This is a genomic window from Roseburia sp. TF10-5 (assembly GCF_003462365.1).
Lineage (GTDB): Bacteria > Bacillota > Clostridia > Lachnospirales > Lachnospiraceae > Roseburia > Roseburia faecis.
The window spans coordinates 230512-325486 of the sequence record NZ_QTYW01000001.1 but is presented as its reverse complement, the minus strand read 5'-3'; the positions used below and the strand labels follow the sequence as shown (position 1 = coordinate 325486).

Sequence of the window (94975 nt, the reverse complement as noted above, 5' to 3'; positions counted from 1 at the left end):
TGGAAAAAGAACAAACGAAAAATCAACAGGAGAAGAATCAGAAAAAGTCCCAAAAGCTGCAGTGGCATCCGGCATTCTGTTCAGCCTTGCGCCTGGAACTGCTGGAGGATGCAGAAAATCTGGAATTTACCGATGAGTTCCAGCTTACGGAAAAACCTTTGCAGATTGACTGTACGGTTGTAAAAGTAAAGAGGGACTGCAAAATAAAAAATGAAATCGGGAAGATCTTCCGGAAACACAACATTTTTGAATATAAATCCCCGAAGGATGAGCTGAACATTGATACTTTTTACAAGGCGGTTGCGTATGCATGCCTGTATAAAGTATTACCAAATCATGTGGATGAGATTCAGGCAGAGGAGATTACCATTACACTGATTCGAGACCGCAAGCCAGTGAAGCTTCTTCAGAAATTAAGTAGTGATGGGTATGAATGCAGGAAAGAAACAGCCGGAATCTATTATGTCAGTGGTGTGATGTTCCCGGTGCAGATCATTGCATCATCGGAACTGGATATGGATTTGCATGTACAGCTCAAGGCACTGACTGACAATTTGGATGAACCGCTGATGTGGAAGTATCTGCAGGAAGTTAGCGTTTTTACAGAGAGGGAAAAGAATCTTGCGGATGTTGTGCTTCAGGTTATTGTAAACAGTAACATGGAGAAAGTGCAAAAATGGAAAGGAAGTGAACAGACAATGTGTGAGGCATTACGTGTTTTAATGGCAGATGAATTGAATGAAGAACGCGTGGAAGGTCAGCGTGAAGGCCAGATTCGTGCATATGCAACTTTGGTAAAGGATGGAATCATTACAGTGGAAGTTGGTGCAGAAAAAGCAGGAATGTCTGTCGATGACTTTACAAAAGAAATGAAACAGGCTGGTTATGTAATCCCTGCGGTATAAAATCATTTTGTAAAGCCATGTAGTATGTATGGGTAAAAACATCTATAATTTCAATTATTCTGCGGATTCTTGAGAAACAGAGTCTTTCTTTTTCCTGGATTTTGCAGAAAGCATTTTATGACCAGAGTAGATAGCCATAATCATGCAGAGAAGAGAACTGCAGGCAAAATATTTGTGAGCTGATTTCATATTTTTATAGCCGGTATAGATAGTTCCGATCATGGTTGCCAATGCACCAAGGGACCAATATTTATGTGCTTTCATTTGAATACCTCCTGTGTTTTTCTATATAATACCTCTTTTTGGAGAGTATGCAAACAGGAAATTTTATTTTATTTGCTCTGAACTGTTTTTCTGATGAGGCAATATTTGTTAGAGGTCGGTGCATTTGCAGAGAGGGAAAAGGATCTTGCGGATGTTGTGTTGCAGGTTATTGTAAACAGTAACATGGAGAAAGTGCAAAAATGGAAAGGAAGTGAAAGGATTATGTGTGAGGCATTACGTGTTTTGATGGCAGATGAATTGAATGAGGAACGTATGGAAGGGCAGCGAGAGGGCAGAATTGAAGGCCAGCGAGAAGGAAGAATCGAAGGTCAGCGAGAGGGCAGAATCGAAGGCCAGCGAGAAGGCCAGATTCGTGCATATGCATCTCTGGTGCAGGATGGGATCATCACCGTGGAAACGGGTGCAGAAAAAACGGGAATGTCTGTCGGAGATTTCACAAAGGAAATGAAGCAGGCAGGTTATGTAATCCCTGCGGTATAAAATTAATTTTGTAAAGCCATGCAGTATTGGATTTTTCATTGCATGGCTTTTTGTTTTCCTACTTGAAATGTTTTTTCTTGTAGCGGGCATACACATATGATATAGTAATCATATCTTTTTTCAGAGGCAGTTTCTGCCAGAAATTCCATTTGTTTAAATTTTATGAGTTTATTAATACGTGATTTTTGTGCGTTGAAAAGAGTATAACAGTTTTGTATAATAAAAGGAGAACAATTGAAAAATAAAAAAGAAAAACAAAAGAAGCTACAGTGGCATCCGGCATTCTGTTCAGCCTTGCGCCTGGAACTATTGGAGGATGCAGAAAATTTGGAATTTACCGATGAGTTCCAGCTTACGGAAAAACCTTTGCAGATTGACTGTACGGTTGTAAAAGTAAAGAGGGACTGCAAAATAAAAAATGAAATCGGGAAGATCTTCCGGAAACACAACATTTTTGAATATAAATCCCCGAAGGATGAGCTGAATATTGATACTTTTTACAAGGCGGTTGCGTATGCGTGCCTGTATAAAGTATTACCAAATCATGTGGATGAAATTCCGGCAGAGGAGATTACCATTACACTGATTCGAGACCGCAAGCCGGTGAAGCTGCTGGGGGAACTGGAAAAATCTGGGTATGGATATAAAAAAGAAGCAGCAGGAATCTACTATGTCAATGGCGCGATGTTCCCGGTGCAGATCATAGTGTCATCGGAACTGGATGTGGATATGCATGTACAGCTCAAGGCACTGACCGACAGGCTGGAGGAATCGTTGCTGCGCCAGTATTTATTGCAGGCGAGTACCTTTGAGGGAAGGGAGAAGAATCTTGCAGATATCGTGCTGCAGGTCATTGTAAACAGTAACATGGAGAAAGTGCAAAAATGGAAAGGAAGTGAAAGGATCATGTGTGAGGCATTACGTGTTTTGATGGCAGATGAATTGAATGAGGAGCGTATGGAAGGTCAGCGCGAAGGAAGAGTGGAAGGTCAGCGCGAAGGACTGATTCGTGCATATGCATCCCTGGTGCAGGATGGGATCATCACCGTGGAAACAGGTGCAGAAAAAGCGGGAATGTCTGTCGATGATTTCACAAAGGAAATGAAGCTGGCAGGTTATGTAATCCCTGCGGTATAAAATTAATTTTGTAAAGCCATGCAGTATTGGATTTTTCCATTGCATGGCTTTTTGTTTTTCCTATTGTTTTTCCAGCTCGGGATGTTTTTTCTTGCAGTGGTCATAAACATATGGTATAGTAAACATATCTTTTTTCAGTGGCAGTTTCTGCCAGAAAATCCCATTTGTTTTGTTGCATAAGTGAAAGATGTGAACCTTGATGTGCCTTTGACGGTCAGGTTTTGACAGTCAGGTTTTGACGGTCGGAGATTGACGGTCAGGGTTTAACAGTCTGCAATTTTTATGCGTTGAAATAAAAGCAAAAACCACATATAATATAAGGAGAACATTTGGAAAAAGAACAAACGAAAGAAGCTACAGTGGCATCCGGCATTCTGTTCAGCCTTGCGCCCGGAACTATTGGAGGATGCAGAAAATTTGGAATTTACCGATGAGTTCCAGCTTACGGAAAAACCTTTGCCGATTGACTGTACGGTTGTAAAAGTAAAGAGGGACTGCAAAATAAAAAATGAAATCGGGAAGATTTTCCGGAAACACAATATTTTTGAATATAAATCCCCGATGGATGAGCTGAACATTGATACTTTTTACAAGGCGGTTGCATATGCGTGCCTGTATAAAGTATTGCCAAATCATGTGAATGAGATTCCGGCAGAGGAGATTACCATTACACTGATTCGTGATCGGAAGCCGGTGAAGCTGATGCAGGAACTGGAAAAATCCGGGTATGAATGTAAAAAAGAAACAGTAGGGATTTACTATGTCAGTGGAGTGATGTTTCCGGTGCAGATCATAGCGTCATCGGAACTGGATGTGGATATGCATGTACAGCTAAAAGCATTGACGAATCATCTGGAAGAATCGTTGATGCGTCAGTATTTATTGAGGGTGAGTGCATTTTCGGAAAGAGAGAAGAATCTTGCAGATGTTGTGCTCCAGGTTATTGTAAACAGTAACATGGAGAAAGTGCAAAAATGGAAAGGAAGTGAAAGGATCATGTGTGAGGCATTACGTGTTTTAATGGCGGATGAATTGAATGAGGAACGTGTGGAAGGTCGAATCGAAGGACAGCGAGAGGGAAAGATTCGTGCATATGCATCCCTGGTACAGGATGGAATCATTACAGTGGAAATTGGCGCAGAAAAAGCAGGAATGTCTGTCGATGATTTTACAAAAGAAATGAAGAAGGCCGGTTATATAATTCCAGCAGTATAAAATCAGAAAATGAAATGTGTGGTGCCCGTGGTTGCACCACACATTTCATTTTAATTTAAGAAAAGTTTTATATAATAGGAATTGTTCTGGAAATCAGTTCGTGATAGTATAAAAGCTATGCATATGAAAAGGAGTTAAATCATGGGAAAAATATTTAAAAACATGCTCCCATACTGGAAATGGATTCTGGTTATTGTGGCTTTTCTTGTGATGCAGGCATTTTGTGATCTGTCCCTGCCACAGTATACATCGGATATTATCGATGTCGGAATCATGAGCAGCGGAGTGGAGCATATTCTTCCAGAAGAAATGACACAGGAAGATTTTGTGTCAGCACAGCTTTTTATGACCAGCAGGGAAAAGAAAACATTTGCCGCCTGTTATAAGGAGCAAAAAAAAGACGGAAACTATGTGAGAAATTGTGAAGAGGATACGCTTGACGATATGGATGAGTCTCTGTTGGAGCCGATCGTCATGGTATATCAGATGTCCCAGATGAAGGAGTCCGATATTGACGAGAAGGCTATCACGGCGAAAATGGGAACGGATGGGACGCAGGTAGATATGAAGCAGCTGATGCAGGCACTGGCAGCCGGCCAGGTACCGGATCAGCAGATTCTTGAGATGCGAAAGCAGGTGTCTGGACAGATTGATGCGATCGGATCTTCTACATTGAAATCCATGGGTGTGACCTATGCGATCTCCTGTGATAAAAATGCAGGTGTGGATGTAGATGCCATTCAGAAACATTACTTATGGACCACCGGAGCCAAGATGCTTGGTTTTGCGCTGCTGATGGTTATGGCGGCAGTGGTTGTCGGATATTGTGCTTCCCGTGTGGGAGCATCCATCGGACGGGATCTGCGTGATAAGACATTCCGCAATGTCGTACAGTACTCCAATGCAGAGATGGATCATTTTTCAACGGCATCCCTGATTACGAGAAGTACCAATGATGTACAGCAGATTCAGATGGTGACTGCAGTATTTCTGCGAATGATTCTTTATGCTCCGATCATTGGAATCGGTGGTGTGATTAAGGTTGCACAGACCCATGCAGGAATGGAATGGGTGATCGCGCTTGCGGTGCTTGTTATTCTTGGATTTGTAATGCTTCTTACCTCCCTTGCCATGCCGAAGTTTAAGATTATGCAGAATCTCGTGGATCGGCTGAATCTGGTTTCGAGAGAGATTCTGACAGGATTAAATGTCATTCGTGCATTTGGACGGGAAAAACGGGAAGAAGAGCGGTTTGATGAGGCCAACCGCAATCTGACAAAGACGCAGTTGTTTACCAACCGTGTTATGACATTTATGATGCCGGGAATGATGATGATCATGTACTGCATTACGCTTCTGATTGTGTGGGTTGCCGCAAAGCGGATCGATGGCGGATATATGCAGGTTGGTTCCATGACGGCATTTATTACTTACACAATGATGATCGTTATGGCATTTCTGATGCTGACTATGATGTCTATCATGATGCCGAGAGCCGGTGTAGCTGCAGAGCGTATAGATGAGGTTGTACGCACAAAAAGTACGATTACAGATCCGAAAGAGCCGGCTGCCATGGAACAGTGTGAGGGTGTGATTGCCTTTCATCATGTAAATTTCCGGTATCCGGGAGCCACGGAAGATGTGCTTTCGGATATTGATTTTGTTGCAGAGCCAGGAAAGACCACTGCAATTATCGGAAGTACCGGATGTGGTAAATCTACGCTGGTCAACCTGCTTCCGCGTTTTTATGATGTGACAGGCGGAGAGATCACGCTTGACGGAACGGATATCCGCAAGTATACATTGCAGGATCTGCGGGAACATATCGGATTTGTACCACAGAAGGGAATTCTTTTCTCTGGTACAATTGCAAGCAATCTGCGCTTCGGGGCAGAGGATGCGTCAGATGAGCAGATCCGGGAAGCAGCGGAGATTGCGCAGGCAACAGAGTTTATTGACAGCAAACAGGATGGGTATGAGAGTGCGATTGCACAGGGCGGAAGCAATGTTTCCGGCGGACAGAAGCAGCGGCTTGCCATTGCCAGAGCAATTGCAAAAAATCCAAAGATTTATGTGTTTGATGACAGTTTTTCCGCTCTGGATATGAAGACCGATGCGGCACTCCGCAGAGCACTTGAGACAAAGACGGAACATACGACCGTGATCATTGTCGCACAGCGAATCAGTACAATTCTGCATGCGGACCAGATACTGGTACTCGACGATGGAAAGATTGTCGGAAAAGGCACGCATGAGGAATTACTGCACAATTGCGAAGTTTACGAGCAGATTGCCAGGAGCCAGCTGTCTGCCAAAGAACTGGGACTTTCTGAGGAGGTGAAATAAGATGGCAGAACAACGTACAAGAAGACCTCACGGTCCGATGGGCGGCCCGGGCAGAGGAATGATGCCGGGAGAAAAGCCAAAAGATTTCAAAAACTCTATCGAAAAACTGGTTCGTTATCTCGGAAGATACTGGTATGCAATCGTTGCCGTTATGATTTTTGCGGCGGTGTCTACCGTCTTTTCCGTTGCCGGACCAAAGGTTATGGCACGTGCAACGAATGCATTGGTGGAAGGTCTCGGAAAAAAGATCGCGGGAACCGGATCTATTGATTTTACCTATATTGCCAAAGTGTTATTGTTTACACTTGGCCTGTATATCTGTTCTGCAGTATTCAGTTTTATACAGGGAATGATCATGACAGGAATCACGCAGAAAATCTGTTACCGCATGCGTAAGGAAATTTCAGAGAAAATCAACCGCATGCCAATGAAATATTTCGAGAGCCGCACGTACGGAGAGGTGCTATCCCGCATCACAAATGATGTGGATACACTTGGACAGAGTTTAAATCAGAGTGTGACGCAGATCATTACGAGTGTGGCAACACTGGTCGGAACACTTGTGATGATGATTTCAATTTCCGGAATTATGACATTGATTTCACTTGTGATTCTTCCGGTATCTGCCATCCTGATTTCGTTTATTATCAAACATTCGCAGAAATATTTCCGCCAGCAGCAGGAATATCTGGGACATATCAACGGACAGGTGGAAGAGGTCTATGGCGGACATCTGGTGGTGCAGGCATATAATAAGCAGGAGAGCACCATCAAAAAATTTGAAGATACCAATCAGATTCTGTTTCAATCGGCATGGAAGTCCCAGTTTTTATCCGGACTGATGCAGCCGATCATGCAGTTTGTCGGAAACCTCGGTTATGTCGGAGTGGCAATTTCCGGAGGACTTCTGGCAATCCGCGGAACCATCGGGGTTGGTGAAATTCAGGCATTTATTCAGTATGTCCGGAATTTTACTCAGCCGATCCAGCAGATTGCGCAGGTGGCAAATATGCTGCAGTCGATGTCTGCAGCCTCCGAGCGCGTATTTGAATTTCTGGACGAAGAGGAAGAAGAACTGACGGTTGAACATGCTGTGCATCTCGACCATGTGGATGGTTACGTGGATTTTTCCCATGTAAGTTTCGGATACAATCCGGGCCAGATCATTATCAGGGATTTTTCCGCTCATGTAACACCTGGACAGAAAATTGCAATTGTCGGACCAACGGGAGCAGGAAAAACCACAATGGTCAAACTGCTTATGCGTTTCTATGATGTGACAGGCGGAGCCATTCAGGTGGATGGGCATGATATCCGCGACTTTAACCGTCAGGAACTTCGGGATGCATTTGGTATGGTATTGCAGGATACCTGGCTGTTTAAGGGATCTATCATGGAAAACATCCGGTATGGCCGTTTAGATGCCACAGATGAGGAAGTGATTGAGGCGGCAAAAGCCGCACATGCCCACCATTTTATCCAGACACTTCCGGGTGGCTACCAGATGGAGTTAAACGAGGATGCAAGTAATGTTTCCCAGGGACAGAAACAGCTTCTTACAATTGCACGTGCTATCCTTGCGGATAACCCGATTCTGATTCTGGATGAGGCAACCTCTTCGGTAGATACCCGTACCGAAGTGCGGATTCAGAAGGCATTGGATAATCTGATGCGTGGACGGACCAGCTTTATCATTGCGCATCGACTCTCTACGATAAGAAATGCGGATCTGATTCTGGTGATGAAAGATGGCGATATCATAGAGCAGGGGACACACGAACAGCTTCTGGCACAAAAGGGATTTTATGCAGATCTGTATAATTCCCAATTCGAAGAGAATGCATAAGACATTGAAATAAATTGGCAGTTGTGCTATAGTTTAACTGTATTTATCGACAAATTTTGACAAAATCGGACAGTGCTTTCTGGTATGCTTATTTTTGACTGAATTTGACATTCTAGGAGGCCTACATGGGAAAACTAAATGTCGCAATTGCAGATGATAACGAGGTTATGCGTGACTTATTGGAAGAAATGGTAACCAGTGATGATGAACTGCACCTGATCGGGATGGCGAAGGATGGAGAAGAAGCCTGTCATCTGATCAGGGAAAAAGAACCGGATGTTGTATTATTGGATATTATTATGCCGAAACTGGACGGTCTGGCAGTCCTTGACAGGATCAGGGCAGATCATACACTAAAGAACCGGCCAACATTTCTGATGATCAGCGGAATCAGCAATGAAAAGATTACCGAAGACGCGTTTGAGCGGGGAGCGGATTATTACATTATGAAGCCGTTTGACCGGAATATTGTTTTGGACCGGATCAAGACACTTAACCGTCGAAAAAACAAAGTACGAAAAGAAATTGGCAGACCGGTTGAGATGGAAAAGAAATCGGAAAAGTACTCGTTACAGACACTGGAAGAGGATGTCACAGAGATAATTCATGAGGTTGGGGTTCCGGCACATATCAAGGGATACCAGTATTTGCGGGAGGCAATCATCATGTCTGTGACGAATATGGACATGTTAAATTCTATTACGAAAATTTTATATCCGGGGATCGCAAAGAAATTTGATACGACACCAAGCCGTGTCGAGCGTGCCATCCGTCATGCAATTGAAGTAGCATGGAGCCGTGGCAAGATGGATACGCTGGATGATCTGTTCGGATATACCATCAGTAATGGAAAAGGAAAATCGACCAACTCGGAATTTATCGCTCTTATTACGGACAAAATACGATTACAGATGAAGGGTAAGTAAAGGAGTGTTGTGTATGAAGAAGATTCTGTTTGTTTCATCAGAGGCAGTGCCATATGTGAAAACCGGGGGTCTTGCCGATGTTGTCGGATCACTTCCGAAATATTTTGACAAAAAAGAGTATGATGTGCGGGTAGTTATTCCGAAATACGCCTGCATGGATCGCTCATTTCTTCCAAATTTAAAATTTTTGTGCCATTTTTATGTAAATCTGAACTGGCGCAGGCAGTATGTTGGAATTTTCGAGTCAGAATATCATGGTGTTCACTTTTATTTTGTGGACAATGAATTTTATTTCGCAGGAGAATCTCCATACAACAATATCTATGAAGATGTGGAAAAGTTTGCATATTTTTCCAAGGCAGTACTTGCTAGTCTGCCGTATATTGATTTTGCCCCGGACATTATCCATTGCAATGACTGGCAGACAGGACTTATTCCGGTGTTTCTGCATACGGTATTTGGAGATGATAATTTTTATGCGGGAATCAAAACCGTGTTTACGATTCATAACCTGCAGTTTCAGGGACGCTGGCGAATTCAGGAGATTATGGATATTACAGGACTCCCGGCACACATTTTCAATGCATATGAACTGGAATCTTATGGCGAAGCAAATTACTTAAAGGGTGGCGTGGTATATGCAGATTATATTACTACCGTCAGCCCGACGTATGCAAATGAGATTACGACCGTAGAAGGGGGAGAGGGCTTAAGTGGCCTGATGACTGCCCGAAAGGATCGCCTTTATGGTATTTTAAACGGAATTGATTATGAAGAATATAATCCACAGACAGATCCTTATATTCCGGTAAATTATTCGAAAAAAGATGCAGTGAGTGGGAAAAAAGAAAACAAAGTTGCATTACAGAAAGAACTTGGGCTTCCAGTCAGGGAGGATGCTTTCCTGATCGGAATCGTATCGCGTATGACCAGCCAGAAAGGATTTGACCTGATCGGCTGCGTATTGGATGAACTTTTAACCGAAATGGATATACAGCTGGTGGTTCTTGGTTCCGGAGAAAGCCAGTATGAAAATATGTTCCACCATTATCAGAGTAAGTATCCGGACAAGGTAAGCGTACATATCGGATTTACCGAGGAGCGTTCGCACCATATATACGCGGCAAGTGATGTGCTGCTGATGCCTTCCATGTTTGAACCATGCGGGCTGGCACAGATGATTGCCATGCGTTACGGAACGCTTCCGATCGTACGTGAAACCGGAGGACTCCGGGATACGGTAGAACCATACAATGAATATGAAAATACAGGATGTGGTTTTTCATTTGCGAATTTTAATGCACAGGAAATGGCAGATATTGTCCGGTATGCGTATCGTGTGGAGCATGAACAAAAGGCCGCATGGAAAGAACTGATCTATCGTGCGATGGATCGCAATTTTTCCTGGAATGCTTCGGCACATGCATATGAGAAGCTATATGATAAACTGGTAGAAATGTAATAGATGTTCCCCGCAGAATTTTTTCTGCGGGGATTTTGTGTCTGGAAATATAATCTATGAAGTGCAGACCGGCTGCGGCATGGTCAGCAGATGGCTGTGCCGGCAGTAATAGTAGGCATGGTCGGACAGAATTTCTTCATCCTGAAGCTGTGAGGCATTCACTTCTTTTACCATTGCGGTGTAATGGTCGAGATTCTGCCTGTCGTTTTCATCGGCGGCAAGAATCAGTACTTCGTGAATACTGCTTGGCAGAATGATCAGATCCTTTTCAAACAAATCGGACAGTTCTTTTAAGATGTCATCGTAGAGGAGAACGGTTGCACCGTTGGTCCGGTACGTATTGGTCAGAACATACAGTGGCGGGGCTGCTTCCGGGAGTGGAGTTTCCGCGACGAGCTGCATTTCTTTGAGAAGACTGCTCATCGGGGTAAGCTGTGGGGGAAGAAGCTGTGGCGTGTTTTTCTTCGCAAGCCGGTAGAGCGTTTCTTTGTCGGTTTTCCAAAGGTTTAAGTGATGATTGTGGATCAGAATATTTGCCTGGTTTTCGGCACTTGCATGGAGCAGACAGTAAAAGATTACGGCCAGATCCTGATAGCGGAAAAACGGAACCTCTTTTAACAGTTCCTGATTTTTTTCAAAGCTTACAAGACGCATGACGATGTGCTCGCTGGCACGGGAAAAATCGGTAAAGTAGGACGTGTCAAAATTTTCTTCCGGGGCATGCGCCTGATAGGTATGAAGAATATCTTCACAGATTTCTTCAAGGCATACCCCTTCTAGATAGCGATGATAGTATGGCATCAGATAGATCGCAGGTGACACGTTTTTCTTCGGATGGAGAAGTACCAGACCATCGTAATGTGTTCCGTTATTTTTGGTAAAGGAACGAATGTCTAAAGTGACACCTGTCTCGATACGCAGAGAAAGCTGTGTACGGATCGTTGTTAAAAATTCCTGATAGTTCATATGTAATTGAAAACAAATGTATATATGGGAAATTTCGGAATGACCGTTTCCGAAGATGAAAAATCCACGGTGTTAACCAGACACCGTGGATTTACTTTAGCATGTTTTGACTGAAATTGCAATCATTTTTCTCGGTTTTTTAATAAGAGAGAAGTTCCTGCCACAGCTTTGTGTACTTGGCGGAATCATCATCACTTAATGCTTTATAGATTTCACATCTTTTTATCGTGTCACTGGAAGGATTGACAGCTTCGTTATTTTTTACGTCAGCGTCCTGATTTTCTACCACAGATGTAATCGGAGAGGCATACTGCACATATTCGAAATTCTTTTCTGCGATATCATCCTTGCACAGGAAATTTAAGAATTTTAAAGCGTTGGTCTGGTTAGTGCAGGACTTTGGAATGAACCAGGAATCGATCCAGAGGTTGGATCCCTCTTTTGGAACGGAATAATCCAGATTGTCGTTCTCTGCCATGGCCAGTGCAGCCTCGCCGGAGTAGCACAGTGCGATGGAAGCTTCTTCCCCGATCATGGAGTCAGCTGTTTCGTCTACATAATAGGCATATACGATTTTATCATCTTTTTGCTTTTTTAATATGTCGAGGGCTTCCCGCAGATGATTTTCATCGGTATCGTTTAAGGAATACCCTTTGGAGATCAGGGCAGGGGCAAACGTATCACGGACGGAATTTTCCATGATGATTTCATCCTCATAGGTAGGATCCCACAGGCAGTCCCAGCTTGATACGGTTTTGGCATCAATGGTTGTTTTGTTGTAGAGAAGGCCAAGAGTCCCGTAAAAATATGGAACGGAGTAAGTGTGATTCTTGTCATAGGAAGCAGACATATCAAGGATCGTTGGATCCAGATTTTTGTAGTTGTCCATGGCATCGTAATCTTCTTCGAGAACTTCGCCCTCGTTGATCAGACGCTCAACCATATATTCGGAAGAGCAGATTACATCATAGTTGATGGAACCGGCTTTGTATTTGGTATACATTTCTTCCGGACTTTCATATTCTTCGTATTTGACGGTGATACCGGTTTCTTTTTCAAACTGTTTGACTACGGACTCATCGATATATTTTCCGTAATTTAAAACGGTTAAGGTCTGTCCGTTTTTTTTCGCAGAGGAAGATCCCCCACAGGCAGTGAGTGCGCTGACTGCCAGAGCAGAAATTAAGAGGGCAGAGAAAATTCTTTTTTTCATAATAGGACTCCTTTCGGCTGGAATAAAATTCCAATGGAAAATTTATTTGGCTGCAACACGCTTCTTCCCCGGATAAACATTTCCGGCAAGAAGAATGAGCAGAACGGCAAAGAACAGAATCGTGGAAAGTGCATACAATTCCGGTTTGATTCCTTTGCGAAGTTCTGTGTAGAGCATGGTGGAGAGGGTATTGACCCCGGCTCCTTTGGTAAAATAGGTGATGGAAAAATCATCCAGTGACATGGTGACTGCCATCATAAATCCGGAGAACACACCGGGACGGATTTCCGGCCAGGTGACTTTGTAAAATGCATACAGCGGCGTTGCTCCGAGATCAAGTGCCGCCTCATAGGTGCTGCGGTTTGTCTGTTTCATTTTCGGAAGCACATTTAAAATAACATAAGGAATACTAAAGGTAATGTGCGCTAAAAGAACCGTCACAAATCCGAGGTCGATAAATTTCACAAACAAAAGCATCATGGAGATACCGGTTACGATATCCGCATTCAGAAGCGGAATATTGGTCGCGCCGAGATAAATGGTCTGGTGCCGTTTTTTCATGGCGGCTATGCCGAGCGCGGCAAGTGTTCCAATCAGTGTGGAAATAATTGCGGACAGGAAAGTGACCTGCAAAGTTGTGACAAATGCAGTCATAATCTTTTCGTCCTGAAAACAGCCGGTATACCACCGGAGCGTGAAGCCTCCCCATTTTACCTTGGAACGGGAATCGTTGAAAGACAAAGCAATCAACACAATAATCGGAAGGTAAAGGAAGGCAAAAATCAGGACCATATAGATCCGGGATGCACATTTTTTTAACATATGGATGTTCCCTCCCCTTCTTTATCAAATATATTTACAATTGTCATACTTACGATTACAAAGATCATCAGGACAAAGGAAAGACCGCTTCCGGCATTCCACTGCATTCCCTGCATAAAATCCTGCTCGATCACATTTCCGATTAAAAGAACATGACCACCGCCTAATACCTGCGAGATTGCAAACGAGGTAAGTGACGGGACAAATACCATGACGATTCCGCTGATGATTCCGGATACGGTAAGCGGAAGAATAATCTTAAAAAAGATGGCTGCATTTCCGGCTCCCAGATCGCGGGCCGCCTCAATCCAGTCTTTACGAATCCGTGTCATGGAGTTATAAATCGGCAGCAGCATAAACGGCAGGAAGTCGTATACCATGCCAAGGACAACGGCTGTTTGTGTATTTATGATATTGATGCGGGAAAGCCCGAAACCTGTGAGAATGGAGTTGATTACACCATTTTTGGAAAGCAGAAGTTTCCATGCCAGGATACGGAGCATAAAGTTCATCCACATCGGAAGCATAAAGATAAAAACAACCAGTCCCTGATTTTTGATCTTCCTATTATTTAAAATCATTGCCAGCGGATAGGAGAGAACCAGACACACGATGGTGCATATAATTCCAAGCTTCAGGGAAAGTCCCATGGCTTTGCGGTTGGTTTCATCTGCTATCGCTGTGATATAGGATAATGTAAAACTGCCATCGCCGTTTGTAAATCCATAGTAAAGAATCATGATAAGCGGCAGGAGGATAAAACCGATGATCCATATGAGGTATGGACCGGCAAGAAATTGCTGTTTAAATTTACGCATCGATCTCCACCGCCTTTTCATCGGAAGATTCCGGCTTATGCATGATCTGGATATTAAATGGGATCACTTTGATTCCGACTTTGGTGCCGACCGGAATATAGCTGGTGGTGTGTACCAGCCATTCATAGCCACCGGCCATGACATCAAGCTCGTAATGAACACCTTTAAAAATCAGGGAGGTTACTTCACCCCGCAGTGTTCCCTCCGAAGGATCGACAAGTTCTACATCTTCCGGACGGATGACAACGTCGACCGGCTTGTTATTGCCGAATCCTTTGTCGACACATGCCCAACGGGCACCGAGAATCTCTACAAGTTCGTCTTTTATCATGGTTCCGTCAATGATATTGCTGTGTCCGATAAAATCGGCAACAAATGCGTTTTCCGGTTCGTTGTAAATGTTTTCCGGAGTACCGATCTGCTGGATATATCCCTGATTCATGACAACAATGGTATCGGACATGGTCAGAGCCTCTTCCTGGTCATGGGTGACGTATACAAAAGTAATTCCCAGTTCTTCCTTCAGACGGATGAGCTCATACTGCATGTTCTGACGCAGTTTTAAATCAAGTGCACCGAGAGGTTCATCTAAAAGAAGGACTTTTGGCTCGTTTACAATCGCACGGGCGATGGCGATACGCTGCTGCTGACCACCGGAGAGAGAATCGACCGAACGGTTTTCAAATCCTTCCAGATTGACCAGTTTTAAGGCATATTTGATTTTATCCTGAATATATGCTTTGCTTTTCTTACTTATTTTAAGGCCGAATGCAATGTTTTCGGCGATGGACATATGCGGGAAAAGAGAATACTTCTGAAAAACGGTATTCAGTTTCCGTTCATTGGCGGCAAGAGCTGTGATATCCTGTCCGTCAAACAGAATCTGTCCCTTGTCTGGGCTTTCAAAGCCTCCCAGCAGACGCAGGGTTGTAGTTTTTCCGCATCCGGACGGACCTAAAAGGGTCAAAAATTCATTCTCCCGGACATACAGATTTAAATCATCCAACACAAGATTGGAATCGTAGGATTTGGAAATTCCAATAAAATCAATTAAATGTTTACTCATACGTTTGTCCTCTTAAAAATTTGGTGGGGTAGTCACCCAGATGATGACAGCATCTTTTGCACCGGTGTTTTCCAGATAATGCTTTTTCCCTGCTTTAAAATAGAAAGATTCCCCGGCATGTACCGTCTGGTTTTGTCCGGCATAGTGGATACGGACGTTTCCTTTGATTACATAACCGAAATCCTCCCCCTCATGGGGCTGATAAACTTCTGACCGTCCACCGGCGTGTAAAGTCAGACGAACCGGTTCCATCTGGTTTTTCTGTGCATTGGGAACGACCCATTCAATACAGCAGTGTTTTTCTTCGTCGGTTTTTTCAAAATAATCTTCCTGTTTGAAAACAATCTGTTCCGGCTCTTCATCTGTAAAAAATTCTGCTGGTGTCGTACCAAGGCACTGGATGATATCCAGAAGAGTTCCGATGGACGGAGAGTTCTGGTTTCGTTCCAACTGTGAGATAAAGCCCTTGGTCAGCTCGGCACGGTCCGCCAGCTCCTGTTGCGTCAGTCCGTACTGGATGCGCAGTTCTTTCATGCGGTGTCCAATGTCCATGGCATGCCTCCCGTAAATTTATGAAACATGATTGTTAGTTGATTTTTTGTTTACTAATTATAAACTCAACAATTTCTATTCTACAGAATCCATGTGAAAAGTCAATCTTTTTTTAATATAAATTTTATGAAAAAACAGTTGATTTTCTGAATCGGTTTTGGTATTATATACAAGTACGTTTTGCCAATATGGCTCAGTTGGTAGAGCAACGCATTCGTAATGCGTGGGTCAGGGGTTCGAGTCCCCTTATTGGCTTCGTTTCAGACACGTTTTGTATCGGGTATCCGATGGAAGACGTGTCTTTTTTACTTTAAAAAGTGCTTGTTTCTTAGGCATGAAATTGGTATAATGGGCGCAGACAAAGAAAATAAGAATAAAGGTTGAGGTAAAAAATGGACAAGAACAAAAAGACGTTTCAGGTACCGACATTACTGGCCTTTGCAGCAATTGTTGCAATTATGGTGATTGTAGGGGTGAGAGTCCTTAACGTTCCGGTAGTTCCTATGTGTCTGCTTGTTATCATTGAGGCAGTTATTGCAGTGATGCTGCATCATGCGGAACTCTGGGTGCATGGACTTCTTATTCTGGCAGAACTTTGTGCCGGTGTTGCCGGGAAAAAAACAGTATTGATTATTTTATGTGCAGTTGTTTACATTGCAGCGACGTTTGCACTGCAGATGTTAGATAAAGGAGAAACACACAATGGACAGTAGTGACAGTAGTTATTACAGCAGGCAACAGCTGGATGAGCTGTTTTTACAGATGATCGCCTTTTTTTCCGGAGATCCGAAACGGATTCAGCATTTCATGAAAGTGCATAGTTTCGCAAGAATCATCGGAACAAAAGAAGGGCTTGACGAGACATCCCTTTTTATATTGGAAGCAGCTGCTTATACCCATGACATTGGAATCCGTCCGGCAGAAGAAAAGTATGGACGGTGTGACGGAAAGCTGCAGGAGCAGGAAGGACCGATTGTGGCACAGAGAATGCTTTCCGATGTGGGAATTGAAAATTATCTGATCGACCGTATCTGCTATCTGATCGGACATCATCATACATATGATAATATCGAAGGACTGGATTATCAGATTCTGGTGGAGGCAGATTTTCTGGTCAATTTATATGAAGATGACGTCAATCGTCACGGAATTGAACAGGCATATCAGCAAATTTTCCGGACGCAGACCGGAAAAGAAATTTTTAATCAGATGTATACAGATGAAAGATGAATAAAAAAAATTATCAGAAAATAATGGAAGATCTGATCCGTGAAAACTGTACGGCAGGGGAGGCTCCAAGCCTCCTTTTGCACAGCTGTTGTGCACCGTGCAGTTCTTATTGTATTGCATGTCTTGCAGAACATTTCCATGTAACGGTATTTTATTACAATCCCAATATTTATCCGCCGGAAGAATATCATATGCGGGCAAAGGAGCAGGAACGTTTTATTGCTGAGTTTCCTACAAAATATCCGGTTTCTTTTGTGGAAGGTGCATACGATACACAGCGGTTTTACGATATGGCAAAGGGCATGGAAGAGATCCCGGAAGGGGGAGAGCGCTGTTTTGCCTGTTACCGGCTGCGGCTTTCCGAGGCTGCGTCCTATGCAAAAGCGCACGGATTTGATTTCTTTACGACAACACTATCCATCAGTCCGCTGAAAAATGCGGAAAAGTTAAATCAGATCGGAGCAGAACTGGCAGATACCTTTGGTGTCCGTTATCTGTTTTCGGATTTTAAAAAGAAGGAAGGCTATAAAAAGTCGACCGAAATTTCTAAGGAGTATCACATGTACCGGCAGTACTACTGTGGGTGTGTGTATTCCAAGCGTGACCGCGACCGTGAAATCGTACTGCGCAGACAGCAGGAAGAACAGATTTTATAAAAAAACAAAGAATTTAAGAAAGAGAGGAATTTAGATATGGCACAGTTATGGGGCGGAAGATTTACGAAGGAGACAGACCAGCTGGTTTACAATTTTAATGCATCCATTTCGTTTGACCAGAAATTTTACAAGCAGGATATTGAGGGTTCCATTGCACATGTGCGTATGCTTGGAAAGCAGGGCATTCTGACACAGGAAGAGATGCAGGCGATTGTTTCCTGTTTACAGGAAATTCTTGCGGATGTGGAGAGCGGAAAGCTTGCCATCACTTCGGAATATGAGGATATTCACAGTTTTGTGGAAGCAAACCTTATTGACCGTCTGGGAGATACCGGAAAGAAACTGCATACCGGACGAAGCAGAAATGATCAGGTGGCACTGGACATGCGTCTGTATACCCGGCAGCAGGTTCTTGAGACGGATGAACTGCTGGAACAGCTGCTGCAGGTACTGCTTCGCATTATGAAAGAAAATACGCAGACGATTATGCCAGGATTTACCCATTTGCAGAAAGCGCAGCCGATCACACTCGCACATCATATGGGGGCGTACTTTGAAATGTTTAAGCGTGACCGTTCCCGTATGCACGATATTTACGAGCGCATGAATTACTGCCCGCTCGGTTCCGGCGCACTGGCAGGAACAACCTATCCGCTTGACCGCGAATATACTGCAGAGCTTCTTGGCTTTTACGGACCGACCTTAAACAGTATGGACGGTGTTTCCGACCGCGATTACCTGATCGAATATCTGTCTGCCATGGCAACCATTATGATGCATTTAAGCCGCTTCTCCGAGGAAATCATCATCTGGAATTCCAACGAATACAAATTTGTAGAGATTGATGATGCATACAGTACCGGAAGCAGTATCATGCCACAGAAGAAAAATCCGGATATTGCAGAACTTGTCCGAGGCAAGACCGGGCGTGTGTATGGCGCGCTCATGTCGCTTCTGACCACGATGAAGGGGATTCCGCTTGCTTACAATAAAGACATGCAGGAAGACAAGGAACTTTCCTTTGATGCCATCGACACAACGAAAGGCTGTATTGTGTTATTCACGGGCATGCTTGATACCATGAAATTCAATAAGGATGTTATGAGAAAGAGTGCCGCACACGGATTTACCAACGCGACGGATGCTGCCGATTATCTTGTAAATCACGGGGTTCCGTTCCGCGATGCGCATGGAATTATCGGACGTATTGTTTTGTACTGTCTGGACAAACAGATGCCGATTGACGATATGAGTCTGGAAGAATTAAAACAGTTTTCTCCGGTATTTGAGGAGGATGTCTATGATGCAATCTCCATGGAAACCTGTGTCAACAAGCGTCTGACGATCGGTGCACCAGGGGATGAGGCGATGAAGAAAGTGATCGCAATCGAAGAGGCATATCTGGAGAAAAAATGAGACAAAAGGAGCAGCACATCGTATGCAGAATCGCTTGTCGATGCGATGCACGTAATTGCGGTACATCTCTGATGCATTGCCTGAAATACCGCTTAGTCGGTATTTCAGATTGTGCAAGTCCTACATATATTTGAGGAATATTTTATTTATTTAGGACAATTTGTTCCTTGTAATTTTACCTGGTTTCAAGTAATATATTTCCTATAAAGACACATGTTCGTGTAACGCGGACAAAAAACAAAAATGTTTTTCTGTAAAAGACAGGTGTCCGCGTATAAAGAAAAGAACAGAGGAGATTGGAAAAATGAGTGAGAAGTTAAAAGTTGGTATCCTTGGCGGAACAGGTATGGTAGGACAGAGATTTATCTCTTTGCTGGAGAATCATCCATGGTTTGAGGTTACCACGATTGCAGCAAGCCCAAGAAGTGCAGGAAAGACTTATGAGCAGGCAGTGGGAGACCGTTGGAAGATGGATACTCCGATGCCGGAAGCTGTAAAGAATATTGTAGTAATGAATGTAAATGAAGTAGAGCAGGTAGCTTCTCAGGTCGACTTTGTATTTTCTGCTGTAGACATGACAAAGGACGAGATCAAAAAGATTGAGGAAGATTACGCAAAGACAGAGACACCGGTTGTTTCCAACAACAGTGCCCACCGCTGGACACCGGATGTGCCGATGGTAGTTCCGGAAATCAATCCACAGCACATGGAAGTTATCAAGTATCAGAAAGAGCGTCTTGGTACAAAGCGCGGTTTCGTAGCAGTAAAGCCAAACTGCTCCATCCAGAGTTATGCGCCGGTTCTGACTGCATGGAAAGAGTTTGAGCCATATGAAGTCGTTGCCACTACCTATCAGGCTATTTCCGGAGCAGGAAAGACGTTCAAGGACTGGCCAGAGATGCTTGGAAACATTATTCCATACATCGGTGGTGAGGAAGAAAAGTCTGAGAAAGAGCCTCTGCGTATCTGGGGTCATGTAGATGATGCGAAGAAGCAGATTGTTCCTGCAACTTCACCAGTCATTACCTGCCAGTGTATCCGTGTACCGGTATTAAACGGACATACAGCAGCTGTATTTGTGAAATTCAAGAAGAAACCTACCAAAGAGCAGCTGATCGAAGCACTGAAGAATTACAGTGGTGTGCCACAGGAACTGAAGCTTCCGAGTGCACCGGAACATTTCATCCAGTACTTAGAAGAGGACAACCGTCCGCAGGTCAGCCTGGATGTAAACTTTGAGCATGGCATGGGAATCTCTGTCGGACGTCTGAGAGAGGATACCGTATATGACTGGAAATTCGTTGGATTATCTCACAATACCGTTCGTGGTGCAGCCGGTGGTGCAGTTTTATGTGCAGAGCTGTTAAAGGCACAGGGATATATCACAAAGAAATAAGTATTAAATTGAAATACGGATTTTTGGAGAGAAGTGCAAAAACTGCACTTCTTTCTTTTTGCCGAAAACCTTGTGAGAGATATTAATCAGTGATATAATTTCTTTTAGCAGAAGGAATTTTGTACGGAGGAATCGGGATGAACGCAAAAAAAACAGATCTCAAAGAACTGGAAGGCTGGTATGCAAAATCAGGAAACCAGCTGATGCTTTTGTATGGCGGAATGGACTGCCGAAAAGAACAGCTGATCAAAGAATTCTGTGTGGGGAAAAAGTATTTTTATTATCGATGCAGACAGCTTTCCGCACAGGAACAGATGCAGAAAATGGGAGAAGAAATTCAAAATGCTTTTCAGATGAAGCTGAGCAGATATTCCTATGATGAATTTTTTAACCGGGTAAAAAGCGGAGATGCATCAAAACTGGTGATTGTGATTGATGAGGCACAGTATGCAATTAAAAGAGATCCGGAATTTGTCAAAAGTATTTTAAAATTAAAGATGAAACGGCTTTATCCGGGACCGGTGATGATCATTCTGGCGTCTTCTTCCATTGTATGGGCCACGCAGGATGCAAAAGATGCGTTCGGGGATGGATTCCGTCGTATTGATGTGCTGCATAAAGTGGAAGATCTGAATTTCCTGGAAGTTGTCCGGACATTTCCGGCACTTTCGGTCAGCGACTGTATCCGTATTTATGGAACCATCGGTGGGGTGCCGGGATTTATGGAAGCATGGAATCCGGAAATTTCATACAGGGAGAATATTTACCGGCTTGTGCTGACGGAGGGGGGATATCTGTTTCATATGGCAGAACAGAAAATTTCTGCAGAACTGCGTGAACTTTCCGTCTATAACACAATTTTATCTGCAATTGCACAGGGATACAATAAACTGAATGACCTGTATGCAAAAACCGGATATTCCCGTGCAAAGATCAGTGTTTATATGAAAAATCTCAGCCATTTTGATATTGTAGAGAAAGTGCAGTCGTTTCAGACCGGCGGCTGGGAGAATGCCAAAAAAGGGGTATACCAGATCAAAGATACATTTATTAATTTCTGGTTTAAATTTGTATTTCCGCATATGTCAGATCTTTATCTGCTGAAACCGCATGAATTTTACGACCGCTACATTGCACCGGAACTTGGCACATATCTGAAACGTTATTTCCGGAATGTCTGCATGGAGTATATGATGCTTTTAAATCAAATGGGACGCATGCCGTTTCCGGTTCATAAGATCGGAACCTGGGTTGGAAAGACAGGAAACATTGATATTATTGCCCAGAGCACAGACCGCAGAAATATTGTGGGACTATGTAACTGGGATCAGCCACAGCTGACATCGCAGATGTGCGAGGAACTGTATCAGAACATGGAAAAGGCAAAAATCCGTTCGGAGCATATCTTTTTATTCTCTGCAACCCGGTTTGAACCGATGCTGGCGGAGCATGCCAAAACGGATGACCGGTTTGAGCTGATTGATATGAACGAATTATAGAAAAAGTTTGCCAATAGGGGATAGAAGATGGGAAAGTCACTGATCATAACGGAGAAACCGTCGGTTGCCCAGGAATTTGCAAAAGTTCTCGGGGTGAGCGGAGGCCGCAGGGATGGCTATCTGGAAAACCAGAAATATGTAATCACCTGGTGCGTGGGACATCTGGTAGCCATGGTATATCCGGAAAGTTATGATATAAAATACAAAAAGTGGAAACTGGAAGATCTGCCATTTCTTCCAAAAGAATATAAATATGATGTGATCAAAGATGTCAGCCGGCAGTATGATGTGGTTCACGGAATGTTGATGCGCGAGGATATCGACCGTGTCTACTGGGCAGGAGATGCCGGAAAAGAAGGACAGACGATCGAGGAAAATATCCGCAATTTCGGCGGTGTGCGAGACGGCATGGAGGAACTTCGTGTCTGGATCGATTCGCAGACAGAGGAAGAGATCCAACGGGGAATCCGGGAAGCAAAACCGATGTCTGCCTATGAAAATCTCGGAAAATCCGGTATTATGCGTACCATTGAAGATTATGCCATGGGCATTAATTTTTCCCGTGTAATGTCGGTAAAATATGGAGGATTGTTAAACAATGCGGCAGGAACCCGTTCCTACACCGCTATTGCGGTCGGTCGCGTGATGACCTGTGTGCTTGGGATGGTCGTGATCCGTGAGCGCGAGATCCGCAATTTTAAGGAGACACCGTTTTACCGTGTTGTCGGAAATTTTACAGATGCACATGTCCAGGGTGAGTGGAAAGCCGTCGAGGGATCAGGGTACTTTGCATCGCCGCTTTTGTATAAGGAAAACGGATTTCGGGAAAAGAAGGATGCACTGGCATTGATTGACCGCGTGCAGGGACATCCTGCGATTGTGGAATCCATCGAAAAAAATATTTCCAGAAAACGGGCACCGTTACTATTTAATCTGGCAGAGCTGCAGGCAGAATGTGCAAAACGATTCAAGATCAGCCCGGATGAAACCTTACAGGTGGCGCAGGATCTGTATGAACGGAAACTGACAACGTATCCGCGTACCGATGCGCGTGTGCTTTCCACTCCGGTGGCAAAGGAAATCCATAAAAATATCAGCCGTCTGCGGGGATATGAGCCGACTTCGGATTTTGTGGAGCAGATTCTCGACAGAAAGCTGTATGGAAATATTGCAGGAACGCAGTATACCGATGATGCTAAAGTGACAGACCACTATGCGATCATTCCGACCGGTCAGCTCACGGAGCTTGGGAAACTGAATACTCTGCAGAAATCGGTATTTGATCTGATCGTGCGGAGATTTCTCAGTGTGTTTTATCCGGCGGCAGAATATCAGAATGTAAAAATGACGGCTGTTGTGGATGTGGGGGAAAAGAAGGAACGTTTTTATGCGTCCGCACGTGTGTTAAAGACACCCGGTTATTTGGAAATTGCGGGGGTTCCAAAGAAAGAGGAAGAAGATACGGATCCAAAGGAACTGCTACATCTGGCAGATCGGCTGAAAAAGGGCGATGAGATTTCTGTGGATGGATATGAGGTGAAAGAGGGAAAAACTTCACCACCGAAGAGGTACACCTCCGGTTCTATGGTGCTTGCCATGGAAAATGCAGGACAGCTGATTGAGGACGAGGAGCTTCGGGAACAGATTAAAGGTTCGGGAATCGGTACCTCGGCCACCCGTGCGGAAATTATCAAGAAACTGGTCCGCATCCATTATCTCAATCTGAATAAACGGACGCAGGTGCTCACACCGGAAAATCTCGGGGAGATGGTATTTGAGGTGGTGAGCATGACCGTCCCGGCACTTTTGAACCCGAAGATGACAGCTTCCTGGGAAAAGGGACTTGATGGAATTACACGGGGAACCGTGGATTTCTGGGATTACCGGACGAAACTGGAAGATTTCATCCGAACCGAAACGGAAAAGATGATCGGACAGGATCTGCGGGAACCGCTTGCGGAACGTATCAGTAATTTTGCCGGGAAACATGCAAGAGGTGCCGGTGCGAGAAGAAAGATTGGCGTCACATGCCCGGCATGCGGTGGAAAACTTGTAACCACGCCATTTGGCTATGGATGTGCGAATTATAAGAATGATAAATCAGGATGTAATTTTAATATTGGCGAAATTGCAGGTGTTCAGCTGAGTGAGGAACAGGTAAAAGAACTTATCGAACAGGGGCATACCCAGACCATTCGCGGGTTTAAATCCAAGGCTGGCAAACGGTTCGATGCAAAACTTAAGGTAGATAAAGACGAAAACGGAAAAGTTAATATTGCATTTGATTTTTCAGACGTAGAGCCGGAAATTATTCCGGAGGTAAAGTGCCCGGTATGTGGCGGACAGATGAAAAAGACATCTTTCGGCTATGGATGTGTAAACTTTTCACCGGACGATGAGAACAGCTGCCGGTTTTCCATTGGAACGATCGCCGGAAAAACCCTGCCGGTTACTGCGGTAAAGCAGCTCCTGACGGATGGTCACACAGATACCCTGCGCGGTTTTAAATCAAAAACCGGTAAAAAATTTGATGCCTGTCTGAAACTGGAGAAAACCGAAGAGGGAAAGACGAATATTGTATTTGATTTTGACAGCGTGGAACAGAAAGTGATCCGCGATGTAAAGTGTCCGCTCTGTGGGGGTGAGATCATTGCAACCTCTTTTGGTTATGGATGTGCCAACTATAAGCCGGGCGATGAAAACAGCTGCAGGTTTTCCATTGGGAAGATGGCAGAGAAATCTTTTACGGAAGCACAGGTCCGGCAACTTTTAAACGATGGCATTACGGAAACCATGCGTGGGTTTAAGTCAAAAACAGGGAAGAAATTTGATGCGCGCGTAGCTCTCGCAAAAGATGAAAACGGGAAAGTAACCGGGCTGAAATTTGATTTTGACAATGTTGAGCCAAAGAAAGTCAAAGATGTGAAGTGCCCGAAGTGTGGTGGGGATATTGTAGTGGCACCGTTTGGATTTATGTGTGCCAATCATAAAAAAGATGATAAGGAAAGCTGCAGCTTTATGATTGGAAGTATCGCAAGTGTCCGGCTGAAAGAAGCGCAGGTGAAAGAGCTTCTGACGAAAAAGAAGACAGAGGTAATTTCGGGATTTGTGGCAAAGACCGGTATGAAATTTGATGCGCCGCTGAAACTGACGGAAGAAGGGGAGATCGCATTTGATTTTCCGGAGAAACCGAAACCGGAAGAGACAACCGTGCCATGCCCGAAATGCGGCAAAATGCTGATGAAGACGCAGTGGAGGTATGAATGTGCGTGCGGATTTAAGATCTGGCATACCGTTGCTAAGGTGGAACTTTCCGAAGAAGTGATGAAAGAACTGCTGACGACCGGAAAGACGAAGCAGAAGATTGCCGGATTTACCTCAAAGGCGGGCAATACATTTGACACCTGCCTGAAATATGAAAATGATCAGATTTCGTTTGATTTTGATAATCCGGGGGAGGCACCGCCGAAGAAAACAGCAGCCGCAGAGGAAACAACGGCTTTGGAGAAAACGGAAGAGTCTGGAAGAAAAACGATCAGTAATCATGAAAATTAAAATGTAAGGAGATTAAAAAATGGAAAACGCAAAAATCAAAAACATGTATGATTTATCACAGTCTATCGCGGGAGAGTATCTTTCACAGTTTACATATCCGTGGGAAGCATTAAAAGGAATCAGCGATTTTATCAAAAAGCTCGGTCCGACACTCGATCCGGAAATTTATGAGAAACGTGGAGAAAATATCTGGGTGGCAAAGAGTGCAACCGTTGCGCCTACGGCATGTCTGAACGGACCGCTGATTATTGATGAAGATGCCGAGATCCGTCACTGTGCATTTATTCGCGGGAGTGCGATCATTGGAAAAGGATCGGTTGTCGGAAATTCCACGGAGATCAAAAATGATATCATTTTTAACACGGTACAGGTACCACATTACAATTACGTCGGGGATTCCATTCTCGGTTACAAGTCCCATATGGGAGCCGGTTCAATTACCTCCAATGTAAAATCGGATAAAACACTTGTGGTTGTAAAGGACAGCAGAGATTCCGGTGAAGAAATTGAAACAGGACTTAAGAAATTTGGAGCTATGCTCGGAGATCACGTAGAGGTAGGATGCAACTCCGTTTTAAATCCGGGTACGGTTATCTGCCCGAATTGTAATGTCTATCCGCTTTCTTCTGTCCGCGGAGTGATTCCGGCAAACCATATCTACAAGGATGCAGACCATATTGTGGCAAAAAAAGAAAAATAGTAGTTGTATCTAAAAAAGTGCGAATTTGCACTAGACTTTAGGAAAAAAATATGCAAAAATATTAGCGGTATGTCGAATGATAACGAGTTTATCTACAATTAACATGCGAAAGGAGTCTTAAGATGATTTACACAAAGGAAGTTGAAAACATGTGTCCTGTAGCAAAGGGCGCAAAGCATGAGCCAGCTCCTATCCCGGAAGAGGGAAAGTGGGTTCATTCCAAGAAAATTGAGGACATTTCAGGATTTACACACGGTGTCGGCTGGTGTGCACCACAGCAGGGTGCCTGCAAGCTTTCTCTTAACGTAAAGAACGGTATCATTGAGGAAGCATTAGTTGAGACAATCGGTTGCTCTGGTATGACTCATTCAGCTGCTATGGCTGCAGAAGTTTTACAGGGTAAGACAATTCTGGAAGCTTTAAATACAGACTTAGTTTGTGATGCTATCAACACAGCTATGAGAGAGCTTTTCTTACAGATCGTATATGGACGTACACAGTCTGCATTCTCTGATGACGGACTTGCTGTAGGTGCTGGTCTGGAAGATTTAGGAAAGGGACTTCGTTCTCAGGTTGGTACTATGTATGCAACAAAGGAGAAGGGTGTTCGTTACCTTGAGATGGCTGAAGGATATGTTACAGGTATCGCTCTTGACGAGAATAACGAGGTAATCGGTTACCAGTTCGTTTCTCTTGGAAAGATGACTGACTTCATTAAGAAGGGTGATGATCCTAACACAGCTTGGGAGAAAGCTAAGGGTCAGTATGGCCGTGTGGACGATGCAGTTAAGATTATCGATCCACGTCAGGAATAATTGGAAAGGAGAACGATATAATGGCATCATTATTTGAAGGATATGAAAGAAGAATTGACCAGATTAACGCTGTTTTAAACAGCTATGGTATCAGCTCTATCGAAGAAGCTGAAAAGATTACAAAGGACGCTGGACTGAACGTTTACGATCAGGTTAAGAAGATTCAGCCAATTTGTTTCGAGAACGCTTGCTGGGCTTACACTGTAGGTGCTGCAATCGCAATCAAGAAGGGATGCAAGAGAGCTGCTGATGCTGCCGCAGCAATCGGTGAAGGACTTCAGGCATTCTGTATTCCTGGATCTGTTGCAGATCATCGTAAAGTAGGTTTAGGACATGGTAACCTTGGTAAGATGCTCCTTGAGGAGGAGACAGAGTGCTTCTGTTTCTTAGCTGGACACGAGTCATTTGCAGCTGCTGAGGGTGCAATCGGTATCGCTGAGAAGGCAAACAAGGTTCGTCAGAAACCTCTTCGTGTTATCTTAAACGGTCTTGGAAAAGACGCAGCACAGATCATTTCCCGTATCAACGGATTTACATTCGTAGAGACAAAGTATGATTACAAGGCTGCAAAGCTTAACATTGAGTACGAAAAAGCATACTCTGACGGACTTCGTGCAACTGTAAAATGTTACGGTGCTGATGATGTTCAGGAAGGTGTTGCAATCATGCATCATGAGAACGTAGGTGTTTCCATCACTGGTAACTCTACAAACCCAACACGTTTCCAGCATCCGGTTGCAGGTACATACAAGAAGGAATGTATCGAGCAGGGTAAGAAGTACTTCTCCGTAGCATCCGGCGGTGGTACAGGACGTACACTTCACCCAGATAACATGGCAGCAGGTCCTGCTTCTTATGGTATGACAGATACTATGGGACGTATGCACTCTGATGCACAGTTCGCTGGATCTTCTTCCGTACCGGCTCACGTTGAGATGATGGGTCTGATCGGAATGGGTAATAACCCAATGGTTGGTGCTACTGTTGCTGTTGCAGTATCTGTTGAGGAAGCTGCAAAGGCTGGTAAGTTCTAAGAAACACAGTAAAATCAAGGGCTATCGTGGTTTACAATGTTCCACGGTAGCCTTAAATTTTGCCACGTAGGACACAAGTAGGACGCACGTAGAACACAAACGGTAGGACGCAAATTTCCCGCCGGATTTAGATATAAAAAGAGGGTGTCCGGAATACAGACACCCTTAAGCGTTTTATTGTAACGGTTAGGATAATTTTGTTTGATTATGAGCTTGCCTTCTGTGATTTTAGGGCTATCATATGATATAAATAATGCTACTTGTTTTTTGGAACGTGTCGTGTTATAGTTAATGTAAATAAAAGAGGAACAACTGCCCACAAGTGGTTGACCTCGTAAATCTAGTTAGAAAATCCACCCTAGTACTCAGTCAAAGTTTTTGGGGTGTTTTTTTATGCTCTAAAACATTATCTGATAAACGTAAATACGAATGTCAGTAATGCAAGAATGAACAGACCAAAGGTCATGAGGTCTTTAAAATCAAATCTCTTGTTCATCAGCACCACCCCCCATTCTATGTAAAATAAAATAGAGGTCAGCCACCCTGCAACACAATTGTTCCATGGTCTGTATTTTATCGTATCTTATGTAGATATTTTAAACAGGACAAAACTGTCTCGAGAAGTTGGCAGTATTCCGCGATTGGTTTCTATTGATAAGTACAATTTTATTGTGAATCATTTGGTGGAAAATGTAGATATAATAGAAATCGTCTTGTTTTGATGGTATACTGTAGTTGATCGTAATAGTAAAAGAATTGTATCCATGTTCTTCAAAACTGCAGCAGAATCATACTAGAAGGTGTAAACATGCGTCTGATGAAAATGATGAAGAGTATATTCGCAGAGCATTACAACTTGGTGCAAATGAAATCAGAGGGTATAAAGAGAAGGCAGAGTACATGAAGAAATTAAATGAATTAGAAGTTTGACCGCAATTTGACCGCGTTAGCAAAATAAAAGCAAAAAACTGTAAATAACAATAAATAATTTTAAATTAAATACAATATAAGGAAAGCCCATAAAATCATTGGATAGTTGATACATCAGGTTATCCAGATGTCGAAACTAAAATTGGAAAAGATTATTTTGATTTTATTGTGCAGATAAGGAAATAGAACAAAGGTTGAATTTTTAAAAAAGTCTATGAATTATTAAAAATATAGGAAAGGTTGACACGTGATGGCGGATGAAAAAATCAAAAATTCCAGAGAGTTGGAGTTTGCCGTGTTTTGCATTGAAAATGTAGCGGCAAAGCTGGGTGTGGATGCAGAGCGTGTGTATCAGGCATTTACTGAAAAAAGCAACATTCTGAACGGTTATATCGTGCCGGAATATGAAGTGCTGCATACCCAGAGCCGGGAATATATCGTTAATGATCTTCTTGATGTGATGAAAGAAAGGGGCGTGGAAGTATGATTCTCTATCATGGTTCTTTCTTAGAGATTGCTAAGCCGGATTTGGTTCATTCCCGCCCTAACGTAGACTTCGGGCGTGGCTTTTATGTCACACCGTTGTATGAACAGGCAGCGAAGTGGTGCGGCAAGTTCAAATACCGTGGGAAAAATGGTATTATCTCCAGGTATGAATACGATGAAAGCCGGGAAGCTGAACTAAAAACGCTGAAATTCGATTCTTATTCCGAAGAATGGCTGGATTTTATTCTGAACTGCCGCAGTGGAAAAGATTTGACGGATTATGACCTTGTTGTAGGCGGTGTTGCCAATGATAAGGTGTTCAATACGGTGGAGCTGTTCTTTGACGGACTGATTGATAAAACGGAAGCTATCAACCGCCTGCGTTATGAAAAGCCGAACCTGCAAATATGTTTCCGCACAGAGAAAGCACTGTCTCTGCTGCGTTTTGAAGGGAGTGAAACACTATGACAGCGAATCCGATTTTGCTTCAGAAAAAATATAGCCGTGTTATTGAATGCTTTGCTAAACAGCAGGGACTTTCACTGGATGCGGCTTTGGATTTCTTTTATCATTCACTGGTTTATCAGCTGATCCGTGATGGTGTTTCCGATATGCACTGCATGAGCGATGCGTATCTGGCGGAGGAACTGGAACAGGAATATGCCGAGAAAGTGCCTGTAAAGAAGAGAATAAAGTGAGACATAATATTTTTGATTCAATACCATTAAATATCGTTATCTGGATCATGGTACGATACAGGTTGTGGTATATGACAACCGATTGGAAATCACTTCTTCAGGAAAGCTGCCAATGGGGCAAACTATGGAGCGTATGAAAGAAGGCTATTCCAAAATCGGAAATTGAATCAAACAGGGTTGGCGATAAGTATTCAGACAAAATATTTGTCACAATAAATAACAATAGTAATACGGAAGTATGGAAAGCCTGTATACAATCCGGACATTCCAAACGACACCGCCCACCGGAGTTATGAGAGACAGGGCATTGACAGGGTATCAGAGATACATGAGGGGGATCGGCTGCCACCAGCAGGAAGAAAGAGCCGGGAATAACAAGGCAATGCAGGAGCAGAGCACAGGGGAGAATAAACGGCAGTATCAAATAATGAACATAAATACGAAAAAAGGTGTGGAATTATTTTTGAATTGTGGTAAAATGTTTTAGAACCTAAAAGAAGATATAAAATAAAATAGGGGAATTTATTGATAAGGAGTATTTTTCGTGACAGAAGATAAACGTTCTATTATTCAAATGGTAGCAGGCCTGATCGAACAGGGCAAAAAGAATCAGGATAAGATCGCATACAGCAAAATCCTGGATACATTTTCAGGGGTAGAGATTTCCTCTGAGCAGTTTGACAACATTTTAAAAGTTTTAGAAGATAACAAGATCGAAGTCCTTCGCTCAAAAAATGACATGGAGCAGACGGTTTCTTTGTCTGCAAAGGAGAAAGAACCGGATGAGGTGGATGACGAAGAACTGGAAGAAAGTAAGATTCTTTTGGATATTGATGATGATATTGAGGAAGATTCCGAGGAAAATATCGAGGAAGATCTCTCGGTTATGGAGGGGGCGGATATCACGGATCCGGTACGTCAGTATTTAAAGACGATCGGACAGGTGCGTCTGCTTACCATGGAAGAAGAGCAAAAGATTGCCAAGCGGATCAGTGAGGGGGATCCGGAAGCCAAGAAGGAACTGATTGAAGCCAATCTCAGACTGGTAGTAAGTATTGCCAAGAAGTATGTCGGCAGGGGATTGCCGCTTCTGGATCTGATTCAGGAGGGGAATATCGGCCTGATGAAAGCAGTCGATAAGTTTGAGTACGAAAAAGGATTTAAGTTTTCCACATATGCGACATGGTGGATCCGTCAGGCAATTACCCGTGCAATTGCAGATCAGGCAAAGACGATCCGTGTTCCGGTACATATGGTGGAGACAATCAATAAGGTTGTCCGCGCACGCCGTACCCTGACACAGGAGCTGGGAAGAGAACCTTCCAATAAGGAAATTGCGGAGATGCTTGGCGAAGATGAAGATCGTGTAACGGAGATCATGAGTTTTAGTCAGGACCCGGTTTCCATGGAGGCTCCGGTAGGGGATGAGGACGATTCCCATCTGGGCGATTTTGTGCAGGATTCCAATGCGTTATCCCCGGAGGAGAATGCGATTGCGGAGATGCGTAATAAGCAGATTTCACTTGCCATGAAAGACCTGACGGATCGTGAGCAGGAAGTGATCACACTGCGGTTCGGTCTTGACGGAAATCAGCCACACACGCTGGAAGAAGTGGGACAGATGTTTCATGTGACAAGAGAGCGTATCCGTCAGATTGAGGCAAAGGCACTGCGTAAACTTGGTGCACCGAGCAGAAAACGTATGCTGCGTGACTTTTTATAACAGGTATTTTGCCGGACAATTCTGAAATTACGGATGTGATTTATGATATGGTTTTTGGCAGGGAGTGAAACTATATGTTTTATTTTAAGCTACCGCATCCAGCCCAATACCTATCCGCAGTGCCAGATGGATTTGGCATTGGCCATTATGCATGTACGTGCACATGCACGGCAGTATGGCATTGATGAAAACCGTATTCTTGTGGTGGGAGCTTCTGCCGGTGGGCATTTGTGCGCAAGCACGGCAATGCTGCATGAAGAACTGAAAACAGAAATTTTTTGTGCGCATCCGGAGCTGGAAAAACTATATGGAAGGATTTCTGCGCGGCCGGACGGGGTAGGACTGTTGTACCCGGTGATCAGTTTTACCTCGGAATATCATGAGGGAAGCTGCCGCTGTAATACAGGTGGAAACCCGGATCTTCAGAAAAAACTGTCGGTAGAACTTCACGATCTGACCGGCTATCCGCCAACATACGCTTATGCGAATCTCGATGACGGCTGTGTTCCGGCCAGCAATACGACCCGGTTAGACGTGGCACTTACGAAAGCAGGGGTGAAGCATCTGTGTGAGACTTTTCCGACGGGGGATCACGGCATCGGGTTAGGATATGGTACTTCAGCCAAAGCATGGAGCGAGCATATGCTTCGGTTTTTTGATGAAACTTTATAAAAATCCGGTAAGTATTAAAAATATGATACATTACAATAGTCTGAAACCGAAAATCCGGACATGGTAACGTTGTATTTGTATATTAGCGTTACGTTTTATTCAGCAAGTGCCGTGCATCTGAAAAGATGCGCGGTTTTCTTTTTTCCTTTCCCGTGCTATGATGGAGACAGAAAAAAGAAAGAGAGAACAAAACATATGGGATATATATTGGAATTGAGAAAACAGGTAGGTCATCGGCCGTTGATTATGACTTGTGCAGGAGTGCTGCTTTTGAATGAAAAAAGGGAGCTGCTTCTGCAGAAACGTGCAGACAACGGGTTATGGGGATATCCCGGGGGTTCTATGGAACTCGGGGAGAGCTTCAAAGACTGTGCCAGACGGGAAGTACGGGAGGAAACAGGACTGATCTGCGGAAAACTCGAACACTTTATGAATGTCTCCGGAGAAGAAGTACATTATGTCTATCCAAACGGGGATGAAATTTATGCCGCAGAAGAGCTCTTTTTATGCCGGGAATTTTCCGGGCAGATCATTTGCCAGCAGGAGGAAGTAGAAAAACTTTGTTTTTTCCGTATGGAAGAACTCCCACCGAAAGAGCAGATCAATCCCAATAATTATCCGGCAATCGAACGGTTAAGGAGAATGATGGATGAAAATCACAGGGAAACCATATAAATTTCCGGCTTTGTTACGTCTTGCCTTTTGCTACAGAGAATGGTAGGATAAGACATAGAATGAGTTATAGAGGATCAAAACACATACAAGTGGGGGAATTCTTATGAAAAAAGCAAAGAGATTAATAGCCGGAATCATGCTGGCATGTATGGTCATTGTGGGAGCCGGCGTGAAGCCGCCTGACGTATTTGCAGCAACAACAACGGCTGCTGCCGGTTCGCTGGAAATGAAGACTGCCAGTGACTCCATCAATTTAAATGCGGGACAGTCATTTGATGTGACATTTTCTGTCAATGCGGAGACTTCCGGATTCGGAGGATACCTGACTTATGACAATTCAGTATTTACTTCGGTTACGGTAGTTGTTGGCGGGGGCACCACATCCGGAAAGACAGACAATAACGGAGAGTGGAAGGCTTCCTATAATGGGTATACACATTTTCTGTCCGTGGATTATTATAAAAAGGATGCGGCAGGAAATACAACCGGGCAGATTGCAGACCCTGTGAAAGTGACAGGATCATCCATTGCCACACTGAAATTTACATCGGCAAAACCGGTGATTAAGACGGATATTACCTTTAGCCCGTCCTATCTTCGGACAAATGGAACGGATGTGGAATTGAAAACGCAGAAGCTGACACTGACGAATTCCCAGGCAAAGACCGTGACACTTTCCCTTGGAATCGTAAAGGGAAACGGACGGATTTCCGTACCGGTGTATTTTTCCCGAAATGACGGATTTAATAAAATTAAGCTTAGGATTACTTATAATAAAAATATTCTTGCTTTTCAGTCCATAACACTGGCACCGGAAGTGCAGTCGACACTTACACAGAGTGATTATAATATGTCTTCCTACGGAGGATATCTGACAACGGAATATACCGCAACAGCAGATGTCAATACTTCAGGAAATCTGATGTACATTGATTTTCAGCTTGCGAATGGGATGACAGCATACTCCAATAATGGAATCAGTACAGATGTTACGGTTGCCATAGAATCTGTAGAAGACCAGCAGGGAGATATCTTTTCCTATAATTCGGCGACCTCAAGTGTGACGATCACGGATCAGGTACATACGCTTGGAGATGTGAGTGGTGACGGGAAAATTAATCTGGTGGATGTGTTATATGTCATTCAGTATTATAACAACACGAAAACATTTACAAACGCGGAAAAGACTGCGGCAGATGTAAACCGTGACGGAAAAGTGGATCTGACGGATGCTTTAAAAATCCTTCAGTATTATAATGGTGCCATTAAGACCTTGTATTAAACAAAGGAGAAATTATGTATTGCAGAAAATGTGGAAGAGAGATTCCCGATGATTCGGTTATGTGCGGATATTGTGGAACACCTGTAAACCCGGATAATCCGTATACTTATGGTGGAACACCGCAGAATATGGACGAAGGTGCAAACGGGCTTGGAATTGCCTCCATGATCCTTGGGATTGTTGCCATTCTGCTGGCATGCTGTGCCGGAGGAAAATGGCTGACATTCTTTGTCGCTGCGGCAGGCCTGATTCTTGGAATTATCGCATTACAGAAGCCAAAGTACGGAAGCAGCAGAGGGATGGCTCTTGCGGGTGTGATCTGCAGTGTGATCGCGCTTCTTATGAAAATTATTGTGATTATTTTATTGGGGGTAGGAATCGGGAGCTTCCTGTATTCCCATATGTTTCACTTTTAAAAGTCCCATTCTGATAGATGGGAGTTATTCATAATATAACCGAAAGTTATAATAAAAATAGTGCTTGACAAACACAGATTATAGTATTATGATCTAAACAACACAAAGAAAGTAGAAGGTTTTCGAGATATGAGAAGACAGGCGTTATCGCTTTTAGTGGAAAATAACCCAGGTGTGACGAGCCGGATATCCGGATTGTTCAGTCGCCGCGGATATAATATTGACAGTTTTTCATCCGGTGTGACTGCAGATCCGAAATATACCAGAATTACAATTGTTGCCAGTGGTGATGAACTTATTCTGGATCAGATCGAGAAACAGTTACTGAAATTGGAAGATGTGTTGGATATCAAAAAACTGGAACCGGGACTTTCTGTTACCCGGGAGCTGATTCTTGTAAAGATCCGCGCAAAGGATAATGAGCGTCAGCCGATTATGAATGTGACAGAGATTTTTCATGGAAAGATCGTAGATGTCACAAACGATTCCATGGTAATTCAGCTGGTAGGACATCAGGATAAACTGGATGCCTTTTTAGATCTGCTGGATGGATATGAAATTCTGGAACTTGCACGTACCGGAATTACGGGACTTACCCGTGGATCGTCGGATGTCCGTTTTTTGGATTAGTTACGGCTACTTATTAAAAATATTTTTTTATATAAGAGTATACATATTTAGGAGGACAATGATATGTCAGAAGCAAGAATTTTTTATCAGGAAGATTGTAACCTTTCATTACTGGATGGAAAGACAATCGCAATCATCGGCTATGGCAGCCAGGGACATGCACATGCATTAAACTTAAAGGAGTCCGGATGCAACGTCATTATCGGTCTTTATGAGGGAAGCAAGTCCTGGAAGAAAGCCGAAGAGCAGGGATTTAAGGTATACGTTGCAGCAGAAGCTGCTAAAAAAGCTGATATTATCATGATTCTGATTAACGATGAATTACAGGCTGATATGTACAAGAAAGATATCGAGCCAAACCTTGAGCCAGGTAACATGTTAATGTTCGCACATGGTTTCAATATCCATTTCGGATGCATCAAGCCACCAAAGGATGTCGATGTTACAATGATCGCACCTAAGGCACCAGGACATACAGTACGTTCTGAGTATCAGGCTGGTAAGGGAACTCCTTGTCTGATCGCTGTTGAGCAGGATGCTACCGGAAAGGCATGGGATCTTGCACTTGCATATGGTCTTGGAATCGGCGGAGCAAGAGCCGGACTTCTTGAGACAACATTCCGTACAGAGACAGAGACTGACCTCTTCGGTGAGCAGGCTGTACTTTGTGGTGGCGTTTGTGCACTTATGCAGGCTGGTTTCGAAACACTTTGCGAGGCTGGTTATGATCCGAGAAATGCATACTTCGAGTGTATCCATGAGATGAAACTGATTGTAGACTTAATTTACCAGTCAGGTTTCGCAGGAATGAGATATTCTATCTCTAATACCGCTGAGTATGGTGATTACATCACCGGACCAAAGATTGTTACCGCTGAGACAAAGAAGGCTATGAAGCAGATCCTTACTGATATTCAGGATGGTACATTTGCAAAAGAGTTCTTACTGGATATGTCTCCGGCAGGACGACAGGTTCACTTCAAGGCTATGAGAAAGCTTGCTACTGAGCATCCATCAGAGAAGGTTGGTGCTGAGATCCGTAAGCTGTACAGCTGGAACAACGAGAGCGACAAGCTCATCAACAACTAATCAGAAACTGATTTTAAAAACCCCGGTGAGTGATATCATCGGGGTTTTTGTTTTTGTGCCGGGGTGGAAAGAAGTGGTCATAAGGAATCCTCCCGCTGAGAAGCTATAAGAACTTCTTCCGCGTGGAGCCATAAGGACTCCTCTCGCAAAGAGCGCGGGTCCCTCCTCATGGCAATGTCCCTCCTCATGACAATTGACAAACTACCCCGGTATGTGTAAAATAAATGTATTGTGAAAAAATATGAAAAATGAAGAGGCGAAGACATGGCAGAAGTATACAACCACAAAGTGGTAGAGAAAAAGTGGCAGAAAGTCTGGGATGATGAAAAGGCTTTTGCTGCAACCAATGATTATTCCAAACCGAAATATTATGCGCTGGTTGAATTCCCATATCCATCCGGGCAGGGACTTCATGTTGGGCATCCAAGACCATATACCGCATTGGATATTGTTGCCCGTAAGAGAAGAATGCAGGGATATAATGTATTATATCCGATGGGATGGGATGCATTTGGACTTCCGACAGAAAACTATGCAATTAAAAATAAAATCCATCCAAAAATTGTGACCGAAAATAATGTAAAGCATTTTAAGGATCAGTTACATTCTCTGGGATATTCTTTTGACTGGGATCGTGAGATTAATACAACAGATCCAAAGTACTATAAATGGACTCAGTGGATTTTCCTGAAATTGTTCAAGGCCGGTCTTGCATACAAAAAAGAGATGCCGATCAACTGGTGTACTTCCTGTAAGGTAGGTCTTGCAAACGAGGAAGTTGTAAACGGTGTATGTGAGCGGTGTGGCGCTCCGGTTGTCCGCAAGGTAAAGAGCGAATGGATGTTAAAGATTACCGATTATGCGGATAAGCTGATCGAAGGACTGAATGATGTAGACTACATTGAACGTGTCAAGGTTTCACAGAAAAACTGGATCGGACGTTCTACAGGTGCCGAGGTTGATTTTCAGATCAAAGATACAGAAGATAAGCTGCGTATTTACACCACACGTTGTGATACATTGTTTGGTGTTACCTATATGGTTGTTTCACCAGAGCATCCATATCTGGATAAGTACAAGGATCAGATTAAAAACTGGGAGGAAATCGTTGCATACCGCGAGCAGGCTTCCAGAAAGTCTGATTTTGAGCGGGCGGAGCTTGCAAAAGACAAGACTGGTGTGGCAATTGACGGTCTGACTGCAATCAATCCGGTCAACGGAAAAGAAGTTCCGATCTGGGTATCTGATTATGTACTGATGAGCTATGGTACCGGTGCGATCATGGCAGTTCCGGCACATGATGAGAGAGACTGGGAGTTTGCAAAGAAATTTCATCTTCCGATCATTCAGGTAGTTGCAAAGAACGGAGAAGAAGTGGATGTCAATGAGGCTGCTTTTACCGATGTAGCGACGGGTGTGCTGATCAACTCCGACTTCTTAAACGGTCTGGAAGTAAAAGATGCAAAGGAAAAGATGATTAAATTCCTGGAAGAAAAAGGAATTGGTCAGGCAAAGACAAATTATAAATTAAGAGACTGGGTATTCTCCCGTCAGCGTTACTGGGGGGAGCCGATTCCGATTGTTCACTGCGATAAATGTGGGTATGTGCCGATCGATGAGAGCGAGCTGCCACTGCTTCTTCCGGAAGTAGAAAGTTATATGCCGACAGACAACGGAGAATCTCCGCTTGCAGCAATGACCGACTGGGTAAATACAACCTGTCCATGCTGTGGTGGTCCTGCAAAGCGTGAGACCGATACAATGCCGCAGTGGGCCGGGTCTTCCTGGTATTTCCTGCGTTATACCGATCCGCACAATGACAAGGCACTGGCAAGTCCGGAAGCACTTAAATACTGGCTGCCGGTCGACTGGTACAATGGCGGTATGGAGCACACAACCCTGCATCTGCTGTATTCCAGATTCTGGCATAAATTCCTGTATGACCAGGGTGTTGTTCCGACTCCGGAACCATACCAGAAGCGTACTTCCCATGGCATGATTCTCGGTGAAAACGGAGAGAAGATGTCAAAGTCCAGAGGAAATGTAGTCAATCCAGACGATATTGTGCAGGAGTATGGTGCAGATACCCTGCGTACGTATGAAATGTTCATCGGGGCGTTTGATCTGGCTGCATCCTGGTCGGAAGATGGAGTAAAGGGATGCCGCAGATTCTTAGACCGTGTCTGGAAATTGCAGGATCTTATGACTGATGAGGAGGGATACTCCAAGGATCTTGAGACCAAGATGCATCAGACAATTAAGAAGGTTTCCAATGACTTTGAAAACCTCAAGTACAATACGGCGATTGCTGCCATGATGACACTTTTGAATGATTTTTATAAAAAAGGCTCTATCACCAGGGGAGAGTTAAAGACACTGATCATTCTGCTGAATCCGGTTGCTCCGCATATTACAGAAGAAATGTGGCAGATTATCGGATGCGAGGGAAGAGTATATCAGCAGACATGGCCGGAGTTCGATGAGGCAAAGACGGTGGAATCTTCCGTGGAGATTGCCGTTCAGATCAATGGTAAGGTAAAGGGAACGCTTGGTATCCAGAAAGATGATCCGAAGGATCAGGTAATTGCAAAGGCAAAAGAAGTCATTGCAGATAAACTGACCGGAAATATTGTCAAAGAGATTTATGTACCGGGAAGACTTGTGAACATTGTAATGAAATAAAATGTTTCCTGTCTGCCAGAAAACAGCAGACAGAAGATTTCTAAGGGAAAGGCACCCTGCGCAAAAGGCGCAGGGTGTTTTGCATAATAAAAAGGAAAAACACAGATACTGTAAAAAAGGAGGTCTTTGATGTGAAACTTTCATATCTTTCTTATTTTTTTACATATGAAACCCATATTCCGGATGGCATTGGATTTGCGTTGTTCGGTCCATGGCATCTGTTGTGGCTTTCGGTTATTTTTGCCATATGCGTCAGATATGTATGGATTTATAAAAAAGGGGATGAAAGAAAAAAACGCCGGATGGATGGTCTGACGGCATGTTCCCTTGTGGTGTGGATTGTCGTGAGAGCAATTTATATTGCGGTGATCCATGAAGCGTTTTTATATGAACTCCCGTTTCATCTGTGCAGCATGGCTGGAATTTTGTGTGCCGTTCATTGTCTGACGAAATGGAAATGGCTGGGGCAGGTGCTGTATACCATCTGTCTCCCGGGAACAGTGCTGGCACTTTTATTTCCAAACTGGAACTTTTATCCGGTCATTCATTTCATTACACTGGAAGGCTTTTTGTTTCATATGGGAATTGTACTGTATGTGGCAGGAAAACTTGCATCCCATGAAATCCGACCGGATTTTGCAAAACTCTGGCAGGTGGTGTTATTTCTGACTGCGGTTGTGATACCGATTTACTGGTTTGATAAAAGATATGATGTGAATTATATGTTTGTGAACTGGCCATCCGCCGGATCTCCGCTTGTCTGGCTGGCAGACAGGATGGGAAATCCGGGGTATCTTATTGGCTATGCGGCACTTGTGTTTCTTTGCATGCTTTTGATGGATGTGGGCTATCTTATGGTTGCCGGAAGGAGAAAACAAAAGTTATTTTTTTAACATATGGGGAGGCCGGGACGGGTCGCTGCCACGCAATTTCTGCATGCCGCGCTGAATGGCATCTTTGGAATCTTTCCAGCTGGCATCTTTGTTTTTGTAATCATATTTTTCAATAAACCATGCAACGTCTTCATAGACGCGGTGGAAATTTTCCTTCATCAGAGGAAGGACGGTGGCATAGAATTCTTTTTTCTCTTCACCGGAAAGCTGTTCGTCGGCACCTTCGCAGAGAACTTTAAAGTGATCGAGGCAGAATCCTTTGGTATTTGCCACCTGTGCACGGAAATCCACATCTTTTTTGTACATGGAAAAGAAGGTTTTCATGTAAGCCTGAAAGGTATTTTTTACACTGTTACAGATGAAACAGGTGGATTCCCGCCGGTTGATCCACTCGACAATGGAATTGGAAGAACCATCTGTTTTTTTGCCGAACAGACTGCTGCGTTTTGCAGCAGCGTCCGGACGGAAGGTTTTCCAGACATGATCCATTTCCTCTTCGTGACGTTTCATCAGTGTTTTTAAAATCCAGGCATTGCCGAGCGAATTTCCATAATCAAACATTTTTTTGAAATGTGCGCGGCAGAATCCTTCCCGGTCTGTCATGTCGCGGATATCGGCTTCCATGTAGGAGGCACCATGTCCGAGGACGAAATCCATCATGTGTTCTTCGGTTTTTTGTTCAATATAGCAGAATGGACATTCTCCGGCATTTGCCATGGCGTCTGAAATTGGGATGGTGTGAAGCTGTTCTTTCATAGTGTTTCCTCCGGTCTGTAAGTACGGTAAAAGTCAATAAAGGTCTGTAAGGATTTGGATGGCTTTAAGTTTTCCTTGTATGCAAAGCCGATTTCCCGTTTGTGGATCGGGATGCCGAGCGGAATTTCCACGAGAGATCCCTCTTGGAGTTCCTTTGTGACAAAACTTTTGATGACACAGGCAACGCCGACACCGATCTTTGCGAAATCAATTAACAGATCCATGTTCGAGATATCAATGGATTCCGCTACGGAAATATGATTGTCCTGCAGATAATCGTCAATATACTGCCGCGTCATGTTATGCTTATCCAAAAGCATAAGTGTGGAATTGCCAAGGATGGAATCTCTGGTAATCCCTCTTTTTTTCAGATTTGAGAGATAGTCCGGATTGGCTACAAAAATGTCTTCAATGTTGTCCAGATAGTAAAAATTGATGTTTTTGAGATTATCCGGCTTTCCAATCAGACCGATGTCAATTTTATTTTCATCCAGCAGATCAAGCGTTTCGTTGGTCGACTGACAGTTGATGGAAATACTGATATGCGGATTCTGCCGTATGAATTCTTTCAGATAGGGCAGAAGTACAAATTTGCAGAGTGTGGAACTGACACCGATCTGCAGGTGACCGACACCAAGATCGATGGAGCGTTTTAATTTGTCTTCCCCAAGTGTCAGTGTTTCAAAGGCTTCCTTTACATGTCCATAAAGTAACTGGCCCTCGTCCGTCAGTACAACGCCGCGGGAACTGCGGGAAAACAGTTTGCATCCTAAATTTTCTTCCAGTTTCTGAATGGATTTGCTGATGGCAGGCTGGCTGATGTAGAGTTCTTTGGCTGCCTTGGAAATATTTCCGGCATTGGCAACCGTATAAAAAATCCAGTAAGAAGATAAATTCTGATTCATTATTGCCTCCGTTTATTATAATAAGTTATTATATCATAAAATATAGTTATGGTAAATATGTTTATTATGTATTAGGATTATGAAATAATCTGTGCTAAAATCATAGTAGTTTAAGATATTAAAGGAGGAATTATCCATGGGAATGACAATGACTCAGAAGATTCTTGCAGCACATGCAGGCCTGCCTTCTGTCAGCGCCGGACAGCTGATCGAGGCAGACCTGGATCTGGTTCTGGGCAATGATATTACTTCTCCGGTTGCAATTCATGAAATCGGAAAAATGAATGTAGAGGGTGTATTTCACAAAGATAAAATCGCACTTGTGATGGATCACTTTGCTCCAAATAAGGACATTAAATCCGCAGAGCATTGCAAATGCGTACGTGAGTTTGCCTGCAAAAATGATATTACAAACTATTTTGATGTAGGTGAGATGGGAATAGAGCATGCACTCCTTCCGGAAAAAGGACTTACGGTTGCGGGAGATGTGATTATCGGTGCAGATTCCCATACATGTACATACGGTGCACTTGGTGCATTTTCTACTGGTGTGGGAAGTACAGATATGGCAGCCGGCATGGCTACCGGAAAAGCATGGTTTAAAGTGCCGTCTGCAATCAAATTTAATATCGTTGGAAAGCCGGACAAATGGATCAGCGGAAAAGATGTGATTCTTCATATCATCGGAATGATCGGTGTGGATGGAGCCCTTTATAAATCCATGGAATTTGTTGGGGAAGGAATCAAATATCTTTCCATGGATGACCGTTTTACCATCGCAAACATGGCAATTGAGGCCGGTGGAAAGAACGGTATTTTCCCGGTAGATGATCTGACCCGCGCGTACATGAAAGAACATTCCAAGAGACCGTTCGTAGAATATGAAGCAGATGCGGATGCAGAGTATGACGAAGAATATACGATTGATCTTTCAACTTTAAAGTCAACCGTTTCATTCCCACATCTGCCGGATAACACACGTACGATTGATGAAGTGGGCGATGTGAAAATTGATCAGGTTGTGATTGGTTCCTGCACAAACGGACGTATGGAAGATCTTCGTACAGCTGCAGAAATCTTAAAAGGAAAGAAAGTAGCCAAAGGACTCCGCGTGATCGTAATTCCGGCAACCCAGCAGATTTATCTGGATGCCATGGAAGAGGGACTTCTTAAGATCTTTATCGAAGCAGGTGCAATCGTAAGTACACCGACCTGTGGACCGTGTCTTGGTGGATATATGGGAGTACTTGCAGAAGGCGAGCGCTGTGTATCCACAACAAACCGTAACTTTGTCGGACGTATGGGACATGTAGATTCGGAAGTATATCTTGCAAGCCCGGCGGTTGCAGCGGCAAGTGCCATCACCGGAAAGATTTCAGGCCCGGCGGAAGTAATGTAGAAGATGTCGGAGAAAAAGGAGGTCAGATAAGAAATGAAAGCAGCACATGGTAGTGTATTTAAATATGGCGATAACGTAGATACGGATGTTATCATTCCGGCAAGATATTTGAATTCTTCCGATCCGAAAGAACTTGCCACACACTGTATGGAAGATATCGATAAAGATTTCGTAAAAAATGTACATGTGGGAGATATTATTGTAGCCAATAAAAACTTTGGATGTGGTTCTTCCCGTGAGCATGCACCGATTTCCATCAAGGCATCCGGTGTCAGCTGTGTCATTGCTGAGACATTTGCCAGAATCTTTTACCGGAATGCCATCAATATCGGTTTGCCGATCATTGAGTGCCCACAGGCCGCAAAGGAAATACAGGCAGGGGATGAGGTGGAAGTAGATTTTGATTCCGGAATCATCACAGATGTGACAACCGGAAAGAAATTCCAGGGACAGGCATTTCCACCATTTATGCAGAAGATTATTGACTGCGAAGGTCTTGTCAATTATATCAACCAGAAATAATAAAAAGATGTCAGAGAGGACTTCCCTTATTTGCGGGGAAGTCCTTTTAGGTAAGAAAGATATTTAGGAGAAAGGGAAATCTGCTGGTAAATATCGGCATAGGACGAAGCAGACAGCTCCTCGATATAGTTTTCCGGAAAATTTTTTGATATGCCGGCCTGATGCGCCAGATCTACGGCTTTGTTATAGGCAATTGCCGCATCAATCGCATTTGTATAATTACCGACAGTGATGTTGCCGTGGATATGGATACGTACTTTATAGTGTTCGGTTCTGTTTTTGTCGATGCGTTCGACACCAAAATACGGATTGATGATTTTGAGGTTTGAGTAGCGGAAATCATTTTCATCGCCGTTGACAAAACAAAAATCCCTGCCGTTTACCGCATGGGTTTTGATGCCGTAGCGGCCGAGAAGCGTAAGCTGCATTCCATAGTGATTGACATACAGATGTCCCTGGCGTGTCAGAATCCGGTGGCTGCTGTAATAGAAGAGGTCATCAATGTCAAATTTTAACTCCCGGTGAATACTCAGATAATAACTGAAATAATTTTTGCGCAGATAGATGGGGGTAGGAATATACATATGATTATCCCGGAAATTGATCAGCGAAACAATTTTTTCAAAGGCAAGCTGGTTGGTCCGGTAAAATGCCTCATCGATGGTTTCTGTACCGGATAACAGCTCGCAGGCGGCAGTGTATGCCTGATGTGCCTGAACTTCCGTGGGGAAGCTTCCGAGGCTGATATGACGGCCTTTGTACGTGATATTGGAGCGATAGTATACGGTTTTGTCTTTTTTTGTCGCAAGATATACACCGGTTAACATAAATTCTCCTTTCGCCCTGACAGGTTATTTTAGTAGTATAACATAGGAAATTCATTGACACCACCCACTTTTTTACCTATAATGTACGAGAAACGTTATGATTAAATTTTTGTAAAATGAGGAAGAAAAAATGGAATTAATGTATTCAAGCACCAGAAATGATAAAGTAAAACTGACTGCATCCCAGGCAATTTTAAAGGGTCTGGCAGATGATGGAGGCCTTTTTGTACCGGAGCGTATCCCGGCACTGGATGTCCCGATGGATACACTTGCAGATATGTCCTATCAGGAGACTGCTTATGAAGTCATGAGCCGTTTCTTTACGGATTTTACAGAAGATGAGTTAAAGGATTGTATCAAAAAAGCATACGACAGCAAATTTGATACGCCGGAGATTGCACCGCTGGTAGATGCGGACGGTGCTTATTATCTGGAACTGTTCCATGGCCCGACAATTGCATTTAAGGATATGGCACTTTCCATTCTGCCACATCTTCTGATTACCTCTGCAAGAAAAAATCAGGTGAAAAATGATATTGTTATTTTAACAGCGACATCCGGAGATACTGGAAAAGCTGCCCTTGCAGGATTTGCAGATGTGGAAGGCACAAAGATTGTTGTATTTTATCCGAAGAACGGTGTCAGCCCGATTCAGGAAAAGCAGATGATCACACAGAAAGGTGCAAATACCTGTGTGGTTGGAATCCACGGAAACTTTGATCAGGCACAGACCGGTGTGAAGAAGATGTTTAATGATACTGCACTTGAAGCAGAACTTGATGTTGCAGGTTATCAGTTCTCATCAGCAAATTCCATCAATATCGGACGTCTGATTCCTCAGGTGGCATATTATGTATATGCATATGCAAAATTATATAAAAATGGTGCAATTGCAAAAGATGAAAAGATTAACGTTGTTGTTCCAACCGGAAATTTCGGAAATATCCTTGCTGCTTTTTATGCAAAGAATATGGGACTTCCAATTGCAAAACTGATCTGTGCATCCAATGAGAACAAAGTATTGTATGATTTCTTCTCCACTGGAACATACGACAGAAACCGTGATTTCATTCTTACAAGTTCTCCATCCATGGATATTCTGATTTCTTCCAATCTGGAGCGTCTGATTTACCGTATTGCCGGAAACGACGCAGAAAAGAATACAAAGATGATGGAAGAACTTTCCACAGACGGAAAATATGCAATCACGGATGAGATGCGTGCACAGCTTGCTGATTTCTACGGAAATTATACAAGCGAGGAAGAGACTGCAAAGACCATCAAAAAATTATATGAGGATACCGGATATATCATTGATACCCATACAGCGGTTGCCGCAGGTGTATACGATAAGTATAAGAAGGATACCGGGGATACCGAGACAAAGACCGTGATTGCCAGCACGGCAAGTCCGTTTAAGTTTACCCGAAGCGTTATGGATGCGATTGATCTGAAATACGATGCTATGGGTGACTTTGAGCTGGTAGATGAGCTTTCCAGAATCGGAAATGTCAAAGTCCCACAGGCGATCGAAGAGATCCGTACCGCACCGGTACTTCATGATACGGTATGTGAAGTGGAAGAAATGCCACAGGTTGTTAAAAAATTCCTTGGTGTTTAAAATACATATGAAAAGAGGACAAAGATTATGAAAAAGAAATTGATTTCGCTTTTACTTGTTTCTGCCATGGCAGCTGCAACAGCAGGCTGCGGTTCATCCGTACCTGCCAACAGTGTGAACTCCAGAGATGATCTTCCGGGTAAAAAAATCGGAGTACAGCTCGGTACAACCGGAGATTCGGATGCCACAGAGTATGAAAAGAATGATGGCAGTACGGTAGAACGTTACAATAAAGGCGCAGATGCCATTCAGGCATTAAAAACAGGAAAGATTGACTGTGTGATCATTGATCAGCAACCGGCAGAAGCTTTTGTTGAAAAAAATGATGATTTAAAGATTTTATCCGATACGTTTGATCCGGAAGAGTATGCCATCTGTATTGCCAAAGGCAATTCGGATCTGACCGATAAATTTAACAGTGCGATTGAAGAACTGCAAAAGGACGGAACCATTGATTCCATCACCAGCAATTATATCGGGGATGAGGTTGGAAAGCATCCATATGAGACACCGGACGGAACCGAGTATCCAAACGGAACACTTACTATGGCAACTAATGCGCAGTTTGAGCCATACGAATATTATGACGGAGATCAGATTGTAGGAATTGATGCAGATATTGCAAAAGCAATCTGTGATAAACTCGGATATGAGCTGAAGATTGAAGATATGGAGTTTGATGCGATCATCGCAGCGGTATCTTCCGGAAAAGCTGATTTTGGTGCTGCCGGAATCACGGTAACTGAGGATCGTAAGAAAAATATTGACTTTACGGATACCTATACAAAGGCTTGTCAGGTAATCGTTGTAAGAAACAAATAATTTGTTTCGGAGGATAAACAGTGAGTGATTTTATTGCGAAATTTCAACAGGATTTTATAGAGAGCGACCGTTATCTGTATCTGCTGCGCGGGCTGGGGAATACATTGCTGATTGCAGCCCTTGCGGTTATTCTGGGAATTGTTCTTGGATTTCTGGTTGCAATCATCCGGTCTACACATGACAAGCATGGCGGACTGAATATCCTGAATTTTATCTGTAAAGTGTATCTGACCATATGGCGGGGAACCCCGACGATGGTGCAGCTGCTGATCATGTATTATATTATTCTCGTTGCACTGGATAATAAGATTCTGGTTGCAGTGATTGCGTTCGGATTGAATTCGGCGGCTTATGTGGCAGAGATTGTCCGTTCTGGAATTATGTCTGTGGATGAGGGACAGTTTGAGGCCGGACGAAGCCTTGGGTTGAATTACACCCAGACCATGCGGCTGATCATTCTTCCTCAGGCATTTAAAAATGTCCTTCCGGCACTGGCAAATGAATTTATTACACTTTTGAAAGAGACATCCATCAGTGGATACATTGCAATTCCGGATCTGACAAAAGGCGGTGACATTATCCGAAGCCAGACATATGATGCGTTTCTTCCGTTATTCGGCGTTGCGGTCATTTATCTGGTACTGGTAATGATCCTTACGGCAGGAGTACACAAACTGGAAACGAGGTTGCGGACAAATGAGCGATAACAAAAATGTATTGATCGAAGTGAGAGATCTTTGTAAATCTTTTGACCATGTTAATGTATTAAACGGAATATCAACAACGATTTCGCAGGGAGAGGTTGTTGCAATTATCGGACCGTCGGGATGCGGAAAATCTACGTTTCTGCGATCCATGAATCTTCTGGAAAAACCAACCTCCGGTTCCATTCTTTTTGAGGGAACGGATATTACGGATTCTTCCGTTGACATCAATAAAATGCGTCAGAAAATCGGAATGGTGTTTCAGCAGTTTAATCTCTTTCCCAACCATACCGTAAAAGGGAATATCATGCTTGCCCCGGTACAGACCGGGCTCATGATAAAAGAAGAGGCTTCGAAACGTGCAGATGAACTGCTGGTACGCGTAGGGCTTTCGGATAAAGCGGATGTCTATCCTGCAATGCTTTCCGGAGGACAAAAGCAGCGTATTGCGATTGCGCGTGCACTTGCCATGAATCCGGATGTGATGCTGTTTGATGAGCCGACTTCTGCACTTGATCCGGAAATGGTAGGAGAAGTACTTGAGATTATGAAAGAACTTGCCAGAGATGGAATGACGATGGTGGTTGTCACACATGAGATGGGATTTGCCAGGGAAGTGGCAAGCCGTGTAATGTTCATCAATGAAGGACAGATTCAGGAGGAGAATACACCGAAGGAATTTTTCTCCCACCCGGAAAATCCACGTTTGTGCGAGTTCCTTTCTAAAGTATTATAGTGGAAACATAAAAAAACGTCTGCCTTGTGGCAGACGTTTTTTTATGGCATTTTACTTTAAGGAAAATCCTATTTTATTCTTTAATGGAAACACGTTCCATATAAAAATCAATCGTTCCAAACGTATACAGAACCGGGATATGCAAGGTGCGTCCTGAAAACTGAATCGGGGAAACGGTAATATGCTCCGGAGCACCGAGTGTTAACTCTGTGTTAGAGGTGTTTGATACATTTACGATGAATAATCCGTTCTGCAGATTCACAAAATCCTCCAGAGAAGCCTGAACGTATTCATCGTAAGAATGGAACTGCTCATGGACATAGCGGGTAGCAAAGGCAATCGCCGTGTCCAGATCCATGGAAATATAGGTGTTAATTGCATAGTCACCATGAATTTCTTGCTTTACACAACAGGCAATGGAAGCCTCTGTGACTTCTTCCACGGAAAGCGGTGTGTAATCGGAACCGATAAAACGGATAAAATCGTTAAATAAAAGCTCGATAAACATATGTCCTTTTTCCGAAAGAGCAGCGTCGGTTGATGAAAAAAAGTTTTCAAACAACTGCTGGATATTTTTCCGGCGCTCGATAAGGCTTTCTTCATCTTCCATGCCGTTTTTGGAACGGTAATCCTGTATGATCTGTTCGAAATCGGTGTTTGTCAGAACTCCTTCATCCAAAAGAACCTGTCCAAGAGAAAGGAAGGCAGGGGTCTGCTGTTTTAACAGTTCTTCCACCTGGGCTTCGGTCAGGTATCCGAGCTGAATCGCCAGCTCACCGAAACGATTGTCCTGGTGGGTCTGGTGAATGACAACATCATCTACCTGGGCTGCATTCATGTATCCGGCATGAAGGGCAAGGGTACCGAGTTTCATATGCTGGTCTGCTTCCTGACGCATCGCTGAAAACAGCTGATCACGGGTAACATATCCGTTGGCAAGCAGATAATTTCCAAAAAATTGTGTATACATAACGATTATCTCCCTTCCAGGAAGCGCTTAACGACAGCAAGCACCTGTTCCTTGTCCAGTGGCTTTTGAATGAAATCTTTTGCGCCCGCTTCCAGTGCATTTTTCAGCTGGGACTGTGTTCCGACAGAAGAAGCGATAATGATTGTAGCTTCCGGATCAAATTCCATAATATCACGGATGGCATCATTGCCGTCTTTTTTTGGCATAACAATGTCAAGAAATACCAGATCCGGATGTACTTCTTTATATTTGTCAATTGCACTCTGTCCATCGGTGGCTTCCACGAACACCGGAGTGCCGAGAGTGGAAATGATGTCCTTTAACTGTTTACGTGCAAGAATCGAATCGTCAGTAATTAAAATTGTAGTGTCCTCAATGCGCATATACATTCTCCTTTTTGTTACATATTAAGTATATTTTACTATAAATGTATAAAATAATCAATGAAATTTGACTATTTTTGCCGATGGTAAAAAGTTTTTTCGTGTGTGATACTATAAAACAGGAGGAAAAATCATGAAAACAATTTTACTTATGGATATTGTGATCGTTTTTGTAGGCATTTATCTGGCTGTTTCTGCTGCAAAAATGAAAAAAAGCGGACAGATCAGTGACCTGGTTGTCCCGAAAGAAGAAATTAAGAAGTGTAAAGATCCCGAGGCGTATATCCGGGGAATAACACCGTGGCTGTATGGATTTGCGGCGGTAGCGGTTGTTGTGGGAGCAATCGGAATTTTATGTGATACTAAGGTGATTACGCTCGGACGCATCTGGACATATGTGGAACTTGGTGCATTTTTGGCAGCATTGTTTGCATTTGTAAGCGGAATGCGTAAAATAAAAGACAAATTTTTCCCTTAAAGCAGTATGCGGAAATGGAAAAAAGTACATAGAATCAGACCTTGAAATTCAGGTAAAAATAAAGTATAATAAGTGCAGTACAAAAGAGAAAGTTGCCGGATGCGGTATCGCATAAAAGACGGCAGAAAGAGATGCCTGAAATGTACGACAACTCTTGCTATTTAGAACCTACATTTACTTTAAACGGGATTCCTATATGATTTTTCTGGATGTCAGGCCGCCACAGTCAGCGGAAGACAGAAGGGAAACTGCGGTCGCCCACCTAGCATTGGCTAGGAGTCTAAATTGCAGGAACCGGCATTTTGGGTAACATACCAAAGAAAAAGTATTTAATATTAAGATACCAAAGAATTTATTATATACCAAAGAATGTTACAGCGTACAAAAGAGAAGGGGAGCTGCCGGAGAACGGTGGCTCCTTATTTTGTGTCAATGATAGATGAATTAATAAAAACGGAGAGTGCTTCATGAAAAAAAGAGACAAAATGAAGATGATGGGGATTCTGATTCTGCTGCTTGCGGTAATTACCGTTGCGATCACTTTAATTCTGGTATCCCGTCTTTCCAAAACGGCAGGGAAAGATCAAAAAGAAGAAACATTTGACCGTTCCGTTTCCGGGATGCTCAGCAATGCATATATCTTAAAGAGTGAAGAAAAGGATATTATTGTATTATATCGGGGAGAAACCTATTTGGCGGAGGGAAAGCCGGAGAAAAAATATACGGGGGTTGCGGATATTGAACTGACGAAGGGAAAGGTTACTAAAATTTATGCGAAACCTTCAACGATCAAGGGGGTTCTGACAAGTTACTCCTCAAAAAGTGTTCAGATAGAGGGATATGAACCGCTTTCGGCAGAAAAAGATCTGCCGGTGTATCTTGTGGCAAGTTCCGGACATGCAAAAATTCCTGTCCGTCAGGGAAAGATTTCAGATCTTGTTGTAGGAAATTCCAAAGTGGAACTGGTTGTTGCAGAGCAGAAAGCCTGTGCACTTGTAAGCTATCAGGAGGACATGGCAGAAAAGGTTCGTGTGCTGCTCAAAAACGGAAAAGAAAATACATATGCCAGTCTTTTTGTTTGCAGCGGGGATGCCTATACCGTGGATGGAAATAAAGGGAAGAAGGACACCGTAACCGATGCAGAAAAACTTCTGAAGGGGGAAAAAACGGGAAAAGAGATAAAAATTTCTCCGGATACCGGTGGCCTTTTGTATCGATGTGATAAAAACGGAAACCCGTATGGTTCCGGGTACGAGGGAGATCTGATTTTCCGGAAGGAAAAAAAGGGATATGTCCTGATCAATGAAATTCCGATGGAAGATTATATTCGTTATGTTCTGCCTTCTGAAATGCCATTATCTTTTTCCTATGAAGCCTTAAAAGCACAGGCGGTATGTGCGCGCACATTTACATACGGGCAGATGAAAAACGATACTTATGCCCAATACGGGGCAAATCTGGATGATTCCATTGCCTATCAGGCCTATCATGCAACAACTTCCTATGAAGTGACAGATCAGGCTGTGGCGGATACCGCAGGTATGGTGATGACGTACAAAGGAAAACTTGCGGACTGTTATTATTATTCCACTTCCCCGGGATATTCTGAAAATCTGGAAGTATGGAATGCCGCATCTCCGGGATATCTGCTGGCGGAAAACCATACCAGGGAAAAGACAAAAGATCTGTCTTCGGATAAAGCCTTTCATAAATTTATTACAGCAAAAGCGGATGCCTATGATGAAAATTCCCCGTATTTCCGATGGACGGCTACCCTGTCGGCAAAGCTGGGCATGGATGAAACATATGGAAAACTGAAAAAACTGAAAGTCAATAAACGAAGCACTTCCGGATATGTACTGTCTCTTACCATGGTTTTTGAAAAAGGAGAGCGGACGATTGAAAAGGAAAATGAAATCCGGTATGCACTCGGAAAGTATCTGCTGGATCTTGATCTTGCAGACGGAACCAATAAACATCGTGCCTCTTCCGTCCCGAGTGCGTGCTTTGAAATAAAAAGTCAGAAAAAAGGAACCATCGTACTGACCGGAGGCGGATTCGGGCATGGAATCGGAATGAGCCAGTACGGTGCGGACGCCATGGGGAAAGAAGGAAAGAAATGGCAGGAAATTCTCGGATTTTATTTTAAGGATGTTACATTTACCAATGTCTTTGATCTTGACACATAAAAGGAGACTGTGGTAAAATGACAAATGTGTAAAAAGCAATGAATGTGTCAGTAGCATCTGAACGACATACAGAGAGAGGAAGTCATCGGCTGTAAGCTTCCTTATGATACGCCAGCATGTGAATTTTCCCACAGGAGCTGCGCAGGTGAACACAAGGATTTTTAGCCTGCGACGGTCACTGCACGTTAAGCAGAATGAGAGCCCATATAGATACAGGATATGGGAATCTGGGTGGTAACGCGGAATTTTTCGTCCCTGATATGCAATTATGCATAGCAGGGATTTTTTTATGCCAGAAAACAGTTCCGGTTCCACAGTAGAAAATTGCGTAAAAACAATTATTATGAAAGAAAATATGTAAAAGGAGAGTACCATGAAAGAAAAATTGCAGAAAATCAGAGAAAATGCAATAGCACAGATTGAAAATTCTGACGGACTTGCAAAACTCAACGATGTGCGTGTCGCCGTTCTTGGAAAGAAAGGGGAACTCACCGCCGTATTAAAGAGTATGAAAGAGGTTGCACCGGAGGATCGCCCGAAGGTGGGACAGTGGGTAAATGAAACCCGTCAGGAAATTGAGAACAAACTTGATGAGATGAAGAAAAAACTCGAGGCTGCGGAGCTTGAACATCGTCTGGAAAATGAAGTGATTGACGTTACCCTTCCGGCAAAGAAAAACCGTGTGGGACACAGTCATCCGAATACCATGGTACTTGAAGAGGTAGAGCGTATTTTTACCGGTATGGGATATGAAGTTGTAGAAGGACCGGAAGTGGAATACGATTATTACAACTTTGAAGCATTAAATATTCCGGCAAACCATCCGGCAAAAGATGAGCAGGATACCTTCTACATCAATGATAAGATCCTGCTGCGTACACAGACTTCACCGGTTCAGGTGCGTGTGATGGAGCAGAAGAAACCTCCGATCCGTATGATCGCACCGGGACGTGTGTTCCGTGCGGATGAAGTGGATGCGACCCATTCGCCTTCTTTCCATCAGATTGAGGGAATGGTCATTGACAAGGGAATCACGTTTTCTAACTTAAAGGGAACACTGACCCAGTTTGTACAGAAGTTGTTTGGAAAAGAAACAAAAGTAAAATTCCGTCCGCATCATTTCCCATTTACGGAGCCATCGGCCGAGATGGATGTTTCCTGTTTTAAATGTGGCGGAAAAGGATGCCGTTTCTGCAAAGGTGAGGGATGGATCGAAATCCTTGGCTGTGGAATGGTACATCCAAGAGTGCTTCGTATGAGCGGTATTGATCCGGAAGAATATTCCGGCTTTGCATTTGGTATCGGTCTGGAGCGTATTACCCTGTTGAAATATGAGATTGACGATATGCGTCTGCTGTATGAGAATGACGATCGTTTCTTAAAACAGTTCTAGGAGGAGAAAAAGAATGAATACATCATTAAAATGGATCAAAGCTTTAGTTCCGGGACTTGACTGCGGCGTGCAGGAGTATGTCGATGCCATGACACTTTCCGGATCAAAAGTTGAGGGATATGAGCAGCTCGATGCAGATCTTGACAAGATCGTCGTCGGACAGGTTACAAAGATTGAAAAACACCCGGATGCCGACAAACTTGTCATCTGCCAGGTAAACGTTGGAAGCGAAACGCTGCAGATTGTGACCGGTGCACCAAACGTATTTGAAGGGGCAAAAGTTCCGGTTGTTTTAGATGGCGGACGTGTCGCAGGAGGACATGATGGAACAAAAACTCCTGGTGGAATCAAAATTAAAAAAGGAAAGCTTCGCGGGGTTGAGTCTTCTGGCATGATGTGCTCGATTGAGGAACTCGGTTCGAACCGTGAAATGTTCCCGGACGCACCGGAGAACGGACTGTATATCTTTGACGAGGATGCACCTGTCGGAGAAAATGCGGTTGCTTATTTAGGACTGGATGACAGCGTTGTCGAATATGAGATTACATCCAACCGTGTAGACTGTTTTTCCGTACTCGGCATTGCGCGTGAGGCAGCAGCCACGTTCCATAAGGAATTTGTACCTCCTGTCGTAACAGAAACCGGAAATAACGAAGATGTCAATGATTACATCAAAGTATCTGTAAAGGATCAGGATCTTTGCAGCCGTTACACGGCAAGAGTTGTAAAGAATATTAAGTTTGCCCCATCTCCGAAGTGGATGCAGGAACGTCTTCGTGCACATGGAATCCGTCCGATCAATAATCTTGTAGATATTACGAATTATGTGATGGAAGAATACGGACAGCCGATGCACGCCTATGATCTGGATACGATTGAAGGAAAAGAGATTATTGTCCGCCGTGCAGCTGCAGGTGAAAAATTTGTGACGCTGGACGGACAGGAACGTCAGCTGGATGAAAATGTACTGATGATCTGTGATGCAAAAAAAGCAGTAGGCATTGCCGGTATCATGGGTGGAGAAAATTCCATGATTACCGACCATGTAACAACCATGTTATTTGAGGCAGCATGCTTTGATGGAACCAATATCCGCAAATCCGGAAAGCGCATCGGACTGCGTACCGATGCCTCAGCTAAGTTTGAAAAAGGCTTAGATCCAAATCTTGCCATGGAAGCAATGAACCGTGCCTGCCAGCTGGTAGAAGAGTTAGGCGTCGGCGAGGTTGTAGGTGGAGCCGTTGACATTTATCCTGTGAAGCGTGAGGGCGTAAAGATTCCGTTCGAACCGGACAAGTACAATAAGCTTTTGGGAACGGATATTCCGGCCGGGGATATGATCGGATATTTCAAAAAAATAGATCTGGGATATGACGAAGCAACGAATGAGATTCTTGTTCCGTCCTGGAGACAGGATCTGCTTTGTGACGCAGATATGGCAGAGGAAGTAGCACGTTTCTACGGCTATGACAAGATCGGAACTTCTCTTCCGAGCGGAGAATCCACTGCCGGAGGAAAGAGCTTTAAGCTGCGTATGGAAGAAAAGGCACGTGAGATTGCAGAGTTCTGTGGTTTTTCACAGGCAATGACTTATTCTTTCGAGAGTCCGAAAGTATTTGACAAATTACTGATTCCGGAGGATTCCAAGTGGCGTAAAACGGTTGTGATTTCCAATCCGCTTGGGGAAGATTATTCCATTATGCGTACGCTGCCATTGAACGGAATGCTGACTTCCCTGTCTACGAACTTTGGACGCAGAAACAAAGATGTACGCCTGTACGAGATGGGAAATATCTATCTGCCGAAGCAGCTTCCGTTGACGGAACTTCCGGAAGAACGTATGCAGCTGACGTTTGGTATGTACGGAGACGGTGATTTCTTTACCATGAAGGGTGTGATCGAGGAACTCTTATACCAGACAGGTCTTCGCAAGAAGGCGCAGTATGATCCACATGCCGAGCTTCCGTTCCTGCACCCGGGACGCAAGGCGGCTATCGTATATGATGGTGCCGTGATTGGATATCTCGGAGAGGTTCATCCAACGGTTGCTGCAAATTATGCCATCAAAGAGCGCGTATATATTGCAGTGATTGATATGCCGGAGATTGTATCCCGTGCATCCTTTGATTATAAATATGAGGGAATTACCAACTTCCCGGTTTCTTCCCGTGACTTGTCCATGGTTGTTCCAAAGAATATTCTGGTAGGTGATATCGAGAAAGTATTCGAGGAAAACGGTGGTAAGTATCTGGAAAATTATGAGTTATTTGATGTATACGAAGGAGAGCAGATTGAAAAAGGCTTTAAGTCTGTCGCATACTCTCTGAAGTTCCGCGGAAAAGACAAGAATCTGGAAGAGAGCGATATTACGGGTGCTATGGATAAAATCTTAAGCGGACTGAAAAATATCGGAATCCAGTTGAGAGGTTAATCATGACAGAAGGAATGAATGTAAAAGATTATGACTATGATCTGCCGGAGGAACTGATCGCCCAGGACCCTCTGGAGGATCGTTCCAGCTCCCGGCTGATGGTGCTTGACCGTCAGACCGGGGACGTGGAACACCGACATTTTACGGATATCTTGGAATATCTTCACCCGGGTGATTGTCTGGTGATCAACAACACAAAGGTGATTCCGGCACGTCTGTTCGGAGTGAAAGAGGACACACAGGCAAAAATCGAAGTACTTTTGTTAAAACGCAAGGAAAATGATATCTGGGAGACACTCGTAAAACCGGGGAAAAAAGCAAAACCGGGCACAAAACTTGTGTTCGGAGACGGGCTTCTGACGGCAGAAGTCGTGGATGTAGTAGAAGAAGGAAACCGTCTGATTCAGTTCCATTATGACGGAATTTTTGAAGAGATTCTGGATCAGCTGGGACAGATGCCGCTGCCGCCATATATTACGCATCAGCTGAAAGATAAAAACCGCTATCAGACCGTATATGCAAAGTATGACGGATCTGCCGCTGCCCCGACAGCAGGGCTTCATTTTACGAAAGAACTGCTGCAGAAAGTAAAGGATATGGGAGTCGATATCGCAGAAGTAACCCTGCATGTCGGACTTGGCACGTTCCGTCCGGTAAAAGTAGAAAATGTACTGGATCACCATATGCACTCAGAGTTTTATATGGTGTCACAGGAAGCTGCGGATAAGATCAACCGTGCGAAGGAAAGCGGACACCGGGTGATTGCGGTCGGCACCACCAGTACGCGTACGCTCGAAGCCGCCGCAGATGAAAACGGACGGCTGCATGAGACCAGCGGCTGGACGGAAATCTTTATTTATCCGGGGTATCAGTTTAAAGTGATTGATGCCCTGATTACCAACTTCCATCTGCCACAGTCAACGCTTGTGATGCTGGTATCGGCACTCGCAGGACGGGCGCATGTGCTTCATGCGTATGAGATCGCTGTAAAAGAAAGATATCGTTTCTTTAGCTTTGGCGATGCCATGCTGATTAAATAAAGAATCACAAAAGAACTGTTACAAACAGGAAAAGAAAAATTCATTTCCTGCTTTGTGACAGTTCTTTTTATGAACATACGACCTGGTTTTTTCCGGAACGCTTTCCTTTATAGAGCTGTTTGTCTACAAAATCAAGCCACTCTTTTGCCGACTGACCGGAAGTGTATTTTCCGGCACCGATGGTTACGGTATAGCGGAAACTTTCTCTTGATGTCCGCACACAGTTGGAACTGATTGCGCTGCGGAGTTCTTCAAGGATATCTTTTGGAATTTCACCCGAACGGCATTTCCCCAGAAGAAGAAATTCTTCACCGCCCCAGCGGCAGTATTTAAATCCATGTTTCTGTGCCTGCAGGATGATGGTTTTTGCAAGAATTTTTAATGCGTCATCCCCGGTGTTGTGTCCGTAGGTATCGTTGATGTTTTTGAAATTGTCGATATCGATCATGGCAAGATAGTAATCCTTTTGTCCATTTTCGATAAAAAGTTTTTGAATTTCGTCCATCATAAAAAAACGGTTCGGAATACCTGTCAGGGCATCGTATTCTGCTTTTTTAGTAAGTTTTTCTTCCTCATGAACCATATACCGGAGTAAGAAAAGCATGGAAGTAATGATCAGCAGGAGTACAAAAATTACGATTACGACTGCCAGGATACCTGTTTCCGTCAGGGAAAGGGGATAAAAAGGTGAAATCCGGTTTCCCGCCACGTATAAGGCAACGATGGCAACGGAGTAAAGACTGCTCAGAATCAACACGGGTGTTATGGATTTCTTCTTGTCCGGAAGGATACATTCTATAATAAAGAAAAACAAAATCACGCCGAACAGACATAACTGAAAATTGCAGCCAAGCCCCACGCAAAGTGTCGCAGCCGACATATGTAGGAGAATTTCAATGGAAGCGAGGTAGACATACAAATGTATTTTGAATTTTTGCAGCATAAAAAAAGCCAGTGTGTAAAAAAGGATGCTTCCTAAATTAAAATAAACCATAAAGTTGATTTTTAAATTTGCAAATAAAAGAAGAAATCCAATATGTACAACCAAAAATATCTTGTTAATAAAAGAAAGATATTTATATTCAATTTTTTCTGAAATAGAATGATCTGTCATTGTATGTAACCCCATAATTTTTTATAAACGTTTTCGCATAATTCAACCCAAAGCTATTCTTTTATATTAGCACTTATTTACATATACCGCAATAATTTTTCTTAAAAGTAATTGTTAACCAGTATAAAAAGGCGGTTGACAATAAAAAACCATGCGTGTATACTTAACACGGTAAATTCGTATGGAAAGGAAGAAAAAAATGAATGACACTGTAAGCGCGACACCAAAGAAAATGTCGGTAAAAACCATTGCTGTGATCGGTGTTCTCACAGCTGTAACCTGTATTTTGGCACCATTGTCCATCCCGATTGGAGATGTTCCGATTTCTCTTACCAATCTGGTGATTTATTTCGGACTTTATATTTTAGGCACCCGGAGGGAGACGGTCAGCTATATTGTTTACCTTCTGATCGGACTGGTTGGCGTTCCGGTATTTTCCGGTTTTACAGCAGGTCCGGCAAAAATGTTCGGACCGACAGGCGGCTATCTGATCGGGTTTATTCCGATGGCTGTGATCGCCGGAATTTTTATTGAAAAGTCCGGACGGAAACTGGTATTGGGCATGATCGGCATGATTCTCGGAACTGCTGTTTGCTATATCTTTGGAACGGTATGGTTTGTACTGGTAATGAAAACCTCTGTACAGGCGGCGTTGACAATGTGCGTCTATCCGTTTATTGTATTTGACATTATCAAAATGGTTCTTGCTGCATGGATCGGACCGCAGATTCACGGACGTCTGGTGCAGGCGGGACTTTTATAAAATCATTACTTTTTATTGGATATTCCGGGAAGGGACCCGGAATATCCCTTTTTTTACTTGTAATGTGTTTCTGAATGTAATAAAATAATATTTATATTATCGTTTGAAAAGGTATAAGGGGATGGAAAATGGAAGAAAAAAGGAAAAATAAAAGACTGGATCTGGATGTCAATGTACAGTTGGAGCGTCTGGATGAAGACGGGGTCACAACTTTAAAATTTGTGCATGTGGATGTAACAGATATTTCAAAAAGCGGAATTGGATTTGACTGTAAAAAGAAACTGGAAATGAATTCCTATTATGATGCAAAGATCCAGATATGGACAAAAGAAGTGGTGGATGCAGTCATTCAGATTGTCCGCAGCGAAGAAAAGCCGGACGGATTTCATTATGGCGGTGTGTTTATCGGAATGACGGATACCGATGCATTAAAGATTGATATCTATCAGATTTTTAACGAACTGTAAAATAAGGCGGGAAAAACTATGATCTTACAGGATACTTATGAGGTAAAAAAAGCAGACATAATTCCGGTTGAGGTTTCGGTTCCAGGATCGAAGAGCATTACAAACCGGGCACTTCTGATTGCAGCACTTGCAAACGGAAAGAGTGTTCTTAAAGGGGTTCTTTTTTCGGATGACAGCAGGCATTTCCTGCAGGCTTTGCAGGACCTGGGCTTTGTGGTGGAAATTGATGAGCCGCATGCGGTTGTCTCCATTGAAGGAAAAGGGGGCAGGGTTCCAAAGACAAAAGCTTCCGTTGATGTGGGAAGTGCAGGAACTGCTGCCCGTTTTCTGACGGCATACCTTGGTCTGTGTGAGGGAGAATATCATATGAACTCTTCCGAGCAGATGAAAAAGCGCCCGATGGAAGAATTGCTGCAGGCACTTCAAGACCTTGGGGCGGAAGTTACTTATAAGGAAGCATCAGGACATTTCCCATTTGCGATCGGAAACAGTGGTGTGAATAGACACGAAGTAACCATTGATGTTGAAAAAAGCAGTCAGTTTCTGAGTGCGCTTCTGATCTCTTCCGTGCTGTTTCAGAAAGAATTCCGGATTCACGTCAAAGGGCATCATGGAATGGCTTATGTAGAGATGACGGTTGCCATGATGAAGCAGTTTGGTGTGGAAGTACAACGACCTGCATCCGATACTTTTGTGATTGCGGAACATGCAGCATATCAGGCAAGAGAGTATCAGATTGAACCGGATGTTTCGGCAGCTTCTTATTTTTATGCGATGTGCCCGGTTGTCGGCGTTCCTGCAAAGGTCTGCCATGTACACTGGGAAAGCTTACAGGGAGATACTTCTTTTTTACATGTGCTGGAACAGATGGGATGCCGGACAGAGGAAGAACCGGATGGAATCCGGATGTATCCGCCGACGGAAGGATTCCTGGGAGGGGTATTTGACTTTTCTGCATTTTCAGATCAGGCTCTGACACTGGCGGCAATTGCGTGTTTTGCCAGTGAAACCGTGGAGATTACCGGAATCGGACATATCCGTTATCAGGAATGTGACCGTTTTGCCGCGATTCTTACCAATCTGAAGGCAATGGGAATCGCATGCGAGCAGCTGGATGAGAACCGTATTGTGATTCATCCGGGAAAACCGCATGGATGTAAAATAAAAACGTTCGAGGATCACCGGGTTGCGATGGCTTTTGCAATTCCGGGACTTGTGACAGACGGTATTGTGATTGAAAATCCTTCCTGCTGCAGGAAGACGTTTGAAAACTATTTTGAAATACTCGATACCTTGTGCAAATAAAAATACAGGCTCCGGAAATTATCCGGAGCCTGTATTTTTTATGGGAAAACCATTTATGTTTTACCGTTCGTGAACCATATAGCCATTGTCGGTAAGCAGACGTTTGGCACGGGTCAGAGTCTGTTTGTCAGGAAACGCGAGCTGAAGAACACCTTCTTCAAATTCCCGGTTATTTACAATACCGATGTTTTTGATGCTGATATGGTATTGTGCGAGCAGCCCGGCAACAGCAGCAATACCGCCGGTTTCATCGACCAGATCCACAAAACATTCATAATATACCGTAGGGGATTTGACACTTGGCAGTGTGATGGAATCCCGGTAGTCTTTTGCCTGCTGAAAGAAGGAAAGCAGTGCCTGTTCATTGGAACTGTCAATGTATCCGCGAAGCTTCGTTAGAAGGGCAAGGTACTGATCCATCAGTGAAAGAAGCGGTTCCCGGTTGGAAGCACAGATATTCTGCCACATCACAGGCGAAGAAGATGCAATTCTTGTGATATCCTTAAATCCCCCGGCAGCAATGGTTTTCATGGTTTCTTTGTCATCATCGATCTGGTGGATCAGATTGACCAGCGAATATGCGATCATGTGCGGCAGATGGCTGATGGCTGCCGTAGAGTAATCGTGTATTTTATAATCCAAAATCAGTGGAATTGCTCCAAGCGACAATACAAAATCACGAAATTCCGAAATTTCTTCCTTTGGAGTCAGGGCGGTCGGGGTGATAATATAGTATGCATTTTCCAAAAGCGTATTGGTGGCACTTAATATGCCTGTTTTTTCGGAACCGGTCATGGGATGCCCGCCGATAAAATTGGCCTCCATGCCAAGACGTATCACTTCTTCATGAATTTCCGTTTTTGTGCTTCCAACGTCTGTGATATAACAGTCGCTGCGGATAATATCTTTTAACTGACGCAGATATGCGAGGTTCCGTTGAACCGGGGCACATAAAAAAATATAATCACAGTCCGAAAAAGCAGACAGTGGTAACAGATCATTGTTTTCGATCAGTCCCTCACGGTACGCTTCTTCGATGGTTTCTTTATGATGTGCCGTGGCATAAATTTTGATGTCCGGCTGATTGGATTTCATTTTTTTGGCGATCGAACCTCCAATCAGACCCAGTCCGATAAAACCGATTGTTTGAAAAGCCATAAGTTTATTTCCTTTATATTACGTAATTGATGTGTTTATTGTACTATAGAATGGCAGGAGTGTCAAAAGAGGAATGTGTGACAGCACTTGCAACAATTGTCCGTTCGTGTGATAATAAAAAGGCGAAAGGAAGCAGAAAGAGGAATTTTTATGAATTTACTTACCGTTGATCATATTACAAAAGTTTATACACAGCGTGAGTTGTTTCACGATGCATCGTTTTATCTGCAGGATGGGGAAAAAGTCGGAATCATAGGCATCAATGGAACCGGAAAATCCACGCTGTTAAAAATTATGGCAGGACTCGAAGAACCGGATGCCGGAAATGTCGTACGGGCCAATCATCTTGTGATTCGCTATCTGCCGCAGATGCCGGAATTTGACCCGCAAAAGGGAGCACTTGAGAATGTACTTTCTTATGCGCAGATTGGAAGTGTGCATCAGCAGGAAGACCGGGAAGAACATGAAAAATGGAATCTGGAAAGCAATGCCAAATCCATGATGACGCGGCTTGGCATATACAATTTCGATGAACCGGTGGGATATTTGTCCGGCGGACAGCGGAAACGACTGGCTCTTGTTGCAGTGCTCCTTACTCCGTGTGATGTACTGCTTTTGGATGAGCCGACGAACCATCTGGATGCCGAAATGGCAGAGTGGCTGGAAAATTATCTGAAAAATTACCGGGGAGCAATGGTTATGGTGACACATGACCGGTATTTTCTGGACAGTGTATGCAACCGGATTGTGGAAGTTGATAAAGGACAGATTTACAGCTATGAGACAAACTATTCCGGATATCTTGCGGCCAAACAGGAGAGGGAAGACATTGCCTGGGCAGGCGAACGGAAAAGACAGTCCATTCTGCGCAAGGAAATCGAATGGATGCAGCGCGGGGCAAGGGCGCGTTCCACCAAACAGAAAGCACATATCCAGCGCTATGAGGCCTTGCGGGATCAAAAAAAGCCGGATGTTGATAAAAAGATCGAAATCGGTTCGGTGTCCTCCCGTATGGGAAAAACAACCGTGGAATTATCACATATCACAAAAACATATGGAGATCATGTACTGATTTCTGATTTTTCCTATATTTTCTTAAAAAATGACCGGATTGGTTTTGTCGGGAAAAACGGATGCGGCAAGACAACACTTATGAAAATTATTGATGGCAGAATTTTGCCGGATGCTGGGGAAGTAACCATTGGACAGACGATAAAAATCGGATATTACACACAGGAGATCGAACAGGATGAGAATGCGGGAATTGCATATATGGACCCAAAGCTTCGCGTGATTGATTATATCAAAAATACAGCAGAATATGTACGCACAGAAGATGGACTGGTTTCGGCATCCGCAATGCTCGATCAGTTTTTGTTTCCACCGGAAGAACAGTATGGACAGATCAAAAAACTGTCCGGCGGAGAAAAGCGCAGACTGAATCTGCTGCGGGTTCTTATGGAAGCTCCCAATGTACTGATTCTTGACGAACCAACCAACGATCTTGATATCACGACACTGACCATTCTTGAAGATTATCTGGATCATTATGACGGTATTGTGATTACGGTATCGCATGACCGTTATTTTCTGGACCGTGTGGTGCACAGAATCTTTGCTTTTGAGGGAAACGGAAAGCTCTGCCAGTATGAGGGCGGATATACGGACTACCACAGACGGGCCGAAGAGGAAGGAAAATTTGTAGATACTGCAGGCGATTCGTTCCGTAAAAATGAAGAGACGGCAAATGTACAGGAAAAACAGGCGACAGAAGACTCACGTTCTACATGGAAACATGAAAATAAATTAAAATTTTCATATAAAGAACAGAAAGAATATGAAACCATTGAGGACGACATTGCAGCTTTGGAAACACGGCTGGGAGAGATTGACGGGGAGATGGCATCCTGCGCACGGGATTTTGTGAAGCTGAATGAACTGACAGAAGAAAAAACGCAGCTGGAAACACAATTGGAAGAAAAAATGGATCGCTGGACGTATCTGGAAGAACTTGCGGCAAAAATACTTCAACAAAATGCATAAAAAGGTTGTAAAACTTTCTGAAAATTAGTAGAATATAACCATAAAAGGGTAAATATTCTAAAAAAGGAGGGTTTTACTATGAACGTATATACGACAGACAGAATTCGTAATGTGGTTCTCCTGGGGCATGGAGGATGCGGCAAAACTTCCCTGGTGGAAGCCATGGCATATCTGGCAGGTCTGACGACACGTATGGGGACGGTCGCAGATAAAAATACCATCAGTGATTTTGATAAGGAGGAGACGAAACGCCAGTTTTCGATCCATACTTCTGTGGTCGCGATCCCGTGGAAAGACAACAAAATTAATGTTTTGGATACCCCAGGCTATTTTGATTTTGTCGGGGAAGTCGAAGAGGCAGTTTCCGCAGCGGATGCAGCAATTATCGTTATTTCCGGAAAAGCGGGAATCGAGACAGGCACGCGGCGCGCCTGGGAAATCTGTGAAAAAAATCATCTTCCACGTATGATCTTTGTGACAGATATGGATATTGACAATGCAAGTTACCGTCAGGTAGTGGAAGATCTGCAGGCTCTTTACGGAAAGAAAATTGCACCGTTTCATCTGCCGGTCCGGGAGGATGGCCAGTTTGTCGGATATGTCAATGTCATCCAGCAGAAAGCAAAGCGATGGATCGATGAGGGAACCGTTGAAAAATTTGAAGTTCCGGAATATTCCCAAAAGAATCTTAATCTGTGCAGGGAAGCTTTGTTAGAAGCTGTGGCAGAAACCAGCGAGGAGTTTATGGACCGTTATTTTAACGGAGATGAATTCTCCGAGGACGAAATTCGTCAGGCGCTCAGGGTAAATGTCATGGATGGTTCTATCGTTCCGGTTCTTATGGGATCGAATCCGCTTGCCCGCGGGATGTATACGCTGATGGCAGATATTGTTAAATATTTTCCGAGCCCGGACAAACGGACCTGCGCAGGCATCAATACGACAAACAACGAGGTGTATCCGGCGGACTATGATTTCGCAAAACCGAAGAGTGCGTATATTTTTAAGACAATTGTAGATCCTTACATTGGAAAGTATTCTCTGATCAAAGTAAATTCCGGTGTGCTTAAGACGGATGATGTCTTATTTAATTATCACAGGGATTGTGACGAAAAGATTGGAAAGCTGTACGTTCTGCGCGGAAATAAAACAGAGGAAGTAAAAGAACTTCATGCGGGGGATATCGGAGCACTGGCAAAGCTGTCCCTGTCCCAGACAACGGATTCCCTGTCCGTACGGAATAATCCGGTTGCCTATCTTCGCACGAATTTCTCAAAACCGTACGTATCTATGCGCTACAAAGCAAAAAACAAAGGGGATGTGGATAAGATTTCCCAGTCGCTGCAAAAAATTCTGATGGAAGATCAGACGCTGCGTGTGGTAAATGACAGTGAAAATCGTCAGACTCTGTTATATGGCATGGGTGAGCAGCAGCTTGAAATTGTTCAGAGTATGCTGCTTGAAAAGTATAAAGTAGAAATTGAACTGATGCGTCCAAAGGTCGCTTTCCGCGAAACCATACGTGGAAAATCAGATGTTGAATACAAATATAAAAAACAGTCCGGTGGACATGGACAGTACGGCCATGTTAAAATGAAATTTGAGCCGAGCGGGGATTTAGAGGTCCCTTATGTATTTGAACAGTGTGTTGTGGGTGGAGCCATTCCGAAAAATTATTTTCCAGCAGTGGAAAAAGGAATTGCAGAAGCTGTTTTGAAAGGACCGCTTGCGGCCTACCCGGTAATCGGAGTGAAAGCGGTACTCTATGATGGCTCCTATCATCCGGTGGATTCCTCCGAGATGGCATTTAAAGTAGCCGCCAAACAGGCATTTAAGAAAGGATTTTTAGATGCGAAGCCGGTATTGTTAGAGCCGATCGCCTCTGTAAAGATCATTACTCCGGAGGAATATACCGGTGAAATCATGGGAGATCTGAATAAACGCAGAGGTCGTGTGATGAATATGAATGCAGAAAACGGGTATCAGGAGATCGATGCGGATCTTCCATATCTTGAACTGTATGGATATAATACACAGCTTCGGTCAATGACCAGCGGAAGCGGAACATTTTCTTATGAATTTGCCCGGTATGAACAAGCACCTGAGGATGTGGCAGCAAGAGAAATAGAAGAGAGGGCAGGCAAAGTTGTGGAGACAGAAGAATAGTACAGTGTTTGCTGTATTATTGATTGCAATAACCTTAAATTTTATCGTGACACCGACATATGCAAAAAACACAGAACTCGAAGGGGAGAATTATGCCCCTTCGAGTTCTTCCTTTCAAAAACCTGCAAATGTTCACACAAAGAACGATACGGTTACCGTGGGGTATTTTCTGGGAGGCGGCATACAGAATTCTTTCAATAAAGAATCGTACCCGGCATTCAGCGGGGACCAGCCGCTGTATACGCCATACCGGAGTGGATTCCGGTTTCTCGGATGGTACTCCGATGCCGCGCTTCACAAACAGATAAAGACCATTCCCACGGATCGTAAGGATCATTACATTCTTTATGCCAAATGGACCGCAAAGATTAATAATTATTACAATGTAGAATATTATAACTATCACAAAAGAGAGAGCCGGTTCGACAAAAATCTGGTTCTGTTGAAAGATCTTGATTACAGCTTTTACAATGAAATTGATATTCCGGGCATGCCGGATACCCGGGAGGAGGATGTGTTAAAAAAATATATTTTCAGTGCATCCCAGTGCCCGCAGGGGATTTGTCTGACCGACGAATTTGTGCTGATCACTTCTTATTCCACGGAAGATGACTGTATGGGAGAGCTTATGGTGTTTGACCGGGAAACCGGAGAATATATGGTCACACTGGGAATGGATGAAAACAGCCATCTGGGAGGAATTGCGTTTGACGGTGACAATGTATGGGTGTGCAATTCCTATGAAAACTGTGTGGAGCGGATCTCCTACGATTTTATTGAACTGATGGCCTATCAGAATACCGGAGATGTCGTGGATGCAAGAGATGTAGTGGATGAGTTTCCGGTCAAAAATACGCCTTCCTGTATTACCTGGTATGGCGGAAGATTGTGGATTGCAACGCATACACTTCTGGTGAATTCACGAATGGTGGCATATTATCTGGATAAAAAGACGGACAAACTGATTGCCCTCAGTGATTATAAAATTCCGCAAAAGGTGCAGGGAGTTACGTTCGATGATTCCGGAAACGTATATCTGAGCACTTCCTACGGAAGAAACCAGTCTTCCTATTTATATTGTTACGACTCTGTCACGGCACTCGCAACCCGGCCGAAACATCCGAGAAAGAAAGTGGAAATGCCTCCGGCATCGGAAGAACTCGATGTAAGTGACAATACCTTATATATTCTGTTTGAATCGGCAGGAGAAAAATATTATGAGGGAACCGACGGGAAAGGCAAAAGCCTGTTCCCGCTGGATAAAATTTTAAAAATCCCGATCAGGGAGCTGGATGTGAACGGTTCATCGACATCAGGGACATGATCTTTTTCATTTGCGTCTGACTCTCAGGCGGAAGGTCTTTGGACAGCAGATCACACAACAGTTCGATTTCAGGCTTTGTGAAATCAATATGGTTTTCCTTTGCCTGCCTCATATTTGAGAGAAGAAACGGCATGGCATCTTTCATGTTTAAAGGTTTTTCTTTCTGTGCAAAGGAGAGCAGAAATTGCAATTTTTCCGGACTTAAATTGGCAAACGCCGGATTGTTAAAAAGATTGGAATCCATTCAAAAACCTCCTGCGGATTTATGGATTGTGAAACAGATCCTGATTTTCCATAATACAAAACAGAGTCTGCAATGTATCAATCATTTCCTGTTCTTTTGGGGTACAATATTTACGGACTGCACTAAGCATTGCATCCCGCCGTTTGGTACCGGCAGGCAGAGAACAGGCAGCCATGCTGTTCTCCTGTCTGGAGAAAGCTGCTGTGGCATTTTTCCATTCCATCAGCTGGATCAGCATGGCAAGCGGCTTTTGTGTCGGAACGTCTAAATATGGTACGATGGACTTTAAGATCTGCGTATTTCTCGTCTGGATCAGATCGTCATACGTGATGGATTTATTTTCATCCATGGATCACACATCCTATATAATTTTTCTATTATTTTATGAGAGAATGCCTGTCTGTATGAATACAATAAAAGAAAAAGGAAAAAATAGATGCATGAGAGACTGATTATTGATGGAAACAGTGTTTATGAAGTGGATGAAGAATGCCTGAAACGACGGAATGTTCCCACGGAATGCAGGGTAAAAGAGGCTGTGGAACGTCAGATCCAGAAAGAAAAAGCCACAAAAGAAGGATAGCATTTTATATGCAAAAAGGGATGCAGATACTGCATCCCTTTTTGGTTGTGCACCTTGCTGCACACGTTTCTAACACAAATATTAGAAGATTCCGCCGCATCCGTTTCCGCCGCCATTGCATCCGCCACAGAATAACAGAAGAAGAATCAGCCAGCAGCAGTCGTTTCCGCCGCCACTGCATCCGCATCCGTTGTTGTTTCCGCAGAAAGATCCATTTCCACAGCAGGAGAGAAGAAGAATGATCCAGATAATAGAATTGCATCCACATCCGTTATCTGTTGAACATCCACAGTTTGTAGCAGTTAAATCACTCATAAGTGACCTCCAAATAAATATATTTACAGTATAGTGTATGAGACGGCAGCAAAAGGGTTCCATATTTTTCTAAAAAAATTCATTGACTTTCACATAGTAAATAGATAAAATGATTTTATAACGTAATAATTGTATACAATTATTCATGTATGAAAAGGAGTAGTCAGCACATGAGAGAAGTAGTAATGAATGACAAATCAAACCTGTTGCAGCTCGAAGAACATTTTTATCAGCTGGTAGATGTGGATGAACCGAATACATTCCGGAACCTTTTTCCCTATGAGGAGATTCCGAAGATTGCGTTTAATGATCGTATTGTTCCGCATAATATGCCGGATGAAATCTGGATTACAGATACCACATTCCGTGATGGGCAGCAGTCCCGTGCTCCGTATACCACCGAACAGATCGTGACGATTTATGATTACTTACATAAACTTGGCGGTCCGAAGGGAAAGATTCGTCAGAGTGAATTCTTCTTATATAGTAAGAAAGACCGCGACGCGGTATATAAATGTATGGAACGTGGCTATCAGTTTCCGGAAGTCACTTCCTGGATTCGTGCCAGCAAACAGGACTTTCAGCTGGTCAAAGACCTGGGTCTTCGCGAGACGGGCATTCTTGTCAGCTGTTCTGACTACCATATTTTCTATAAAATGAAAATGACAAGACGGGAGGTTATGAATCTGTACCTGAGCGTGATCCGCGACTGTCTGGAGACCGGCATCAGTCCGCGCTGTCATCTTGAGGATATCACACGTTCCGATATTTACGGATTTGTAATTCCGTTCTGTGTGGAACTGATGAAACTGCAGGATGAGTACAAGATTCCGATCAAGGTACGTGCCTGCGATACGATGGGATATGGGGTAAACTTCCCTGGTGCCGTAATTCCACGAAGTGTGCCGGGAATCATTTACGGTCTGACAACACATGCCGGAGTTCCTTCTTCCCAGATTGAGTGGCATGGACACAATGATTTTTACAAAGCAGTCAACAATTCCACCACAGCATGGCTGTACGGGGCAAGTGGTGTCAACTGTTCTTTGTTTGGAATCGGGGAGCGTACCGGAAATACGCCTCTGGAAGCCATGGTATTTGAGTATGCCCAGCTGCGCGGTACTCTCGATGGCATGGATACGACCGTGATCACGGAACTTTCCGAATATTATGAGAAGGAACTGGGATACAAACAGCCGCCACAGACACCGTTTGTCGGAAGTAACTTTAATGTGACAAGAGCCGGTATTCACGCGGACGGATTACTGAAAAATGAGGAAATATATAACATTTTCGATACCGGAAAATTTTTAAACCGTCCACCTCTGGTAGCAGTATCGAATACCTCAGGTCTGGCAGGTATTGCACACTGGATCAACAATTATTATCATTTGCCAGATGACCGGAAAGTGGACAAAAACTCAGAACTTGTACACCGGATCAAAGACTGGGTAGACACACAATACGATGACGGACGCGTAACCGTTATGACGGATCAGGAGCTTGTTGTAGAAATTACTTCCGTTTGTAAAGAGCTTGGTATTGTGTTATAGGCAAAAATTCGATATTATATAAGGTGAAATTATGGCAGAAGATCATTATTCATTAAGTGCCAAAGTTTTTCATTCCATTCGGGAAGATATTTTAAATGGAAAATATCAGGCGAATGAGGAACTGAAGGAAAAGAATATTGGCGACGATCTCGGGGTGAGCCGGACTCCCGTCCGGGAAGCACTCCGGCAGCTGGAGCTGGAAGGGCTGGTACATATCATTCCAAACAAGGGAGCGTTTGTAGAAGGGGTTACCCTTCAGGATGTCAAAGATATCTATGAGATACGGACGCTTTTAGAGGGATTATGCGCCCGGTGGGCAGCGGAGCGGATCACGCAGGAACAGTTGGAGGAACTGGAAGAAATCGTATTTTTATCCGATTTTCACTATTCCAAAGAAAACTGGGATCAGATACTGGAACTGGATAACCGTTTCCACGAAATGGTATATGAAGCATGCGCAAGCAAAGAACTGACACGTGTGCTTCGGGACTATCATCATTATCTGCAGCGCATCCGTCGGATCACACTGGAAGAGAAAGCACGGGCTCATGCGTCGATCAATGAACACCGGGCAATTGCCGAGGCATTAAAGGCAAGGGATGCCCGGACAGCGGAGGAGTGTGCCAGACTCCATATCCGCAATACGATATCCAACATGGATAAAATCGGTTGGGAAAATCTGATGAAATAAAATAAAGGAGAATGAAGCGATGAGCAAGATTACAATGACAACACCACTGGTAGAGATGGACGGAGATGAAATGACAAGAATTCTCTGGAAAATGATCAAGGATGAGCTGTTACTTCCGTTTATTGATCTGAAAACAGAGTATTATGATCTGGGACTGGAAGAGCGTAACCGGACAAACGATCAGGTAACGGTTGATTCTGCAAATGCAACAAAGAAATACGGTGTTGCTGTAAAATGCGCAACGATCACTCCGAATGCCGCAAGAATGACAGAATATAATTTAAAAGAAATGTGGAAGAGTCCGAACGGAACCATCCGTGCCATGCTTGACGGAACGGTATTCCGTGCGCCGATTGTCGTAAAGGGAATTGAGCCAAATGTTAAGACCTGGGAAAAGCCGATCACGATTGCAAGACATGCGTATGGCGATGTGTATAAGGCATCAGAAATGAAGGTTCCGGGACCTGGTAAGGCTGAGCTGGTATTTACTGCAGAGGATGGAACCATCGTGCGTGAACTGATCCATAATTTTACCGGAGCCGGTGTATTACAGGGACAGCATAACCTGGACGATTCCATTGAAAGCTTTGCACACAGCTGCTTTAAATATGCACTGGATACAAAGCAGGATCTGTGGTTTGCAACAAAGGATACCATTTCCAAAAAATATGACCATACCTTTAAGGATATTTTCCAGGATGTATTTGAGAAGAATTACAAGGATGCATTTGAAAAAGCCGGAATTGAGTATTTTTATACTTTGATTGATGATGCGGTTGCACGTGTTATGAAGTCAAAAGGCGGATTTATCTGGGCATGCAAAAACTATGACGGTGATGTTATGAGTGATATGATCAGTTCTGCATTCGGCTCTCTTGCCATGATGACTTCCGTACTTGTATCCCCGCATGGATATTATGAGTATGAAGCTGCACACGGAACCGTTCAGAGACATTATTATAAGCATCTGAAGGGTGAAGAAACTTCCACAAACTCCGTCGCAACCATTTTTGCATGGACAGGAGCACTCAGAAAGCGCGGAGAACTGGATAAAAATCAGGCACTCTGTGATTTTGCGGATAAACTGGAAGCAGCATGCTTAAAGACCATTGAGTCCGGAAAGATGACAAAGGATCTTGCTTTGATTACGACCATTGAAAATCCGGTGGTATTAAACAGTGAGAATTTTATTAAGGCAATCCGGACAGAACTAGAAGCTTCTCTTTCATAAATAAAAGGATTGGAGGATGAAATTGTGGAAAAGGAAATCTCACAAGCTGTCATCCGTCGTATGCCAAGATATTACCGTTATCTGGGAGAATTGCTGGAGGAAGGCGTTGAGCGCATTTCCTCCAATGATCTGAGTCACCGGATGATGGTGACGGCCTCTCAGATTCGCCAGGATTTGAATAATTTTGGCGGATTTGGACAACAGGGTTACGGATATAATGTGAAATACCTGTATGATGAGATCGGAAAAATACTGGGGTTAAATGAGACCCATAATATTATCATGATCGGTGCCGGAAATCTTGGTCAGGCAATTACAAATTATGTAAAATTTGAACGGTTTGGTTTTATCATTACTGCGTTGTTTGATGTAAAACCATCTTTAAAAGGACAGACCGTTCGTGATATTCCGATTTATATGATGGATGAACTGGATGATTACTGCAAAAAAAATAAAGTAGATATTGCAGCCTTAACACTCCCGAAAGAAAAGGCAGAAGATACTGCGCAGCATCTTGTGAATCTGGGAATCCGTGCCATCTGGAATTTTGCCCATGTGGATCTGGATTTAAGTGATAAAAGTGTGGTTGTCGAAAATGTTCATTTGTCGGACAGTCTGATGCAGTTATCATATAATATCGTGAAGAACTCCAAGTAGCACACAAAGAGGTGATACGATGAAGGATGATGAAGAATTTAAAAAAGCGCTGGCAGACAAACAGGTGCCGATTCTTGTACTTGATGAGAAGTGGCATCGGCTTTTTGCTGTGCATGGCAAGCCGGACGAAATTCATGAAACGGAAAACGAGCTGAATGCTTTGCTTGCCAGACAGGGAAAACTGAATGAAGAGTTAAAACAGCTGAAAAAAGTAAAAAAGCAGCTGATGGAAAGCATTGTCGCAAACATGGACGGAACTACATCCGAAGATATGGATGCACAGCGGGAAAAAAAGCTGGATGAAGATAAACGTCTGATTGATGAAACCAATCAGAAAATGGAAGAAAATGAGGACGAACTGCTGGAAATTCCACGTCGGATCCGTGATGTCAACCGGAAACTGATGCTTCAGAGCATGGGATATTTTTACGAAAAAATACGTGTCAATAAAAAGGAATCCGATGATATTGATGCCTGGATCAATCAGGTTCGTGTGGATTTAAAGAAAAATATCATCCGTAAGCAGAACCGGGATATCAACAATCGTGAGATTTATGCGTATCTGCACGATATCTTCGGGCCATCCACTCTGGATCTGTTCGATATTCACTATGAAGATGAAGATGTGGAAGAGGACAGCGCACAAAATAAACAAAACGATACGAAAGAATCACAAAAGGAAGAGAAGAAAGAGGAGAAATAGAAATCTTGCGTTATCTTGTATCGGGAAAAGAAATGAAGCTTCTGGATCAGAATACGTCGCAGGTGTTTCATGTACCGGAACTGGTATTGATGGAACAGGCATCGATGGCTTTTGTGCAGAAGCTTTTAGTGCTTAAACAAAATAAATTATCGACAGCATTAATTGCCTGTGGAAGCGGAAATAACGGAGGGGACGGACTTGCCATTGCCCGACTTTTGCGGGAACAGGGGGTTTTTGTGTCCGTATGGCCGGCAGGAGAGGAAGAAGGGCACCGGACCAGTCCATCCTATGACACCCAGAAACAGATCTGCAGTGCCTACCGCATTCCGGTCGTGCAAAAGGAGAAAGTTTCCGCAGGGGAGGCATCCTATGATGTGGTCATTGATGCCATGTTTGGAACCGGTCTGTCCCGGGAAATATCCGGAGCACTTGCAAACGATATTGACGTGCTCAATCAATTGTCTGGATGGAAAGTTGCCGTGGATATTGCTTCCGGAATCAGTTCCGATGATGGGGCAGTACTTGGCACGGCTTTTCGGGCAGATGACACAATTACATTTTCATTTGGGAAAAAGGGGCAGTATCTGTGGCCGGGCAATGAATATTGCGGAAAGGTACATGTGGTTTCCATGGGAATTACACAGGAGAGCTGGCTGGATGATAAGCCGCATACGGCTGTTCTGGAATCGGAAGATTTAAAAAAACTTCCCTCCCGTATGGCACATACCAATAAAGGTTCGTATGGGAAGTTGCTAATTATTGCCGGAAGTGTTAATATGTCCGGAGCGGCATGCTTTTGTGCAAAAGCTGCATATCGTATGGGAAGTGGCCTGGTGCGGGTATTCACCTGTGAACAAAACCGGCTGATTCTGCAGACAAAGGTTCCGGAAGCTGTTCTTGTCACCGGGCAGGAAAACGAGGAAGAAACTTTGCTGGCAGAACAGCTGCAGTGGGCGGATGCCGTAGTATTTGGCCCGGGAATCGGAACCGGACAGCGTGCACGCCGCATGACATCCACCGTTCTGGAACAATGCCGCGTTCCACTGGTTTTGGACGCCGATGCGTTAAATATCATTGCGGATCAACCAGAACTTTTAGAACAGGCAAAGGCGGACATTATTCTGACACCGCATCCCGGAGAAATGTCCCGGCTGACCCAAAAACCGGTTTCTGAAATTCTGACCACACTGGAGCAATCTGCCGAAACCTTTGCGAAGCGTTTCCATGTGATTTGTGTATTAAAAGATTTTCATACGGTTACTGCCGTTTCGGATGGCATGACGTATGTAAATTTATCGGGAAATAATGGAATGGCAACGGCCGGAAGCGGAGATGTGCTGGCAGGTGTGATCGGTTCCCTTCTTGCCCAGGGAATGAAAGCAGAGGAAGCAGCATCTCTTGGGGTGTATGTGCACGGGCTGGCGGGAGATGCCGCAAAAGAAAAATGTGGAGTCCGGGGAATGATGGCTTCCGATATCATAGAAGGACTCAAAGAGGTAGAAAAATCATGAAAAAAAATCGTGTTTATGCAGGCATTGATTTAGATGCACTGCGCTATAATATGGAATCCATGCATAAAAATATTAAAGAAGGAACCAAAATTGCCGCCGTCATCAAGGCAGATGCTTACGGGCATGGGGCACTGACCGTAGCAAAAACAATCGAGGACCTTCCGTATGTATGGGGATTTGCCGTGGCAACTGCGGATGAAGCGGAGATGCTGATTGCGGATGGGCGAAAGAAACCGATTCTGATCCTTGGAATCAGTTTTCCGGAACATTATGAGCTCATAGTGGAAAAAGAAATACGTCCTGCAATCTGTGAATATGAGGCGGCAAAAGCTCTTTCGGATATCGCTGTCAGAAAAAATAAAACCTGTCATATCCATATTAAAATTGATACCGGAATGAGCCGGATCGGTCTGCAGGTTACCGAAGACAGTGCAGACCTGATTGCAGGGATTGCAAAACTTCCGAATATTGAGATCGAAGGAATTTTTACACATTTTGCCCAGGCAGATGAGTATGATAAAACCCCAACCCAAAAGCAGATTGCACTTTTTCAGAAGATGATAACAATGTTAGAGGAACGGAATGTTAAAATACCGATCCATCATTGCTCCAACAGTGCCGGAATTGTAGAGATCCCGGAAGCAAATATGGATATGGTAAGAGCCGGAATCACTCTTTATGGTATGTGGCCATCGGAGGAAGTGGCACACAATATTTCCCTTCATCCGGTGATGTCCTTAAAGAGCCATATCGCTTTTGTCAAGACACTGGGAAAAGGGCGTAAGATCAGTTATGGCGGTATCTATGAGACACCGTCAGAAAAAAGAATTGCAACCATTCCGGTCGGCTATGCGGATGGTTATGCAAGAGGGCTTTCCAATAAAGGCTATGTTCTTATTCACGGGAAGAAGGCTCCGATCTGCGGCAGAGTCTGCATGGACCAGTTTATGGTCGATGTGACCGAAATTCCGGAAGCAAAAGAAGGTGATCCGGTGACCCTTCTCGGAAAAGACGGCAGCGAATGTATCACGATGGAAGAGCTTGGCGAATTATCCGGTCGTTTCAATTATGAATTTGCATGTCTGATCACACCGCGTGTGCCAAGAATCTGTATACAGGAATCATAAGATTACACAGATGTCTCCTTTTTGAATAACATATAGTATGAAATCATCTTTTTGAATACATGTGAGAAATATGGAAATACTTTTAGTATCACAAAGTATGGGGTGAAAACGTATGTTGATTCAAAGAGGAGATGTTTATTATGCAGATCTGCGCCCGGTCGTGGGATCGGAACAGGGAGGCGTCCGGCCGGTTCTTATCATTCAGAACAATATCGGGAACCGGCACAGCCCGACCGTGATCTGTGCGGCGATTACTTCGCAGATGCATAAAGCAAAACTTCCTACACATGTCGAATTAAACTGTGACAAATACGATCTGGCAAAGGATTCTGTCGTTTTGCTGGAACAGTTGCGGACCATTGACAAAAAGCGGCTGAAAGATAAAGTATGTCATCTGGATCATCAGATTCTTTTGAAAATTGACAAAGCACTGGAGATCAGCCTGGAATTGTATACATAACTTGACGGAATACAGTTCCCATGGTATGATTTGGAGTATTATATACATTAAAGGAGAAACGAAATGGACGATAGTGCCAGTTCCGGCAGGACGAATATTTTAAAAAAAATTATAGGATTTTTAAACCCGTCTTCCCATGAGGATGATGTGACCGAAGAAGAGATTATTTCCATGGTAAATGAAGGACACGAACAGGGAGTTCTTCGTGCTTCGGAGGCAGAGATGATTCACAATATTTTTGAATTCGGTGACAAAGAAGCCAAAGATATTATGACACATCGAAAGAATCTGATTGCGATCGATGGGGAACTTTCCTATAATGATGCTGTTCCGTTCATCATTGAAAACAATAAGTCAAGATATCCGGTTTATCTGGAGGACATCGATAATATTATCGGTGTTTTACATATTAAAGACGCATTTGCTTTTGCACAGAAAAATGAGGTATTCCGTACTTCCATCAAAGACATTAAGGGGCTGATCCGGGAGGTGGATTTTGTTCCGGAAACATTAAATATTCATACTCTTTTCCAGAAAATGCAGGCAAAAAAGAGCCATCTGGTCATAGTGGTAGATGAATATGGACAGACATCCGGTGCGGTAGCCATGGAGGATATCCTGGAAGAAATTGTCGGAAACATCGAGGATGAGCATGATGAGGAAGAACAGCTGATTCGCCAGAATACAGATGGAAGTTATACCATGAGCGGGTTCGCAAGTCTTTCGGACGTGGCGGAAACGTTACAGATTCCGGTAAATGATGATGATTTTGACACGCTCAACGGTTTTCTGGTTTCCCTGATGGAAAAAATTCCAAATGATGGTGAAACTGCCAGATTGCAGGCGTACGGATATGAATTTTCCATTCGGAAAGTGAAGGATAAAATGATCCGTGAGGTTCTTGTAAAAAAAGCAGATGCAAAGCATCAGCGGCCGGAGGATGACCCACTTGCGCGAAACGGCAAAGAATGATAGAATAAAATACAGGTAATGCTTCTGTACGAATGACATGAAGTATGGATGGTTACAGGATAGAATACAATTTAGAAAAGAGGATTTTAACAATGTCAGGACATTCCAAATTTGCGAATATCAAGCACAAAAAAGAAAAAAATGATGCAGCAAAGGGAAAGATCTTTACCATGATCGGTAGAGAAATTGCTGTTGCGGTAAAAGAGGGTGGTCCGGATCCGGCAAATAATTTCAAACTTGCACAGGTAATCGCAAAGGCAAAGTCAAACAATATGCCGAATGATACCATCGAGCGCGGTATCAAAAAAGCGGCAGGCGATGGAAACAGTGTTAATTACGAGACAACAACGTATGAGGGATATGGACCAAGCGGCACAGCAATTATTGTAAAGTGCCTGACGGATAATAAGAATCGTACAGCAGCCAATGTGCGTAATGCATTTACCAAGGGACAGGGAAGTATCGGTACACAGGGATGTGTATCCTATATGTTCGATGAAAAAGGACAGATTATCATTGACAAAGAAGAATGTGATATGGATGGTGATGATCTGATGATGCTTGCACTTGATGCAGGTGCAGAAGATTTTTCCGATGCGGATGACAGCTTTGAGATCACTACCGCTCCGGAAGATTTTGATGCGGTACATAAGGCACTTGAAGAGCAGAACATTCCGATGGCATCTGCGGAAGTAACCATGATTCCACAGACATATGTGACGCTGACCGATGAGGCTGATATTACAAATATCGGAAGAATTCTTGATTTCCTGGATGACGATGATGATGTTCAGGAAGTATATCACAACTGGGAAGAGTAAAATTACATACTGTAAAAATGCGTCATACGCAAAACAGGGTTTTAAATTAGGAGGCAGGTATGAAGAAAATCTTATTTGCAGCATCAGAATGTGTTCCTTTTATTAAAACAGGAGGACTTGCTGATGTATGTGGGGCTTTGCCTAAAACATTTGATCATAAGGATTGGGATGTGCGTGTTGTTATTCCGAATTACAGCTGTATTCCGGAAAAATACCGCAGTCAGTTTGAGTATGTGACCCATTTTTATATGGCATGCGGTTCTTATATTCCAAGTAAATATGTAGGGGTTTTACAATATAAACTGGATGGAGTCACCTATTATTTCATTGATAATCAGGAGTATTTTAACTGTTTCGTACCGTATGGAGATATGCGCTATGATATTGAAAAATTCACGTTCTTCGACAAAGCGGTATTGTCCATGCTTCCGCTGATCGGTTTCCGCCCGGATATCATTCACTGTCATGACTGGCAGGCCGGACTGATTCCTGTTTATTTAAAGAACGAATTTCAGGCGGATTCTTTCTTCTGGGGCATCCGGTCGATTATGACCATACATAATCTGAAGTTCCAGGGAATCTGGGATGTAAAAACCATGAAGGGACTTACGGGATTCTCAAGTGATCTGTTTGTTCCGGATAAGCTGGAATTTAATAAAGATGCAAATATGTTAAAGGGCGGACTTGTTTATGCAGATTATATTACTACCGTCAGCGATACCTATGCACAGGAAATTCAGACCGAATATTACGGTGAAGGATTAAACGGACTGTTGTCTGCACGTCATTTTGACATGCAGGGAATTGTAAACGGAATTGATTATACAACTTACAATCCGCAGACCGATTCCAAGATTTACATGAATTATGATGCGTCCAGTTTCCGGAAAAAGAAGTATGTGAACAAGGAACGGCTGCAGGAAGAACTTGGTCTGGAAGTAGATAAGAAGAAATACATGATCGGACTCATTTCCCGTCTGACCGATCAAAAGGGGCTGGATCTGATCAATGCCGTCATGGACGGACTGGTAGATGAATTTACCCAGCTGGTAGTCATCGGAACCGGGGAACCACAGTATGAGAATATGTTCCGGCACTACGCATGGAAATATCCGAACCGGGTTTCTGCAAATATCTGTTACTCTGATGATCTGGCACACAAGCTTTATGCGGCAGCGGATGCGTTCTTAATGCCTTCCCGCTTTGAGCCGTGTGGTCTGACACAGATGATTTCTTTCCGGTATGGAACCGTCCCGATTGTAAGAGAAACCGGAGGATTAAAAGACACGGTTCAGGCTTACAATGAATATGATAACAGTGGAGATGGATTTTCCTTTACAAATTACAACGCTGACGAAATGCTGCAGGTGATTAATTATTCCAAGCATATTTTCTATGACCGCAAGCGCCAGTGGAACCAGATGGTAGACCGTGGAATGGCAAATGATTTTTCATGGAATGCGTCAAAATTCCGCTATGAGGGACTGTATAATTATCTTCTCGGTGAATAAAACAGAAAATAATTCATAAGATAAGAACGGATACATTTGTATCCGTTCTTATTTTTATGAATGGCAAAGGTGAAAAAACAATGGGAGATACCAAAAAAGAAAATGATGACATTATTGAATTCGGACAGGCAATGTTACATGCAGACCGGAGAAATACAACCATTTATCTGTTATCAATTATCGGAGAAATTGAAGGACACGAATGTCTTCCGTCAACTTCAAAAACGACAAAATATGAACATGTCCTGCCACGTCTGGCAGCGATTGAGGACGATGAGAGTGTAAATGGCGTTTTGTTATTGCTCAATACCATGGGTGGAGATGTGGAGAGCGGACTTGCGATTGCGGAAATGGTCGCGTCGCTTTCGAAACCTACCGTTTCTTTAGTGCTTGGTGGGAGCCATTCCATCGGTGTTCCGCTGGCCGTTTCCACAGATTACTCTTTTATTGTTCCGAGCGGAACCATGGTGATCCATCCGGTACGGATGAGTGGAACCGTGATCGGGGCAAAACAGACATATGATTACTTTAAACAGATGCAGGATCGGATTGCCGGATTCGTGGCTTCCCATTGTCACGTTTCGGAGGAACGGATGACAGAAATGATGATGAATACGCAGATGCTGACCAAGGATCTCGGTACGATTCTTGTCGGGAAACAGGCAGTGTCAGAAGGCATTATTGATGCTGTCGGGGGAATTTCGGATGCATTTGCAAAGCTGTATCAGCTGATAGGGGAAAATAATTAAAAATAATTAAAAAAGCTGATGGGTGACATTCTGGTGTAAATATGATAAAATAAAAGGAGTTTTGTATGAAGGAGTGTGTCCAATGGCTGCGGGAAACCGTAAATCATCAAATAAAAGAAAAACACAGACAAAAAAAGAGCGTATGGCGGAAATGGAGAAAGCACAGGCATTTCGCGTGGAAGTAACGTTGTGGATTGTTGTTGCAGCTGCGCTGCTGCTTTTTATCAGTAATCTGGGATTCGGAGGAGCCGTTGGCAAAACCGTCAGCGGCTTTCTTTTTGGTATGTTCGGACTTATGGCATATGTTCTTCCGGTGCTGCTTCTTGTGGGCAGTTTTTTTGCGGTATCGAACCGTGGAAATAAGCTGGCAGCCGTAAAATTGATTGCGGCAATTGTATTTTTGGTCTTTTTATGTACATTTATGGGACTGGCCATGAATGGAAACGACCGGATCCATCCACTTGACGCATATACATATTGTGCAGAACGGCATACCGGTGGCGGCATCATCGGCGGATGTCTGGCTTATTACATGTGTCAGGCATTTGGACTGATCGGGTCTTTTATTATTGACATTATCGTGCTGATCGTCTGTATGGTACTGATTACAGAGCGTTCGGCATTGCGTGGAATGCAAAAAGGCGGCAAAAAGGTCTATGAATCCGCAAAGGAAAGCAATGAAAAGTATCGGGAATACAGGGAATACCGTGCACAGGAGCGGAAAGAACGCCGCATGGATCATAAAGTGTCCGGAGTATCCATCGATACACGGATTGAAGAAAAAGGCAAAAAAAATAAAAAGAGAAAATCGGATGAAATGGGAGAACTGTCGGCACCTGCATTTGATATGATGCCGGATACCACAGTAGCTCCGATGCCGGAAAAAATTTCTTCTCCGGCACCAGTGGCGGTTTTAGAAGAACCCGCGGCAGAAATACAGCCGGAGATTTCGGGGGATTTTATGCCGGATACTTTTCCACCGGAACCGTCGCAGGCGGCACCGGTTCCGGAACATATTGCAGGATTGGCACCGGCCAAAGACGTATTAAAGCCGGCAGAAAAAACACAAAAAAAGAAAAACGAACAGGAAATCCAAAACGAAGTACAGAAAGTAGCACAGGAAATGGAGACGTCGGGTTTGGAACACAAACCGGACAAAGCATATGTTTTTCCATCCATAGATCTGTTGAAAAAGGGAGAAGGGAAAAAGTCTGCCAATACTGAACATCAGTTGCGGGAAACTGCGGATAAGCTGCAGCAGACGTTAAAGAACTTCGGGGTCAATGTCACCGTTACCAACATCAGCTGCGGACCGGCAGTGACAAGATATGAAATTCAGCCGGAAATGGGTGTGAAGGTGAGCAAGATTGTCGGGCTGACCGACGATATCAAACTCAATCTGGCAGCTGCGGATATCCGTATCGAGGCGCCGATTCCGGGAAAAGCAGCGGTAGGAATTGAAGTTCCGAACAAAGAAAATGTTATGGTTGCTTTCCGTGACCTGATCGAATCGCCGGAATTTCAGACGGCAAAGTCCAAGATCAGTTTTGCAGTTGGAAAAGATATTTCCGGGAAAACAAAAGTAACCGATATTGCAAAGATGCCGCATCTGCTGATCGCCGGTGCAACCGGCTCGGGTAAATCCGTCTGCATTAATACGATTATCATGAGTATTTTATATAAGGCGAGACCGGATGAAGTAAAGCTGATCATGATTGATCCGAAAGTAGTAGAGTTAAGTGTCTACAACGGAATTCCGCACCTGATGATTCCGGTTGTAACCGATCCGAAAAAAGCATCCGGTGCTTTGCACTGGGCAGTTGCGGAAATGACGGAACGATATGAAAAATTTGCGGAGGCAAATGTGCGTGAAATCAATGGATACAACGCAAAGGTAGATTCCATTGAAGTACCGGAAGGGCAGGAGCGCCCGCAAAAGATGCCACAGATTGTGATCATTGTGGACGAGCTTGCAGATCTTATGATGGTAGCTTCCAATGACGTGGAAGAGGCCATCTGCCGACTGGCACAGCTGGCACGAGCGGCGGGGATTCATCTGGTGATTGCAACCCAGCGTCCATCGGTGAATGTCATCACCGGTCTGATCAAAGCAAATATGCCGAGCCGGATTGCATTTTCGGTGACTTCGGGTACGGATTCCCGGACGATTCTGGATATGAATGGCGCAGAAAAGCTTCTTGGAAAAGGAGATATGCTGTTCCACCCGCAGGGGGCACCGAAACCGATTCGTGTACAGGGAGCATTTGTTTCCGATAAAGAAGTTTCCGATGTTGTGGAATTTATCAAAGAACAAAATGAAACTGCATCATATAACGAAGAAATTGTACAGAAAGTGGACAGTATGCAGGCATCATCCGGCGGTACCACCGTGTCTATCTCCGATGCGGATGCGCAGGATGACGGCAGGGATGCATATTTTGATGAAGCAGCACAGATTATCGTAGATAAGGAAAAAGCATCCATAGGTATGCTGCAGAGATATTTAAAAGTGGGATTCAACCGTGCTGCCCGTATTATGGACCAGTTGGAAGAAGCTGGTATCGTTGGACCGGAGGAAGGAACGAAACCGCGGAAAGTTCTGATGACTTCCGAAGAATTACAGGCAGTAAAAGAGGATTTATAAAAAACATTTCAGGAGGAGAAAATTATGAAGACAGATATTCAAATTGCACAGGAAGCAACATTGCAGCCAATCAAAGAGGTAGCCGCAACAATTGGAATTGAAGAAGAAGATCTGGAATTGTACGGAAAGTACAAAGCGAAGATTTCCGATGAACTGATTGCACGAAGCCACAACAATCCGGACGGAAAACTGATTCTGGTGACCGCCATCAATCCAACACCAGCAGGAGAAGGAAAAACGACAGTCACCGTGGGATTGGGTCAGGCATTTGCAAAACTTGGAAAAAAAGCAATGATTGCGTTGCGTGAGCCTTCCCTTGGACCATGTTTCGGAATTAAAGGCGGTGCCGCAGGTGGTGGATATTCCCAGGTTGTTCCGATGGAGGATTTAAATCTTCATTTTACAGGGGATTTTCATGCAATTACTTCTGCAAATAATCTGCTGGCAGCTCTTTTGGACAACCATATCCAGCAGGGAAATACGCTTGGGATTGATCCAAGACAGGTGGTATGGAAACGCTGTCTGGATATGAATGACCGTGTCCTTCGTAATGTGGTTGTGGGACTTGGAAATAAAATGGACGGAATGGTGCGTGAGGATCATTTCGTAATCACGGTAGCATCCGAAATTATGGCGATTTTATGCCTTGCCGAAGATATGAAAGATTTAAAGAGACGTCTGGGACGGATTATCGTGGCATATACGTTTGACGGCAAGCCGGTAACTGCAGAAGATCTGCAAGCAGTCGGATCTATGGCAGCTCTGTTAAAAGATGCGTTAAAGCCGAATCTGATCCAGACACTGGAGCATACACCGGCGCTCGTTCACGGAGGACCATTTGCCAATATCGCACATGGATGTAACAGCGTGCGTGCTACCACAACTGCTTTAAAACTTGCCGATTATGTAATTACCGAGGCAGGATTCGGTGCGGATTTAGGTGCAGAAAAATTCTTTGATATCAAGTGCCGGAAGGCAGGGCTTCATCCGGATGCAGTGGTACTCGTTGCGACGATCCGTGCATTAAAATATAATGGCGGAGTTTTGAAGGATGAATTATCCAATGAAAACCTTGAGGCATTAAAGAAAGGAATTGTCAATCTGGAGAAACATATTGAAAACCTTCAGAAATTCGGTGTGCCGGTCGTTGTCACATTGAATGCATTTGTTTCGGATACAGAGGTAGAAACCGCTTATGTAGAACAGTTCTGCAAAGAGCATGACTGTGAATTTGCTCTGGCAAAAGTATGGGAAAAAGGCGGAGAGGGTGGAATTGCTCTGGCAAACAAAATTCTCGAGACACTTGAAAAGAAAGAAAGCCATTTCCATACACTCTACAGTGATGATCTTGGACTGAAAGAAAAGATCGAGACGGTTGCAAAAGAAATTTACGGTGCCGATGGAGTTACCTATTCTCCGGCAGCGGAGCGGGAACTGAAACGAATTACGGATCTGGGTATGGCAAACTTCCCGGTATGTATGGCAAAGACACAGTATTCCCTGTCGGATGATGCGAAGAAACTCGGAAGACCGACCGGATTTAAGATCAATGTCCGGGAAGTATATGTTTCTGCCGGTGCCGGCTTTGTCGTTGCTGTCAACGGTTCGATCATGACGCTCCCGGGTCTGCCAAAGAAACCGGCAGCTTACGGAATTGATGTCAATGATGACGGTGTAATCACAGGATTGTTCTAAGGAGATAAGGACATGGCAAAGATCATAGATGGAAAGAAGATTTCAGCGGAAATCAAAGAAGAATTAAAGACAGAAGTTGCAGCATATGCGGCACAGGGAAAAAAATGTGCACTTGCTGTCATTCAGGTGGGCGCAGATCCGGCATCCAGCGTATATGTCAGAAATAAAAAGAAAGCCTGTGCATATATTGGAATAGAGTCGCTTTCGTATGAACTTCCGGAAGAAACCACGGAAGAGGAACTGCTTGCATTGATTCAGAAACTAAATGACAATCCAGATGTTCATGGAATTCTGTGCCAGCTTCCACTCCCGAAACATATCTGCGAAGATCATGTGATCCAGGCAATTGATCCGCAAAAAGATGTCGATGGTTTTCACCCGCAGAATGTCGGTGCACTTGTGGTTGGGAAAAAAGGATTTGTCTCCTGCACGCCCGCCGGTATTATCCAGCTGTTAAAACGCAGCAATATTGAAATTGCCGGAAAGCACTGTGTGGTAATCGGAAGAAGCAACATTGTCGGAAAACCGATGGCGCTTCTGATGCTTCGGGAAAATGCAACGGTTACGATCTGTCATTCACGGACCGAAAATCTCAAAGAAATCTGCAAAGAGGCGGATATTCTGATTGTGGCCATTGGAAAACCACGTTATATCGGTGCCGATTATATCAAAGAAGGAGCGGTTGTCATCGATGTCGGAATTCACAGAAATGAAGAAAATAAGCTGTGCGGGGATGTCCGTTTCGAAGAGGCAGAGCAGATCGCTTCTTATATTACACCGGTTCCGGGTGGTGTTGGACCGATGACAATTGCGATGCTCATGCATAACTGTGTAGATGCCATGAAACTTTATTCATAAAACAGATAGGGGATAGATGATGAAGTGTATTTATTGCGGTGAGGAATTAAAAGAGGGGAGTCTGTACTGTCCAAAATGCGGGAAAGCCGTACAGATTGTGCCGGACTACAATATTTACGATGATGATTATCTGAATCAGGTTCTTACGGAAGAATCCCAAAAGATTTCAGGTTCCAGACCGGACAGAAATAAAAAACCGGCACCTGCAGAGACAAAACATCCGGGGAAAAAACACCTCGACCCACGCCAGAAAAAAATTATCTTCCTGGTTCTCGGAATCGTATGCGTGCTTATTTTTGCCCTGTTAATTCTTGGAGCAGCAATCCGTTCCAATCATGCCAATTCCTTCGATTACCAGGTGGGACTGGCAGAGAAAGCACAAAAAGCCGGAGATACCAAAAATGCAATTGCCTGCTATGAAAATGCATTGGCATTGGATAAAAACAGTATTGAAGTCCGGCTGGCTCTGGCAAAACTGTATACCGAAGAAAACGATTATGATTCGGCACTTGTTTTATATCAGGAAGTGATCCGTGCGGACAGGAAAAATCGTCAGGCATGCAAAGGACTGATTGCCATTTATGAGAAGCAGAACAATACCGATGCCATACTTTCTCTCTCCGAGGCTGTGGATGACAGTCTGAAAGATCTTTTCGCCGATTATCAGGTAGAGGGACCACAGTTCAGTTTAAAGAGCGGAAGTTTTGAAAATGCCCAGATACTACAGATGCTTTCCACAAAAGGCTATGAAATTTATTATACGGTAGACGGGTCAGATCCAAAAGAACGCGGATTGCGATACACAGAACCTGTGAAACTGGATGAAAATAATAAAACCTATACCGTAAAAGCGGTATGTAAAAACGAAAAGGGAGTTTACAGTGAGGTAACAGAAGCAAACTATAAAATTTCCATCCCGGCACCGGATGAACCGATTGTTTCTCCGGACGGTGGAGATTTCGGCGTGGAAACTTCCGTAACGATTACCGTTCCGGGCGGCTGCAGTGCTTACTATACCTGGGACGGAAGTACGCCGACTGCTGCCAGTCATCTTTATACGCAGCCGATCAAAGTTCCGGAAGGAAACAATATTCTTTCGGTTGTGATCATTGATCATACGACGAAATTAAGTTCGGATGTATATAGAGGAAATTTTATTTATTATTCACAGGACTATACAGCAGAAGATGATATAGATGATCCTGCAGACAATGCAGAAGAATAAAATAATATAGAAATTGTTAAAAATCAAACAGGGAGTGTGATTGCCGATGCTTTATAACTGCATGGACATATCAACACTCCCTGTTGTGGAAGAGGTGGTTTAATCTTCCAGAAATTCAATCTCATCTTTTGCCATATGGCTGATTCTTGCAAGGGGATACACATCAAATCCCTGAGAAACCAGTTTTTCATGTCCCGGCTGAAATGCTTTTTCGATCAGGACGCCTACACCTGCAATGGTAGCGTGCGCTTTGCGGATCAGACGGATGGCTCCGGTAGCTGCTTCTCCGTTTGCCAGAAAATCATCAATGATCAGGACATGATCTTTTTCTGAGACAAACTTAGAAGAAAGCGTCAGTTCATAACTTGTTCCTTTGGTAAAGGAAGTGACCTCTGTCTGGAACAGATTGTCGTTTAAAATCTTAGAAGGCTGTTTTTTTAAGATAATCATAGGAAGACCCATGCACATAGCTGTCATAAGAGCCGGAGCAATGCCGGAACTTTCAATGGTTGCAACCTTTGTGATGCCCTGATCTTTGAAGTGCTCCGCAAAAGCTTCCCCGATGTGCTGCATCAGTACCGGATCTACCTGATGATTGATAAAACTGTCTACTTTTAAGATATCTTCATTGACAGCAATTCCATCTTTTTTAATTCTTTCCTGTAATTCTTTCAATTTCGTTACCTCTCTTGTATTTGTTGATTACAGTATATCATTTTTCACTACAAATTTACAGAGAAATATAGTAAAATAACAACATGAAAATAACAATTATCTGCGTAGGCAAAATAAAGGAAAAATTTTATACGGAAGCCGTCAGGGAATATTCCAAACGGCTCAGCCGCTACTGTACGTTATCCATTACGGAGGTGGCGGATGAAAAGACAAAAGAACAGGCAAGCGAAACCGAAATTGCCATGGTCAAAGACCGGGAAGGGGAGCGTATTTTAAAATCCATCCGCCCGGACGGCTATGTGATTGCGCTGGCGATCGATGGAAAACAGCCGGATTCGATAGAACTTTCCCGTGAAATTGAAAAACTCGGGCTTGGCGGAGTCAGCCATATTTATTTTGTAATCGGAGGATCTCTTGGATTATCCGACAAGGTTCTTAAGCGGGCAGATGCACGACTCAGCTTTTCGAAGATGACATTCCCCCATCAGCTGATGCGTGTGATTCTGCTGGAACAGATTTATCGTTCTTACCGTATCATGCATCACGAACCATATCATAAATAAAGAAGAAAGGATCATTTGGTATGCAAAAAGCAATACGTCTGGTTACCCGGTTTTTAGCCAAATGCCAGAAAGACAAAATAAATGCTTATTCCGCACAGATCGCTTTTTTTATTATTTTATCCATCATTCCGTTTCTTATGGTGTTTTCTTCCATGCTTCAATATACCAGTATCACGGAGGATATGGTATTTGAAATCATAGAAAGAGTCATGCCGCAGTATGTTGCTCCGTTTTTGGTTACCCTTGTAAAAGAAATCTATACAAGATCCATGGGAATCATTTCGGTCACGGCAATTATTGCCATATGGTCTGCCGCAAAAGGCATTCAATATATGGCAGATGGTCTGAATGCGGTTCACGAATTAAAAGAGACAAGAAACTGGTTTGTACTCCGATTCTGGGCGGTTATTTATACCATTGTTTTTCTGGTTGCGATTGTATTTACGCTTGTTGTGCTGGTTTTTGGAAACAGTCTGCGGCATTTAGCGGCAGATTATCTTCCGTTTATTGCACATCTCGTAAAAATAATAATCAAATTCCGGGGGCTTATCATGTTACTTCTTCTGATCCTGTTTTTTGACGTGATTTTTACCGCACTTCCGAATACAAAGCTTACCTTTAAAAGCCAGCTTCCTGGAGCCACGGCATGTGCAGCTGCATGGTATGTTTTTTCCTTCGGGCTTTCCATCTATGTTGATTATTTTAATGGATTTTCCATGTATGGAAGCCTGACAACCATTGCCCTGATCATGCTTTGGCTGTATTTTTGCATGTATATTATGATGATGGCCGTAGAATTTAATGTATTTTTGGAAGCGTACCGAAACGGATCCCTGAATTTAGAGACATAGGACGGGTTCGCTTTTCATATAGTGAAGTATGAAAAGCCATTCGAATCAAACCAAACACAAAATAAAATCAGAGCATCTCGTAGAACAAATGGAACTGCCAAAAGACATTTTCCTGGGGATGCCGCTTCTTTCCATGGAGGGGAACCGTACACTTTGTATTGTTAACCACCGTGGAATTATAAAATACTGTCCGGAGGTGATCGGAATTGCAACACAATCCTATCATATCCGGATCGTCGGAAGGAGTCTGTCCATCCGGAAATATTCGGCGGATCTTATCGAAATTTCCGGATATATGCAGGAGATCACATTTCTGCCATGATAGAAAGGTTTCTTCGATTCGTCAATGGCAGTCTTTTGGTTTGTGCATGCGGAAGCAACATTTCCCGTTTTTTAAATTTATGTGCACGTCACGAAATTATGTTCTGGAAGATACAGCCGGATTCTCCAACGCAGGTTTCTTTTTATATCCGGTTGCAGGATCTGTATGAACTGCGTCCATATCTGCGGAAAACAAAAACGAGAATCCACATCAGAAAAAGGATCGGCTTTCCGTTTTTCTGGCAGAAATACCGCGCAAGAAAACTTGGAATTTTTGTCCTTTTGTGTGTCATGGCAGGAGTCTGGGTGCTCAGTACGAGAATCTGGAGAATTGAAATCAAAGGGAATTCCTCTCTGGGAGAAGACGCCATTCTGGAATATTTAAGTGCACACAACGTTACCTATGGCATGCCGGCAAAGGAAATCGACAATGATGCACTGGAGCTGTCCCTGCGTCAGGACTTGGAACCGGTGATCTGGGCAAGTGTATACGAAACGGGAACCCGGCTGGTTGTACAGATACAGGAGAAAATTTCTTCTCACGAGGAAACGAAAGAAGCAGAGGGCACCTGTATGGATCTGGCGGCATCTGCGGATGCTACGATTGCATCGGTCATTACAAGGAGCGGGCTTGCCAAAGTGAAAAAGGGTGATAAAGTGAAAAAAGGCGATGTGCTGGTCTGTGGACGGCAGGAAATTCTGGATGATAACGGGGAAGTGCGGGAATACTATTATAAAAGCGCCGATGCCGATGTATATGGATATACGATGCATCCCTATGAGGACTGGATTTCTTCCAAAATGACTGAAAAAAAAGAAACCGGTAATAAACACAAACGATATTTTCTACAGGTTCTGAATTGGCGTCTGGTAACTCCAGCTTTGCATGCGGAGTATGCATCGGAGCGTTCTGTAACGGATACCCGGCAGTTTTGCCTGCAGGACAGTTTTTATCTTCCGGTTTATTTTGGAGAAATCACAACGTCTGAGCTGCAGGAAAAGACCGTTATGCTGACAAAAGAACAGGTAAAACAGCTTGCTTTGACACATTTTTCACAATTTCTTTCGGAATTGGAAGAAAATGGGGTGCGAATTGTCGACAAAAATGTTATGATTGAACAGATAGATAAAAACTATCATATCTATGGTCAGGTAAAGGGGTGTGAAAAAATCACAACTTTAGTACCAACCGAAATGAAACGAGAGGAACCTGTAAATGAGTCTGAATGAAGTATCGCTCCGGATACCAACGGAACATATGGCAAATGTCTTCGGACAGTTTGATGCCAATATCAAAAAAATAGAACGGACACTGGGTGTAACGGTTGTTGTGCGCGATGATCAGTTGAAAATTATCGGTACTCCATCTGCCGCAAGCGGCGCACAGGAAGTGTTTGAACAGTTGTATGAGCTTGCAAAACGGGGAAATGTTATCAGCGAACAGAATGTAAACTACGCACTTGCTCTTTTGCAGGAACACAAAGGGTCTGAGATGGTAGAGATTGATAAAGATGTGATCTGTCATACCATACAGGGAAAGCCGGTTAAGCCTAAAACACTCGGGCAGAAGGATTATGTAGATAATATCCGTAAAAAAATGATTGTTTTCGGGATGGGCCCTGCTGGAACCGGAAAAACATATCTGGCCATGGCCATGGCGATCACTGCGTTTAAGAATGAAGAAGTGGGACGCATCATTCTGACACGTCCGGCAATTGAAGCGGGAGAAAAACTCGGATTTCTTCCGGGAGATCTGCAGAGCAAAGTAGATCCGTATCTGCGCCCTTTATACGATGCCCTGTATCAGATTATGGGTGCGGAGTCATTTCAGAAAAATATGGAAAAAGGTCTGATTGAGGTTGCACCGCTGGCTTATATGCGTGGACGGACACTCGACAACGCATTTATTATTCTGGATGAGGCACAGAACACCACACCGGCACAGATGAAAATGTTTCTGACACGTATCGGATTCGGCTCGAAAGCTGTGATTACCGGAGATGCCACGCAAAAAGATCTGGCCCCGGGAAGTAAATCCGGGCTGGATGTAGCACTTCGGGTTTTGAAAAATGTGGAAGAAATCGGAATCTGTAAATTAACAAGCAAAGATGTCGTCAGACATCCGCTGGTACAAAAGATTGTACAGGCTTATGATGATTATGAGTCCAGACAGAGCAGCCGGAGTGCGCGTAAGTCTGCCAGACAGGAGAAAAAATGAAACCCAAAGAGACAATAAACCTCTATCGCGTCATATCGCTTCTGGTGATCGCGCTTGTCACTTTTGGAGTGATGGGTGGATTAGGTGCCAAAAGCCACCTGTATCCGGATGAATGGCTCAGTATGTTTTTCCTGACCCTGATTTTTCTTCTGGTCTGCATGTTTGAACTGGAATATGAACGAAAGCAGAAAGGAATATCGGCAAACACACAGACAACCTTTATCCGTCTTTCCGTTACCTATACGGTCAGTGGGGGATTGATCTATGCGATCAGTTATCTTCCGGAATTTTACCGTCCGGTGATGATCCCGGTGATTCTGCTCACCGCAGTGTCAAATTCCATGGTGGCGGTGTCTTTTGGATTGTTTTTCGATCTGGTGCTGGCACTGACTGTCGGGGGAAGTTTTTATGCCCTTGCTGCTTATATGATGCTTACAATGCTTGCTGCTGTACTGGCACAGGCATTAAAAGAAAAAAAATACCGTATGGGTGTATCCCTTCTGACTTTCTTTTTCAGTCTGATGATTCCGGAACTGTTTTCCTATTTATCAACGAAAGAAATGCAGAAATATTCGCTGCTTTATGCTTTTGGAACAGCATTCCTGACTTTTCTGCCAGCAGCTTTTCTGTTTCACCGGCTGCTTCATGAAGCGGATCAGGAAATTGAAAACCATCTGCTGGATATCGTGTCCGAGGATTATTCGGAAGTAAAAGCCCTCAAGGATTTTTCCATGGTGGAATACCGCCACGCAGTGAAAGTTTCAGACATTGCCTGCCGCTGTGCAAAAGAAGTGGGATACCGGGCGAACTTATGTCTTGCCGGAGGTTTTTATTACCGTATGGGGCGCTGGATCGGGGAGCCATATATCAAAAATGCGGTCAATAAGGCAGAATCCTTATGTTTTCCGGCGGAGCTGATCTCCATTCTGGCAGAATACTATGGAGAAGAGCAGCTTCCATCTTCACCGGAATCCGCTCTGGTGCACATGGTGGATGCGGTTGTGATCCGTCTGGAAGCGATGGAACAAAATGTGGGACAAAGTGTCTGGAACCGTGATATTGTAATTTATCAGACCGTGAATGATTTTTCCTCAAGTGAAATTTATGACCATTCCGGAATGAGTATGAACCAATTTTTAAAGATTCGTGAATTTCTTGCAAAGGAGGAATTACTTCGTTGAGTTTTTATTTAGAAGAAACATGTAACATACCGTTTAATTTTGCATATGCTAAGCTTGCAGAGGATGTGATTGCCTTTTGTCTGTCCCATGAGAATTTTCCTTATGAAGCAGAAGTTAATCTGACACTTACAGACAATGAAGAAATCCATCGGATCAATCTGGAATACCGCCAGATCGACCGTCCGACGGATGTTCTTTCTTTCCCGATGCTTTCTTATGAGAAAGCCGGAGATTTTTCTTTTCTGGAAGAGGAGAGTGAAGATGATTTTAATCCGGATACGGGAGAAGTCATGCTTGGAGATATTATTATATCGGTCGATAAAGTGTTAGAACAGGCACAAAGTTACGGACACAGTCCGAAGCGTGAATTTGCATTTCTGATTGTGCACAGCATGCTTCATCTGTTTGGTTATGACCACATTGATCCGAAAGATGCGGCCATCATGGAACCCAAACAAAAACAGATACTCGAAGAGATGCATATCGTAAGAGATTAAAGAATGGATGTGTTTTATGAAAAAGAGATGGAAAATGATAGGCGTTGTCTGTGCGATTGCCATTTTATCCGCCGGATGCAAAAGTAAAGAATCGGAAGCTCCCACACCTTCATCCACACAGGATGTACCTGCAGAAACTGCCGAAACAGAATATCAGCCGGAACCGGTGGAAACCCACGAAGGAGAAGTCCGAAGTTTCTATACGGGAGAGTGGATGGATGAAAAAAAAGCAAAGAATCGTCCGGTTGCCGTCATGACAGAAAACACGCACGTAACCCTTCCGCAGTATGGAATCGGAAATGCGGATATTATCTATGAATGTCCGGTGGAAGGCGGCATTACCCGGCTAATGACAATTTATCAGGATTATGCTTCCCTCAAAAAAGTGGGAAATGTGCGAAGCTGTCGTCTGTATTATGTGTATTTTGCCAAAGAATTTCAGGCGGTTTATTTTCATGCAGGCGAAAGTAAATATGCACTTGATGTTTTAAATAGTTCATTCATTGACAATGTGGATGGAATTACGGGAAAAGGCGGAGCCTTTTATTACCGGGACAATAGCCGCAGGGCACCGCATAATCTGTATACAACCGGAGAAAATTTAGCCTCTGCCATGAAGACATACGGGTATGATACAAAGCTTCCGGAGAATTATACATCGCATTACCGTTTTGCAGCGGAAGATTCCCCGAATCTGCTGGAGCAGGGAGAGACTGCAAAAAAAGTATCCTTATACTATGTTGACGCAAAGCCCTGGTTTGTATACAATGAAACGGATGGTCTGTATTACCGCTATGAATTTGGTGATAAACAGATTGACGGTTCTACCGGAGAACAGCTTGCTGTGAAAAATATCATTTTACAGAATTGTTACAGCAGCCTGAAAGATTCCAAAAACGGAACGTTAGATATCGATTATCTTTCCGGTGGATCAGGAATGTACATCACAAACGGAAAAGCTGTCCCGATTACATGGAAAAGAGCATCCGCAAATGATATTACACATTATTATACACAGGATGGTCAGGAAATTACTTTAAATCCCGGAAAGACATGGGTAGAGATCGTCGAAAACAGCCGTGCATCC

Annotated in this window: 89 protein-coding genes, 1 tRNA gene, 1 other RNA gene, 2 pseudogenes and 1 other annotated feature (1 of these 94 cut by a window edge); of the genes and pseudogenes, 76 read left to right on the top strand and 17 right to left on the bottom strand. The window is 43.6% G+C overall.

Annotation, left to right across the window (positions count from 1 at the left end; genetic code table 11):
• On the top strand, positions 1–905 hold a 905-nt coding region (locus DXD06_RS01680; protein ID WP_199535186.1), incomplete at its 5' end, for a hypothetical protein.
• A gap of 54 nt (positions 906–959) precedes the next feature.
• Here DXD06_RS01680 and DXD06_RS01675 read toward each other — a convergent pair.
• Positions 960–1169, bottom strand: coding sequence for a DUF6219 family protein (locus DXD06_RS01675; protein ID WP_022044937.1), 210 nt, complete (start codon positions 1167–1169; stop codon positions 960–962).
• 105 nt (positions 1170–1274) lie between these two features.
• On the opposite strand from DXD06_RS01675, the gene DXD06_RS01670 reads away from it, so the two are divergent.
• The 7 genes from DXD06_RS01670 (at position 1275) to glgA (DXD06_RS01640) (ending at position 10602) form a co-directional block, all read left to right on the top strand.
• Complete coding sequence (locus tag DXD06_RS01670) at positions 1275–1670, top strand: hypothetical protein (RefSeq protein ID WP_055067754.1); 396 nt, start codon at positions 1275–1277, stop codon at positions 1668–1670.
• Between the two features lie 234 nt (positions 1671–1904).
• A complete protein-coding gene (locus DXD06_RS01665) occupies positions 1905–2807 on the top strand; it encodes a hypothetical protein (protein WP_117830402.1) in 903 nt (300 codons plus the stop codon).
• Positions 2808–3224: 417 nt separating this feature from the next.
• Positions 3225–4022, top strand: coding sequence for a flagellar biosynthesis protein FlgM (locus tag DXD06_RS01660; protein ID WP_117830401.1), 798 nt, complete (start codon positions 3225–3227; stop codon positions 4020–4022).
• 141 nt (positions 4023–4163) lie between these two features.
• On the top strand, positions 4164–6368 hold the full coding sequence (locus DXD06_RS01655; RefSeq protein ID WP_117830400.1) for an ABC transporter ATP-binding protein: 2205 nt from the start codon (positions 4164–4166) through the stop codon (positions 6366–6368).
• A 1-nt stretch (position 6369) separates the two neighbouring features.
• Positions 6370–8214: an ABC transporter ATP-binding protein gene (locus tag DXD06_RS01650; protein WP_117830399.1), complete on the top strand. Its 1845-nt coding sequence runs from the start codon at positions 6370–6372 to the stop codon at positions 8212–8214.
• 125 nt (positions 8215–8339) lie between these two features.
• Positions 8340–9140, top strand: coding sequence for a sporulation transcription factor Spo0A (gene spo0A / locus DXD06_RS01645; protein ID WP_117830398.1), 801 nt, complete (start codon positions 8340–8342; stop codon positions 9138–9140).
• A 13-nt stretch (positions 9141–9153) separates the two neighbouring features.
• Positions 9154–10602: a glycogen synthase GlgA gene (gene glgA / locus DXD06_RS01640; protein ID WP_117830397.1), complete on the top strand. Its 1449-nt coding sequence runs from the start codon at positions 9154–9156 to the stop codon at positions 10600–10602.
• A 54-nt stretch (positions 10603–10656) separates the two neighbouring features.
• On the opposite strand, the gene DXD06_RS01635 is transcribed toward glgA (DXD06_RS01640), so the two are convergent.
• The 5 genes and pseudogenes from DXD06_RS01635 to DXD06_RS01610 all read right to left on the bottom strand — a co-directional run bounded on the left by DXD06_RS01635 (position 10657) and on the right by DXD06_RS01610 (position 16039).
• Positions 10657–11568 carry a DUF5688 family protein gene (locus tag DXD06_RS01635; RefSeq protein ID WP_055261389.1) on the bottom strand — a complete coding sequence of 304 codons (912 nt, stop codon included), beginning with the start codon at positions 11566–11568 and terminating at the stop codon, positions 10657–10659.
• Positions 11569–11707: 139 nt separating this feature from the next.
• Positions 11708–13603, bottom strand: a pseudogene (locus DXD06_RS18055) (extracellular solute-binding protein).
• Complete coding sequence (locus DXD06_RS01620) at positions 13597–14421, bottom strand: ABC transporter permease (RefSeq protein WP_117830395.1); 825 nt, start codon at positions 14419–14421, stop codon at positions 13597–13599. The pseudogene DXD06_RS18055 and the gene DXD06_RS01620 overlap by 7 nt, the downstream one beginning before the upstream one ends.
• Positions 14414–15487, bottom strand: coding sequence for an ABC transporter ATP-binding protein (locus DXD06_RS01615; RefSeq protein ID WP_117830394.1), 1074 nt, complete (start codon positions 15485–15487; stop codon positions 14414–14416). The genes DXD06_RS01620 and DXD06_RS01615 overlap by 8 nt, the downstream gene beginning before the upstream one ends.
• A 12-nt stretch (positions 15488–15499) precedes the next feature.
• Positions 15500–16039, bottom strand: a complete 540-nt coding sequence (locus DXD06_RS01610; RefSeq protein WP_022045533.1) for a cupin domain-containing protein — start codon at positions 16037–16039, stop codon at positions 15500–15502.
• A 182-nt stretch (positions 16040–16221) separates the two neighbouring features.
• Here DXD06_RS01610 and DXD06_RS01605 point away from each other — a divergent pair.
• The 25 genes and pseudogenes from DXD06_RS01605 (at position 16222) to DXD06_RS01485 (ending at position 40516) form a co-directional block, all read left to right on the top strand.
• A tRNA-Thr gene (locus tag DXD06_RS01605) sits at positions 16222–16294 on the top strand.
• 137 nt (positions 16295–16431) lie between these two features.
• Positions 16432–16752 (top strand): hypothetical protein, encoded by a 321-nt coding sequence (locus DXD06_RS01600; protein ID WP_022045534.1) that lies wholly within the window; start codon positions 16432–16434, stop codon positions 16750–16752.
• Positions 16742–17269: an HD domain-containing protein gene (locus DXD06_RS01595; RefSeq protein WP_022045535.1), complete on the top strand. Its 528-nt coding sequence runs from the start codon at positions 16742–16744 to the stop codon at positions 17267–17269. The genes DXD06_RS01600 and DXD06_RS01595 overlap by 11 nt, the downstream gene beginning before the upstream one ends.
• A complete protein-coding gene (locus DXD06_RS01590) occupies positions 17266–17925 on the top strand; it encodes an epoxyqueuosine reductase QueH (RefSeq protein ID WP_055261375.1) in 660 nt (219 codons plus the stop codon). Before DXD06_RS01595 ends, DXD06_RS01590 begins: the two co-directional genes overlap by 4 nt.
• A 36-nt stretch (positions 17926–17961) precedes the next feature.
• Entirely contained in the window at positions 17962–19341 is a 1380-nt protein-coding gene (argH, locus tag DXD06_RS01585) for an argininosuccinate lyase (protein WP_117830393.1), read from the top strand.
• A 304-nt stretch (positions 19342–19645) separates the two neighbouring features.
• Positions 19646–20737: an aspartate-semialdehyde dehydrogenase gene (asd, locus tag DXD06_RS01580; RefSeq protein WP_117830392.1), complete on the top strand. Its 1092-nt coding sequence runs from the start codon at positions 19646–19648 to the stop codon at positions 20735–20737.
• Between the two features lie 137 nt (positions 20738–20874).
• Positions 20875–22236, top strand: coding sequence for an ATP-binding protein (locus DXD06_RS01575; RefSeq protein ID WP_117830391.1), 1362 nt, complete (start codon positions 20875–20877; stop codon positions 22234–22236).
• A gap of 27 nt (positions 22237–22263) precedes the next feature.
• Positions 22264–25791, top strand: coding sequence for a DNA topoisomerase III (locus DXD06_RS01570; RefSeq protein ID WP_117830390.1), 3528 nt, complete (start codon positions 22264–22266; stop codon positions 25789–25791).
• Between the two features lie 19 nt (positions 25792–25810).
• Positions 25811–26491 (top strand): UDP-N-acetylglucosamine pyrophosphorylase, encoded by a 681-nt coding sequence (locus tag DXD06_RS01565; RefSeq protein WP_055261365.1) that lies wholly within the window; start codon positions 25811–25813, stop codon positions 26489–26491.
• A gap of 122 nt (positions 26492–26613) precedes the next feature.
• Positions 26614–27306 (top strand): iron-sulfur cluster assembly scaffold protein, encoded by a 693-nt coding sequence (locus tag DXD06_RS01560; protein ID WP_022045542.1) that lies wholly within the window; start codon positions 26614–26616, stop codon positions 27304–27306.
• A 20-nt stretch (positions 27307–27326) separates the two neighbouring features.
• Positions 27327–28340 (top strand): GGGtGRT protein, encoded by a 1014-nt coding sequence (locus DXD06_RS01555; protein WP_055067772.1) that lies wholly within the window; start codon positions 27327–27329, stop codon positions 28338–28340.
• Between the two features lie 1177 nt (positions 28341–29517).
• Positions 29518–29757, top strand: coding sequence for a DUF3791 domain-containing protein (locus DXD06_RS01550; protein ID WP_117830389.1), 240 nt, complete (start codon positions 29518–29520; stop codon positions 29755–29757).
• Positions 29754–30224, top strand: a complete 471-nt coding sequence (locus DXD06_RS01545) for a DUF3990 domain-containing protein (RefSeq protein WP_117830388.1) — start codon at positions 29754–29756, stop codon at positions 30222–30224. The genes DXD06_RS01550 and DXD06_RS01545 overlap by 4 nt, the downstream gene beginning before the upstream one ends.
• Complete coding sequence (locus DXD06_RS01540) at positions 30221–30454, top strand: DUF3791 domain-containing protein (protein ID WP_055067776.1); 234 nt, start codon at positions 30221–30223, stop codon at positions 30452–30454. Before DXD06_RS01545 ends, DXD06_RS01540 begins: the two co-directional genes overlap by 4 nt.
• Before the next feature lie 37 nt (positions 30455–30491).
• Positions 30492–30617, top strand: a pseudogene (locus DXD06_RS17915) (ATP-binding protein); the annotation flags it as partial.
• Between the two features lie 75 nt (positions 30618–30692).
• Positions 30693–30941, top strand: a complete 249-nt coding sequence (locus DXD06_RS16975) for a hypothetical protein (protein WP_117830387.1) — start codon at positions 30693–30695, stop codon at positions 30939–30941.
• A gap of 87 nt (positions 30942–31028) precedes the next feature.
• Complete coding sequence (rpoD, locus tag DXD06_RS01525; RefSeq protein WP_055067944.1) at positions 31029–32177, top strand: RNA polymerase sigma factor RpoD; 1149 nt, start codon at positions 31029–31031, stop codon at positions 32175–32177.
• A gap of 42 nt (positions 32178–32219) precedes the next feature.
• Positions 32220–32849 carry an alpha/beta hydrolase gene (locus tag DXD06_RS01520; protein ID WP_117830386.1) on the top strand — a complete coding sequence of 210 codons (630 nt, stop codon included), beginning with the start codon at positions 32220–32222 and terminating at the stop codon, positions 32847–32849.
• A gap of 195 nt (positions 32850–33044) precedes the next feature.
• Complete coding sequence (locus DXD06_RS01515) at positions 33045–33524, top strand: NUDIX hydrolase (RefSeq protein WP_117830474.1); 480 nt, start codon at positions 33045–33047, stop codon at positions 33522–33524.
• A 103-nt stretch (positions 33525–33627) separates the two neighbouring features.
• A complete protein-coding gene (locus DXD06_RS01510) occupies positions 33628–34806 on the top strand; it encodes a dockerin type I repeat-containing protein (protein WP_117830385.1) in 1179 nt (392 codons plus the stop codon).
• A gap of 14 nt (positions 34807–34820) precedes the next feature.
• Entirely contained in the window at positions 34821–35222 is a 402-nt protein-coding gene (locus DXD06_RS01505; RefSeq protein ID WP_117830384.1) for a zinc-ribbon domain-containing protein, read from the top strand.
• Positions 35223–35351: 129 nt separating this feature from the next.
• Complete coding sequence (ilvN, locus tag DXD06_RS01500; RefSeq protein WP_022045884.1) at positions 35352–35852, top strand: acetolactate synthase small subunit; 501 nt, start codon at positions 35352–35354, stop codon at positions 35850–35852.
• A 63-nt stretch (positions 35853–35915) separates the two neighbouring features.
• Complete coding sequence (ilvC, locus tag DXD06_RS01495; protein ID WP_117830383.1) at positions 35916–36941, top strand: ketol-acid reductoisomerase; 1026 nt, start codon at positions 35916–35918, stop codon at positions 36939–36941.
• A 264-nt stretch (positions 36942–37205) separates the two neighbouring features.
• Positions 37206–39623, top strand: coding sequence for a leucine--tRNA ligase (leuS, locus tag DXD06_RS01490; RefSeq protein WP_055067784.1), 2418 nt, complete (start codon positions 37206–37208; stop codon positions 39621–39623).
• A gap of 131 nt (positions 39624–39754) precedes the next feature.
• Positions 39755–40516: a YwaF family protein gene (locus DXD06_RS01485; protein WP_158569457.1), complete on the top strand. Its 762-nt coding sequence runs from the start codon at positions 39755–39757 to the stop codon at positions 40514–40516.
• Here the strand turns inward: DXD06_RS01485 and DXD06_RS01480 are convergent.
• Together DXD06_RS01480 and DXD06_RS01475 are read right to left on the bottom strand one after the other, a co-directional pair.
• A complete protein-coding gene (locus tag DXD06_RS01480) occupies positions 40505–41272 on the bottom strand; it encodes a DUF6062 family protein (RefSeq protein ID WP_243000816.1) in 768 nt (255 codons plus the stop codon). The genes DXD06_RS01485 and DXD06_RS01480 overlap by 12 nt on opposite strands.
• Positions 41269–42177: a LysR family transcriptional regulator gene (locus tag DXD06_RS01475; RefSeq protein ID WP_022047097.1), complete on the bottom strand. Its 909-nt coding sequence runs from the start codon at positions 42175–42177 to the stop codon at positions 41269–41271. The genes DXD06_RS01480 and DXD06_RS01475 overlap by 4 nt, the downstream gene beginning before the upstream one ends.
• A gap of 136 nt (positions 42178–42313) precedes the next feature.
• Between DXD06_RS01475 and leuC the strand changes: the two genes are divergently transcribed.
• Together leuC and leuD are read left to right on the top strand one after the other, a co-directional pair.
• Positions 42314–43576 carry a 3-isopropylmalate dehydratase large subunit gene (gene leuC, locus DXD06_RS01470; RefSeq protein ID WP_055067786.1) on the top strand — a complete coding sequence of 421 codons (1263 nt, stop codon included), beginning with the start codon at positions 42314–42316 and terminating at the stop codon, positions 43574–43576.
• A 33-nt stretch (positions 43577–43609) separates the two neighbouring features.
• Positions 43610–44098 carry a 3-isopropylmalate dehydratase small subunit gene (gene leuD / locus DXD06_RS01465; RefSeq protein ID WP_022047095.1) on the top strand — a complete coding sequence of 163 codons (489 nt, stop codon included), beginning with the start codon at positions 43610–43612 and terminating at the stop codon, positions 44096–44098.
• Between the two features lie 26 nt (positions 44099–44124).
• Here leuD and DXD06_RS01460 read toward each other — a convergent pair whose 3' ends face one another.
• The gene (locus DXD06_RS01460) at positions 44125–44925 is read right to left on the bottom strand and encodes a hypothetical protein (RefSeq protein ID WP_117830381.1); all 801 of its coding nucleotides are present in this window, start codon (positions 44923–44925) and stop codon (positions 44125–44127) included.
• A 130-nt stretch (positions 44926–45055) separates the two neighbouring features.
• Here DXD06_RS01460 and thrC point away from each other — a divergent pair, with 130 nt between their 5' ends.
• The 4 genes from thrC to DXD06_RS01440 are packed head-to-tail and all read left to right on the top strand — an operon-like array spanning position 45056 to position 48808.
• Positions 45056–46546, top strand: coding sequence for a threonine synthase (gene thrC, locus DXD06_RS01455; RefSeq protein WP_117830380.1), 1491 nt, complete (start codon positions 45056–45058; stop codon positions 46544–46546).
• Between the two features lie 27 nt (positions 46547–46573).
• Positions 46574–47368 carry a transporter substrate-binding domain-containing protein gene (locus DXD06_RS01450; RefSeq protein ID WP_199535185.1) on the top strand — a complete coding sequence of 265 codons (795 nt, stop codon included), beginning with the start codon at positions 46574–46576 and terminating at the stop codon, positions 47366–47368.
• 20 nt (positions 47369–47388) lie between these two features.
• Positions 47389–48075 carry an amino acid ABC transporter permease gene (locus DXD06_RS01445; RefSeq protein WP_022047091.1) on the top strand — a complete coding sequence of 229 codons (687 nt, stop codon included), beginning with the start codon at positions 47389–47391 and terminating at the stop codon, positions 48073–48075.
• Entirely contained in the window at positions 48065–48808 is a 744-nt protein-coding gene (locus DXD06_RS01440) for an amino acid ABC transporter ATP-binding protein (RefSeq protein ID WP_117830378.1), read from the top strand. The genes DXD06_RS01445 and DXD06_RS01440 overlap by 11 nt, the downstream gene beginning before the upstream one ends.
• A gap of 73 nt (positions 48809–48881) precedes the next feature.
• Here the strand turns inward: DXD06_RS01440 and DXD06_RS01435 are convergent, their stop codons facing one another.
• Positions 48882–49778, bottom strand: a complete 897-nt coding sequence (locus DXD06_RS01435; protein WP_117830377.1) for a chemotaxis protein CheX — start codon at positions 49776–49778, stop codon at positions 48882–48884.
• Positions 49779–49783: 5 nt separating this feature from the next.
• Entirely contained in the window at positions 49784–50161 is a 378-nt protein-coding gene (locus DXD06_RS01430) for a response regulator (RefSeq protein ID WP_022047088.1), read from the bottom strand.
• Positions 50162–50294: 133 nt separating this feature from the next.
• Here DXD06_RS01430 and DXD06_RS01425 point away from each other — a divergent pair, with 133 nt between their 5' ends.
• The 6 genes from DXD06_RS01425 to queA all read left to right on the top strand — a co-directional run bounded on the left by DXD06_RS01425 (position 50295) and on the right by queA (position 57692).
• Positions 50295–50639, top strand: a complete 345-nt coding sequence (locus DXD06_RS01425; protein WP_022047087.1) for a hypothetical protein — start codon at positions 50295–50297, stop codon at positions 50637–50639.
• 129 nt (positions 50640–50768) lie between these two features.
• A non-coding RNA gene (ssrS, locus tag DXD06_RS01420) (6S RNA) lies at positions 50769–50952 on the top strand.
• Between the two features lie 154 nt (positions 50953–51106).
• Positions 51107–52828: a SpoIID/LytB domain-containing protein gene (locus DXD06_RS01415; protein ID WP_117830376.1), complete on the top strand. Its 1722-nt coding sequence runs from the start codon at positions 51107–51109 to the stop codon at positions 52826–52828.
• A gap of 29 nt (positions 52829–52857) precedes the next feature.
• Positions 52858–53088, top strand: a binding site (T-box leader).
• A gap of 113 nt (positions 53089–53201) precedes the next feature.
• Entirely contained in the window at positions 53202–54221 is a 1020-nt protein-coding gene (pheS, locus tag DXD06_RS01410; protein ID WP_022047085.1) for a phenylalanine--tRNA ligase subunit alpha, read from the top strand.
• A gap of 13 nt (positions 54222–54234) precedes the next feature.
• The gene (gene pheT, locus DXD06_RS01405; protein WP_117830375.1) at positions 54235–56652 is read left to right on the top strand and encodes a phenylalanine--tRNA ligase subunit beta; all 2418 of its coding nucleotides are present in this window, start codon (positions 54235–54237) and stop codon (positions 56650–56652) included.
• 14 nt (positions 56653–56666) lie between these two features.
• Positions 56667–57692: a tRNA preQ1(34) S-adenosylmethionine ribosyltransferase-isomerase QueA gene (gene queA / locus DXD06_RS01400; RefSeq protein ID WP_055261558.1), complete on the top strand. Its 1026-nt coding sequence runs from the start codon at positions 56667–56669 to the stop codon at positions 57690–57692.
• 67 nt (positions 57693–57759) lie between these two features.
• Here the strand turns inward: queA and DXD06_RS01395 are convergent, their stop codons facing one another.
• Positions 57760–58572, bottom strand: a complete 813-nt coding sequence (locus DXD06_RS01395; protein WP_158569456.1) for a GGDEF domain-containing protein — start codon at positions 58570–58572, stop codon at positions 57760–57762.
• A 433-nt stretch (positions 58573–59005) separates the two neighbouring features.
• Between DXD06_RS01395 and DXD06_RS01390 the strand changes: the two genes are divergently transcribed.
• The 3 genes from DXD06_RS01390 to aroA all read left to right on the top strand — a co-directional run bounded on the left by DXD06_RS01390 (position 59006) and on the right by aroA (position 61341).
• Positions 59006–59569, top strand: coding sequence for a biotin transporter BioY (locus DXD06_RS01390; RefSeq protein ID WP_055067795.1), 564 nt, complete (start codon positions 59006–59008; stop codon positions 59567–59569).
• 128 nt (positions 59570–59697) lie between these two features.
• Positions 59698–60036 carry a PilZ domain-containing protein gene (locus DXD06_RS01385; RefSeq protein WP_022047081.1) on the top strand — a complete coding sequence of 113 codons (339 nt, stop codon included), beginning with the start codon at positions 59698–59700 and terminating at the stop codon, positions 60034–60036.
• 18 nt (positions 60037–60054) lie between these two features.
• Positions 60055–61341, top strand: coding sequence for a 3-phosphoshikimate 1-carboxyvinyltransferase (gene aroA / locus DXD06_RS01380; RefSeq protein WP_022047080.1), 1287 nt, complete (start codon positions 60055–60057; stop codon positions 61339–61341).
• 60 nt (positions 61342–61401) lie between these two features.
• On the opposite strand, the gene DXD06_RS01375 is transcribed toward aroA, so the two are convergent.
• Entirely contained in the window at positions 61402–62499 is a 1098-nt protein-coding gene (locus tag DXD06_RS01375; protein WP_117830373.1) for a prephenate dehydrogenase, read from the bottom strand.
• Positions 62500–62649: 150 nt separating this feature from the next.
• On the opposite strand from DXD06_RS01375, the gene DXD06_RS01370 reads away from it, so the two are divergent.
• From DXD06_RS01370 to DXD06_RS01360, 3 genes are all read left to right on the top strand, one after another.
• Positions 62650–64542 (top strand): ABC-F family ATP-binding cassette domain-containing protein, encoded by a 1893-nt coding sequence (locus tag DXD06_RS01370; protein WP_117830372.1) that lies wholly within the window; start codon positions 62650–62652, stop codon positions 64540–64542.
• Between the two features lie 78 nt (positions 64543–64620).
• A complete protein-coding gene (locus tag DXD06_RS01365) occupies positions 64621–66708 on the top strand; it encodes an elongation factor G (protein WP_117830371.1) in 2088 nt (695 codons plus the stop codon).
• Between the two features lie 4 nt (positions 66709–66712).
• Complete coding sequence (locus DXD06_RS01360; protein ID WP_117830472.1) at positions 66713–68032, top strand: InlB B-repeat-containing protein; 1320 nt, start codon at positions 66713–66715, stop codon at positions 68030–68032.
• On the opposite strand, the gene DXD06_RS01355 is transcribed toward DXD06_RS01360, so the two are convergent.
• Together DXD06_RS01355 and DXD06_RS01350 are read right to left on the bottom strand one after the other, a co-directional pair.
• Complete coding sequence (locus tag DXD06_RS01355) at positions 67989–68276, bottom strand: hypothetical protein (protein ID WP_055261316.1); 288 nt, start codon at positions 68274–68276, stop codon at positions 67989–67991. The genes DXD06_RS01360 and DXD06_RS01355 overlap by 44 nt on opposite strands.
• Positions 68277–68295: 19 nt before the next feature.
• Entirely contained in the window at positions 68296–68625 is a 330-nt protein-coding gene (locus DXD06_RS01350; protein ID WP_117830370.1) for a hypothetical protein, read from the bottom strand.
• Between the two features lie 87 nt (positions 68626–68712).
• Here DXD06_RS01350 and DXD06_RS17200 point away from each other — a divergent pair, with 87 nt between their 5' ends.
• The gene (locus tag DXD06_RS17200; RefSeq protein ID WP_022047073.1) at positions 68713–68859 is read left to right on the top strand and encodes a hypothetical protein; all 147 of its coding nucleotides are present in this window, start codon (positions 68713–68715) and stop codon (positions 68857–68859) included.
• An 81-nt stretch (positions 68860–68940) separates the two neighbouring features.
• Here DXD06_RS17200 and DXD06_RS01345 read toward each other — a convergent pair whose 3' ends face one another.
• A complete protein-coding gene (locus tag DXD06_RS01345) occupies positions 68941–69174 on the bottom strand; it encodes a hypothetical protein (protein WP_022047072.1) in 234 nt (77 codons plus the stop codon).
• Between the two features lie 170 nt (positions 69175–69344).
• Between DXD06_RS01345 and DXD06_RS01340 the strand changes: the two genes are divergently transcribed.
• The 16 genes from DXD06_RS01340 to DXD06_RS01265 all read left to right on the top strand — a co-directional run bounded on the left by DXD06_RS01340 (position 69345) and on the right by DXD06_RS01265 (position 87582).
• The gene (locus DXD06_RS01340; RefSeq protein ID WP_022047071.1) at positions 69345–70727 is read left to right on the top strand and encodes a 2-isopropylmalate synthase; all 1383 of its coding nucleotides are present in this window, start codon (positions 69345–69347) and stop codon (positions 70725–70727) included.
• 31 nt (positions 70728–70758) lie between these two features.
• Complete coding sequence (locus DXD06_RS01335; RefSeq protein ID WP_055261312.1) at positions 70759–71418, top strand: GntR family transcriptional regulator; 660 nt, start codon at positions 70759–70761, stop codon at positions 71416–71418.
• Between the two features lie 19 nt (positions 71419–71437).
• A complete protein-coding gene (locus tag DXD06_RS01330) occupies positions 71438–72649 on the top strand; it encodes an NADP-dependent isocitrate dehydrogenase (protein WP_022047069.1) in 1212 nt (403 codons plus the stop codon).
• A 21-nt stretch (positions 72650–72670) separates the two neighbouring features.
• Positions 72671–73306, top strand: a complete 636-nt coding sequence (locus DXD06_RS01325; RefSeq protein WP_055067947.1) for a redox-sensing transcriptional repressor Rex — start codon at positions 72671–72673, stop codon at positions 73304–73306.
• A gap of 19 nt (positions 73307–73325) precedes the next feature.
• The gene (locus DXD06_RS01320; protein ID WP_117830369.1) at positions 73326–74009 is read left to right on the top strand and encodes a hypothetical protein; all 684 of its coding nucleotides are present in this window, start codon (positions 73326–73328) and stop codon (positions 74007–74009) included.
• 5 nt (positions 74010–74014) lie between these two features.
• Positions 74015–75520: an NAD(P)H-hydrate dehydratase gene (locus DXD06_RS01315; RefSeq protein WP_117830368.1), complete on the top strand. Its 1506-nt coding sequence runs from the start codon at positions 74015–74017 to the stop codon at positions 75518–75520.
• The gene (alr, locus tag DXD06_RS01310) at positions 75517–76647 is read left to right on the top strand and encodes an alanine racemase (RefSeq protein ID WP_055261306.1); all 1131 of its coding nucleotides are present in this window, start codon (positions 75517–75519) and stop codon (positions 76645–76647) included. Before DXD06_RS01315 ends, alr begins: the two co-directional genes overlap by 4 nt.
• Before the next feature lie 112 nt (positions 76648–76759).
• Positions 76760–77107: a type II toxin-antitoxin system PemK/MazF family toxin gene (locus tag DXD06_RS01305; RefSeq protein WP_022047064.1), complete on the top strand. Its 348-nt coding sequence runs from the start codon at positions 76760–76762 to the stop codon at positions 77105–77107.
• A gap of 63 nt (positions 77108–77170) precedes the next feature.
• Positions 77171–78079, top strand: a complete 909-nt coding sequence (locus DXD06_RS01300) for a hemolysin family protein (RefSeq protein ID WP_117830367.1) — start codon at positions 77171–77173, stop codon at positions 78077–78079.
• A gap of 92 nt (positions 78080–78171) precedes the next feature.
• Entirely contained in the window at positions 78172–78900 is a 729-nt protein-coding gene (locus tag DXD06_RS01295; RefSeq protein ID WP_055067808.1) for a YebC/PmpR family DNA-binding transcriptional regulator, read from the top strand.
• A 59-nt stretch (positions 78901–78959) separates the two neighbouring features.
• Positions 78960–80411 (top strand): glycogen synthase GlgA, encoded by a 1452-nt coding sequence (gene glgA / locus DXD06_RS01290; protein ID WP_117830366.1) that lies wholly within the window; start codon positions 78960–78962, stop codon positions 80409–80411.
• An 80-nt stretch (positions 80412–80491) separates the two neighbouring features.
• On the top strand, positions 80492–81160 hold the full coding sequence (locus DXD06_RS01285; RefSeq protein WP_117830365.1) for a ClpP family protease: 669 nt from the start codon (positions 80492–80494) through the stop codon (positions 81158–81160).
• Positions 81161–81242: 82 nt separating this feature from the next.
• On the top strand, positions 81243–83804 hold the full coding sequence (locus DXD06_RS01280) for a DNA translocase FtsK (RefSeq protein ID WP_117830364.1): 2562 nt from the start codon (positions 81243–81245) through the stop codon (positions 83802–83804).
• A gap of 24 nt (positions 83805–83828) precedes the next feature.
• Positions 83829–85499, top strand: coding sequence for a formate--tetrahydrofolate ligase (locus tag DXD06_RS01275; RefSeq protein WP_117830363.1), 1671 nt, complete (start codon positions 83829–83831; stop codon positions 85497–85499).
• 12 nt (positions 85500–85511) lie between these two features.
• Positions 85512–86357 (top strand): bifunctional methylenetetrahydrofolate dehydrogenase/methenyltetrahydrofolate cyclohydrolase FolD, encoded by an 846-nt coding sequence (gene folD, locus DXD06_RS01270; protein WP_055261298.1) that lies wholly within the window; start codon positions 85512–85514, stop codon positions 86355–86357.
• A 19-nt stretch (positions 86358–86376) separates the two neighbouring features.
• Positions 86377–87582: a chitobiase/beta-hexosaminidase C-terminal domain-containing protein gene (locus tag DXD06_RS01265; RefSeq protein WP_158569455.1), complete on the top strand. Its 1206-nt coding sequence runs from the start codon at positions 86377–86379 to the stop codon at positions 87580–87582.
• 99 nt (positions 87583–87681) lie between these two features.
• Here DXD06_RS01265 and DXD06_RS01260 read toward each other — a convergent pair whose 3' ends face one another.
• Positions 87682–88257 carry a xanthine phosphoribosyltransferase gene (locus DXD06_RS01260; protein WP_022047055.1) on the bottom strand — a complete coding sequence of 192 codons (576 nt, stop codon included), beginning with the start codon at positions 88255–88257 and terminating at the stop codon, positions 87682–87684.
• Positions 88258–88340: 83 nt separating this feature from the next.
• On the opposite strand from DXD06_RS01260, the gene rlmH reads away from it, so the two are divergent.
• From rlmH to DXD06_RS01220, 8 genes are all read left to right on the top strand, one after another.
• Entirely contained in the window at positions 88341–88820 is a 480-nt protein-coding gene (rlmH, locus tag DXD06_RS01255; RefSeq protein WP_022047054.1) for a 23S rRNA (pseudouridine(1915)-N(3))-methyltransferase RlmH, read from the top strand.
• A gap of 20 nt (positions 88821–88840) precedes the next feature.
• Positions 88841–89671, top strand: coding sequence for a YihY/virulence factor BrkB family protein (locus DXD06_RS01250; RefSeq protein WP_117830361.1), 831 nt, complete (start codon positions 88841–88843; stop codon positions 89669–89671).
• An 88-nt stretch (positions 89672–89759) separates the two neighbouring features.
• Positions 89760–89993: a YabP/YqfC family sporulation protein gene (locus DXD06_RS01245; protein WP_022047052.1), complete on the top strand. Its 234-nt coding sequence runs from the start codon at positions 89760–89762 to the stop codon at positions 89991–89993.
• Positions 89990–91222 carry a sporulation protein YqfD gene (locus DXD06_RS01240; RefSeq protein WP_117830359.1) on the top strand — a complete coding sequence of 411 codons (1233 nt, stop codon included), beginning with the start codon at positions 89990–89992 and terminating at the stop codon, positions 91220–91222. The genes DXD06_RS01245 and DXD06_RS01240 overlap by 4 nt, the downstream gene beginning before the upstream one ends.
• Positions 91209–92210: a PhoH family protein gene (locus DXD06_RS01235; protein ID WP_117830358.1), complete on the top strand. Its 1002-nt coding sequence runs from the start codon at positions 91209–91211 to the stop codon at positions 92208–92210. The genes DXD06_RS01240 and DXD06_RS01235 overlap by 14 nt, the downstream gene beginning before the upstream one ends.
• Positions 92207–93391: a hypothetical protein gene (locus tag DXD06_RS01230; protein WP_117830357.1), complete on the top strand. Its 1185-nt coding sequence runs from the start codon at positions 92207–92209 to the stop codon at positions 93389–93391. The genes DXD06_RS01235 and DXD06_RS01230 overlap by 4 nt, the downstream gene beginning before the upstream one ends.
• Positions 93388–93888: an rRNA maturation RNase YbeY gene (gene ybeY, locus DXD06_RS01225; RefSeq protein ID WP_117830356.1), complete on the top strand. Its 501-nt coding sequence runs from the start codon at positions 93388–93390 to the stop codon at positions 93886–93888. Before DXD06_RS01230 ends, ybeY begins: the two co-directional genes overlap by 4 nt.
• A gap of 16 nt (positions 93889–93904) precedes the next feature.
• On the top strand, positions 93905–94975 hold the 5' portion of the coding sequence (locus DXD06_RS01220; RefSeq protein WP_158569454.1) for a DUF3048 domain-containing protein. Its footprint extends 24 nt past the window's final position; only the first 1071 of its 1095 coding nucleotides appear in the window; the start codon lies at positions 93905–93907; the stop codon falls past the right edge of the window.

What these genes read in the sequence shown, in the direction of transcription:
- DXD06_RS01675 (WP_022044937.1), bottom strand. Translation starts at nt 1,169, where the DNA reads ATGAAAGCACATAAATATTGGTCCCTTGGTGCATTGGCAACCATGATC.
- DXD06_RS01655 (WP_117830400.1), top strand. Translation starts at nt 4,164, where the DNA reads ATGGGAAAAATATTTAAAAACATGCTCCCATACTGGAAATGGATTCTG.
- DXD06_RS01650 (WP_117830399.1), top strand. Translation starts at nt 6,370, where the DNA reads ATGGCAGAACAACGTACAAGAAGACCTCACGGTCCGATGGGCGGCCCG.
- spo0A (WP_117830398.1), top strand. Translation starts at nt 8,340, where the DNA reads ATGGGAAAACTAAATGTCGCAATTGCAGATGATAACGAGGTTATGCGT.
- glgA (WP_117830397.1), top strand. Translation starts at nt 9,154, where the DNA reads ATGAAGAAGATTCTGTTTGTTTCATCAGAGGCAGTGCCATATGTGAAA.
- DXD06_RS01635 (WP_055261389.1), bottom strand. Translation starts at nt 11,568, where the DNA reads ATGAACTATCAGGAATTTTTAACAACGATCCGTACACAGCTTTCTCTG.
- DXD06_RS01620 (WP_117830395.1), bottom strand. Translation starts at nt 14,421, where the DNA reads ATGCGTAAATTTAAACAGCAATTTCTTGCCGGTCCATACCTCATATGG.
- DXD06_RS01615 (WP_117830394.1), bottom strand. Translation starts at nt 15,487, where the DNA reads ATGAGTAAACATTTAATTGATTTTATTGGAATTTCCAAATCCTACGAT.
- DXD06_RS01610 (WP_022045533.1), bottom strand. Translation starts at nt 16,039, where the DNA reads ATGGACATTGGACACCGCATGAAAGAACTGCGCATCCAGTACGGACTG.
- DXD06_RS01600 (WP_022045534.1), top strand. Translation starts at nt 16,432, where the DNA reads ATGGACAAGAACAAAAAGACGTTTCAGGTACCGACATTACTGGCCTTT.
- DXD06_RS01595 (WP_022045535.1), top strand. Translation starts at nt 16,742, where the DNA reads ATGGACAGTAGTGACAGTAGTTATTACAGCAGGCAACAGCTGGATGAG.
- DXD06_RS01590 (WP_055261375.1), top strand. Translation starts at nt 17,266, where the DNA reads ATGAATAAAAAAAATTATCAGAAAATAATGGAAGATCTGATCCGTGAA.
- argH (WP_117830393.1), top strand. Translation starts at nt 17,962, where the DNA reads ATGGCACAGTTATGGGGCGGAAGATTTACGAAGGAGACAGACCAGCTG.
- asd (WP_117830392.1), top strand. Translation starts at nt 19,646, where the DNA reads ATGAGTGAGAAGTTAAAAGTTGGTATCCTTGGCGGAACAGGTATGGTA.
- DXD06_RS01575 (WP_117830391.1), top strand. Translation starts at nt 20,875, where the DNA reads ATGAACGCAAAAAAAACAGATCTCAAAGAACTGGAAGGCTGGTATGCA.
- DXD06_RS01570 (WP_117830390.1), top strand. Translation starts at nt 22,264, where the DNA reads ATGGGAAAGTCACTGATCATAACGGAGAAACCGTCGGTTGCCCAGGAA.
- DXD06_RS01565 (WP_055261365.1), top strand. Translation starts at nt 25,811, where the DNA reads ATGGAAAACGCAAAAATCAAAAACATGTATGATTTATCACAGTCTATC.
- DXD06_RS01560 (WP_022045542.1), top strand. Translation starts at nt 26,614, where the DNA reads ATGATTTACACAAAGGAAGTTGAAAACATGTGTCCTGTAGCAAAGGGC.
- DXD06_RS01555 (WP_055067772.1), top strand. Translation starts at nt 27,327, where the DNA reads ATGGCATCATTATTTGAAGGATATGAAAGAAGAATTGACCAGATTAAC.
- DXD06_RS01545 (WP_117830388.1), top strand. Translation starts at nt 29,754, where the DNA reads ATGATTCTCTATCATGGTTCTTTCTTAGAGATTGCTAAGCCGGATTTG.
- DXD06_RS01540 (WP_055067776.1), top strand. Translation starts at nt 30,221, where the DNA reads ATGACAGCGAATCCGATTTTGCTTCAGAAAAAATATAGCCGTGTTATT.
- DXD06_RS16975 (WP_117830387.1), top strand. Translation starts at nt 30,693, where the DNA reads ATGGAAAGCCTGTATACAATCCGGACATTCCAAACGACACCGCCCACC.
- rpoD (WP_055067944.1), top strand. Translation starts at nt 31,029, where the DNA reads ATGGTAGCAGGCCTGATCGAACAGGGCAAAAAGAATCAGGATAAGATC.
- DXD06_RS01520 (WP_117830386.1), top strand. Translation starts at nt 32,220, where the DNA reads ATGATATGGTTTTTGGCAGGGAGTGAAACTATATGTTTTATTTTAAGC.
- DXD06_RS01515 (WP_117830474.1), top strand. Translation starts at nt 33,045, where the DNA reads ATGGGATATATATTGGAATTGAGAAAACAGGTAGGTCATCGGCCGTTG.
- DXD06_RS01510 (WP_117830385.1), top strand. Translation starts at nt 33,628, where the DNA reads ATGAAAAAAGCAAAGAGATTAATAGCCGGAATCATGCTGGCATGTATG.
- DXD06_RS01505 (WP_117830384.1), top strand. Translation starts at nt 34,821, where the DNA reads ATGTATTGCAGAAAATGTGGAAGAGAGATTCCCGATGATTCGGTTATG.
- ilvN (WP_022045884.1), top strand. Translation starts at nt 35,352, where the DNA reads ATGAGAAGACAGGCGTTATCGCTTTTAGTGGAAAATAACCCAGGTGTG.
- ilvC (WP_117830383.1), top strand. Translation starts at nt 35,916, where the DNA reads ATGTCAGAAGCAAGAATTTTTTATCAGGAAGATTGTAACCTTTCATTA.
- leuS (WP_055067784.1), top strand. Translation starts at nt 37,206, where the DNA reads ATGGCAGAAGTATACAACCACAAAGTGGTAGAGAAAAAGTGGCAGAAA.
- DXD06_RS01480 (WP_243000816.1), bottom strand. Translation starts at nt 41,272, where the DNA reads ATGAAAGAACAGCTTCACACCATCCCAATTTCAGACGCCATGGCAAAT.
- DXD06_RS01475 (WP_022047097.1), bottom strand. Translation starts at nt 42,177, where the DNA reads ATGAATCAGAATTTATCTTCTTACTGGATTTTTTATACGGTTGCCAAT.
- leuC (WP_055067786.1), top strand. Translation starts at nt 42,314, where the DNA reads ATGGGAATGACAATGACTCAGAAGATTCTTGCAGCACATGCAGGCCTG.
- leuD (WP_022047095.1), top strand. Translation starts at nt 43,610, where the DNA reads ATGAAAGCAGCACATGGTAGTGTATTTAAATATGGCGATAACGTAGAT.
- DXD06_RS01460 (WP_117830381.1), bottom strand. Translation starts at nt 44,925, where the DNA reads ATGTTAACCGGTGTATATCTTGCGACAAAAAAAGACAAAACCGTATAC.
- thrC (WP_117830380.1), top strand. Translation starts at nt 45,056, where the DNA reads ATGGAATTAATGTATTCAAGCACCAGAAATGATAAAGTAAAACTGACT.
- DXD06_RS01450 (WP_199535185.1), top strand. Translation starts at nt 46,574, where the DNA reads ATGAAAAAGAAATTGATTTCGCTTTTACTTGTTTCTGCCATGGCAGCT.
- DXD06_RS01440 (WP_117830378.1), top strand. Translation starts at nt 48,065, where the DNA reads ATGAGCGATAACAAAAATGTATTGATCGAAGTGAGAGATCTTTGTAAA.
- DXD06_RS01435 (WP_117830377.1), bottom strand. Translation starts at nt 49,778, where the DNA reads ATGTATACACAATTTTTTGGAAATTATCTGCTTGCCAACGGATATGTT.
- DXD06_RS01430 (WP_022047088.1), bottom strand. Translation starts at nt 50,161, where the DNA reads ATGCGCATTGAGGACACTACAATTTTAATTACTGACGATTCGATTCTT.
- DXD06_RS01425 (WP_022047087.1), top strand. Translation starts at nt 50,295, where the DNA reads ATGAAAACAATTTTACTTATGGATATTGTGATCGTTTTTGTAGGCATT.
- DXD06_RS01415 (WP_117830376.1), top strand. Translation starts at nt 51,107, where the DNA reads ATGAAAAAAAGAGACAAAATGAAGATGATGGGGATTCTGATTCTGCTG.
- pheS (WP_022047085.1), top strand. Translation starts at nt 53,202, where the DNA reads ATGAAAGAAAAATTGCAGAAAATCAGAGAAAATGCAATAGCACAGATT.
- pheT (WP_117830375.1), top strand. Translation starts at nt 54,235, where the DNA reads ATGAATACATCATTAAAATGGATCAAAGCTTTAGTTCCGGGACTTGAC.
- queA (WP_055261558.1), top strand. Translation starts at nt 56,667, where the DNA reads ATGAATGTAAAAGATTATGACTATGATCTGCCGGAGGAACTGATCGCC.
- DXD06_RS01395 (WP_158569456.1), bottom strand. Translation starts at nt 58,572, where the DNA reads ATGTCGGCTGCGACACTTTGCGTGGGGCTTGGCTGCAATTTTCAGTTA.
- DXD06_RS01390 (WP_055067795.1), top strand. Translation starts at nt 59,006, where the DNA reads ATGAATGACACTGTAAGCGCGACACCAAAGAAAATGTCGGTAAAAACC.
- DXD06_RS01385 (WP_022047081.1), top strand. Translation starts at nt 59,698, where the DNA reads ATGGAAGAAAAAAGGAAAAATAAAAGACTGGATCTGGATGTCAATGTA.
- aroA (WP_022047080.1), top strand. Translation starts at nt 60,055, where the DNA reads ATGATCTTACAGGATACTTATGAGGTAAAAAAAGCAGACATAATTCCG.
- DXD06_RS01375 (WP_117830373.1), bottom strand. Translation starts at nt 62,499, where the DNA reads ATGGCTTTTCAAACAATCGGTTTTATCGGACTGGGTCTGATTGGAGGT.
- DXD06_RS01370 (WP_117830372.1), top strand. Translation starts at nt 62,650, where the DNA reads ATGAATTTACTTACCGTTGATCATATTACAAAAGTTTATACACAGCGT.
- DXD06_RS01365 (WP_117830371.1), top strand. Translation starts at nt 64,621, where the DNA reads ATGAACGTATATACGACAGACAGAATTCGTAATGTGGTTCTCCTGGGG.
- DXD06_RS01355 (WP_055261316.1), bottom strand. Translation starts at nt 68,276, where the DNA reads ATGGATTCCAATCTTTTTAACAATCCGGCGTTTGCCAATTTAAGTCCG.
- DXD06_RS01350 (WP_117830370.1), bottom strand. Translation starts at nt 68,625, where the DNA reads ATGGATGAAAATAAATCCATCACGTATGACGATCTGATCCAGACGAGA.
- DXD06_RS17200 (WP_022047073.1), top strand. Translation starts at nt 68,713, where the DNA reads ATGCATGAGAGACTGATTATTGATGGAAACAGTGTTTATGAAGTGGAT.
- DXD06_RS01345 (WP_022047072.1), bottom strand. Translation starts at nt 69,174, where the DNA reads ATGAGTGATTTAACTGCTACAAACTGTGGATGTTCAACAGATAACGGA.
- DXD06_RS01340 (WP_022047071.1), top strand. Translation starts at nt 69,345, where the DNA reads ATGAGAGAAGTAGTAATGAATGACAAATCAAACCTGTTGCAGCTCGAA.
- DXD06_RS01335 (WP_055261312.1), top strand. Translation starts at nt 70,759, where the DNA reads ATGGCAGAAGATCATTATTCATTAAGTGCCAAAGTTTTTCATTCCATT.
- DXD06_RS01330 (WP_022047069.1), top strand. Translation starts at nt 71,438, where the DNA reads ATGAGCAAGATTACAATGACAACACCACTGGTAGAGATGGACGGAGAT.
- DXD06_RS01320 (WP_117830369.1), top strand. Translation starts at nt 73,326, where the DNA reads ATGAAGGATGATGAAGAATTTAAAAAAGCGCTGGCAGACAAACAGGTG.
- alr (WP_055261306.1), top strand. Translation starts at nt 75,517, where the DNA reads ATGAAAAAAAATCGTGTTTATGCAGGCATTGATTTAGATGCACTGCGC.
- DXD06_RS01305 (WP_022047064.1), top strand. Translation starts at nt 76,760, where the DNA reads ATGTTGATTCAAAGAGGAGATGTTTATTATGCAGATCTGCGCCCGGTC.
- DXD06_RS01300 (WP_117830367.1), top strand. Translation starts at nt 77,171, where the DNA reads ATGGACGATAGTGCCAGTTCCGGCAGGACGAATATTTTAAAAAAAATT.
- DXD06_RS01295 (WP_055067808.1), top strand. Translation starts at nt 78,172, where the DNA reads ATGTCAGGACATTCCAAATTTGCGAATATCAAGCACAAAAAAGAAAAA.
- glgA (WP_117830366.1), top strand. Translation starts at nt 78,960, where the DNA reads ATGAAGAAAATCTTATTTGCAGCATCAGAATGTGTTCCTTTTATTAAA.
- DXD06_RS01285 (WP_117830365.1), top strand. Translation starts at nt 80,492, where the DNA reads ATGGGAGATACCAAAAAAGAAAATGATGACATTATTGAATTCGGACAG.
- DXD06_RS01280 (WP_117830364.1), top strand. Translation starts at nt 81,243, where the DNA reads ATGGCTGCGGGAAACCGTAAATCATCAAATAAAAGAAAAACACAGACA.
- DXD06_RS01275 (WP_117830363.1), top strand. Translation starts at nt 83,829, where the DNA reads ATGAAGACAGATATTCAAATTGCACAGGAAGCAACATTGCAGCCAATC.
- folD (WP_055261298.1), top strand. Translation starts at nt 85,512, where the DNA reads ATGGCAAAGATCATAGATGGAAAGAAGATTTCAGCGGAAATCAAAGAA.
- DXD06_RS01265 (WP_158569455.1), top strand. Translation starts at nt 86,377, where the DNA reads ATGAAGTGTATTTATTGCGGTGAGGAATTAAAAGAGGGGAGTCTGTAC.
- rlmH (WP_022047054.1), top strand. Translation starts at nt 88,341, where the DNA reads ATGAAAATAACAATTATCTGCGTAGGCAAAATAAAGGAAAAATTTTAT.
- DXD06_RS01250 (WP_117830361.1), top strand. Translation starts at nt 88,841, where the DNA reads ATGCAAAAAGCAATACGTCTGGTTACCCGGTTTTTAGCCAAATGCCAG.
- DXD06_RS01245 (WP_022047052.1), top strand. Translation starts at nt 89,760, where the DNA reads ATGGAACTGCCAAAAGACATTTTCCTGGGGATGCCGCTTCTTTCCATG.
- DXD06_RS01240 (WP_117830359.1), top strand. Translation starts at nt 89,990, where the DNA reads ATGATAGAAAGGTTTCTTCGATTCGTCAATGGCAGTCTTTTGGTTTGT.
- DXD06_RS01235 (WP_117830358.1), top strand. Translation starts at nt 91,209, where the DNA reads ATGAGTCTGAATGAAGTATCGCTCCGGATACCAACGGAACATATGGCA.
- DXD06_RS01230 (WP_117830357.1), top strand. Translation starts at nt 92,207, where the DNA reads ATGAAACCCAAAGAGACAATAAACCTCTATCGCGTCATATCGCTTCTG.